Consider the following 114876-nt stretch of genomic DNA (forward strand, 5'->3'; position numbering starts at 1 on the left):
CCGGCCTCGGATGAGTTCGATTTACTGGCCGCCTGGCAGCATTTGGCTACCGAGCACCAGGTTGAATTGCAAACCTGCGTCGCCGCAGCCTTACGTCGTGGCGTGGTCAGCGAGCTCGAAGCCAGCCAGAATGCACTGCCGGGCCATAATCTGGCCGAAGGTTTTGAACAGGCCGGACTGGGCGGGCTGGCAGAAGTGTTATTGAGCGCTGATCGCGTGATTCAGTTTTAACCGCCCCGGGAAGTATTATGTCTGTCGGATTTGTTTTCAGAACTGTGCCACATGGCCAAAACAGCGGTCGTGAGGGGTTGGACGCTGTACTGGCAACGTCAGCTTACAGTGAGGAACTGCAACTCTTCTTTCTCGGCGATGGGGTATGGCAACTTGTCAAAGGCCAGCAAGGGGAAGCGGTGCTGGGGCGTGAATACAGTGCGGCGTTTAAAATGCTGTCACTGTACGATCTTGAAGAGGTGTTCGTGTGCGCCGAATCGATGGCTGAGCGCGGGCTTACACGGGATGATTTATTGATCGAGGCGGAGTTACTGCCGCCACAGGAGCTCACAGCCAGACTTCACCGCTGCCAGAAAATTCTCAGTTACTAATTATTCAGCGACTCACTTTTCAGTATCAGTACGGCGTTCAGCGTTCGGGACCTTCTATGTTACACATGATTTTTTCTTCTCCCTTTCAAAATCGGGCATTGCAGCAGTGTATGGCTCAGCTTTTACCCGGTGATGAAATTCTATTGCTGCAAGATGGCGTTGTCGCCGCCACGGCACCGGGGCAGCTTGAATCTGTCTTAACACAAGGGGTGGCAGTCTACGCTCTGGACACTGACTTACTGGCCAGAGGCCTTGCTGGGCGGGTGGTCAGTGAGGTTGAAGTGATAGACCACAACAGGTTTGTTGAGCTCACGGTATGCCATCCTAACTGTATGAAATGGGCCTGAATCAGGCCGGCTGGAAAGGATTCAACCAGCCGTAAAGCGGGTGGTTAAGAAATGATCATTGGTGTGATCGCTGTATAGATCTTGACACCTTATAGCCCGACGCCTAAAATTTCGCGTCCTCCTGTTGTTGGGAGGCAGATTTTTCACCTTTACGAAAGTAAATAATCAGGAGCTATTTAATGGCAACTATTAACCAGCTGGTACGCAAACCACGTGCAAAGCAAGTTGTTAAGAGCAACGTGCCTGCGCTAGAAGCGTGTCCACAAAAGCGTGGTGTATGTACTCGTGTATACACTACTACTCCAAAAAAACCAAACTCCGCACTGCGTAAAGTATGTCGTGTACGTCTGACCAATGGTTTTGAAGTCACTTCATACATCGGCGGTGAAGGCCACAACCTGCAAGAGCACAGTGTTGTTCTGATCCGTGGTGGTCGTGTTAAAGACCTTCCAGGTGTGCGTTACCACACTGTTCGTGGTGCACTCGACTGTGCGGGTGTTAACGATCGTAAACAAGGTCGTTCTAAGTACGGTGTGAAGCGTCCTAAGTCTTAATGGAATCCGTTAAGTAAGGCCAAACACTAAATTATTTGTAATTTTGAAAAAACTGAAAAGTTTTGGATAAAACCTGAAGAAGACAACGGAGAATTTCCATGCCACGTCGTCGCGTAATTGGTCAGCGTAAGATCCTTCCAGATCCTAAATTCAAATCTGAATTGCTGGCAAAATTCGTCAACATCCTGATGGTTGACGGTAAGAAATCTACTGCAGAGAAAATTGTTTACACTGCACTGGATTCAATGGCTGAGCGCTCTGGTGAAGAGCACCTGTCAATTTTCGAAAAAGCTCTTGATAACGTTCGCCCAGCGGTAGAGGTTAAATCTCGCCGTGTTGGTGGTTCAACTTACCAGGTACCAGTAGAAGTACGTCCTGTGCGTCGTAATGCTCTGGCTATGCGTTGGTTGGTTGAAGCTGCGCGTAAGCGTGGTGAAAAATCTATGGCTGCTCGCCTGGCTGCTGAAATGCTGGACGCTGCCGACAACAAAGGTTCTGCTGTTAAGAAACGTGAAGACGTTCACCGTATGGCAGAAGCGAACAAAGCGTTCGCACACTACCGCTGGTAATTTCATTATTACCGCTTGGGCGCAGCAGGCTTGTCCTGCTGCGCCCGTACCATTTTCTAAGGATAACCTTAGTAAGAGGATTCAACCGTGGCTCGCAAAACTCCTATCGAGCGTTACCGTAACATCGGTATTTGTGCTCACGTAGACGCCGGTAAAACAACCACGACCGAGCGTATCCTGTTTTACACAGGTCTTTCCCATAAAATTGGTGAAGTACATGATGGTGCAGCTACCATGGACTGGATGGAGCAGGAGCAGGAGCGTGGGATCACTATCACCTCTGCTGCCACTACAACCTTCTGGCGTGGTATGGACGCTCAGTTTCCTGAGCATCGCATCAATATTATCGACACCCCGGGACACGTTGATTTCACGATCGAAGTAGAGCGTTCTCTGCGCGTACTTGATGGTGCAGTGGTTGTGTTCTGTGGCTCATCTGGTGTTGAACCTCAGTCTGAAACAGTATGGCGTCAGGCTGACAAATACGAAGTACCGCGTATGGTCTTCGTGAACAAGATGGACCGTGCAGGCGCTGATTTCCTGCGTGTGATTGAGCAAATCAAAGTTCGTCTTGGCGCAAATCCGGTGCCTATTCAGCTGAATATTGGTGCGGAAGAAGAATTCAAAGGTGTGATCGACCTGATTAAAATGAAAGCGATCAACTGGGATGAAGCCGATCAAGGCATGAGCTTCACATATGAAGATATCCCGGCAGATATGCAAGAGCTGGCCGAAGAATGGCACACGAATCTGGTTGAGTCAGCGGCTGAGGCATCAGAAGAACTGATGGATAAATACCTTGAAGAAGGTACCTTGTCTGAAGATGAAATCAAGGCCGGTCTGCGCCAACGTACGCTGAATAATGAAATCGTACTGGCAACCTGTGGCTCTGCATTTAAGAACAAAGGTGTTCAGGCTGTACTGGATGCGGTTGTTGAATTCTTGCCATCGCCAACGGAAGTAAAAGCAATCCGTGGTGAAGATATGGAAGGCAATGAAGTGATCCGCCACTCAAGCGACGAAGAACCCTTCGCGGCACTGGCGTTTAAGATCGCAACCGACCCGTTCGTAGGCACTCTGACATTTATGCGTGTTTATTCCGGTGTTGTGAATTCAGGCGATAGCGTCTACAACACGGTGAAAGATAAGCGTGAACGCTTTGGTCGTATCGTTCAGATGCACTCTAATAAGCGTGAAGAAATTAAAGAAGTTCGAGCTGGCGACATCGCGGCAGCAATTGGCCTGAAGAACGTCACGACAGGTGACACTCTGTGCGACCCGGATCATAAAGTGATTCTGGAGCGGATGGAATTCCCAGAGCCAGTGATTCAGATTGCTGTTGAACCAAGGTCGAAAGCCGACCAGGAAAAAATGGGTATTGCACTGGGTAAACTGGCTGCAGAAGATCCATCATTCCGGGTAGAAACCGATGAAGAATCTGGCCAGACCCTGATTTCGGGTATGGGTGAGCTTCATCTGGATATCATCGTTGACCGTATGAAGCGTGAGTTCAGCGTTGAATGTAACGTTGGTAAGCCTCAGGTTGCTTTCCGTGAAACTATCCGTGGTAAAACGGAAGTGGAAGGAAAGTTCGTACGTCAATCTGGTGGTCGCGGCCAGTACGGTCACGTCTGGCTGAAGATTGAACCTTCAGAGCCGAATGCCGGTTTCGTCTTTGTAGACGAAGTCGTCGGTGGTGCAGTACCGAGAGAATATATCGGTGCTGTTGCGAAAGGTATCGAAGAGCAGATGAAAAATGGTGTGCTTGCCGGTTATCCGGTACTGGACGTCAAAGCGACGCTGTTCGATGGTTCATACCACGATGTTGACTCGAGCGAAATGGCGTTTAAGATCGCCGGTTCTATGGCGTTCAGGAAGGGGGCACTTGATGCGCAACCTGTTATTCTTGAACCTATGATGAAAGTTGAAGTAACCACACCGGAAGACTGGATGGGTGACGTTGTTGGCGACTTGAACCGTCGTCGCGGCATCATTGGCGGTATGGACGAAGGCCCTGCCGGGCTGAAGATTATCCGTGCCCATGTTCCGCTTTCTGAAATGTTTGGTTACGCAACGGATCTTCGTTCTGCTACCCAAGGCCGTGCTTCCTATTCGATGGAGTTCAGCGAATATGCTGAAGTTCCGAAGAATATCGCCGATGGAATCATCGCTGAACGCGGCTAAACATTAGCAGAAATATTGCGTCAGCTTCGGTTGGCGCATAAAATACAACTTCTGACGCGTCCCGCCAATATGTGGGGCGAATCACAACTAGGAAGGAACACGATCGTGTCTAAAGAAAAATTTGAACGTACGAAACCGCACGTTAACGTTGGTACTATCGGCCACGTTGACCACGGTAAAACCACTCTGACTGCTGCTATCTGTACTACTTTGGCTAAAGTATACGGTGGTGCTGCACGTGACTTCGCATCTATCGATAATGCGCCAGAAGAGCGTGAGCGTGGTATCACTATCTCTACTTCTCACGTAGAGTACGATACTCCGACTCGCCACTACGCACACGTAGACTGCCCAGGACACGCTGACTACGTTAAGAACATGATCACCGGTGCTGCTCAGATGGACGGTGGTATCCTGGTTGTTGCTGCGACTGATGGCCCTATGCCTCAGACTCGTGAGCACATCCTGCTGGGTCGTCAGGTTGGTATCCCTTACATCATCGTGTTCATGAACAAGTGTGACATGGTTGATGACGAAGAGCTGCTGGAGCTGGTTGAGATGGAAGTTCGTGAACTTCTGTCTGAGTACGACTTCCCAGGCGACGACTGCCCAGTAATCATGGGTTCTGCTCTGGGCGCGCTGAATGGCGAAGCTCAGTGGGAAGAGAAAATTGTTGAGCTGGCTGAAGCGCTGGATACTTACATCCCAGAGCCAGAGCGTGCGATCGACAAGCCGTTCATCCTGCCAATCGAAGACGTATTCTCAATCCAAGGCCGTGGTACTGTAGTTACTGGTCGTGTTGAGCAAGGTATCGTTCGCGTAGGTGACGAAGTTGCTATCGTTGGTATCAAAGACACCATCACTACTACTTGTACTGGTGTTGAGATGTTCCGTAAGCTTCTGGACGAAGGCCGTGCTGGTGAGAACGTTGGTGTTCTGCTGCGTGGTACTAAGCGTGACGAAGTTGAGCGTGGTCAAGTACTGGCTAAGCCTGGTTCAATCACTCCGCACACAACTTTCGAGTCTGAAGTATACGTTCTGTCTAAAGACGAAGGCGGCCGTCATACTCCGTTCTTCAAAGGCTACCGTCCACAGTTCTACTTCCGTACAACTGACGTGACCGGTACTATCGAACTGCCAGAAGGCGTTGAGATGGTTATGCCAGGTGACAACATCAAGATGGTTGTTACTCTGATCGCACCTATCGCAATGGACGAAGGTCTGCGCTTCGCAATCCGTGAAGGTGGCCGTACCGTTGGTGCTGGTGTTGTTGCTAAGATCGTTGCTTAATTAGCAAAGATTGAATCAACACGAAAAAGGGAGCTTCGGCTCCCTTTTTGTATATTCTGAACCTAATAGCAGACCTTCTCCGCTCAGTGTTTTCTTTTTTTGGGAAAACCTCCAAGCTAACTGCCTCTCTTTTCTACATATTCTCCAGGCGCAATTTTCTCCATGATTGATAACTAATTCATCTAGCAAAGTGACGGAACAAAAGTGGTAATGCTAACGGTTCTTGTTTATATTTGAGTCAGATGAGTTGTAGAGAGTTGTTATGTACGTTTGTCTGTGTCACGGAATTTCTGACAAAAAGATTGTGAAATTGATAGAAGAGGAAGGGGTGTCAGATATCCGTGGGATCAAAGCGATCACCCCTCTCGGTTCTCAATGTGGTAAGTGTATTCGCCAGGCAAAGGGTATCATTCAACATGTGGTTCTGGAGCGCGATACTGCTCAGGAGATTCCAGTGATTGACATCACTGAGGTTAGGCTCAAAAAAGCGAGCTAATCTTGGGTTGAACAACGTCTCTTTTTTGACACTCTTCAGATCGGTTCTAAGCTTAAAAGGACCGAGAGAGGAGTGTTAGCTAATGAAAGCCGATCCGAAAATCATTCAACATCTCAATAAAATCCTGGGCAATGAACTGGTGGCAATCAACCAGTACTTCCTCCATGCCCGTATGTACAAGGATTGGGGCCTCAAACATCTTGCCGATAAGGAATACCATGAATCGATCGATGAAATGAATCATGCCGATCATCTAATCGAACGGATCCTGTTTCTGGAGGGGATTCCGAATCTCCAGGACTTGGGTAAACTGCGTATTGGCGAAGATACCAAAGAAATGCTCGAGTGTGACCTCTCTCTGGAAATGGATGCCATTCCGGATTTACGTGACGCAATTCAGTACGCTGAAGAAGTAAGGGATTATGTCTCCCGGGATCTATTCCAGGACATTCTGGAAGATGAAGAAGAGCATGTCGACTGGCTGGAAACCCAACTCGGTTTGATCGAGCGCATGGGTATCAACAACTACAACCAGGCTCAGATTGTAGACGAAGACTAGTTTTGCACCATTCACAAGATATACCAGCCTTCATTTGTTCTCAGCAGATGAAGGCTTTTTTCATTTTACTGCTTAATTTCCCATCATCCCTTGCCTTTCATTTTGTGATCGGTATAATGCCCGGCACTGTCTCGAGAAGACGGTTGTGAACCAATAAGCGTTGAGGAAGGAATCAGTCCACTGATTCGGTAATGTATACTCTGACTTATGTTCGCAGTCATTCAATTGGCTGACAATGCGCCCAAAAGGGGTGCTACGTTCACATAAATCAATCGACATTCTCTCGTCCTTACGAGTTTGAGTGGCGATATTGTTTGTGTAAATTTTTTTGAATTGGAGCTCTGTCTCATGCAGAACCAACGTATTCGTATCCGCCTGAAGGCTTTCGATCACCGTTTGATCGACCAGTCAACTGCGGAGATCGTTGAAACAGCTAAGCGTACTGGCGCGCAGGTTCGTGGTCCAATCCCACTGCCTACTCGTAAAGAGCGTTTCACTGTTCTTATTTCTCCACACGTGAATAAGGACGCCCGTGATCAGTACGAAATCCGTACCCACAAGCGCCTTATCGACATCGTTGAGCCAACAGATAAGACTGTTGATGCTCTGATGCGTCTGGATCTAGCTGCTGGCGTTGATGTACAGATCAGCCTAGGTTAAGGGGAGATAAGAGAATGATTGGTCTAATCGGTCGTAAAGTGGGCATGACCCGCATCTTTACCGAAGATGGCGCTTCTATCCCAGTTACTGTGGTTGAAGTAGAAAATAACCGTGTTACTCAGGTTAAATCTGTAGACACTGATGGTTATAACGCTATCCAGGTTACCGCTGGTGCTAAGAAAGCAAGCCGCGTAAACAAAGCTGAAGCTGGTCACTTTGCGAAAGCAGGTGTTGAAGCTGGCCGTGGTTTGTGGGAATTCCGCCTGGACAATGGTGAAGAGTTCGCAGTAGGCGCTGAGCTGAACGTAGAACTGTTCAACGAAATTAAGAAAGTAGACGTTACTGGCACTTCTAAGGGTAAAGGTTTCCAAGGCGCTGTTAAGCGTTGGAACTTCCGTACTCAAGATATGAGCCACGGTAACTCCTTGTCTCACCGTGCCCCTGGTTCTATCGGTCAATGTCAGACTCCAGGTCGCGTATTTAAAGGCAAGAAAATGGCTGGTCACATGGGTGCTGAGCGTGTAACGACTCAGAACCTAGAGATCGTACGTGTTGACGCTGAGCGCAACCTGCTTCTGATCAAAGGTGCAGTACCAGGCGCAACTGGCGGCAACGTGATCGTAAAACCAGCTGTTAAAGCGTAACGTCGAGGAGTTAGTAATGGAATTGGTAGTCAAAGGCGCTGATGCGCTAGCTGTCTCCGAAACTACTTTTGGGCGTGAGTTTAACGAAGCGCTGGTGCACCAAGTAGTTGTTGCGTATGCAGCAGGTGCCCGTCAAGGTACTCGTGCACAAAAGACCCGTTCTGACGTATCTGGTGGCGGTGCTAAGCCATGGCGTCAAAAGGGTACTGGTCGTGCCCGTGCGGGTACAATCCGTAGCCCACTGTGGCGTACAGGTGGTGTAACTTTCGCAGCTCGTCCACAGGACCACAGCCAGAAAGTTAACAAGAAAATGTACCGCGGTGCGATGAAGTGCATCCTGTCTGAGCTGGTTCGTCAAGAGCGTCTGATCGTTGTTGATAACTTCTCAGTAGAAGCACCGAAAACGAAAGAGCTGGCTGCAAAGCTGAAAGAACTGGAACTGAACGATGTTCTGATCGTGACCGGTGAACTGGATGAGAATCTGTTCCTGGCAGCACGCAACCTGTACAAGGTTGACGTTCGCGATGCCGCTGCAATCGACCCAGTTAGCTTGATCGCATTCGACAAAGTAGTGATGACTGCTGCGGCAGTTAAGCAAGTTGAGGAGATGCTGGCATGATCACCGAAGAGCGTATCCTAAAAGTTCTGCGTGCTCCGCACATCTCTGAAAAAGCGACCATGGCTGCAGAAAACGGTAACACTATCGTTTTCAAAGTAGCGATGACCGCAACGAAGCGTGAGATCAAAGCGGCAGTTGAAAAACTGTTCGAGGTTGAAGTTAAGTCTGTAAATACTCTGATTGCTAAAGGTAAAACTAAGCGTCAAGGTATGCGCCAAGGCCGTCGTAGTGACTGGAAGAAAGCGTACGTGATCCTGAAAGAAGGTCAAGACATCGACTTCGCTGGTAGTGCAGAGTAAGGCTAGGAGCAAAGAAGAATGGCTATTGTAAAATGTAAGCCGACTTCCCCAGGTCGTCGCCACGTTGTTAAAGTGGTTAACTCTGACCTGCATAAGGGTAAGCCGTATGCACCACTTCTAGAGAAAAACTCTAAGACTGGTGGTCGTAACAATAACGGTCGTATTACTGTTCGTCACATCGGTGGTGGTAACAAACAACATTACCGTCTGATTGACTTTAAGCGTAATAAAGATGGTATCCCAGCGAAAGTTGAGCGTCTGGAATACGATCCAAACCGTAGCGCAAACATCGCTCTGGTTCTGTACGCAGACGGTGAGCGTCGTTACATCATTGCACCAAAAGGCATCCAAGCTGGTGATACTATCCAGTCTGGTTCAGATGCTGCGATCAAAGTAGGTAACACCCTGCCAATGCGCAACATCCCAGTCGGTTCAACTGTACACTGTGTTGAACTGAAGCCTGGTAAAGGTGCACAGCTGGCTCGTTCAGCTGGTACTTACGCACAAATCGTAGCTCGTGCTGGCGCATACGTAACTATTCGTCTGCGTTCTGGCGAAATGCGTAAAGTTCTTGCCGAAGGTCGTGCGACTCTGGGTGAGGTTGGTAACGGTGAGCATATGCTGCGTGAACTGGGTAAAGCCGGTGCTTCACGTTGGCGTGGTGTTCGTCCAACCGTACGTGGTGTTGTAATGAACCCAATCGACCACCCACACGGTGGTGGTGAAGGTCGTACTTCTGGTGGTCGTCACCCAGTGACACCATGGGGCGTACCGACTAAGGGTTACAAAACTCGTAAGAACAAACGTACCGACAAGTACATCGTACGTCGTCGTAATAAGTAATTTATATCAGAGGATAAGCCATGCCACGTTCTCTCAAGAAAGGTCCTTTTATTGACCTGCACTTGCTGAAGAAGGTAGAGAAAGCGGTGGAAAGCGGTGACAAGAAGCCTGTTAAGACTTGGTCCCGTCGCTCAATGATCATCCCTCAGATGATCGGTTTGACCATCGCTGTCCATAATGGTCGTCAGCACGTACCTGTTTTCGTTTCTGAAGAAATGATCGGTCATAAGCTGGGCGAATTTGCACCAACACGTACTTATCGCGGCCACGCTGCAGATAAGAAAGCTAAGAAGCGCTAAGAGGAGTATAGGTAATGGAAGCTATCGCTAAACATCGCTTTGCTCGCATCTCACCGCAGAAAGCTCGTTTGGTTGCGGATCAAGTGCGCGGTAAAACGGTTGCACAAGCTCTGGAAATTCTGACTTTCAGCAACAAAAAAGCTGCTGATCTGGTTAAGAAGGTTCTGGAATCCGCTATCGCTAATGCTGAGCACAACGAAGGCGCAGACATCGATGATTTGAATGTTGCGAAAATCTTCGTTGATGAAGGTCCAACCATGAAGCGTATTATGCCTCGTGCTAAAGGCCGTGCCGATCGCATCTTGAAGCGTTCTAGCCACATCACTGTTGTTGTAGCGGATCGCTAAGAGAGTAGGAGACAAAGCAATGGGTCAAAAAGTACATCCTAATGGTATTCGTCTTGGCATCGTGAAGCCTTGGAATACCACTTGGTATGCTAACAGCAACGAATTCGCTGACAACCTAGACGGCGACTTCAAGGTACGTCAATTCCTGACCAAGGAATTAGCAAAAGCGTCTCTGTCTCGTATCGTTATCGAGCGTCCTGCTAAGAGCATTCGTGTAACTATTCACACTGCTCGTCCAGGCGTTGTTATCGGTAAGAAAGGCGAAGACGTAGAGAAACTGCGCGCTCGCGTTGCTAAGATCGCTGGTGTGCCAGCTCAGATCAACATCGCTGAAGTTCGTAAGCCAGAGCTGGATGCACAGCTTGTTGGTGACAGCATCGCTTCTCAGCTGGAGCGTCGTGTTATGTTCCGTCGCGCGATGAAGCGTGCGGTACAAAATGCTATGCGTCTGGGCGCTAAAGGCATCAAAGTTGAAGTAAGCGGCCGTCTGGGCGGCGCTGAAATCGCACGTACTGAGTGGTACCGTGAAGGCCGTGTGCCTCTGCACACTCTGCGTGCTGACATTGATTATGCGACTTCTTCTGCTCACACCCAATACGGTGTAATTGGTATCAAAACTTGGATCTTCAAAGGTGAAGTTCTGGGTGGTATGCCAGTTGAAGAGCCTAAGGCTGATAACAAGCCGAAGAAGCAACGCAAAGGCCGTAAATAAGGAGTTTATTGATGCTGCAACCTAAACGCACTAAATTCCGCAAGACTCATAAGGGTCGTAACCGCGGTCTGGCGAACGGTACTGATGTAAGCTTCGGTACTTTCGGTCTGAAAGCAGTTGGCCGTGGCCGTATCACTGCTCGTCAGATCGAGGCTGCTCGTCGTGCTATGACTCGTCATATCAAACGTCAGGGCCAAATCTGGATTCGTATCTTCCCGGACAAGCCGATTACAAGCAAGCCGTTGGAAGTTCGTCAGGGTAAGGGTAAAGGTAACGTTGAGTACTGGGTAGCCCAAATCCAACCAGGTAAAGTTCTTTATGAAATGAATGGTGTTTCAGAAGATCTTGCTCGCGAAGCCTTTAAACTGGCCGCGCGTAAGCTTCCTGTAAAAACCACTTTCGTAACTAAGGCGGTGATGTGATGAACGCACAAGATCTGCGCGCAAAAAGCGTTGAAGAACTGAATGCTGAACTTGTGAACCTGCTGCGTGAGCAGTTCAACCTGCGTATGCAGGCTGCGACTGGTCAACTGCAACAGACTCACACTCTGAAAGCAGTACGTCGCGATATCGCACGTGTTAAAACCGTTCTGAATGAGAAGGCTGGCGCATAATGAGCGAGAAAATTCGTACTCAGCAGGGTCGTGTTGTTAGCGACAAGATGGACAAGTCTATCGTGGTTGCTATCGAACGTTTCGTGAAGCACCCAATCTATGGTAAGTTCATCAAGCGTACGACTAAACTGCACGCTCACGATGAGAACAACGAGTGTGGCATTGGCGACACAGTTGAGATCAGTGAGTGTCGTCCACTGTCTAAGAAAAAATCTTGGACTTTGGTACGCGTTGTTGAGAAAGCGCGCGTTTAAGCGAGTTTTAGCAACGACATAACTGAGCGGCCCCTGAAAAAACGGGGCCGTTTATTTTTTATCTACCCATTCTCAAAAAATGGTGTTATTATTCGCCGCCCTTGTAATAAAGGCGAATTCGACCCGAGATGGGTCTAGATGTTTTTGATAAGCGGAGCACTAACATGATCCAAATGCAAAGTATGCTAGATGCAGCCGATAACTCCGGCGCTCGTAGCGTAATGTGTATTAAGGTTCTGGGTGGTTCTCACCGTCGCTATGCACATATCGGTGACATCATCAAAGTTACTGTTAAGGAAGCAATTCCTCGCGGTAAAGTGAAAAAAGGTGATGTACTGAAAGCGGTGGTTGTGCGCACCCGTAAAGGCGTTCGTCGTCCAGACGGCTCTGTCATTCGCTTCGACCGTAATGCTTGCGTATTGCTGAACAACAATACAGAGCAACCAATCGGTACTCGTATCTTTGGCCCAGTGACTCGTGAACTTCGCTCTGCGAAATTCATGAAAATTGTTTCACTAGCGCCAGAAGTACTGTAAGGAGTGACGAAAATGGCAGCTAAAATCCGTCGTAACGACGAAGTTATCGTTCTTACTGGTAAAGATAAAGGTAAGAAAGGTAAAGTATCTAAGGTCCTGGCAACTGGTAAAATCGTTGTTGAAGGTATCAACCTGGTTAAAAAACACCAAAAGCCTGTACCGGCTATGGGTATCCAGGGTGGCATCGTTGAACAAGAAGCAGCTCTTGATGCTTCTAACGTTGCAATCTTTAACGCGGCAACTGGTAAAGCTGACCGTGTAGGCTTCCGATTTGAAGACGGCAAAAAAGTTCGTTTCTTCAAGTCTAATGGCGAAACTATCAAGTAATTTTGGAGTAGTACTATGGCGAAACTGCATGATTACTACAAAGAGTCTGTTGTAAAAGAGCTTTCTGACAAGTTCGAGTACAAGAGCATCATGCAAGTCCCAAGGATCGAAAAGATCACCCTGAACATGGGTGTCGGTGAAGCCTTGAACGACAAGAAGCTGTTGGAAAACGCAGCTGCTGATATGGCCGCAATTACAGGTCAAAAGCCGCTGGTTACCAAAGCTCGTAAGTCTGTTGCTGGCTTTAAGATCCGTGAGGGCTACCCGATCGGCTGTAAAGTAACCCTGCGTGGCGAACGTATGTGGGACTTTTTCGAACGTCTGATCTCTATTGCTGTACCGCGTATCCGTGATTTCCGTGGCTTAAACCCGAAATCATTTGACGGTCGTGGTAACTATAGCATGGGCGTTCGTGAGCAGATTATCTTCCCAGAGATCGATTTCGATAAAGTGGATCGTGTACGTGGTTTAGACATCACAATCACAACTACTGCGAACTCTGACGAAGAAGCTCGTGCTCTGCTGTCTGCTTTTAACTTCCCATTCCGTAAGTAAAAAGTAAGGGTTACTAATGGCTAAAGAATCTATGAAGGCACGTGAAGTAAAACGTGCCAAGCTGGTAGCAAAGTACGCTGAAAAGCGTGCAGCGCTTAAAGCTCTAATTAGCGACGTGAATGCGTCTGAAGAAGAACGCTGGGATGCAGTGCTCAAGCTTCAGTCTCTACCACGTGATTCAAGTCCATCTCGTCAGCGTAACCGCTGTAACCAGACTGGACGCCCACACGGGTACCTGCGTAAGTTTGGTCTGTCCCGTATCAAGGTTCGTGAAGCTTGCATGAAAGGCGAGATTCCGGGTCTGCGTAAGGCTAGCTGGTAATTTTATTACCAATTAAGAATCACGGAGTATTGACTTATGAGCATGCAAGATCCGATTTCGGATATGCTGACCCGCATTCGTAACGGTCAGGCAGCGAAGAAAGTTGCTGTTAAAATGCCATCTTCTAAGTTGAAAGTTGCCATCGCAGCTTTGCTGAAAGAAGAAGGTTTTGTGGCTGACTACGCCGTTTCTGGCGAAGTTAAGCCTGAACTCGAAGTTACTCTGAAGTACTTCGAGACTAAAGCTGTAATTGAGCAAATCCAGCGCGTTTCACGTCCTGGCCTGCGTATCTATAAGAAAAAAGATGCGCTGCCGACTGTGATGGGTGGCCTGGGTATTGCCGTTGTGTCCACTTCCAAGGGTCTGATGACTGACCGTGCTGCTCGTAAAGCAGGTCTTGGTGGTGAGATTATCTGCTACGTAGCTTAATAGGAGTAGGAAAATGTCACGTGTTGCAAAAGCACCTGTAGTTGTTCCTGCCGGCGTAGAAGTTAAACTCAACGGTCAGGAAATCACTGTAAAAGGTGGTAAGGGTGAGCTGGTTCGTGTAATCAACGAAGCAGTTGTACTAACCCAGGAAGAAAACACCATTAAGTTCGGTCCTCGCGACGGCTTCAACGATGCTTGGGCACAGGCTGGTACAGCTCGTGCACTGGTTAACAACATGGTTGTTGGTGTTACTGAAGGCTTTACTAAGAAGCTGATCCTTAAGGGTGTAGGTTATCGTGCTGCCATTAAAGGCAACGCTGTTGGCCTGACTCTGGGCTTCTCACACCCAGTTGAGCATGAACTGCCTGCAGGTATTAAAGCTGAGTGTCCAACTCAAACTGAAATCGTACTGACTGGTACTGATAAGCAGTTGATTGGTCAAGTCGCTGCAGACATTCGCGCTTACCGTAGCCCTGAGCCTTACAAAGGTAAAGGTGTTCGTTACGCCGACGAAGTCGTGCGTATTAAAGAAGCTAAGAAGAAGTAAGGTAACACTATGGATAAGAAAGCATCTCGTATCCGTCGTGCGACCAGAGCACGTCGTAAGATTGCTGAACTGGGTGCAACTCGCTTGGTAGTACACCGTACTCCACGCCATGTGTACGCTCAGGTAATCGCACCAAATGGCTCCGAGGTTATCGCTGCCGCTTCTACCGTAGAAAAAGCGATCCGTGAGCAAGTGAAGAGCACCGGTAACAAAGACGCTGCTGCAGTTGTGGGTAAAATCATCGCTGAGCGCGCGATTGAAAAAGGCATCTCTAACGTTGCATTCGATCGTTCCGGTTTCCAATACCACGGCCGCGTGGCTGCACTGGCAGAAGCTGCCCGTGAAGCTGGTCTGAAATTCTAAGGTAGGCGGAAGATGGCTAACGAAAAAACTCAATCAGATCTGCATGAAAAGCTGATCGCTGTTAACCGTGTATCTAAGACGGTTAAAGGTGGTCGTATTTTCAGCTTTACTGCACTAACTGTTGTTGGTGATGGTAATGGTCGCGTTGGTTTCGGTTACGGCAAAGCACGTGAAGTGCCTGCTGCAATCCAGAAAGCAATGGAAAAAGCACGCCGTAACATGGTTACAGTTGCCCTGAACGAAGGTACGCTACACCACGCTGTTAAAGGTCGCCACACTGGTTCTAAGGTGTACATGCAACCTGCATCAGAAGGTACTGGTATCATCGCCGGTGGTGCAATGCGTGCCGTGCTGGAAGTCGCTGGCGTGCATAACGTCCTGGCTAAAGCATACGGTTCTACAAACCCAATCAATATCGTTCGCGCGACTATTGATGGTTTGAGTGGTATGAACTCTCCAGAAATGATCGCTGCGAAGCGTGGTCTTTCTGTTAAAGAAATTCTGGAGTAATCGACATGGCTAAAACAATCAAAGTAACTCAGACTCGTAGCTCTATCGGTCGTTTGCCGAAGCATAAAGCTACACTGCGTGGCTTGGGCCTACGTCGCATCAACCACACTGTTGAGCTGGAAGATACTGCTTGCGTACGCGGCATGATCAACCAGGTTCATTACATGGTTAAAGTAGAGGAGTAATCAGAATGCGTTTGAATACTCTATCTCCGGCTGCGGGTTCTAAGCCTTCTGCGAAGCGCGTAGGCCGTGGTATCGGTTCAGGCCTGGGCAAAACTTGTGGCCGTGGTCACAAAGGTCAGAAATCACGTTCTGGTGGTTCTGTTCGCCCAGGTTTCGAAGGCGGTCAAATGCCTTTGAAACAGCGTCTACCAAAATTCGGTTTTACTTCTCGCAAGAGCCTGGTAACAGCTGAAGTTCGTCTGTCAGAGCTGGCGAAAGTTGAAGGTGACGTAGTAAGTCTGGAAACACTGAAAGCTGCAAACGTGATCACCAAGAACATGGAAACTGTTAAAGTTGTTCTGTCTGGTGAGATCAACCGCGCTGTTACAGTGAAAGGCTTACGCGTAACTAAAGGCGCTAAAGCTGCGATCGAAGCTGCAGGCGGTAAAATCGAGGAATAATTAACTCGAGGATGAGGTACAGATGGCTAAACAACCAGGACAAGATTTTAGTAGCGCAAAAGGTGGCCTAGCAGAGCTTAAGACTCGTCTGCTATTTGTAATAGGGGCTATCTTAATTTTCCGAGCTGGCTCTTTTGTGCCTATTCCTGGTATTGACGCTGCTGTACTAGCCGATCTGTTCGAACAGCAAAAGGGTACCATCATTGAACTGTTTAACATGTTCTCTGGTGGTGCACTTGAGCGTGCATCCATTTTAGCACTGGGCATTATGCCGTATATTTCGGCCTCGATTATTGTTCAGTTGCTAACGGTTGTTCATCCGGCTTTAGCCGAGTTGAAGAAAGAAGGTGAGTCTGGTCGCCGTAAGATCAGCCAGTATACTCGCTATGGCACGCTTGTGTTGGCAACCTTCCAAGCAATTGGTATTGCGACGGGGTTACCAAGTATGATCCCTGGCCTGGTACATAATCCTGGCCTTGGTTTCTACTTTGTTGCGGTCGTAAGTTTGGTCACCGGTACCATGTTCTTGATGTGGTTAGGTGAGCAGATTACAGAACGTGGCATTGGTAACGGTATATCTCTGATTATTTTCACAGGTATCGTTGCAGGATTGCCACCCGCTATTGGACAGACCGTAGAGCAAGCGCGTCAAGGTGAATTGCACGTACTTCTTCTACTGTTAATTGCAGTAATTTCTTTTGCTGTAATCTATTTTGTAGTGTTCATGGAACGTGGTCAGCGTCGTATCGTCGTGAACTACGCCAAACGCCAGCAAGGCCGTCGTGTCTATGCAGGTCAGAGCACTCATCTGCCATTGAAAATTAATATGGCAGGTGTGATTCCAGCAATTTTTGCATCCAGTATCATTCTTTTCCCTGGCACACTGGCTCAGTGGTTCGGTGGAAACGGAGAAGGTACTTTTGGCTTCCTGACGGATGTGTCTCTGGCACTAAGTCCGGGTCAGCCACTGTACGTTATGCTGTATGCTGCTGCGATTATCTTCTTCTGTTTCTTCTATACCGCGTTGGTGTTTAACCCGCGTGAAACAGCAGATAACCTGAAGAAATCCGGTGCGTTCATACCTGGTATTCGTCCGGGCGAGCAGACTGCGAAGTACATTGATAAAGTGATGACACGCCTGACTTTAGCTGGTGCGTTGTATATTACCTTTATCTGTCTGATCCCCGAGTTCATGATGATTGCTTGGAACGTTCGCTTCTACTTTGGCGGTACGTCACTACTGATTGTAGTTGTGGTTATTATGGACTTCATGGCTCAAGTTCAGACACACCTGATGTCTCAACAGTATGAGTCGGTTTTGAAAAAGGCTAATCTTAAAGGCTACGGCCGATAAGCTTGGTTATCCATTTACGGAGTTTAGCAATGAAAGTTCGTGCTTCCGTTAAGAAAATCTGCCGTAACTGTAAAGTTATCAAGCGCAACGGTGTTGTGCGTGTAATTTGCAGTGAGCCAAAGCATAAGCAACGCCAAGGCTAACCAGCAGAAATATTTCTTGCAAATTGAAGGTAGGTTGGCTAAATTAGCCAACCATCTTTTGTGTGTGCAAAAGAATTGTGACACCGCTGCGTATCCTAAACGGGCTTTGCAGCGGTTATTCTTGATAAGTACTAGGAGTGAATAGTGGCCCGTATTGCAGGCATTAACATTCCTGATCAAAAGCATGCTGTAATCGCACTGACTGCGATTTACGGCATCGGTAAAACTCGTTCAAAAGCTATTCTGGCTGATGTGGGTATTGCTGAAAATGTTAAGATCAGTGAACTAACTGAAGAGCAGATCGATCAACTGCGTGATGGTGTAGCTAAGTACACTGTAGAAGGTGATCTACGTCGTGAAGTTTCCATGAATATCAAGCGCCTAATGGATCTTGGTTGTTACCGTGGTCTTCGTCATCGTCGCAGTCTACCTCTACGTGGACAGCGTACTAAAACCAACGCTCGTACCCGTAAGGGTCCGCGCAAGCCGATCAAAAAATAATCGGATAAGGTAGAGTACAATGGCAAAACAACCAACTCGCGCTCGTAAGCGCGTACGCAAGCAAGTTGCTGATGGCGTAGCGCACATCCACGCTTCTTTCAACAACACAATCGTTACCATTACTGACCGTCAAGGTAATGCTCTGGCTTGGGCAACTGCCGGTGGTTCAGGTTTCCGTGGTTCTCGTAAATCTACACCGTTTGCTGCACAGGTTGCTGCTGAGCGTTGTGGTGAAATGGCCAAAGAATATGGCGTTAAGAACCTGGAAGTTATGGTGAAGGGCCCAGGTCCTGGTCGTGAGTCTACAATCCGTGCTCTGAATGCAGCGGGTTTCCGTATCACTAACATTGTTGATGCGACTCCGATCCCTCATAACGGTTGTCGTCCACCTAAGAAACGTCGCGTATAACGTTTCGTTTCTAGGAATATTGGAGAAAGAACATGGCAAGATATTTGGGTCCTAAGCTGAAGCTTAGCCGTCGTGAAGGCACTGACTTATTCCTTAAGTCTGGTGTTCGCGCGATTGATACCAAGTGTAAAATTGATAACGCGCCGGGCCAGCACGGTGCCCGTCGTGGCCGCCTGTCTGACTATGGCGTTCAGCTTCGCGAGAAGCAGAAAGTTCGTCGTACTTATGGCGTACTGGAAAAGCAATTCCGTAACTACTACAAAGAAGCTGCTCGCCTGAAAGGCAACACAGGTGAAAACCTGCTGCAACTTCTGGAAGGTCGTCTGGACAATGTTGTTTACCGCATGGGCTTTGGCGCAACTCGCGCTGAATCACGTCAGCTGGTAAGCCACAAAGCGATCCTGGTTAATGGTCAAGTCGTTAACATCCCATCTTTCCAGGTGGCTGCAAACGACGTTGTTAGCATTCGTGAGAAAGCTAAAAACCAAGCACGCATCAAAGCAGCTCTTGAAGTTGCTACTCAGCGTGAACTGCCGACTTGGGTCGAAGTAGACAGCAACAAAATGGAAGGTACCTTTAAGCGTCTTCCAGAGCGTTCTGATTTGTCTGCCGACATCAACGAACACCTGATCGTCGAGCTTTACTCTAAGTAAGGCTATAGTTAAGAGAGGACACAATGCAGGGTTCTGTAACAGAATTTCTTAAGCCGCGTCTTGTTGATATTGAACAAGTTAATACGACGCATGCAAAAGTAACTCTTGAGCCTCTGGAGCGTGGTTTTGGCCACACTCTAGGCAATGCTCTACGTCGTATTCTTCTGTCATCTATGCCTGGTTGCGCAGTGACTGAAGTAGAAATCGACGGTGTGTTACACGAGTACAGCACCAAAGAGGGAGTCCAAGAGGACGTTCTTGAAATCCTATTGAACCTGAAAGGCCTGGCCGTCAAGGTTGAAGGGAAAGACGAAGTCATCTTGAGCCTCAGTAAATCTGGTGCAGGCCCTGTTGTTGCAGGTGACATCACCCATGATGGTGATGTTGAGATTGCGAACCCAGAGCACGTGATCTGCCATTTGACTGATGACAATGCTGATATCAGCATGCGCATCAAGGTAGAGCGTGGTCGCGGCTATGTACCAGCATCTGCTCGTATTCACAGTGATGAAGATGAGCGTCCAATTGGTCGTCTGTTAGTTGATGCAACTTTCAGCCCAGTTGATCGTATCGCATACTCAGTCGAGGCTGCGCGTGTAGAACAGCGCACTGACCTTGATAAGCTGGTTATCGATATGGAGACCAATGGTACTCTTGATCCTGAGGAAGCGATTCGTCGTGCTGCCACTATTCTGGCAGAACAACTTGACGCATTCGTAGATCTGCGTGATGTACGAGTTCCTGAAGAGAAAGAAGAGAAGCCGGAGTTCGATCCGATCCTACTGCGTCCTGTAGACGATCTTGAACTAACTGTTCGCTCTGCTAACTGTTTGAAAGCAGAAGCGATCCACTACATCGGTGATCTTGTTCAGCGTACTGAGGTTGAGCTACTGAAAACGCCAAACCTGGGTAAGAAGTCTTTGACCGAAATCAAAGACGTGCTGGCTTCACGTGGTCTCTCTCTGGGCATGCGCCTGGAGAACTGGCCGCCAGCATCTATCGCTGAAGATTAATAGTTACTGATATCTAGTTAGAAGGATTAGGTCATGCGCCATCGTAAGAGTGGTCGTCAACTCAACCGCAACAGCAGTCATCGCAAAGCGATGTTCAGCAACATGGCTAGCTCTCTGGTACGTCACGAGCTTATCAAGACTACCTTGCCTAAGGCAAAAGAGCTGCGTCGCGTAATTGAGCCTTTGATTACCCTAGCTAAGACTGACAGTGTAGCTAACCGTCGTCTGGCATTTGCACGCACTCGTGATAACGAAGTCGTTGCTAAACTGTTTAACGAATTAGGTCCACGTTTTGCTCAACGTCCAGGCGGTTACACTCGCATTATGAAATGCGGTTTCCGTGCTGGTGATAAAGCCCCAATGGCTTACATTGAGCTGGTAGACCGTCCTGAAGCTCAGGAAGAAGCTGCTGCTGAATAAGCAATAGTTTAAAACGTAAGAAAGCCGGGCATTGCCCGGCTTTTTTTATCACTGGTTTTCACCGAAAGATCTGGTATTGCCCGGAACTGGGTGGTGATGGATTTAACCATTATTACTTTAGACTATATTCCCACTGCCCTTTTTTATCTCCCCATAACTTTCTTCTCCCGTTGCACTTTTTGTTTTATCCACAGTGAGAGTCTGTCAGCCCGCCGGTTTAGGGTGATTTTGCTGCCTTATTGTGCGTATTACTTATCTGTGGGTGAAAAGTGTTCGCTCGGTGTTTTTTTCTGTTTTTTTACTTGTCATGTGGTTCTGACTCTCTATAATGCCGCCTCACTGACACGGCAGAGCAGCAAAACTTAAGCGCTCGGCAGTGTAAGCGGTTAGAAAAACAAATTGGAAAAAGTGTTTGACACTTGTTTTTGATTGGTTAGAATGGCCGCCCGTTTCGAGAGATGAATCACAAAGATTTGCTTCGGAACAAGCTCTTTAACAATTTGACCATGCAATCTGTGTGGGCACTCGACAATGATACAGTCATCAAAGATTTTATCAGTGAACTGAGTGACCAAATCGATACTTAGGTATCGGCACAGTCAATTCGTTTCAACTTCGGTTGGAACATCAGTAATCACTGAGCCGCTTCTCTTTGGAGAAGCAACAAAACTTTAATTGAAGAGTTTGATCATGGCTCAGATTGAACGCTGGCGGCAGGCCTAACACATGCAAGTCGAGCGGCAGCGACATCAACAATCCTTCGGGTGCGTTGATGGGCGGCGAGCGGCGGACGGGTGAGTAATGCCTGGGAACATGCCTTAGTGTGGGGGATAACCATTGGAAACGATGGCTAATACCGCATAATGTCTTCGGACCAAAGCGGGGGACCTTCGGGCCTCGCGCGCTAAGATTGGCCCAGGTGGGATTAGCTAGTAGGTGGGGTAACGGCTCACCTAGGCGACGATCCCTAGCTGGTCTGAGAGGATGATCAGCCACACTGGAACTGAGACACGGTCCAGACTCCTACGGGAGGCAGCAGTGGGGAATATTGCACAATGGGGGAAACCCTGATGCAGCCATGCCGCGTGTGTGAAGAAGGCCTTCGGGTTGTAAAGCACTTTCAGCAGTGAGGAAGAGGTGGTGTTTAATAGATACCATCTTTGACGTTAGCTGCAGAAGAAGCACCGGCTAACTCCGTGCCAGCAGCCGCGGTAATACGGAGGGTGCGAGCGTTAATCGGAATTACTGGGCGTAAAGCGCATGCAGGCGGCGTGTTAAGCCAGATGTGAAAGCCCGGGGCTCAACCTCGGAATCGCATTTGGAACTGGCATGCTAGAGTCTTGTAGAGGGGGGTAGAATTTCAGGTGTAGCGGTGAAATGCGTAGAGATCTGAAGGAATACCGGTGGCGAAGGCGGCCCCCTGGACAAAGACTGACGCTCAGATGCGAAAGCGTGGGGAGCAAACAGGATTAGATACCCTGGTAGTCCACGCCGTAAACGATGTCTACTTGGAGGTTGGTGTCTTGAACACTGGCTTTCGGAGCTAACGCGTTAAGTAGACCGCCTGGGGAGTACGGTCGCAAGATTAAAACTCAAATGAATTGACGGGGGCCCGCACAAGCGGTGGAGCATGTGGTTTAATTCGATGCAACGCGAAGAACCTTACCTACTCTTGACATCCAGAGAACTTTCCAGAGATGGATTGGTGCCTTCGGGAACTCTGAGACAGGTGCTGCATGGCTGTCGTCAGCTCGTGTTGTGAAATGTTGGGTTAAGTCCCGCAACGAGCGCAACCCTTATCCTTGTTTGCCAGCACTTCGGGTGGGAACTCCAGGGAGACTGCCGGTGATAAACCGGAGGAAGGTGGGGACGACGTCAAGTCATCATGGCCCTTACGAGTAGGGCTACACACGTGCTACAATGGCGTATACAGAGGGCGGCGAGCTAGCGATAGTGAGCGAATCCCACAAAGTACGTCGTAGTCCGGATTGGAGTCTGCAACTCGACTCCATGAAGTCGGAATCGCTAGTAATCGTGGATCAGAATGCCACGGTGAATACGTTCCCGGGCCTTGTACACACCGCCCGTCACACCATGGGAGTGGGCTGCACCAGAAGTAGATAGCTTAACCTTCGGGAGGGCGTTTACCACGGTGTGGTTCATGACTGGGGTGAAGTCGTAACAAGGTAGCCCTAGGGGAACCTGGGGCTGGATCACCTCCTTACCTAAAGACTGTGTTTTTGATGCAGTGTCCACACAGATTGCTTGGTTAATATGTAAAGACGCAACAGTGTCCCATTCGTCTAGAGGCCTAGGACACCGCCCTTTCACGGCGGTAACAGGGGTTCGACTCCCCTATGGGACGCCACTTTCTAACTGCACTTGCGAGTGTGATTAGAAAGTGGCTTTTTTCTCCCCGGAGAAAAGAAACACATGCTCTTTAACAATCTGGAAAGCTGACTAGTAAATTCAATTTTAAAGATTGAATCAAAAACTGTTTCGAGAGAAACAGAGTTCTCAAGCAATACACATTCAAGTGTCTTGTGTAAGAGTCCGGCGAATAAACCAATTGTCTCTTTGTCAGAGACACAACCTTGGTTGTTTGAACATACGAAACCTCTTGGGGTTGTATGGTTAAGTGACTAAGCGTACACGGTGGATGCCTGGGCAGTCAGAGGCGATGAAGGACGTACTAACTTGCGATAAGCGGTGATGAGGCAGTAAGAGCCACTTGAGTCACCGATTTCCGAATGGGGAAACCCAGCTGCATAAGCAGTTATCATCAGGTGAATACATAGCCTGATGAGGCGAACCGGGGGAACTGAAACATCTAAGTACCCCGAGGAAGAGAAATCAACCGAGATTCCGGCAGTAGCGGCGAGCGAAACCGGATTAGCCCTTAAGCGTGTTTAGTGTCAGGTGAAGGTCCCTGGAAAGGGCCGCGATACAGGGTGACAGCCCCGTAACTGACGATGCTTTACACGTGAAAACGAGTAGGACGGGACACGTGTTATCCTGTCTGAACATGGGGGGACCATCCTCCAAGGCTAAATACTCCTGACTGACCGATAGTGAACCAGTACCGTGAGGGAAAGGCGAAAAGAACCCCTGTGAGGGGAGTGAAACAGAACCTGAAACCGTGTACGTACAAGCAGTAGGAGCAGGCTTGTCCTGTGACTGCGTACCTTTTGTATAATGGGTCAGCGACTTAATTTCAGTAGCAAGGTTAACCGTATAGGGGAGCCGTAGGGAAACCGAGTCTTAACTGGGCGTGCAGTTGCTGGGATTAGACCCGAAACCAGGTGATCTAGCCATGGGCAGGTTGAAGGTGAGGTAACACTTACTGGAGGACCGAACCGACTAATGTTGAAAAATTAGCGGATGACTTGTGGCTAGGGGTGAAAGGCCAATCAAACCTGGAGATAGCTGGTTCTCCCCGAAAGCTATTTAGGTAGCGCCTCGGACGAATACTACTGGGGGTAGAGCACTGTTAAGGCTAGGGGGTCATCCCGACTTACCAACCCTTTGCAAACTCCGAATACCAGTAAGTACTATCCGGGAGACACACGGCGGGTGCTAACGTCCGTCGTGGAGAGGGAAACAACCCAGACCGCCAGCTAAGGTCCCAAAGTATCACTAAGTGGGAAACGATGTGGGAAGGCTCAGACAGCCAGGATGTTGGCTTAGAAGCAGCCATCATTTAAAGAAAGCGTAATAGCTCACTGGTCGAGTCGGCCTGCGCGGAAGATTTAACGGGGCTAAGTGATACACCGAAGCTGCGGCAATGCAATTTATTGTATTGGGTAGGGGAGCGTTCTGTAAGCGGTTGAAGGTGTGCTGTAAGGCATGCTGGACGTATCAGAAGTGCGAATGCTGACATGAGTAACGACAAAGGGGGTGAAAAACCCCCTCGCCGGAAGACCAAGGGTTCCTGTCCAACGTTAATCGGGGCAGGGTAAGTCGACCCCTAAGGCGAGGCCGAAAGGCGTAGTCGATGGGAAACGGGTTAATATTCCCGTACTGCTTATTATTGCGATGGGGGGACGGAGAAGGCTAGGTGGGCCAGGCGACGGTTGTCCTGGTTTAAGGGTGTAGGCTGCAGAATTAGGCAAATCCGGTTCTGCATTAAGGCTGAGACCCGATGTCGAGTCACTACGGTGATGAAGTCATTGATGCCATGCTTCCGGGAAAAGCCTCTAAGCTTCAGATAATAAGCAATCGTACCCCAAACCGACACAGGTGGTCGGGTAGAGAATACCAAGGCGCTTGAGAGAACTCGGGTGAAGGAACTAGGCAAAATGGTACCGTAACTTCGGGAGAAGGTACGCTCTTGGCGGTGAAGTCCCTCGCGGATGGAGCTGCTGAGAGTCGCAGATACCAGGTGGCTGCAACTGTTTATTAAAAACACAGCACTGTGCAAAATCGAAAGATGACGTATACGGTGTGACGCCTGCCCGGTGCCGGAAGGTTAATTGATGGGGTTATCTTCGGAGAAGCTCTTGATCGAAGCCCCGGTAAACGGCGGCCGTAACTATAACGGTCCTAAGGTAGCGAAATTCCTTGTCGGGTAAGTTCCGACCTGCACGAATGGCGTAATGATGGCCACGCTGTCTCCACCCGAGACTCAGTGAAATTGAAATCGCAGTGAAGATGCTGCGTACCCGCGGCTAGACGGAAAGACCCCGTGAACCTTTACTACAGCTTGGCACTGAACATTGACCCTACATGTGTAGGATAGGTGGGAGGCTTCGAAGCAGGTACGCCAGTATCTGTGGAGCCGTCCTTGAAATACCACCCTTGTCGTGTTGATGTTCTAACGTCGCCCCGTTATCCGGGGTGCGGACAGTGCCTGGTGGGTAGTTTGACTGGGGCGGTCTCCTCCCAAAGCGTAACGGAGGAGCACGAAGGTGGGCTAATCACGGTCGGACATCGTGAGGTTAGTGCAATGGCATAAGCCCGCTTAACTGCGAGAATGACGGTTCGAGCAGGTGCGAAAGCAGGTCATAGTGATCCGGTGGTTCTGAATGGAAGGGCCATCGCTCAACGGATAAAAGGTACTCCGGGGATAACAGGCTGATACCGCCCAAGAGTTCATATCGACGGCGGTGTTTGGCACCTCGATGTCGGCTCATCACATCCTGGGGCTGAAGTCGGTCCCAAGGGTATGGCTGTTCGCCATTTAAAGTGGTACGCGAGCTGGGTTTAGAACGTCGTGAGACAGTTCGGTCCCTATCTGCCGTGGGCGCTGGATGATTGAAGGGAGTTGCTCCTAGTACGAGAGGACCGGAGTGAACGAACCGCTGGTGTTCGGGTTGTGTCGCCAGACGCATTGCCCGGTAGCTAAGTTCGGCATCGATAACCGCTGAAAGCATCTAAGCGGGAAGCGAGCCCTGAGATGAGTCATCCCTGAGGCTTTAAGCCTCCTGAAGGGCTGTTCGAGACTAGAACGTTGATAGGCAGGGTGTGTAAGCGTTGTGAGGCGCTCAGCTAACCTGTACTAATTGCCCGTGAGGCTTAACCATACAACACCCAAGGGGTTTTAGCGGACTCCATAAGCACTTGAATGATGTGCTGAGAACTTAAGTCAGATTTTCCAAGATTGTTGAACAAATTTTGCTTGGCGACCATAGCGCTGTGGAACCACCTGATCCCATGCCGAACTCAGACGTGAAACGCAGCAGCGCCGATGGTAGTGTGGGGTCTCCCCATGTGAGAGTAGGACATCGCCAGGCTTTCATTGCCCATCTTGGGTGATAGCTCGCATCTTTTGATACTTGCGATGCTCATGTGCTAATGCACACTGCGCTTCTCAGTTCAAAATCTGCATCGCATCACGCAAGATGACCGAAACAAAGCAGTGAAGCGTAAGACTTTGTTTAGATAAAAATTTGCTGGTATAGCTCAGTTGGTAGAGCGCACCCTTGGTAAGGGTGAGGCCCCCAGTTCAAATCTGGGTACTAGCACCAGAATTTGCTTAGCGACAATAGCGCTGTGGAACCACCTGATCCCATGCCGAACTCAGACGTGAAACGCAGCAGCGCCGATGGTAGTGTGGGGTCTCCCCATGTGAGAGTAGGACATTGCTAAGCACCCTCTTTAAAACCCAGCCTTTTGGCTGGGTTTTTTCATTTCTGCTTTTCGTTATTTGTACATTTCCATTTGCTAGCCTATTGCTTTCATTAGAATTATTCATAGTTCTCTTAACTATCTATAATTCTTTTAATGCGGTAATGCTTGCAGAGTGAGTCGAAATTCTATAATTTTTGGGTATCTGGACGTCTGTACATCTTAGGGAGAGCAACACATGCCCATTAAAATTCCTGATCAGTTACCGGCAACGGATATTCTCCGTAGTGAGAATATCTTCGTCATGTCTGCAAAACGCGCTGCCAGTCAGGAAATTCGCCCGCTGAAGGTATTGTTGCTTAACCTGATGCCGAAAAAAATTGAAACTGAAACTCAGTTTCTCCGCCTGTTATCAAATAGCCCGCTGCAGGTCGATGTTGAGTTACTGCGAATTGACAACCGACCGACAAAAAATACGCCCACTGAGCATCTGGATACCTTCTACCGGCAGTTCGAAATGGTGAAGGACAGAAATTTCGACGGCTTGATTGTGACGGGTGCCCCGCTCGGGCTGGTACAGTTCGAAGATGTTTTGTACTGGGAAGAAATCCAGACGATATTGAACTGGGCGAAAGGGCACGTGACTTCGACTATGTATGTGTGCTGGGCCGCTCAGGCTGGACTTAAGCTGATGTACGACTTACCTAAACGTACTCGCAAAGAGAAATTATCAGGTATCTACACCCATAAGGTTCATCATCCGCATCATCCGATTCTGAGAGGCTTTGATGACACCTTTCTGGCGCCACACTCGCGTTATGCCGACTTCTCGCCTGAGTTTTTATCTGAGCATACTGACCTGGATATTTTGGCCACCTCTGATCAGGCAGGCGTGTATCTTGCTACCACTAAAGATAAGCGCAATGTCTTTGTGACCGGGCATCCTGAATACGATGCCCACACATTACATAATGAATATATGCGTGATTTGGGGGAGGGGATGGAGCCAAAGGTTCCCGTGAATTATTATCAGGATAATGACCCGGATAAACCACCTGTTGCGAGTTGGCGCAGTCATGGACATCTGCTGTTTGCCAATTGGCTGAATTATTGTGTCTACCAGCAAACACCTTATGATCTGGAGCATTTCTCAGAAGACAAATTTACCAAAGATGATTGAGTGCCTTCGCCTTTGTAAACAAAAAGACCTGCCGCAGCAGGTCTTTTTTATACCAGAAATCAGATGCTCAAGACTTGGGAGCGGTTTCCGGCTGCGGACGAGTCGGACTTGTTTGCTCATTTTCTTTTGCTTTATTTGCTTCCCAGAGTTTCGCTTTTTCGATCATCGGTGTAATCGTGGAACCCTGAACCAGGATAGAGAACACCACAACTGAATAAGTCATCACCAGAATCAGCTCTTTGACATCAATGTTTTTCTCCGGAATGACGATAACGCCGGCAGGAATTGCCATCGCCATCGCCAGCGCCAGACCCCCACGCAAGCCACCCCAGGTGAGGATTTTTACCGATTCCGGATTGTATTGACGGAAACGTTTAAAGCCGAGGTAAGACAGCTTGACGCTTAAATAGCGTGCCAGCAGTACCAGCGGCACCGCAATCACCATCAGTGTCCAGTCTTCCTCATGGAAGCTGAACGACAGCATGCTCATACCAATCAGCAGGAAGAGTACACCGTTGAGGAACTCATCAACCAACTCCCAGAAGTGATCCAGATGATCTTCACTCTCTTTCGAAAAGCCGATATAACGGGTCCAGTTGCCAATCATGATCCCGGAGACCACCATAGCCAATGGCCCAGACACATGAATCACATCGGCAAACGCATAACCGGCCGTCGGGATCCCCAGAGTCAGCAGCAGCTCCATGGAGTGATCGTCGGTCGAACTGATCAGGTAATGGAACAGCAGGCCGAGGACAAAACCGTAAGTGATGCCGCCAATGGCTTCCTGCAGGAAAAGATGGCCAACCCCCAGTACAGTCGGCGCTTCATCACCAAAGGCGATGGTAAATAAAGTCACGAAGATGACCAGACCAAAGCCATCGTTAAACAGCGACTCCCCTTCAATTTGGGTGGAGATGCGGCGCGGTGCGTGCAGTTTTTTCACAATGGCCAGCACGGCGATCGGGTCAGTCGGCGAAATCAATGCGCCGAACAGCAGGCAGTAGATTAGATCAAACTGGATGCCCAGCATCTGGCATATCCACCACAAACTGCCACCGATAAAGAAAGTGGAGAACAGGGTGGCGCCGAGTGCCAGAATGGTGATTTCCCACTTTTGATCTTCGAGATGTGGCAGCTTGATCCCTAAACCGCCGGCAAACAGTAAGAAGCCTAAAATACCTTTCAGCAGAAAGCTTTCGAAGTCGATTTGACCTAGCTGTTCCGCAGCGATTTCCTCCAGGTGAAACCAGCCGTTGTGACCTGCAATCACAATCCCGAGCGATAAAATAATAGCACCGGCTGTGATGGCGATAGTCGTTTGCATCTTGCCTATTTTATGGTTAATAAAGGCAATCACCATCGCGGCGGCGGCGAGAAAACAGAGGGTACTGTATACCGACATCCTTGATCCTCATCTGTTGTTAAAGTGTTAAGCAAAAATTGTGACAAAATATAAATGTTCGGGCCTCTGATAGCCATAAAAACTTTAGGCTGATGCTTGGAGAATAAGTTTTCGCAAACGATGTATAGACGTCTAGATTTCCAATCAGGCTGTGATAGGATGTTAGCAGCTGATAGGTTTAAGAGTAAGGAAGTGAGCAGTGTCGAAGGGTACGGATTTATTACAAAAGCGACTTAAGGAACAGATCCTCATCATCGATGGGGGCATGGGCACCATGATCCAGAGCTACAAGCTGGATGAAGAGGATTACCGTGGTGAACGTTTTTCTGATTGGCATTCGGATCTGAAAGGCAATAACGATCTGCTGGTACTCACCCAGCCACAATTGATTCAGGATATCCACTCTGCCTACCTTGAAGCCGGCGCTGATATTCTTGAGACCAACACTTTTAACGCCACCACAATTGCCATGGCCGACTACGACATGGAAAGCCTCAGTGCCGAGATCAACTTCGAAGCGGCAAAGCTGGCGCGCCAAGTGGCGGATGAATGGACGGCAAAAACCCCGGACAAGCCGCGCTTTGTGGCAGGTGTACTCGGTCCGACCAACCGGACCTGCTCGATATCACCGGATGTCAACGATCCCGGTTTCAGGAATGTGTCGTTTGATCAGTTAGTGGACGCGTATTCCGAATCAACCCGTGCTTTGATTGAGGGCGGGGCCGATATCATTCTGATTGAAACCATTTTCGATACGCTGAATGCCAAAGCCTGTGCGTTTGCTGTCGACAAAGTCTTTGAAGAGCAGGGTGTGGTCTTGCCTGTGATGATTTCAGGGACAATCACCGATGCTTCCGGCCGGACCTTATCAGGACAAACCACAGAAGCCTTTTACAATTCTCTGCGACACGTCAAACCGATTTCGTTTGGCCTGAACTGTGCGCTGGGGCCGGATGAACTGCGTCAGTATGTGGAAGAGCTGTCGCGTATTTCTGAGTGTGCGGTCTCTGCGCACCCAAATGCAGGTTTGCCCAATGCGTTTGGCGAATATGATCTGGAAGCGGCTGAAATGGCCGAACATATCAAAGAGTGGGCGGAGTCCGGCTTTCTGAATCTGGTGGGCGGTTGTTGTGGCACCACACCAGAGCATATTCGTGAAATGGCCCGAGTGACAGCGAATCTCCCGCCGCGCCAACTGCCTGAGATCCCAGTTGCCTGCCGCTTGTCAGGCCTGGAACCGCTGACCATTGAAAAAGACACTTTATTTGTCAATGTCGGTGAACGGACCAATGTGACAGGTTCAGCGCGTTTTCGCCGCTTGATCAAAGAAGAGCTCTACGACGAGGCGCTGGAAGTGGCGCGCCAGCAGGTGGAAGCCGGCGCGCAGATCATCGATATCAATATGGACGAAGGCATGCTGGATGCTGAAGCGGCCATGGTGCGCTTTCTGAATCTGTGTGCTTCTGAGCCTGAAATATCCCGCGTCCCGATTATGATTGACTCTTCCAAGTGGGAAATACTGGAAGCCGGCCTGAAGTGTGTCCAGGGTAAACCCATTGTTAACTCGATTTCTCTCAAAGAAGGCAAAGAGAAGTTTGTTGAGCAGGCGAAGCTGATCCGCCGCTATGGCGCAGCTGTAATTGTAATGGCGTTCGATGAGGTCGGTCAGGCTGATACCCGTGAGCGTAAGATAGAGATCTGTACTAATGCCTACCGCATTCTGGTTGATGAAGTGGGATACCCGCCGGAAGACATCATTTTTGACCCGAACATTTTCGCGGTAGCCACCGGGATTGAAGAGCACAATAACTACGCGGTGGATTTCATTGAAGCTGTGGGTGACATCAAACGGACTCTGCCGCATGCCATGGTGTCGGGCGGGGTATCGAATGTGTCCTTCTCATTCCGGGGTAATGAGCCGGTGCGGGAAGCCATTCATGCCGTGTTCCTGTATCACTGTTTCAAAAACGGCATGGATATGGGCATCGTGAATGCCGGTCAGTTGGCCATTTATGATGATCTGGCTGACGAGTTGCGCGAAGCGGTGGAAGATGTCGTGCTGAATCGCAGGGATGATTCTACTGAGCGCCTGCTGGATTTGGCTGATAAGTACCGGGGCAGCGGCGAAGCGGTCGAAGATAAAACGGCTGCCGAATGGCGCGGCTGGCCGGTCGAGAAGCGGTTGGAACATGCGCTGGTCAAAGGGATCACTGAGTTTATTGTTGAAGATACCGAAGAAGCCCGTCAGAACGCCGCAAAACCACTTGAGGTGATAGAAGGCCCTTTGATGGCGGGGATGAATATCGTCGGTGATTTGTTCGGTGAAGGGAAAATGTTCCTGCCTCAGGTGGTGAAATCAGCCCGGGTCATGAAACAGGCGGTTGCTTATCTTGAGCCTTTCATTAATGCTGAAAAGCAAGCCGGACGCACGAATGGCAAAATCCTGCTCGCCACGGTGAAAGGCGATGTGCACGATATCGGCAAAAATATTGTCGGTGTGGTGCTGCAGTGTAATAACTACGAGATCATTGACCTGGGGGTCATGGTCTCTTGCGACAAGATCCTGAAAGTGGCCAGAGAAGAGAAGGTCGATATCATCGGTCTCTCCGGGCTGATCACGCCCTCGCTTGATGAAATGGTGCATGTCGCCAAAGAAATGGAGCGGCAGGGTTTTGATCTGCCTTTGCTGATTGGTGGGGCAACAACCTCCAAGGCCCATACCGCCGTCAAAATTGAACAGAACTACCATGCGCCTGTTGTCTATGTGTCTAACGCGTCGCGTGCGGTGGGTGTGTGCTCGGCACTCTTATCCGAGACTCAACGCCCGGCGTTTGTTGAGCGTCTGGATCAGGAATACGAGGTGGTGCGGGAACAACACGCCCGCAAGCGTCCGCGCAGTGCGCCTGTCAGCCTGGAAGCTGCCCGCGCTAATAAAGTGGCGATCGACTGGAATAACTACACCCCGCCGGCGCCGCAAAAGCCAGGGATCCACGTTTTTAAGGATTTCGATATTGCAACTTTGCGCCGTTATATCGATTGGACGCCCTTCTTCATGACCTGGTCGCTAAGTGGCAAATACCCCACCATTTTGCGCCATGAAGTCGTGGGGCAGGAAGCCCAGCGCTTATTTGATGATGCCAACCAGCTGCTGGATGAGATTGAAGCCAGCGGCATGATCAAGGCCAATGGTGTCTGTGGTTTGTTTCCGGCCAATAATATCGGTGATGATATCGAAGTCTACACCGATGAAACCCGAACTCAGGTGCTGACGACCTTGCGCGGGCTGCGCCAGCAGACAGAAAAACCCAAAGGGCCGAATTACTGTCTGTCGGATTACATCGCCCCGAAAGAAAGCGGTAAAGTTGACTGGATCGGAGCCTTTGCAGTAACCGGCGGTATCGGTGAGTATGAGATTGCCGATCAGTTCAAAGCTAAAGGTGATGATTACAACGCGATTATGATCCAAGCCGTGGCTGATCGTCTTGCTGAAGCCTTTGCGGAATTCATGCACGAGACTGTCCGTAAGGAAATCTGGGGCTATGCACCGGACGAGAATCTGAGTAACGACGATCTGATCCGTGAAAAATATCAGGGTATCCGGCCTGCACCAGGCTATCCTGCTTGCCCGGAACACACAGAGAAAGGCGAGATCTGGAAGCTGTTGGATGCCGAAGCTAATACCGGCATGATCCTGACGGAAAGCTATGCCATGTGGCCGGGCGCGGCCGTATCAGGCTGGTACTTCTCGCATCCGGAATCCCGTTATTTTGCCGTTGCCCAGATCCAGCGCGATCAAATGGAAAGTTACGCCGAGCGTAAAGGCTGGGATGCACTTGAAGCAGAGAAATGGCTGGGGCCCAATCTTTGATGGTCGCTGGCTTGACCCGTCCTGAAAAGTGTCAACCCATTTCAGGACGGGACACATGAAAACAAAAAGGCGCTCAACAGAGCGCCTTTTTTACAGCCGTTGGATGCAATATTACTCAAAAATCTTACGGTGCAGGTTCTGAGCAATCGGCATGGCATGCTCGGTTTTGACCAGGAAGCACAGATTGTGCGGGCTGGCACCGTAGCAGATCATGCGCAGTTTATACTCGTCCAGCGTATCGAACACCGTACTGACTGAACCAGCAGTCTGGCTCATGCGGTTACCAATCAGCGAGATCAGGCACAGATCCTGTTCAATCTCGACACGGCATAGCTCGCTGAGCGCAGCATGCGCTCCCGGAGGCAGCGTCGGTGCGCCGCCGCCTGTATCGGTCTGATCCATGGTCAGAGAGACGCTGACTTCAGAGGTCGAAATCAGATCCACAGAGACCTTATGCTCAGCCAGAATCCGGAAGACTTCGGCCAGGAAGCCGTAAGCATGGAACATATTCAGGCTGGTCAGAGTGATCAGTGTCTGGTTGGAACGCAGTGCCAGCGCACGGAACAGCGGCGCTTCCGTCACGGACTTGCGGATCCAGGTGCCGCCCTGCTCGGGTGCTCTTGACGATCCGACAAACACAGGGATCTGACGGCGAACGGCCGGGATCAGCGTTGATGGATGCAGGATCTTAGCACCAAAGTTCGCCATCTCTGAGGCTTCGCTGAAGCTGATTTCTTTGATTGGCGTGGCTTTTGGTGCAATGCGCGGATCGGTCGTGTACATGCCAGGGACGTCAGTCCAGATTTCCAGTGTCCCCGCGTCCACCGCTTCGGCCATCAGGGCTGCGCTGTAGTCACTGCCGCCGCGACCAAGTGTCGTGGTGCGCCCTTGCTCATCGCTGCCAATGAAGCCCTGAGAAACCACAATTTGCGTCTGCAGCAGAGGTAAGAGTTTTTCCTCGGTGAGCTGACGAATCATTTCCGGCTCTGGGCTGGCTTTGCCAAAACGGCTGTCGGTGCGCATCACCTCACGGATATCGTAACGTACCGCGTCAGCCCCCAGCTCATTCATAATTTGGGTAAACAGGTAGGTCGACAGCAATTCACCGTTGGCAACCAACTGATCGGTTAACTCTGCAGACTTGTGCTCCGCAGCTTTCACGGCCAGTTCACTGACCTGATCCAAAAGTGCATCAATCTGATCTGCAATCATCTCTGGTTGCTGTAAATCCGCCAGCACACTTTGGTGAATCGCGCGCAGACGCGTAATCAGCGTGTGTCGGTGTTCGGCATCGGCAACGCCGTTGGCCAGTTCGACCAAAATATTCGTCACACCGGAACACGCACTGATTAACACCAGCTTGGTTGTCGGATTATTGATAACGATCTTGGCACTACGGCTCATGGCAACGAAATCAGCCACACTCGTGCCGCCAAATTTTGCGACTGTGATTTCAGCGTTCAACGCTGAAGAAGAAATTACAGGGCTCAATGTGATCTCCCACTTAACAAAGCGTAAACATGGGGCAAAATTTGGGGAATCTTTCCGACTTGAGTGTCAGAAGAGCCATTAGGCGAGACGTACGAAGACTGCTGCTACCAGAAGCTCTCCACCTGCACTGGATGATGCAGGTGACAGCCAGAAGGATTCAACCTTCAAAGCCGATACGGCAAGCCCCCTGTCTTACCGTATCTCGGCGTTGCTCCCCCTCTCTATGGTGCTTTGGGGTGGGGCCCCGCCGCATAGATACCTGGATAACGCGCCTCTTCCGTTTTCACCTGAAAAATGAGCTTTCTCAGGGTGAACAAAAATTGCCCTTATTGAATATGAGAGGGGGGGCTTTGTCAATGCTTGAATGCATTTTTCTGTGTCAAGATTGTTACTGACTTTGCATAAATTTGCCTGTCTGGTTTCAGGTCCGGAGTGTTCTGTTATGCTCGTTAGAAATACCCTGCGAAAGCTACTGTTGCCAACAATAACTCATGCACTGAATTATAAGTAACTTACGTGTCTGTGCAGATGGAGAAGCCTGATGACAATTCAAAGTTTTTACCCACCTCAACGCATTCTGATGGGACCCGGCCCGTCGGACATTTATCCGCAGGTGCTGCAGGCGCTCAGTCGCCCGACTGTCGGCCATCTTGACCCGCTGTTTATCGGAATGATGGATGAGCTTAAGCAACTGCTCCAGTATGCATTTCAGACCACCAACCCATTTACGATAGCAGTCTCTGCGCCGGGTAGTGCGGGAATGGAAGCCTGTTTCGTGAATCTGGTTGAGCCGGGCGAGAAGGTGATCGTCTGCCGTAACGGGGTGTTTGGCGAGCGGATGCGGGAAAATGTTGTGCGCTGCGGCGGTGAAGCTGTGCTGGTGGATAATGCGTGGGGCGAGCCGGTTGATCCGCAAGCCGTTGAAGCCGCCCTCAAAGCCCATCCGGATGCGAAAATACTGGCCTTTGTCCATGCGGAAACCTCAACCGGTGCGCTGAGCGATGCGGAAACCTTATCCCGTTTAGCCCGTGAACACGATTGCCTGACCATTGTTGATGCGGTGACCTCATTAGGCGGGGTGCCACTGAAGGTTGATGAATGGCAGCTCGATGCCGTGTATTCCGGCAGTCAGAAGTGTTTGTCCTGTGTCCCGGGTCTGTCGCCGCTGACTTTTTCACCGCGTGCCGTCGAGAAAATTCAGCAGCGCAAGACACCGGTTCAGAGCTGGTTTTTGGATCAAAGCCTGGTGCTGGCCTACTGGAGTGGTGAAGGGAAGCGCAGCTATCACCATACTGCCCCGGTTAACAGCTTGTATGCGCTGCACGAAGCATTGGTGCGTTTGCAACAAGAAGGGCTGGAAAATGCCTGGCAGCGCCATGCCGAGATGCACCAAGTATTGCGCGCTGGCCTGGAAGCGATGGGGATCCGCTTTGTCGTGGACGAGAAAAGCCGCTTGCCGCAACTCAATGCGATTTATATTCCGGACGGGGCTGATGATGCGAAAGTGCGCCAGACCCTGCTGGAAGACTATAACCTGGAAATCGGTGCCGGCCTGGGGGCATTGGCCGGTAAAGCCTGGCGGATCGGGCTGATGGGATACGGGGCACGCAGAGAGAATATTGCGCTGTGCCTGAAAGCGCTGGAAGAGGTGCTGAAATAAATATCAGCGTAGAAACGCAGCGGCTGCCTGGGCAGCCGCTTTTTTTAGAAGTCTTTTGCTCTTGTTTTCAGCTTTTGTCTGCTTGTCCCTCAGTCTGTGCTATCTGCGGCAAGGCTGTCACAGTTTTTGGCTTGTAGAGCTGAGGTAAGGCGTCATCACTGAAGTCCACGCCCGGGAAAAGATACCGGGCTTCTTCGCGCACCTGTTCAGCCTGATAAACGTCGTCCAATGCCTGATAGGCGGTGATCAGAAACTGATACAGAATCGGTCTGGGCAGCTCTTTGGCTTTCTGGTTCGCCCAGTGGATGAATCCTGTCAGTAACTCGGGATTATTCTGCTCAATGCCGATTTTCAGTTGAGTCTGATAAAGGTCCCATTCAAACCGGTTGCGCCAGGCCCAGGTGTTATTGACCTTATCCAGGGCCGTGAAATCCGGTGGCGTTGATGATTCAAAACGGGTCAGCATGGCGCCTGAATATAAGGTGGTCGCCATAAAAAAGCTGACAACGACAGGCAGCAGCATGGCGCTGATTCTGAAGGGTTTATACCATTGCAGTGACTGTTTGAAATATTTCGCACTCAGGCCATCAACCCAGTAGATCAGAAAGACAAAAATAATCCAGTGGATCAGAGAGTGGTAAAAAGGGTATTCGAGCTGGGTATGCAGCGTAATCGGAAAGATGAGCGCGACCAGAGCCAGTTGGGTGTTGGCCGGTGCGCGGCGGATTTTAGCCAGTACAGCCGCCGCTGCAATCAGCAGCGCCAGCAGCGGCAAAATGCCCCCTTCGCTGGCCCAGAAAAGCAGCTCGTTATGCGGGTGATCCAGCCCGGGTAAACCATAGGGCGTTTCAGGGTCGGCCTGATGTGCTTGCGCGGTCTGCATCAGGTAAGCGGGTTCAAAATTACCATAACCGACGCCGGTCACCGGGGATTGCAGGAACATCTCCATGGCTTGCGGGTAGATGACTGAGCGGGCACTTTCCAGCGATACTCTGCCCGGTTGCGGACTCCAGTTCAGGGTACTGGTCAGGTTCCAGGCTACGCTGCATCCCATGACCAGCATCATCAGCCACATGCGCCATTGTACCCGGGCGGCAAATTGCTTGAGATAGGGCAGGATCAGCAAAACGCCCACGATACTGGCCATCCAGCCGGTTCGTGAACTGAGCACGTACAGCATGGGGATCACAGCAACAGGTGTGAGTTGAAGACCGAGATGGGAAAGGGTCCAGCGGCCCTGAACCATCGGCTGCCTTGCCAGCAGATAAGCGGAGAGGACCAGTCCGGTGGCCAGGAAGCTGGCCATCACATTGGGTTGCTGAAAAATGCCGTAGGGCCGGTTGAGATCCGTGTTGTAGCCGATGCCGTTGTCCGGTGAGATCCACAGAAACTGGTACCAGGCCAGCGCGGCTTGCAGCCAGACCGCTTTGAGGATCAACCAGAGTATTTGCTGACGCTGTTTCTGACTGAAAGCAAACTGCTGCAGTGCGACAAAAAACAACCAGCCAGCCCAGAGAGTCATGATCCGGTTGACGGCGCCTTCCGGTCGCGCTTCCGGAAACAGTATCGGCACAGTCAGCATCACGCAGCAGCCCAGAAGTACCAGCGTCAGGCGAGAGTAACGCAAGATTTTCTGCCGGCTGATCTCCAGCAGGCCGATGGCAATGGCAAAGCTGAAGGGGATCCAACTGCTGACATTAAAGGGTAATTCCAGTCCGGCGCCTCCCTGATTGTGCTGAAAATAATGCATCGACAGCAGAAACAGAAAAGTCAGCGCCAGAATAAAAGGCCGGGTCAGTGGTTTACTGATGGTGGCAGCGGCCAGTCTGGTACCCCTGAGTTGAATGACGGTCACAGTGTCCGGTCCCTCGGCAGATAGACAAAAAGTCAGGCTGAGTACTCAGCCTGACAGGGTTAACGTGTGTAACTATGCCTGCTGTTTCGCCGTTAAAGCAGGCAGCAGGGGTTTCAGGAAGCGGGCCGTGTGCGAACCGGCGACCTCGGCAACCTGTTCCGGTGTCCCGGTTGCGATGATCTCGCCGCCACCGCTGCCCCCTTCCGGTCCCAGATCGATGATCCAGTCTGCGGTTTTAATCACGTCCAGATTATGCTCAATCACCACGATGGTATTGCCGTGATCACGCAGTCGGTGCAGGACACTTAGCAACTGCTGGATATCATGGAAGTGCAAGCCTGTTGTTGGTTCATCGAGAATATACAGGGTTTTCCCTGTATCCCGCTTGGACAGTTCACGCGCCAGCTTCACCCGCTGTGCTTCGCCGCCGGACAGTGTGGTCGCTGCTTGCCCCAGACGGATATAGGATAGCCCGACATCCATCAGGGTTTGCAGTTTTCGCGCAATGGCTGGCACAGGATCAAAAAACTCCCGCGCATCTTCCACTGTCATTTCCAGCACTTCATCAATGGACTGGCCTTTGTATTTCACTTCCAGGGTTTCACGGTTGTAGCGTTTCCCCTTACAGCTATCACAGGGGACGTAGACATCGGGCAGGAAGTGCATTTCCACTTTGATCACCCCGTCGCCCTGACAGGCTTCACAGCGTCCGCCCTTGACGTTGAAGCTGAATCGGCCTGGTTTATAGCCTCGTGAACGTGACTCCTGGGTGCCCGAGAACAGCTCCCGGATGGGCGTGAAAATGCCGGTGTAAGTCGCAGGGTTAGAACGTGGCGTCCGGCCGATCGGGCTCTGATCGATATCGATAACTTTATCGAAGTGCTCCAGCCCCTGAATATCGTTATAAGGGGCCGGCTCGCCTGTGGTGGCCCCATTGAGTTGATGGTGTGCAATTTTGAAGAAAGTATCGTTGATCAGCGTTGACTTGCCTGAGCCGGACACGCCTGTCACACAGGTCAGCAAACCCACCGGGATCGAGACATCCACCTGTTTCAGGTTGTTGCCTGTGGCGCCTGTGAGCTGAACCGTTTTGGCCGGATCGACAGGCACGCGTTCCACGGGCACTTCAATCTGTTTTTTGCCGCTCAGGTACTGACCGGTTAAGGAGTTTTCTGAGTTCAGAATATCTTCCATGGTGCCTTCGGCGATGATCTGCCCGCCGTGAACACCGGCGCCCGGGCCGATATCAATGATGTAATCCGCACTGCGGATCGCGTCTTCGTCGTGTTCGACCACCAGGACAGTGTTCCCCAGATCGCGCAGCCGGGTCAGGGTACTCAGCAGGCGCTCATTATCTCGCTGGTGGAGACCGATGGACGGTTCATCGAGCACATACATCACGCCGACCAGGCCGGCGCCAATCTGGCTGGCCAAGCGGATGCGCTGAGCCTCACCGCCGGACAACGTCTCGGCACTGCGCGACAGGTTGAGGTAGTTGAGGCCAACATTGACCAGGAAGGTCAGCCGGTCATTGATTTCTTTGAGGATTTTATCGGCAATCTGTGCACGCTGTCCTTCCAGTGTCAGCTCGGTAAAGAAGGTCAGCGCCTGACTGATACTCATCTCGCTGATCGCCGGCAAATTGGTGCTGTCAATGAAGACATGGCGGGCTTCTTCACGCAGCCGCGAACCGTGACAGCTGGCGCAAGGCTTGGTGGAAATATACTTCACCAGCTCTTCGCGTACCGCATTGGACTCGGTTTCCCGGTAGCGGCGTTCCATGTTATTCAGAATGCCTTCAAACGGGTGACGGCGAACGGTCACATCACCGCGATCATTAATGTATTTAAACTCAATATTTGTGGTGCCGGAACCCTGCAGCAAGACGTTCTGTACTTTCTTTGGCAGGCTGCTGAACGGCGCCTCAACGTCAAAATCGTAATGTTCAGCCAGCGACGTCAGCATCTGAAAGTAGTAGTAATTACGCTTGTCCCAGCCCCGGATGGCACCGCCAGACAAGCTGAGTTCACTGTTCTGAATCACACGGGACGGGTCGAAATACTGTTGTACCCCCAGTCCGTCGCATGTGCCGCAGGCACCGGCCGGGTTATTGAAGGAAAACAGGCGCGGTTCCAGCTCACGCATGCTGTAGCCGCAATGCGGGCAGGCGAAGTTGGCTGAGAAAATCAGCTCGGCCATGTCATTGTCGTCCATGGCGCTGACGACCACAGTACCGCCAGACAGCTCCAGCGCGGTTTCAAAGGATTCAGCCAGCCGCTGCTGCAGGTCATCACGCACTTTAAAGCGATCCACCACTACTTCTATGGTGTGCTTTTTGTGTAATTCCAGCGTCGGTGGATCGGACAGATCGCAGACTTCACCGTCGATCCGGGCCCGAATATAGCCTTGCGCCGACAGGTTGGCTAAGGTTTTCAGGTGCTCGCCTTTCCGTTCTTTGACGATAGGCGCCAGCAGCATCAGTTTGCTGCCTGCCGGCAGTGCCAGCACTTTATCGACCATCTGGCTGACGGTTTGCGCAGCGAGGGGCACATCGTGCGTCGGACAGCGCGGTTCGCCGACACGGGCATACAGCAAGCGCAGGTAGTCATGGATTTCGGTAATGGTGCCGACCGTCGAGCGCGGGTTGTGTGAGGTTGATTTCTGCTCAATCGAGATGGCAGGCGACAGGCCTTCAATGTGGTCGACGTCGGGTTTTTCCATCAGCGACAGAAACTGGCGGGCGTAGGCCGACAGGGATTCGACGTAACGGCGCTGACCTTCGGCATACAGGGTGTCGAATGCCAGAGAAGACTTACCGGAACCTGATAAACCTGTGATCACAATCAGTTTATCCCGGGGGATCGTCAGGTTAATGTTTTTAAGGTTGTGGGTGCGCGCACCCCTGACTTCGATCTTATCCATAGTTGCAGTCATCAGCACTTGAATCAATAGGATTGGCATTATTGCATAGCCCTGAGGGGCTTAAAAGACTTGACTGTACAAAAACACAGTGTTTTGATCGTCTTTTATGCGTCCGGTCAAGACACGGGAAGCATGACGTAGCCCGATGACTCGGAGGGCAGCCCATGTTAAACTCGGCGATTAAGTATAAACTTTGAATGAGTGAAGGGTGTCATGATTGGCAGCCTCAACAGCGAAAACCTGGAGTGAACTATGGCCAGTCGTGGCGTGAATAAAGTTATCCTGGTAGGTAACTTAGGCAATGATCCTGAAATCCGTTATATGCCAAACGGCGGTGCAGTAGCGAATATTACTATCGCTACCTCTGAAACATGGCGTGACAAAGCGACCGGCGAGCAGCGAGAAAAAACGGAATGGCACCGTGTTGTTCTGTTTGGCAAGCTGGCAGAAGTGGCAGGTGAGTACTTGCGTAAAGGCTCTCAAGTTTACATTGAAGGTCAGCTGCAAACTCGTAAGTGGCAGGACCAGAGTGGCCAGGATCGTTACAGCACTGAAGTGGTTGTTCAGGGTTATAACGGCATCATGCAAATGCTGGGTGGCCGTGCCGGTGGCCAGGGCCAGGGTGCGCCGATGGGGGGCCAGCAGCAGCAGGGCGGTTGGGGACAACCTCAGCAACCGGCTCAGCAGTCACAACAGCAAAACTATGCGCCTCAGCAGCAGTCTGCGCCGAAGCAAGCCCAGCCGCAGTACAATGAGCCGCCAATGGATTTTGACGACGATATTCCGTTCTGATCCTGGCATACGGTCATTAAAAAAAGCAGCGTTGAACGCTGCTTTTTTATTGCCTGATACCCAGTAACCTTACTGTGCTGGTCACAGATAGTGTGAACTGGCTGACTGAACAGTCTGGCCGGGCGAGGCTTTCTGTTTAATAAAATCAATAAACAGCTTGGTTTTGGTGTGATTGTAATTGAGCTTAGGGTAGTAGGCGTAGGCGGCATTTAACGGCTGCTTCAGCTCTGGCAAGACAGGGATCAGTAAGCCATTGCTGAGCTCGCGTTTGACCGTATTCTCACCCACCAGAATTAACCCCATACCAGCCACCGCCGCGGCGACCAGTGCTTCCGGGTTCTGGGTGGTAAAATTGCCCCGCAGACGTAAGCGGCGGTTATTTTCAAAGACATGTTCCTGCTCATGACCATGACTGCCGAATAACAGGCAGTTGTGCAGCGCCAGTTGCTCCGGGGTTTCGATCACGGGCCTGTCTTCGAGGTAACTGGGCGAGGCATAGAAACCCGCCTGAAAACTGAAGAGTTTGGTGGCAATATAGCTGGTGGAGTTGAAGTCGGTCAGTTCGCGGCTGATAAAGACATCCAGGTTGAGATCCGGCAGCTGCCCCGGAGTCACTGTGTGCAGCTCTACCTGGATATTGGGATAAGTCTGTAAGAACTCGGCCAGATAATGCACCAGCACCCGGCTGCCCGTTGCCAGTGGGGCGCCGATACGCAGTACGCCCTGAACTTCACTGTAGGTGGAGGTGGTTTCTGCCAGTATCTGTTGCCAGTCATCAAGTAAATGGACACTGCGCCGATAAAACACCTTGCCGGCGTCTGTGACTGTCAGATTACGTGTCGTGCGTTTAAGAAGCTGAACACCAAGCTGTTTTTCCAACCATGAAAGCCGCTTGGACAGGGCTGAGCTTGAGGTATTGAGCGCGCTTGCGGCCTGGGCCAGAGAGCCCTGCTCAACCACGGCGACAAAACTTTTGGTACAGGTAATCCAGTCCATATCTCTCCGCTTTGGGGTTACATATTGCCTGGGCGGTGGAGCCAAGTAAGGAAAGTGTCGGTCTGAGCACTGCAGTGTTTGGGAGCCGATGGTATTTTCCAGTATAAACAGGCGTTTTGGTTTTATTGTGTCTGTATCAGAGTTGACCACAGAGCCAGGCGGTTTGGAATTGTTTTTCAGATAAAGTTGGACCTTGCATGAGAAAAGCCTCAGGGATGAAGCTGACCAATAGACTGGTTGCTTTCGTGACCCTTATTGTCATTTGCGCCATGTTTGTCATTTTTATTGGCGGAGCTGTCAGTTTTCGTCAGCTCGGGCAGGATTATCTGCATCATTATCTGGGCGGTGTGGTTGACGTTATCGATCAGGAAATGGCCGATCCGCAAGGCTCGCAGTCCCTGGCCCGCTGGCTGCCTAAACTACTCAAAGCCAGCAATGTGGTGTCTCTGGATGTCAGCAACGATGCCGGCTCTGTCTACCAGTTCCAGGGCTTACAGAAAATCGATGACCCCAACATTCTTTATCACACTGAATATCCTCTGACTCTGAACCCCGGTTACTTTGTCAGCATCCAGTCGGTGCCACCTTATACCGAATTAACGTATTCGCTGGGGGCGATGTCTTCCATCAGTCTGGCGATCATGATCATTATTGCCGGTCTGGTATGGGGCGTTAACTGGCTCAAGCGGCAGTTGCAGGGCTCAGAGCTGCTCGAAGAGCGGGGAAGAATGCTGCTGGCCGGTAAACTGGATGATTTTGCAACAGGCACTGATCTGGAGTGGCCGGATACGGCAAGTCTGGCATTGGACAAGCTGATCTCTGAGCTGAAAGATGCCCGACAGGAGCGCAGCCGCTTTGATACTTTCATTCGTACGCATACCTTCCTGGATCAGCTGACAGGCTCGGCCAATCGGGTATTGTTCGACAGCCGGCTGCAATCTGTGGTGCAGGATCAGGATAACCATGGGGCTGTCATTCTGATTCGTATCGCCGACTGGGAAGAGTTGCTGCTGTCAAAGGGTAAGATTGTCGCCGATGAATTGATTCAGGACGTCGGCATGGTGTTGTCGAACATGGTTCAACGCTATCCGGACAGCGTGCTGTCCCGGTATTTTGACGCTGAGTTTGCCATCATGCTGCTGCAACAGCCCAGCAAGGAAGTGAATCAGTTTGTGAATCAGTTACTGAAAGGACTGGAACGACTGACGCCTTCCGCGCCGTTACAGCGTGAGAACTGGTGCCACATCGGTATGACCTATTTTGCCAGTGGCGAACGGCGCGGACGCATCATGGATGAGGCCGACATGGCGCTGCGCAGTGCGCAATTGCAGGGCACGAATAGCTGGTACGCTTTCCAGAAAGATGTGCTGGGAGAAGATACCCGGGGCAGCGTGCGCTGGCGAACGCTGCTGGATTCTGTATTTAGCCAGGGCGGGCCAGCCCTGTACCAGCAGCCCGCGTATCTCACCGGGGAAAATGTCCCGCTGCACCGTGAATTACTGGCGAGGATCAATGATGAAAACGGTGTAATGATCAAAGCTTCCCGTTTCCTGCCTGCTGTTGAACAGGTGGGCTTTAATGTCCGTATGGATAAACAGGTCATCAGCCAGGCGCTGGATCTGCTCAAAAATGGCCCGACCCTGGATAATTTTGCGATTAACGTCAGTATCGAATCTCTGCTGGATAAAGGTTTTATCCGCTGGTTCCGGGACGAACTGCTGCAAACGCCCAGGCCGGTACTGAAACGGCTGAGCATTGAAGTCCCTGAGCGGAACCTGTCACGTCATATTGATGCCGTACGCACCTTTCTTAAAATGGTGACGGGCCTCGGCTGTCGGCTGGGTGTGGATCAGGCCGGGAGAACCATTGTCAGTACACATTACATCAAGGATGTGAACGTCCAATATATCAAGCTGCACCGAAGCCTGATCCGTGAGATAGATCAGCGTCAGGAAAATCAGTTATTTGTCAGAAGTATGCTGGGCGCCTGCGCCAATTCCGGAGTCGAAGTGATTGCTGTGGGGGTCGAAAATGACAGGGAATGGCAGGTGTTGCAGCAGCTGGGTATCAATGGCGGGCAGGGGCGCTTTTTTGCCCCGGAGATGAGTGTGAGTCAAATGAGTACCAAAAAGCGCAGATAATGTTATGTAAGTGGAAACCTTACATTTTTTACAGGATTTTCTCTATACACCATAAATTCCTGTCAGTATCATGGGTCAAATTATTGACATTATTGGTCAATTGCATGTCTTCAAAGAATGTAGTCGCGGGTTAAAAACGAACGGAAAGTAAAACGGGTTATTACCATGCTGATGAAAAAGCTCTTAGGCCGGAAAACTGTCAGTAAAGTGGCCAGTTTTGCTGTATTCGAAGGAAAACTGACCCTCGTCTGTCTGGCTGAAGACGGAAAAAACTGGATCAGTGACAGTGTGGAAGTGGCTTCACGTGAGAGCTGGACGACTTCCATCGCGCAACTGATTAATACACACCAGTTAAACGGCTGCAGAATTCGCCTGGTACTCGGTCATGGCCTATATCAAAGCCTGGTCATTGATAAACCGGCCTTACCCCGTCATGAGCTGGCCAGCGCTTTACCGTTTCTGGTCAAAGATCTGGTGACTGAACCTCCCGCTAACCTGGTGGCTGATGGGTTTGAAGAGCCCATCAAAGACAGACTGCAAGTGCTGGTGGCGCAGCGTGCTCTGGTTCAGCAACTGGTACTGGCTTGCCTGGCGAATGGCTGTGAACCTGAACTGATCACTGTGGATGAAGTGGTGCTGGGTCAGATGACGGCTGAACAACAGAGCCAGCTGGTCCTTCATTCCCGTCAGCATTCCGGTCTGCATCTGACAGCCTTCAAACAGCAGGTGATGTGTTTCCAGCGCCAGCTACGCGGTTTTTCTCAGCCTCTCATCGGTCTGGAACAGGCTGATTTGCAGATAGACGGCCTGGCGCTTGAACTGCAGCGTTCTCTGGATTTCCTCAGTGCCCAGTTACGTGATGCCCCTATTGCCCAGGTGCTGGTCAGCTGTGACAGCGATGATAATGAGCGGCTGGCCGACGCATTGCGGCAGCGACTCAATGTGCCGGTCGCCACCGTCAGTGCTGCACCCGCTGAACTGACAGACTATGACACCCGTGTTGCCTGGGCCGCGCAGCTGCATCAGTCATTCGTCAATCTGTACAGTGACAGCCTGAAACCGCAATCTAACTGGCTCACCCTGCCGAATTTAGTGGCTGGCTGGGCGGCAGGGGCTGTGGTGATCGGCTCGCTGGCCGGGTGGCAAAGCTGGCAGGAATACAGGGCCACCCAGTTGCTGGCACAGCAGCAAGCCCAACTGACGCAAAAGCAGACTGAGCTGGATAACGCCAAAGCCGCACTGGCCCGTCATCTGCCGAGTGAGTTAAAAGTCAAACTGAGCGGTGAGCTGGAACAGCACCTCGCGGCCAAGCAGGCCACGCTCAAGGCGATAGCCATGCATGATCACAGCCTGCAGGCCGGTTATGCCGGCATGTTGCAGCAACTGGCGCAGGCAGCCAGTCAGGATATTTCTGTAAGCCGGATTCATGCACAGGGCAACCAGCTGGATCTGGAAGGGGTGGCTCGTTCCCCCAATGCGGTGCCCGGCTGGCTACAGAGTTTTGCCCGCTATCCTCAGCTGGCCGATCGCCGCTTCGAAGTGATGTCCCTGGGCCGCAATGAAGAGAACATCGTGACCTTTATGCTGCATGCGCAACGCAAAACCGAGGAAAACCCATGAATATCTGGTCTACTCTGGTCACCCGGTTTGACGCACTGAACCGACGTGAACAGTGGCTGGTGGCTGTGACGGGCTGGCTGATGCTGGTACTGGTCGGTTATCAATTGTTACTGGAACCCATACAGCAATCACTGACATCCCTGACAAGGCAGCAGCAGTCGGTGCAAGCCAGCCTGATCAAAAATGACGGGGATCTGGTCCGGATCCGGCGACAGCTCAGCAGCGATCCCGATCAGGTGCTGGATGAAAAAATCCGCCAGCTGCAAGGCAGTAACGCCCGGCTGGATAATGAGCTTCAAGAGCGTGTTGCCAGTCTGGTCACACCGGTCCAGATGGCTGCGTTGATGGAGCAGGTGCTGCAGCACTCCCAGCGTCTGAAGCTGGTGTCGCTGGAATCACTGCCGCCGGCACAACTGATCAACGGTGAGGATGCCGGTTATTACATTCATCCCGTCCGGCTGACACTGCGGGGCCGTTATTTTGATTTGGTTGATTACCTGCAGCAGCTGGAAGCGTTGCCGGTGAAATACTATTGGCGAAGTCTGGATTATCAGGTAGACAAATACCCGCTTTCGGATATACAACTAGATGTCTATACGTTGGGTGAAAGTAAGGACTTTATCGGTGGTTAAACAATTTTTATCTTTGTTGCTGTTGGTCTTGTTCAGTACTGCCTCCCTGGCTGCCAGCGATCCGACCGCGCCTTTGGGCTGGCAGGCGCCATCAGTCAAGAAAACCGTGACACAGCGTTTGCCTTCACTGGAAGGGATTATTTGTCCGGAGCAGGATCAATGCAGCGTGATTCTGAATAGCCAGGTGGTTGTACCGGGTGAGGTGATCAGTGGTTATACCCTGAAAGGCGTCGACGGTGAGGCCGTGATCCTACAGCGCGGCAGCCGCCAGTGGCGTCTGGCTCTGTATCGCGAAGACATAACAACAAACGAATAAAAAAGTGAATTTTAACATGCGCTTATTGTTAATTGGGATGACAACAACCCTGCTGACGGCCTGCTCTGCAAACATGGGCCACCATCAACCGGTCGAGGTGCAGCAAGCGTTGAATCAGGCTAAAAATGAGGCACAGAGCCGGCCTCTGACGGACTTGCCATCGGCCGTGAGCGCCGATTTGATGCCTAGCCTGAGTCGTTCTGCCTATGGCAGCCGTGGTGCGTACGAGCGGCGATTTCGGGTCAATGCCCGCGCAGTGGACGCCCGCGCCTTTTTTTCCAGCCTGGTTCGTGGCACGGCGTTTAACATGGTGATCCACCCTGAGGTCAGCGGCCGGGTCACACTCACCCTGCAGGATGTGACCTTAGATGAAGTGCTGAAGGTCGCTTCGGATATCTATGGGTATGATATCCAGCGCCAGGGCAATATTATTCAGGTGTTCCCTGCCACATTGCGGACGGAAGTCATTCCTGTGGATTATCTGCAGTTGCAGCGGCGTGGCCTTTCTCTGACCTCCCTGACCACGGGCTCGATCAGCAGCCCGGATAACAGTATCGACAATCAGTCGGACAATCGTCGCAATAGCAACAACGACGATGATGACAACCGTAACCGCGGCAGTAATAACGGCGATCGCTCCTCCTACTCTACGGGCGGTACCCGGATTGAAACGCGCTCCGACAGTGATTTCTGGGGCCAGCTGCAAAAGGCGGTTCAGGCCATGATCGGGACCGGGCAGGGGCGCAGTATTGTGGTGTCGCCGCAGGCCAGCCTGCTGACAGTGAAAGCGTTTCCGAATGAATTGCGCGAAGTGCGCGAATTTCTCGGTGTCTCGAAAAAGCGTCTGCAGCGTCAGGTGGTGCTGGAGGCCAAGATCATGGAAGTAACCCTCAACGACAGTTACCAGCAGGGCATTAACTGGAGCAACATTACCAAAACCATCGGTGGCACCGGCATTATTTTCGGCCGCACCGGGCCAGATATTTTGCCGGGTGGCAGTGAGATTGCCAATTTGCTGGGCGGACAAACCAATATCACCATTTCAGACAGTAATTTCTCTGCAGTCCTGAGTTTTCTGCAGACGCAGGGCGATCTGAATGTGCTGTCCAGCCCGCGTGTGACTGCTGCCAATAACCAGAAAGCGGTGATCAAGGTCGGGGGCGATCAGTATTTCGTCACGGAAGTGGACGGCGGGGAAGCCGTGACCGATGGCGGCGTGGCCTCGCCGGAAGTGGTGCTGACACCTTTCTTCTCGGGCATTTCTCTGGATGTGACCCCCCAGATTGATGATGACGGCGGCGTCCTGCTCCATGTGCATCCTACTGTGGTTGAAGTGACTGAAGAAGTGAAGGAAATTGCGCTGGGTGACACCTTTGGCACCTACAGCCTGCCGCTGGCCCGAAGCTCAGTACGTGAGTCTGACTCTGTGATTCATGCCAGCAGCGGGGATGTGGTGGTGATTGGCGGTTTGATGAAATCGTCCCTGAAAGATCAGCAGACCAAAGTCCCTTTGCTTGGCGATATTCCTGGCCTTGGTTATCTGTTCCGTAACATCAATAAAGTGCAGACCAAAACTGAGCTGGTGATTTTGCTCAAACCCACAGTGGTGGGCGATCAGACCTGGCAGCAGGAAATTGAACGCTCCCGTGCTCTGGTCGATCAATGGTTCCCGGACCAAGGATAACAGCCCATGTATCTGTCGCACTTCGGTTTTGAGCAGTTCCCTTTCCGGTTAACGCCGGATACCGGGCTGTTTCATGCGCTGCCGCCGCATCTGGAAGCGATCCAAATGACTTTGTCTGCGCTGGCGATGGGGGAAGGGGTGATTCAGATCGCCGGGGAAGTCGGGACAGGAAAAACGCTGGTTTGCCGGATGCTGGTCCGGCAGTTGCCTGAGCACTATGATCTGGCTTATTTGCCGACGCCGGCCATGAGTGGACGGGAATTACGGGCGGCACTGGCCAAGGAGCTAGGTCTTCAGCCGGACGGGGATGGCCTGACCCTGACTGAATCGCTGCATCAGTCACTGATTGAACGCAAACGCGGTGGACGCGCTGTTGTGGTGTTGCTCGACGAAGCACAGGCATTGCCCGATGAGGCGCTCGAAGCGTTACGGCTGCTGGGCAACCTGGAAACGGAACAGGAAAAACTTTTGCATATTGTGCTGCTTGGTCAGCCTGAGCTGGATGCACGACTCGCCTCCCCGCAACTGCGCCAGTTTCGCCAGCGTATTACTTTTCGTGCTGTGCTGCGGCCGCTGGATATGGCGGAAACTGTGTCTTATATCGAACATCGTCTGAGCAAAGCGGGCGGTGAGGCGGGGCTGATGCCGTTGGCCCGGCAGAAAGCGATCTGGCACGCCAGCAGGGGCATCCCCAGACTGGTCAATCAGCTCTGTCATAAAGCCTTGATCGTGGCCTGCAGCACAGGTGAAGCCACGGTCAGCCGCAAAGCGGTGCAGGCCGCAATCCGAGATACCCAAACCGCGCGCCAGCCGCGCTGGCACGACCCGATCTTATGGGGATGGAGCTGAGCATGAGTGAAGTGAATAAAATGCTCAATAGTTTGAGCCAGAATCAGGCACCGCAGGCGGTGCCTGAACTGAAACCGGCGCGGGTCAACCCCTTGCCTAAAACGCTGTGGCCCCGCTGGCTGTTTGCTGCATTGTTGATCTCAGGGACGGCTGGTGCCACCGGCTGGTGGTTTGGACACAGCCGCGCGGAGAGCCGCTCAGTGGTTGAAGAGAGACTGGCACCAGTTGAGACCCCGACAGCGCCTGTAGCGGTTAAATCCGCGCCGGACCCGGTCGGGGAGTTTCTGCAAACCACAGGTCAAGCGGCTGATGAGAAAACAGCGTTGAGCAAGCAGCCGGACAACAAGCCTGCAACGGCCAGCCCAACCCAAACGGCTGTGTTGCCCGTTGTGAAAAAAGTGCCCGTTGCGCAGGCTGCCAGCCAGACAAAGACCACAGCTGTGGCGAAATCGGATACGGTGCCAGCGGCCCCTCGCGCGACAACACCTGAGCGTACTGCGCAGACGGTACCGGCCGCCGTTCAGGCGGATACTGGTGAAACTGAGCCAAAGATAATCGCTGCGACGATGGACAGTACCGGGCCTTCAGAAGAAGGAGACGCAGGTTTATCAATTGAAAGCATTGCCCTGTCGCCTGAGCAGCTTGCCCAGACGGATTACGACAAGGCGATGAAAGCTTTAGCGGAAGGGGACACACGCAAGGCCACCAACTACCTGAAATCGGCACTGGACTATCAACCTGACTGGACGGAGGCCCGCCAGCGTTTGTCTGCCCTGTATTACGGCCGCGGCGATGTCAGGCGTGCAATGCTGACACTGCAGCAGGGGCTGGCCAAACAGCCCAACCAGCAGGATCTGCGCCTGACGATGGCCAAGCTGCTGACGCAGGAATCTCAGCCTGAAGTGGCGCTGGAGGTGCTCAGCGAAATGCCGTCGCAGCCAGCCAGTGAATTTCTGGCCTTGCGCGGTGCGCTGGCCCAGCAACTCAATGATCAGCCACTGGCACTGAGCAGTTACCAGAAACTGGTGGATGCTGAACCGTTCGATGGCCGCTGGTGGCTGGGGCTGGGTATTGCCCTTGACCGCAGTCAGGAGAACGCCAAGGCGGTTGCGGCTTATACTCAGGCGCTGAAACTGGGGCAGGTTTCCGGCCAGTCGCAGCAGTTCATTCGCCAGCGTCTTGCCGCACTGAAGACACAGGAGGGCTGAACCGATGCAGCTGAGATTACGCAAACGTCTGGGGGATCTGCTGGTTGAAGAAGGCATCGTCCGGCAGGAACAGCTCGATCTGGCACTGGAGCAGCAACGCAGTACCGGCCGCAAGCTGGGTGATACTCTGATTAGCATGGATTTTTTGGGCGAACAGCAATTGCTGGCCTTCCTGTCCCGTCAGTTGGATATCCCGCTGATCGACCTGAACCGGGTGGCAGTCGACAGTGAAGCCGTTGGCCTGCTACCGGAAGTGCATGCCCGTCGGCTGAGGGCGCTGGTGATCAGCCACCGGGGCGATACTGTCCGGGTGGCCATGAGTGATCCGGCCGACCTGGCCGCCCAGGAAGCGGTGCTGAATCAGCTGTATCAGTTCCGGGTGGAGCTGGTGATTGCCCCGGAACATCAGCTGATTGCCTCGTTTGACCGTTATTACCGCCGAACCAAGGAAATAGCCTCTTTTGCCGAGCAGTTGCATGCCGAGCATCAGGCCAACAGCGATTTTAGCTTCAGTGTTGATCATTACGACAATGAAGAAGTGACAGTCGTCAAGCTGATCAATTCCCTGTTCGAAGATGCCATTCAGGTGGGCGCCTCGGATATCCATATCGAACCGGATGCCAGCGTACTGCGTATTCGTCAGCGCATTGATGGTGTGCTCCATGAAACCCTGCTGAACGAGTCTGCCATCGCTTCGGCTTTGGTGCTGCGCCTGAAACTCATGAGCGGACTGGACATTTCTGAGAAACGTTTGCCGCAGGACGGCCGTTTTAACGTGACGGTTCGCGGCCACTCGGTGGATGTGCGTGTCTCGACTATGCCGGTGCAGTACGGTGAATCTGTCGTGATGCGTCTGCTGGATCAGTCAGCCGGTATTTTGAGTCTGGATCAGATTGGCATGCCGGCCGATATTCTTGCCCGCTTCCGGCGTCAACTCAAACGCCCGCATGGCATGATTTTGGTGACCGGCCCGACCGGCTCAGGTAAAACGACCACCCTTTACGGCGCACTGAGCGAGCTGAATAAACCCGGTAAGAAGCTGATCACCGCCGAAGATCCGGTGGAATACCGGCTGCCGCGGGTGAATCAGGTGCAGGTGAATACCAAAATCGGCCTGACGTTTTCCGGCATCCTGCGGACTTTTCTGCGTCAGGACCCGGATATTATTCTGGTCGGGGAAATGCGGGATCAGGAAACTGTGGAAATCGGTCTGCGCGCTGCGCTGACCGGACACCTGGTGCTGTCGACACTCCATACCAATGATGCGGTAGACAGTGCCCTGAGGATGATGGACATGGAAGCGCCAGGCTATCTGGTGGCCAGTGCGGTTCGGGCCGTGCTGGCTCAGCGTCTGGTCCGCCGAATCTGTCAGGACTGCAGCCATGAGGTGTCGCCGGATGCTGCAGAGCTGCAATGGCTGAAAGCCTGTTTTCCGTCTTCAGCCGAGCAGACATTCCGGCAGGGCAGAGGCTGTCAGAGCTGTAACCTGACCGGCTATAAAGGCCGGATTGGGGTGTTTGAATTGCTGGAAATGACGCCGGCCATGATGGATGCACTGCGCGCCAATGATGCGATGGCGTTTGCGCAGCTGGCGCGTGCTTCTGAAGGTTATCAGCCGCTGATTGAGTCTGCGATGGCACTGGCACTGGCCGGGCAAACCAGCCTGGAAGAAGTGCTGCAGCTGAGTGAAGGGGATTACCTGATCCCCGAGTTCGATGCGTTCACGGCGTCACCGGAGTCTCGCTGATGCCGAGGTTCGAGTACCGGGGACGGGGCAGTCAGGGACAACTGAAGAAAGGCCAGCTAGATGCGGTAAGCGCGGAAGCGGCCGCTGATCAGTTGATGCGACAAGGGATTATTCCATTGGAGATCCGCCGTGGCCGGAGCGACAGTCCGCTGACGCTGGGCGGTCTGTTGCAGCGCAATGTGCCACTGGAAGCCATGGTGATTCTGTGCCGTCAGCTGTACAGCCTGACCAAAGCTGGCGTGCCGCTGCTGCGGGCTATGAAAGGGCTGGAGCAGAGTACCAGCCACCCGTTACTGCAATCGACCATTGATGCCGTGACTGTGGAGCTGACCAACGGTCGAGCGCTGTCGCAGGCGATGAAAATGCATCCGAAGGTGTTCTCCGAGCTGTTCGTGTCGATGATCCATGTGGGTGAAAATACCGGTCGCCTGGAAGATGCCCTGCTGCAACTGGCGCAGTATTATGAGCAGGAACTGGAAACCCGGCGACGGATCAAATCGGCCATGCGTTATCCGATGTTTGTGCTCAGTGCGATTTTGCTGGCGATGATCGTACTCAATACCAAAGTGATCCCGCAATTTGCTTCCATGTTCAGCCGGTTTGGCGTCGAATTGCCTCTGCCGACCCGTATTTTAATCGGTACCTCAGATTTTATGCTGAGTTACTGGCCCTTGTTGCTCGGCGGCTCAGTGGTCAGCTGGATTGGCTTGAAAGCCTGGCAGCGCACTCCGGAAGGCCAGGAAAAGTGGGACCACTGGCGCCTGAAAGTCCCAGTCGTGGGCGATATCATCAACCGGGCTCAGCTGTCACGGTTTGCCCGCACTTTTGCCCTGATGATCCGTGCTGGTGTGCCCCTGAATCAGGCGATCCAGCTATCGGCAGAAGCACTGGAAAACCGCTTTCTGGAAAATCGTCTGATCGACATGAAAAACGGCATTGAAGGTGGCAGCAGTATTACGCAAACCGCCCGGCAAAGTGGCATCTTCACCCCGCTGGTACTGCAGATGATTGCGGTGGGTGAAGAAACCGGTCAGGTCGATGAACTGTTGCATGAAGTCTCGGATTTTTATGATCGTGAAGTGGATTACGATCTGAAAACACTGACCGCCAGGATCGAACCGTTTCTATTGGCTGTTGTGGCTGGCATGGTGCTGATTCTGGCGCTGGGGATCTTCCTGCCGATGTGGAATTTACTCGATGTTGCGCGCGGGGCTTAACGCCGTCGGATGAGATGCGCATTCAGCGCGAGAATAAAGTTTTGTTAGTGATATTGTTGTCATTGAAATACTTTGCTATCCAATTCTAAGTTGCAGTAAATATTAGGAAAATGTGCAATAACCCGATTATTTCCACTGGTATTTTTTTATGATCATGCGAGAATGACTACTTACATCATTTTGACGCCCGTTCGTCATGTTTTTGGCAGCTTATGACTCAGTATCCGAACCGGCAAACCGGATTATCGCTGATTGAACTGGTCATTGTTGTGGTGGTGGTCAGTATACTGTCTATCGTGGTGGTGCCCCGGTATATCGAAATTGCCGACGAGGCTAAAGTGGCCGCCCTGCAGGGCATGGCAGGCAGTTTTTCGACAGCGGTGCTGTCGGCACGCGCGCAATGGGAAGCCGATGGCAAGCCTGGCACTCAAAACCAAAACTGGGTTAATTACGACGGCACCCGGTTTAACCTGACCGCAGCAGAAACCGGCGGCAGAGCGGGATATCCGTTTGCGCTGCAGGGGCAGGGAAGTCACCAGCTCGGGCAGTTATCTGTGCAGGATTGCCTGGCGTTAATGGACAATCTGTTACAAAACCCACCGCCTTCAACCACTCATGCGAGTGAGGCGGGTTCTGGGAAATATCAGTATTTCGTCGAAGTCGGTGCAACCCGTGGGAACCGGTTTTGTCGTTATTACCAGCTGGCTTCGGCCAGTGATTTTTGGACCGGTAAGAAAGCTATAACAGCCGGCCATTCTTTTACTTACACACCGGCTTTGGGTCGGGTTGATATTAACATTGATCGCAATATTTAGGAGTCAGTTATGAAACGTCAAGGTGGTTTTACCCTGATTGAGTTGGTGGTCGTCATCGTGATTCTCGGCATTCTGGCCGTCACCGCTGCGCCGCGTTTTTTGAACCTGCAGGATGATGCGCGTAACTCTGCACTGCAGGGACTGCGAGGCGCGATTGTAGGGGCCTCAGGTATTGTTTACGGCAAAGCTGCAGTGCGTGGTAATGAAACTAGTTCGTCTGCTGTTGATGTTGATGGTGTGCAGGCTGTATTCGGTTATCCGACAGCTGCAGCAGATGGCATTGGTGCCGCGTTTGAAAATGGTGATTGGCTAGCAATTACTTCGGCAGATACCAGCGATGTACCAGAAGTGGATTTGACGGACACTCAGATTATCTATACGTTCGAAGGCCGTGAAACACAAGGGTGTTATGTTCTGTATACCGAAGCGACTGACGCCAATACTCCAGCAACGGCTGAAGTGGTGCTAGGTGATGGCTGTACACCGTAATCACTGAGTGAGTAAGCGGATTAATTACCTGTTGATTACATATAAATTGGGGCGGACTCCTGCCCCTTTTCTCTCTTTGACAGGGCGTCTTGGGTGAATGCATGGCTCGCCGTTTGAGCGCTGGCCGACAACGCGGCTTTACGTTAATTGAACTGATTCTGGTGATCATACTGCTGGGGATCCTCAGTGTGACGGCCGCGTCACGTTTGATTGGCCGCAGCAGTTTTGATGCATACCTGGCCCGCGATCAGGCTATCACTCTGACCCGTCAGATTCAGCTGCGTGCCATGAGCAATATTGATGCTCAGGGCGATCTGGACGGTTGCCTGTCATTGCAGGTGACACCGGATCATTTTGGCCCGCCCGCCTGTGCCGACACCACTTTTTCTGGTCGTGCAATCACAGAAGCCGATGATGCTATCACCGTGACAGGCGATCTACAGGGAGAGGTGCGGTTCGATTTACTGGGACGGCCCTATCAGCAGGATGGCAGCGGGAACAAGACGCCGCTGTGCACCACAGCGTGCCAGATCACCTTTGTTTCACGTAACGCCCAGAGCGCCTCAATCTGTATCAACCGGGAGGGGTATATTCATGCCTGCCCGTAAGCCCTGCCGTTCGACAATTTTCCGCCAGAAAACCTATCGCCAACAACAGGGTTTTACCCTGATTGAAGGCATCATTGCGATTGTGATGATGGCGATCGCCATGGTCACACTGATCAGTTTTTTATTTCCCCGGGCGGAAGAATCTGCGGTACCACATTATCAGGCCAGAGCCGCGGCCATCGGTCAGGCGGTGCTGAATGAGGTGCTTTCGCGCAAGTTCGATGAAGCTTCGGATCCCTTTAACGACAGCGTGATCCGCTGCGGAGAGGATGGGTTTGTGTGCAGCGCGCCGGGCAATCTGGGTGCAGATGTCGGTGAAGTGAACAGCGGCTTTCTGAATGTCGGCGCGGCCGACGATGTCGATGACTTTATCGGCTGTTGGGGCAGCGAGGCGCAATGCAACGGCAGCACACTGACCCGCCGTGGCGGATTACAGGATCTCGTCACCGTTTCTGCTGCCGAGCAGAGCGATTACCGTAATATTTATCTCGAAATCCGTGTGCGTTATGAAAATAATGCTTTCAGTGGTGCCGCAACCGCTGTCAGCCCCCAGAAGCGGATTGATGTGCTGGTCCGAACCAGCCGTTACGGTGAGTACCCGTTCACTGCCTTCAGGAGTAATTACTGATGCAGTCGTTGCGAGGATTCACCCTGATAGAAATGATCATGGCGCTGGTGATTCTGGCGTTTATTTCGCTGGGCATAGGAGCCTACCTGCAACTGGGCGCCCGGGGCTATGCCGACACCATAGAGCGCGAACGTTTACAATCTGAGGCGCGTTTTGTGATTGAACGTTTGACCCGGGAAATTCGTCATGCCGCGCCAAACAGCGTCAGTTTCAGCAGCGGGTGCCTCTCTTATTATCCTGTGCTGTTCACCGCGACTTACCTGAACGAGCCGGATCCCACCACGTCTTTGCTGGCAGTGCTGGTCCCGCCTGATTCACAGCACATTGCCTTATGGAACAGTGGCGTGAACGGCAAGCGCGTGGCGGTGGGATTTGTCAGTGCCAGTGATTATCAGGCCGATGCAGACGCAAGCATAGTTGTTGAAGCGTTAACGAAGGCCCCGACCGCGGCAGATCCCACGGCCAGCCTGCAATTGTCTCAGTGGCTGGGCGATCGCTCACCGGGTCAGCGTCTGTACCTGTTTGATGATCAGGTGGCTTTTTGTCAGGTCGGCAATACCCTGGTGCGACAGGTCAATGATGGCACTGCTTATGTGCTGACGGAGACGCTCAGTCACTTCAATGTTGCCGTGTCAGGGGCGGGCCTGAACAGCAATGGCCTGGTTCATTTGGAAATGACGTTTACCGATCCTGTTAGTCAAGAATCGTCGGATTACAGCCAGAGCGTGCAGGTGATCAATGTCTTATAGTCGTCGGTATGCAAAAAAGCAGCAACAGGGCAGCGCACTGATCGTCGCCATTTTCGTGATTGTTGTCATGGCTGCGATGGCAGCTGCTATGTTGCGGGTGGCGGGTTCCAGTCAGGACATCACCACCCGCGAGGTACTGTCGACCCGCGCCTGGTTTACCGCCCATTCCGCCAATGAAGTCATGATGAGCCAATTGTTTCCGCTGGCCGGTACAGGCAGTGATCCCGCAGTCGAGATCTGTAACCGTTATCATCCTGACACTGGCACGGTTTACACCTTCGCACCTGCCGGGGGCACGGGCTGCCGCGCAACGACCACCTGCCAATCTTCAAATGCCGAGTCAGTAAACACTTACTTGTTGGTGAGCACCGCCAGCTGCGGCGGCAGCCCTCATGCTGTGACCCGGATTCAGGAGCTTTGGGCTAAGGATTTGGAGCATGAGTAAACGATTACTGATTTGCTGGTGCCTTTGGTTCTTGCAGTATTTATTTATTTCCGGGCAGGCTGTGGCGGCAGAGTGCAGCAATAAGCTGAATAGTAATAAAGACTTTTATATTGATTTTGAAATACCGAGTGCGAATTTAAATGAGCGAGTTGTTGTTTCACAAGCAAATTCAGGGAGAAGTACACAAGTTATCTGGACTGATGATGAAGATGAAGATGAAACCAATAAAATTGTTGAGAAAAATTTTGTTGCGGGTGGTCATTACTTTGTCCGTCTTATCTACATATCAGAAAAAAATAAAAGTGGAACGCTGAAATATTTCAATAAAAACTCAGTGTCCGAATCATGGAAATTTGTCAGTGAGAAGTTAATAAACTTGTCTGCAATTAACGCAGCTAGTTTTAGTGTTGTTAGTCGTGGGGATGTCACGAAAGTAGAATGTGCTGAAGGAGAACCACCGCCCTCGCCACTACCTGTCATTCCTGATGTATGTGATTATTTTCCTGGTCCAGTACAAACATGGGTGGGAAATGAAAATAATTATTTCTCAATGAATACGACAAATCGCTTGGTAAATGATGCTTTACCTGACGATCATTCAGTGGGTTTTTCTAATGTGATTGTTGAGAAAGATTTCATTGGTTTCTCCAAAAATACTTATGTACAAGGGAGCTGTAATGGGGAGACGTGTCAATTAGATGGTGTTATGTCTCAAAAGCTGGATTTGTTCTGGGATGATAGCTCGGCAAAGATAGAAAATGACATAGTTATTAACTCAATAGAAACCGCGATACCTAATACGTCCTATAAGTCTACTTTTGGTGGGCATTTTGCGGGCCTTTCGATTGAATCGGGAGGTAAACTCATTATGCCTGAAGGCCAATACTGGGTTGATAATATGGATGTTCGCGGAAACCTGACTACCCAAGGAAGTGTGGTGTTGCATGTATGGGGGCGTTTGGATGTTGCTGGTGAAATTAATACAACCAATGAAAGTGATAATTTAACCATTTTATCGTATGGGTGGGGGAAAAGCTGTCCATTCCCAAGCTCAACCGGTGAACCACCAGCAAGTTTACCAAGTGTATATCCGCCTCAAGTTGCTTCTCCTCTCGCTGTAAACTTGAATATTGGCGGAAGTCTTAATGGAAGAATCTACTCTCAAGGTCCTGTCGCACTGTCTGGAGATGTAACTCTGCGAGGGGCAATAACAGCTTGCCAGTTAGAAATGAGTAACACCGCACAAATAGTCGGTAACAGCCAATGTTTCAATCCGCCGGATAATAATTACCAGCTTGTTGTTAGCCCGAGCCGGGCCCTAGGCCTGTTGTGTGAACGTCAACCCGTAGAATTCCAAGTACTGGATAGCAATGGTGCGCTGGCGTCCCAATTTAATGGCGAGATAGAGGTTTCGACGAATCTGACGGGCAGCGGACAGGCGCTCTGGTATGAGGAGCCGGATGGTGGAACAGGCACAGATGCCAAGCAAAGCCAGCGTTTTTCTGTCGTTAACGGGACAACGCAATTGTGGCTGAAAAGTGATGTGATCGAAACAATCGTTGTCACCGGACAGCTAGTCTCAGACGGTAACCCAAGCGCACAAGGCCAGTACAGTTTTGTCCCGTTTAAATTGCAGATTCAGGAGCAGGCTTTGAAAGTTGTTGCCGGAAAACCTGAGCCTATCAGAATCTCTGCCATGAGTTGCGATACCAGTGCTGCAACATCGTCAGTCGCAAAAGACTACAGCGGCACCCGGACACTGCAACTGAGTACTCGCTATACTTTGCCAGATTCAGGAGGCAGTGCTGTCGAGTTGCGTGATAACAATGGGCACTGGCAGTCCTCCAGCGTTGTGTTGAACTTTCAGGAGGGAAGTGCCGAATCAGAGTTGCGTTATCTGGATGCGGGTCAGACGCAACTCAGTCTTGTGGATCCCAATTGTACGAAAGCCGGTGGATGTAGTATCAGTGGTAATGGCTCGTCGCTGGCCGATCTGGAATTGGGTGACTGGACCCGGTTAGAAGGAGTGCAAACCGTCTGGTCCCGACCTTATACGTTCGCGCTCTGTGATGTGACCTCTGACAATGGAAAGACAGACTTCTCCGGCACTGCCAGTGGCGGGCCGGGCTTTGCGGCGGCGGGTGATAAATTCTCAGTCACCTTTAAACCCGTGATCTGGACGCAAGATGCCGTGATGGCAGATCAAAGCGGCGATGGGATCAATGATATCCGGACCACCACATCAGCCTGGTGCAATCAACTCACCACCCCAAATTACTATTCCGTCTCTGGACTGGTGACAGCGCCGATTCAGTTGTCTATCCCCGGTAAACCGGCTTCGCCAACGGGCGATGGTGTGGTTGCTGGGAGTCTGGGGGGCACGCTGTATCACGAATTTACAGGCTCTGAAGCAACAGCAGGCTGGACCATAGACGATCTGAGCTGGAGTGAAGTCGGTAGCCTTTGGCTGCAGGCCGATGCCGATTATCTCGGTATGCCAGTCGATCAGGGGATAGGACAGCTGGGGCGCTTCTACCCGGCACATTTCGTCATCAAGGAGAGTGCGGTCAGCGACGCGTACGGCAGCTTCACTTATATGAATCAGCCGTTTTCCTTGTCAGCGACAATCGAGGCGCAAAATACGCAGAACCAGCCAACCCAAAACTACGGCTATTTCGCCGACGATTATCAAGAATCGCTGCAGTTACGCGCCGTGAATGCGGGTGCGACAGGGAGCGATGCCAATAACCTGACCAGCCGGTTATCTGAGCAGCTGAGCTATCAGCAATGGGACAAAGCGCTCCAAACGATCACGACCGATGCGCTGGCATTGTTACGTGTGTTGAGCAGCACGAACCCAAACGTGACCGAACCCGACGGCCCGTACCCGGTGGATTTGGGTCTGGTTGTCGAATCCCGAGATGATTGCGCGACTCGCGGCTGCAGTGATTTTTCGAATCAACCGCTGAATGTCTATGAACTGGACGGGGCCACACCGGAAACTGCTGCCGCGCTGGCCGGGGATATTCATGCCCGTTACGGCCGGATGCGCCTGGAAGACGCCGTGGGCCGGGAAGGTGAAAAAATCAATATACCTGTGCTGCTGGAGTACTGGGAGGCAGGCCAGTTTGTCACCCATAGTGACGATTATGATTCGGTATTTAATGGCCAGCGGTATTTCAGGCAGGGCATCACGAACCCGAGCACGAGTGCGATCACTGCATCCGTGGGTGATATCAAAGTGCACGCAGGCCGCTCAGCATCGGGCGATCTGTATGCCACTGAGGGCGTCTCCAGCGAGCAGGTGCGCTTCTGGCAAAAACTGGTGGCTGACATACCAGCGGTGATTGCCGGTGAAAACCCGGTGACCGACTCTGCATCAGGCACCCATGCCGGCAGCGAATCTCAGCCCTGGCTGTTGTATAACTGGCGGGGACAAGGTGATGAAAACCCGTCAGCTCTGGTGACTTTTGGCGTTTACCGGGGCAATGATCGGGTGATTTACCGCGGTGAAAGGAATATCCCGGTCACCATAAACCGATAACTTCAGTGACAATATTCCTGATAACGAAAATGCAATCAAAGATTCAGTGGCTGCTTGCGAGACAGGGCTGAATCTCAGTGCTGGCTACTGTACGATTGCACGGCCTGGGAATGGGCGCGTTGTTTGTTTTTTTGTTAGGCAGAGCGTCTCATCAAGACTTTGCCCGTCTCGTTGGATTGGTTCAACGAAAGGTCTGCCATCTGTCATATGTCATATGTCATATGTCATATGTCACGCGATGAGACACAGGTTTGACATGCTGGGCCAGTTTATATGATTGCGAGGCGGCTGATATTCAGTGCGCTTCATAGTTTCTTTGCATATAGCAGAGCGATGTTCATGCGCGTGCAAACCACAATTCGAAGCAAAAGCACACACGAAAGCGTAACAATCCCTAAAAATGAGGATCTGTGGCAGGTTTGACAAAGCTTATCTTGTCTCGCTACCTGCCACTTGATACATTTAGGCGCAATTTTTACGAAATTTGAGCTTGCAGGATTAGCCGAAAACTATGTTTAAAAAACTTCGTGGCATGTTTTCCAATGACCTGTCCATTGACCTGGGTACTGCCAATACCCTGATTTACGTCAAAGGGCAGGGTATCGTACTTGATGAACCTTCAGTGGTCGCTATTCGCCAGGATCGTGCGGGTGCCACTAAAAGTGTCGCGGCCGTTGGCCACGAAGCAAAACAAATGCTGGGGCGTACGCCTGGTAATATCGCTGCAATTCGCCCGATGAAAGACGGCGTGATTGCAGACTTTTACGTCACAGAAAAAATGCTGCAGCATTTTATCAAGCAAGTGCACGACAACAGTGTACTGCGTCCAAGCCCGCGTGTGCTGGTGGCTGTGCCTTGTGGTTCAACTCAGGTTGAGCGTCGTGCGATTCGTGAATCGGCACAGGGTGCCGGTGCGCGTGAAGTCTATCTGATTGATGAACCGATGGCGGCGGCGATTGGTGCAGGCCTGCCGGTGTCTGAAGCGACAGGTTCCATGGTGATCGATATCGGTGGGGGCACCACTGAAGTTGCTGTGATTTCTCTGAATGGCGTGGTGTATTCCTCTTCCGTACGTATCGGTGGTGACCGTTTCGATGAAGCGATTATCAATTATGTCCGTCGTAACTACGGCAGCCTGATTGGTGAAGCAACGGCTGAGCGCATCAAGCACGAGATTGGCTCTGCTTATCCGGGTGATGAAGTGCGTGAAATCGAAGTGCGCGGCCGTAACCTGGCTGAAGGTGTGCCACGCAGCTTTACCCTGAATTCCAATGAAATCCTGGAAGCCCTGCAAGAGCCGCTGACCGGTATTGTGTCTGCTGTGATGGTGGCGCTGGAACAATGTCCGCCGGAACTGGCTTCGGATATCTCAGAGCGCGGTATGGTTTTGACAGGCGGTGGTGCACTGCTGCGTGATCTGGACCGTTTACTGACTGAAGAAACCGGGATCCCTGTGGTGGTTGCTGAAGATCCGCTGACTTGTGTGGCGCGCGGGGGCGGTAAAGCGCTGGAAATGATCGACATGCACGGTGGCGATTTATTCAGCGAAGAGTAATGTCTACCCCGGCAAACATCCAAACAGGTCATAGTGTTACATGAAACCTATCTTTGGCAGAGGCCCTTCTCTGCAACTGCGCCTGTTTCTTGCCATGTTACTGTCGGCCGGCCTGATGCTGGCCGACAGCCGTCTTGATGCTTTCGCCCAGGTCCGTTATGTCCTGAACTCTGCGGTTGCCCCTTTGCAATACGCAGCGAACCTTCCGCGTGAAATTCTGGATGGTCTTTTCAGTCAGCTGAGTTCCCATCAGCGATTACTGGCAGAAAACAAAGCGCTGAAGCGCGATCTTCTGGTACTGCAAAGCGATGTGCTGCTCCTTGACCAGCTGCAGCAGGAAAACCAGCGTCTCCGTGAGCTGCTGGGCTCACCGTTTGTGCGTGACGAACGCAAGATGGTCGCTGAAGTGATGGCGGTTGACTCCGATCCTTACAGCCATCAGGTCATGATAGATAAAGGCCGTGTTGATGGCGTGTATGAAGGCCAGCCGGTGATCAATGACAAAGGTATCGTGGGCCAGATTTCCTATGTCGGTGCCCATAACAGCCGTGTCCTGCTGCTGATTGACCCGACCCATGCGATTCCGGTGCAGGTGGTGCGCAATGATATCCGGGTGATTGCCTCTGGCAGTGGCGAGCAGGATCAGATCCAGCTTGAACACGTACCGAGCAGTACCGATATCAAAGTTGGCGATTTACTGGTGACCTCAGGTCTGGGTGGCCGATATCCGGAAGGATACCCGGTCGGCAGGGTGACAGAATTCTCGTTTGATAATAAGCGCCCGTTTGCGCAAATCAAAGCCTTGCCAACGGTGCAGTTTGATCGCTTGCGCTATCTATTGCTGGTCTGGCCGACAGACAGGGAAAGGCATACCGTTACCACCACAGGAGAACCGGTCAATGGTTGATACCCGAGCCAATGGCATTTTGCTGATCTGGTTGTCGTTTGTGGTCGCGCTGATCCTGCAGGCCGCTCCCTGGCCCGGACAGCTGGAAGCCTTCCGCCCGTCCTGGGTCATGCTGGTGGCGTTTTACTGGGTGCTGGCCTTGCCGCACCGGGTGAATGTCGGCACAGCTCTGGTACTGGGTCTGATCTGGGATCTGCTGCTGGGTTCCACCCTGGGGATTCGCGGTCTGACCATGTCGGTACTGTGCTACATTGTGGCGCTCAATTTTCAGGTGATGCGTAATTTATCTTTATGGCAGCAGGCCATGATCGTTGCCTTGCTGTCGCTGGCCGGCAAGCTGGTAGAGTTCTGGGCTGAATACCTGGTGGTCGAAATTGAATTTGATCCCACCCGGTTGTGGGCTGTGTTACTCAACTTCCTCCTCTGGCCGTGGTTGTTCCTGTTTTTACGGCGTATTCGCCGTAAGTTCTCAATACGTTAGGGGACGTCAGTCTCCACTTGGATAGCACCATTTGCGAGACGGTTCGCAATGAAAAAGCATGGTGCTATCGTCTTTCTAGGTAAGATCAAGATGACAACACTGTATCTGGCATCCGGTTCACCCCGTCGCAAAGAACTGCTCTCTCAACTCGGTTACACGTTCGATATTTTGTCGCTCGACGTCGAAGAGCAGCATCAGGCCGGTGAAACCCCTGAAGCATATGTCCGGCGCTTGTCGCGGGACAAAGCCCTGGCCGGGGTGGCGGTCACTGACGGTTTGACGCCTGTAATCGGTTCAGACACTATCGTGGTCGTAGACGGGCAGATTCTTGAAAAACCGAGGGATTTCGCGCACAGCCGTGAGATGCTCATGCTATTATCCGGACGAAGCCATCAGGTCATGACGGCAGTCACTGTTGCCACGCAAGCACGCCAGCGAACTGAGCTGGTTGTGACCGAGGTCTGGTTCCGTCCGCTGAGCGGTCAGGATATTCAGGACTACTGGCAAAGTGGTGAACCGAAAGACAAAGCCGGCAGTTATGCCATTCAGGGGATTGGCGGGAAATTTATTGCCCGTATCGAAGGGAGTTACCATGCAGTTGTGGGCTTGCCACTGCTGGAAACCGATGCGCTGATCCGAGAATTTATAGCCAATTGAATCTACAGAGGCACCCATGAGTACCGAGCTGCTTATCAATGTGACACCCAGTGAAACCCGTGTGGCGATGATCGAAGGGGGCAACCTCCAGGAAATCCATATTGAGCGTGAATCCAAGCGGGGCATTGTTGGCAATATTTATAAAGGGAAAGTGAGCCGCGTCCTGCCCGGTATGCAGGCCGCTTTTGTTGATATCGGTCTGGATAAAGCGGCTTTTCTGCATGCCTCTGATATTGTTCCCCATACTGAATGTGTAGCAGAAAACGAGAAGCAGCAGTTTCAGGTCAGGGATATTTCTGAGCTGGTACGCCAGGGCCAGGATCTGGTAGTGCAGGTGGTGAAAGATCCGCTGGGGACCAAAGGGGCCCGTCTGACCACGGATGTCACCCTGCCATCCCGATATCTGGTGTTCATGCCAGGCGCAAGTCATGTTGGTGTCTCGCAGCGCATTGAAAGTGAAAGCGAGCGCGAACGCCTGAAAAATCTGGTGACCAAACACTGTGATGAACTGGGCGGATTTATTATTCGCACCGCTGCGGAAGGTGCCTCTTCGGCGGAAGTGGCACAAGATGCGGCATTCCTGAAGCATCTGTGGCGAAAAGTGCTGGAACGTCGTGGAAAATATAAAAGTAAGTCAATGCTGTACGGTGAGCTTGGTCTGGCGCAGCGTATCCTGCGCGATTTCGTCGGCACTGAACTGGATTCGATTTATGTCGACTCCCGCCTGGCTTTTGAAAATTTAAAAGAATTTACCGACGAGTTCGTGCCAGAACTCAGCAATAAGCTGGTTCGCTATACAGGCGATCAGCCGATTTTCGATCTGTACGATACCGAAAATGAAATTCAGCGTGCACTGGATCGCAAAGTGGAACTCAAATCCGGCGGCTATCTGATTATTGATCAGACCGAAGCCATGACGACGGTCGATATCAATACCGGTGCGTTTGTCGGCCGCCGAAATCTGGAAGAAACCATCTTCAATACCAATATTGAAGCCACCAAAGCGATTGCCCGTCAGTTACGGCTGCGCAATCTGGGTGGCATTATTATCATCGACTTTATCGATATGGCCTCTGAAGAACACAGACGCCGGGTGCTGACGGCACTGGAGCAGGCGCTGTCATATGACAGAGTGAAAACCAATATCAACGGCTTTACCCAGCTTGGGCTGGTGGAGATGACCCGCAAACGGACCCGGGAAAGCATTGAACACGTGCTGTGCGGAACCTGCCCCACCTGCGAAGGGCGCGGGACGGTGAAAACGGTCGACAGTGTCTGTTATGAAATTCTGCGTGAGATCACCCGTGTCAACCGGGCTTATGACGCCGATCGTTTTGTCGCGTATGTCTCTCCTGCTGTGGCAGAGACGCTGGCCGGTGAGGAATATCATGCGCTGGCTGAGCTGGAAGTCTTCATCGGTAAACAGGTCGAGGTCAAAATTGAACCTTTGTATCACCAAGAACAGTTTGACGTCGTCATGATGTAAACCCTGAGGCAATGGCGTGTTATCTGTGCTGATAAATCTGACCCGCGTCCTGAAATGGACCTTGCTCACTCTGCTGGTCATCGGCGCAGTGTTCATCACCTCGTTGCGTTTACTGCTGCCGCAACTGAACGATTACCGCGCTTCGATTACGCAATGGCTCTCGGCGCAAGCCAATATGCAGATCAGCGTCGAGCTGGTTGAGGGACGCTGGCATAATCTTGGGCCGGTGATGGCGCTGCACGGCGTCAGTATTGGCCAGAGCAGTAAGGATATGGTGCAGGTTGGCGAGGTCGACTTTGATGTCGATTTGTGGCGGTCTGTGCTGAACCTGAAGCCGGTTTTTCGTGATATCAGGCTGACCGGACTTACGCTGGATCTCACCCAGTTTCCGGCCAGTGGCCGTCCCGATGAGACGGATAAACCCTTAGATGTCAACCGTCTGGAACAGCTGTTGTTTGTGCAGTTGGGGACATTCTCCCTGCATGATGCGACCCTGGTGGTCAGTTCGCCTGCCGGTCACCGTCAGCCGGTAGCCGTGGAAGAGCTGAAATGGGATCGTCAGGGCGATATGCACCTGGCAGAAGGCATTGTCAGCATTCCCGGCACTCACCTCAATCAGCTCAATGTGATCGCTAACCTGTCCGCCACACAAGGATTGCCGCATTTATCCGGTACGATTTATGCGCGGGCGAAGAACCTGTCGATGACACCCTGGCTCAATCAGTCGGTACTGGGCGGGGATAAAATCACCGGCAGCCAGCTGAATGCGGAAGCCTGGCTGACACTCGACAATGGTCAGCTCAGTCACAGTAAAGTCCGCTTTCTGGACTCCTATGTGCGCTGGCAGGAAAACGGCCGTAAACACGAACTGGCATTACTGCGTGGGATGCTGTCTCTGAGCCCTGAACGGCAAGGGGCCAGCAGCGGATGGCGACTGGACAGTCATAAGCTGGTCCTGGCAACCGATCAGCAAGCCTGGCCGCGCCTTGACTTTTCCGCGAACTGGCTGGCACCGCAGCAAAATGCCCAGGTGGTGTCTGAGCCGGCACCCCTGAAAGACACTTTATCCAGCGGGCACTGGCAGCTGGCTGTCGGTCGTGTCGATCTGGCCAGACTGGCGCCGTTAGCCAGTTTGCTGCCTGAAGACAACGCTGGACGGAAAGCGCTTGAGACACTTCAGCCTGCCGGTTTGGTACGTGATCTTCGGTTCGCCGGACAGGGACTGGCGCTTCCGCGTTTTTCGTTGGAACTGGATGGCGTGTCGAATCAACAGTGGATGTACCTGCCTGCATTTGCATCTCTGGACGCCAGGATTGCCGGAGACGGGCAGCAGGGCGAGATCACGCTTAATGTCGGTGAGCAAACTCTGGACTACGACAAGGTTTTCCAGGCACCGATGGACATTGAGCAGGCCGATGTCCGGGGATACTGGCAAATAGACGAACAGGGATGGCGTCTGTGGAGCGATGCGCTGTCGGTCAGCACACCGCATCTGAGCGCCAATGGCCAGTTCCGGCTTGATTTCCCGAAAGCGGCCCCTTCCTGGCTATCTTTTTACGGTGAAACCCAAGTCAAAGATGCCGGCGCAGCCTGGCGCTATTTGCCTCGCCCGGCCCTGGGACAGGCGCTGACAGATTATTTGTCCGCCGCCATTCGCGGCGGGCAGTCTGATCATGCTCAGCTCTTGTGGTTTGGTGATCTGCCTGCTTTTCCTTATGCCAGTCATGACGGTAATTTTGAAATCAGTGTGCCGCTGAAGCATGGGCGTTTCAGTTTCGATACCGCCTGGCCTGAGCTGACCGACATTGATTTGAACCTGGGTTTTCGCAATGACCGTATGCTGATCAATGCCAGCCATGCCAAAACAAAAGACGCTGTTGCGGATCGGGTCGTCGGCGATGCCTGGCTGCACCCGGATGGTCACCTGAAACTGGCCATTGATGTCAGTGCAGAAGGTGAGCAGGTTCGCGACTATATGATGGCAACGCCACTGGTGGACTCGGTCGGCGCGGCACTGTCGGCAGTGAATGTTGATGGGCCTGTGGCCGCGATGCTGCAGTTGGATATTCCTTTTAGCGGCGCTGAGGTGAAAGCCCGGGGGGAGGCCCGCCTTGACAGTAACCGGGTGACCATCGAAAGCCTGTCGCTGCCCCTGACGCAGGTCAAAGGCACCATCCATTTCGATAATGATCAGATCACAGCAGATGAAGTGACCGGTTACTGGCTCGGCCAGCCGCTGACGGTCAGTTTTGAGGGGGAAAACGCGCAAGCGGGTTATCAGGTCAATGTGGATCTGGCCGGATTCTGGCAGCTCTCATCACTGCAGCAGCGTTTGCAGGATCCGATGCTGGCCAGACTGCACGGCAGTACCAAGTGGCATGGCAATGTCGGGGTGGTGCTGCATGACACTGGCCTGAAGTATCAGGTCTTTCTCCAGGCGCCGCTGGCGGGTATTCGCAGTGAGCTGCCTTATCCGCTGGCATTCACTCCGAAATCGCGCACCAGTGCTGTGCTGACCGCAAGCGGTAATGCCACTCGCTTTGAAACCAGCCTCACCGTGCCCGATGCCCAGTACCGGGCGGAGATCGCTTTGCAGTCACAACCGCAGATTGTGCGCAGTGAGCTGACTGTCGGCCTGGCCGAGCGGCGTAAACTGCCGGCAAAAGGCCACGGGATTCGCATTCAGGCCAACAGCATTGATGCCGATGCCTGGGACAGCCTGGCACAAGAGATCATTGAGAAGCAGCAGAATAAACCGGCAGCACAAGCGGGGATCGAACTGCCGTTGCCCACGCGGGTGAATGCCAGTATTGAGCAGCTGAAGCTGGCCGGACTCAACTGGCACAATCTGGACTTGGCGGTGCGTAAGCAGCCATCTCAGTGGCACGCGGTGCTCGGCAGCCGCGAAGTCAGCGGGGAGCTGTTCTGGCCCGATTATAAACCGCTGACGGTGAATCTGGAGCAGCTTCATCTCAATTTACCCGAAGATAAGAAGCCGCTGGAACCTCTGTCAGCGGCGCACAAGTATGTTCCTCAGCGGGCAATTCCGCCGGTGACGGATTTTGATCGTACTATGATGGCCTACCTGCCGCAGATGAATGTCAAGGTGAAAGACTTGTGGCTGCAGGGATACCGGTTGGGCGCACTCAGCGGCCGTTTGCGACGCGATGCCCAGACGCTGATTCTGGAAGAGCTACAACTGGATTCCGGAACGACATCACTGAGCCTGGATGGTCACTGGACGATGAGTCAGTATCAGAATGAAACGCAGGTCGCCTTTGATATCGCCGGTGAGGACAGCTCGGAGCTGATGGGGCGGCTGGGGATCTCAGGCGGGATCCAGGATGCCAGCTTTACCAGCTATGCCTCGATTCAGTGGCAGGGGGCGCCATGGTCGATGCACCGTGAAACCCTGACTGGTGAAATCAAGACCGAAACCGGCAAAGGAGTGATCCGGGATGTGGGCGGTGCCGGCCGGATCCTCGGGTTGTTCAGTCTGGATTCTATCATGCGAAAAATGCAGCTCGACTTTACCGGGGTATTCGATGACGGCCTGGCTTTTGACTATATCAAAGGGTCAGGGCGGATTGAAAATGGCCGTTTTGAAACGGACGATGTGGAAATGAAAGCACTGGCAGGGGATATGTACATTCAGGGAAGTGCTAATCTGGTTAATGAGACCGTGAATGCCAGAGTGAAGTTTATCCCTGATCTGACATCCGGGATCCCGGTCCTGACAGCGTTTGCTGTCGCCCCTCAGACGGCCATCGTAGTGTTTGCGATTTCGACCGCCCTGTCGCCTGTGGTGGATGTGTTTACCCAGATCAACTATGTCGTCAGCGGCCCGATAGAGTCACCCACAGTCACAGAGCAATCGCGCTTTACAGGGGAGTTTAAGGTCCCTGCCGCACTGAAGCAGCAGGTTGAGCAATAATAACCAGATACTTCCGGTTTTTGCCTCAAAGGCTAAGCTGAGGTAATAATAACAAGAAAATCAATTTGTAATGGAGTGCGTGATGGCTAGAGTCGGTGTCGTACAGATGAATTCCGGACCAGATCCTGAACTGAATCTGCAACAGCTGAAAAAGAAGTTGAAGGGGTTGCAATTGCAAGGGGCGAAACTGGTCGTCACGCCGGAAAATTGTTTGATCTTCGGTACCCGGGCTGATTATGAGCAACATGCCGAACCTCTGGGAGAGGGAACACTGCAACGCCAACTCGCTGCACTGTCCCGTCAGCTGGGGATCTGGTTACTGATCGGATCGATGCCTATCCGGCGTGAAGACGGCAATATGTCGACCACGGCCCTGTTGTTCGATGATCAGGGCCAGCTGCAAGCCCATTACGATAAATTGCATATGTTCGATGTCGAGGTTGCCGATCGCCACCACAGCTATCGCGAGTCAGACACCTTCCGGCCGGGAGAGGCGGTCAAGGTGGTGGAAACACCTTTCGGCAACATTGGACTGTCGATCTGTTATGATGTCCGCTTCCCGCAGTTGTACAGCGCATTGCGGGCGCAGGGCGCCGATATCATTGTGGTACCGGCCGCGTTTACCAAAGTGACCGGTAAAGCGCACTGGGATATCCTGCTGCGTGCACGCGCCATTGAAACTCAGTGCTGGATTGTCGCAGCCGCGCAGTGGGGCGAGCATAACCAGGGGCGGGAAACCTGGGGCCACTCAATGATTATCGATCCCTGGGGGCAAGTCGTCGCCTGCCAGGAGCAGGGTACAGGTGTGATCACCGCAGAGATTGATCTGGGTCTGAGCGCACAGATACGAATGAATATGCCATTGCTGCAACATAGCCGTTTTCAGGTGCAGCAGTGCAACACAGAAGAGTAAGGCAATGATGCTGGAAACCGTAGAACAGACCATGCTGGCCCAATCCGGGCTTGAGTGTGATGACCTCAGCCAGATTCTGGGGCTGATGGCCGCCCGGGATGTAGATTATGGTGATATTTATTTTCAGTCCAGCTGGCACGAATCGCTGGTGCTGGAAGACAGTATTATCAAAGACGGCTCCTTTAATATTGATCGCGGTGTGGGTGTTCGTGCGGTCTCCGGTGAAAAAACCGGTTTTGCTTACTCAGATCAGATCAGCAAACTGGCTCTGACGCAGAGTGCAAAAGCGGCACGGGGTATAGCCCGCAGCGGCGGCTCCGGCAAGGTGCAAGCCTTTGCTTCATCGCAGGTCAAGCCTGTCTATGCCGGTGTCAATCCGCTGGAAAGCCTGGAACGTCAGGACAAAATTGCCTTGCTGCAGCAAGTGGATGCTTATATCCGTGCCAAAGAACCCCTGGTGAAAGAAGTTTCCGTGAGTATTAACGGTGTTTATGAGCAGGTGCTTGTCGCCGCGATAGACGGCACTTATGCGGCGGATATTCGCCCACTGGTGCGCTTTTCTGTCAGCGTGCTGATTGAGAAGAACGGCAAACGCGAAAGCGGCAGTGCGGGCGGCGGTGGCCGCTTCGGTTATCAGTATTTTATGACTGAAAATGACGGCAAATCGGTCGCTTTGCAATATGCCGATGAAGCCCTGCGCCAGGCGCTGGTCAACATAGATGCCGATCCGGCACCTGCCGGGACGATGCCAGTGGTACTGGGTGCGGGCTGGCCGGGGGTATTATTGCATGAAGCTGTTGGTCACGGCCTGGAGGGGGATTTCAACCGCAAGGGCTCTTCGATGTTCTCGGGCCAGATGGGGCAGCAGGTGACCTCAAGCCTGTGTACCATAGTGGATGACGGCACGCTGGCAGATCGACGTGGTTCACTGAGCATTGATGATGAGGGCACCCAGGGCCAGTACAATGTGCTGGTGGAAGGGGGCAAGCTCAAAGGCTATATGCAAGATAAGCTCAACGCCCGCCTGATGGGCGTGGCCCCAACCGGGAATGGCCGTCGTGAGTCTTATGCACACCTGCCGATGCCGCGCATGACCAATACCTACATGCTGCCGGGCGAGCATACGCCGGAAGAGATCATCGCCAGTGTCGAGAATGGCATTTACGCCCCGAATTTTGGCGGTGGTCAGGTCGACATTACGTCCGGTAAATTTGTGTTCTCAGCGTCGGAAGCTTATCTGATTGAAAAGGGTAAAATTACCCGTCCGATTAAAGGGGCGACCTTAATTGGCAGCGGCATCGAAGCGATGCAGAGAGTCTCGATGGTGGGGAACGATCTGGAACTTGATCGGGGTGTCGGCGTCTGCGGTAAAGCAGGACAGAGTGTGCCAGTCGGAGTCGGACAACCGACCCTGAAACTATCCTCAATGACCGTGGGCGGCACCCAGTAAGATGTGCTGAATCACGAGAGACACCGATAAAAATGCCAGCGATTGCTGGCATTTTTTATTCAAGAGCAGGGTTTAGTCCTGGATATACAGCGCCTTTAAAACCTGAAAAATTTCGCGGTAGGCTTTCGCAGGTTTGTTGGCGGCTTTTTCTTTCACGGCCATGCGAACCAGTTGACGCAGTTGCTGGCGGTCAGCATCCGGATGGGCTTCCATCACTTCATTAATCACGGTATCACCGTCATCAATCATGCGATCACGCAAAGATTCCAGCTTGTGCAGCTGTGCTGTGACCTGAGCATGCTTGTTATTCAGTTTGTCCAGTGCGGCCTGAATCGGCTCGATATCGACGCTCCGCATCTGTTTGCCGATAAACTGCAACTGACGGCGGTAGGCTTCCTGCTTAAAGCGCTGGGCATCTTTGATTGCCATGCGCAGCTCATCGCTCAGCGGAATTTTCGCTAATGCACCGGGCTTGAGCTTGACCAGCTCTTCGCCCAGCTTTTGCAGGGCTTCCATGTCACGTTTCATCTCGGATTTACTGACCCAGATGATTTCTTCTTCCTCTTCCCATGGGGCTTTTTTATTTTTACGGCTCATATCAGGCTCATGACAGACTTCAATCTCTCTATTTTATCAGTTTCAAGTTGAATTTGGGCGCATTTTAATTGCCTTGAGTGTTATCCTTAGGGGAAACCGTGTAAATAAAGTATGACTATGGACGTGAAACAACAAGTCGCCCAGCAGCGTAGCGAGCTGGAACAGGCGGTCGCCCGTGCACTTGAGCTTGCGGGTCAGCAGGCCGATGCCGCTGAAGTGGCGATTAACAAATCCACAGGGATCAGTGTCTCAACTCATTTGTGTGAAGTGGAGAATGTTGAATTTAACAGCGATGGTGCGATGGGCATTACCGTCTACCGTGGCCAGCGCAAGGGCAGCGCATCCACCTCAGATTTGAGTGAAGCGGCAATTGCACAAACCGTGGCTGCGGCACTGGAGATTGCGCGTCATACCTCAGAAGATCCTTTCGGGGGGCCGGGACCGGCTGAGCTGATGGCTAAACATATCCCGGATCTGGATCTGTTTCACCCGGATGAACCTGAGCCGGATCATGCTGCCTCAATCGCGATTGCCGCCGAGCAGGCCGCGCTGGATGCTGACAGCCGCATTAAGCAAAGTGATGGCGCCAGTTACGACAGTCACTACGGTATCCGGGTATATGGTAATACGCACGGTATGCTGGCCAGCTACCCGAGCAGCCGCCACAGTATCAGTTGTTGCGTGATTGCCGAAGGCAAAAATGGCGACATGGAGCGCGATTACAGCTATACGGTTGCCCGCCGTACCAGCGATTTGTGGACACCGGAGAAAGTCGGCCGGCTGGCAGCCGAACGTACCGTCAGCCGGATTGATCCGCAGAAACTGTCGACCCGGAACACACCTGTGATGTTTGCTTCGGACATCGCGACCGGCTTGTTCGGTCACCTGGTGATGGGGATTAGCGGGTCGAATTTATACCGTAAGTCAACGTTCCTGCTGGATATGCTCGATGAGCAGATCTTCCCTTCCTGGCTCAACATCAGTGAGCGCCCGCACCTGTTGCGGGGCCTGGCAAGTACACCGTTTGACAGCGAAGGTCTGGCAACCCATGACAGAGAAATCATTCAGGATGGGGTGCTGCAAACTTATCTGATGACCAGCTATGCCGCCCGTAAACTGGGACGCCAGCCAACCGGTCACGCTGGTGGCATTCACAACTGGCAGGTGTCCAGTACAGGTGAAGATTTTCAGGCCATGCTGCGCAAACTGGATACCGGGTTCCTGGTGACCGAGCTGATGGGGCAGGGGGTTAATATCGTCACTGGCGATTATTCGCGCGGTGCCGCGGGTTTCTGGGTCGAAAATGGCGTGATCCAATACCCGGTCAGTGAAGTCACCATTGCCGGAAATCTGAAAGATATGATGGCTAACATAGTGGCTGTCGGCACAGATACCGAAACCCGCAGTCAGATTCAGACCGGCTCTATTTTGCTGGAATCAATGAAAATTGCCGGTGAGTAATCACAGACGCTGAGTCACCAAAAAGGTCTGGCCCGGTGCCGGACCTTTTTTGTTTCTGAACCGTCAGGTGAGAAACACAGTTGCCAGGCCGAGAAACACCGACAGGCCGATAATATCGGTAATGGTGGTTAATGCCATACCACCCGCGAGTGCCGGGTCGACATTGAGTTTTTTGAGAATAATCGGTACGCCGACCCCCGCGATACCGGCGATCAGCAAATTGGTCAGCATTGCACCGGCGATAATGGCGCCGAGCATCAGGTTACCTTTCCACAGAACCACCACGCCGCCAATGATCCCGGCCCACAAGAGACCATTGATTAGACCAACCCTGGCTTCTTTACTGAGCAGCCAGCGGGTGTTGGAATCGCCGATATGGCCGACGGCCAGACCGCGGATCACCAGGGCGACAGTCTGGTTGCCAGCGACGCCACCCATCGAAGGGACGATTGTCATGAGCACGGCGATGGCGGCCATTTTATCCAGGGTGTCTTCAAACATGTTGGAGACAGAGGCGGCGGCAAGTGCCGCCAGGACATTGACGCCCAGCCAGATGCTGCGGCGGCGGGCGGATTTCATGACCGGCGCAAAGGTATCTTCATCGTCGTCCATCCCCGCCATACTCATCATGGAGTGTTCGGCGTCTTCCCGGATGATGTCGACCACATCATCAATGGTGATCCGACCGACCAGCTGGTTATTGGCGTCGACCACAGGCGCAGAGAGCCAGTTGCGGCGCTCAAACAGGTTGGCCACTTCGCTGTCATCCATCTCGACATTGATGGCTTCATCCGGATCGTCCATCACCTCATGGATCTGGACGTCAGGTTGCGTGGTGATCAGGGTGGCCAGTGAGAGATGGCCGATCAGCACATTGTGTTCATCCACCACATAGAGGGTATCGGTGGCTTCCGGCAGTTCGCCCCGCATACGCAGATAACGCAGGACCACATCGGCGGTGACATCGCCACGGATGGTGACGAAGTCGGTACTCATGATACCGCCGGCGCTTTCCTCCGGATAAGCCAGCGCCAGCTCGACGCGATGCCGGTCCGCAGCATCCATCTGTGCCAGTACTTCACGGAAACGGCTGTCAGGCAGGCTACGAAGTACGTAAGCGACATCGTCGCTTTCCATACCTTCAGTGACAGCTGCCAGTTTTTCCGGCGCCATCATGGCTACGATACCGTCTTTGACGTCTTCAGACAGTTCGTCGAGGATCTCACCCTGCTCTTCAGGATCGGTCAACTGCCACAGCACCTGACGTTCTTTGGGCGGACAGGCTTCGAGCAGGTGGGCGATATCCTCCGGCTCCATATCCTGCAACATTCGCCGGACGTGAACGAACATCCCTCGGTCCAGGGCCTGGTTAACCTGCTGTAGTGTCTGGTGGGTTTGATCTTGCTCGAAAACGTCCGCCATAGAGAGAACTACCTTGCTTCGTGAATACACCCAGCCCTGTTGCGATGCAAATTGCCGGGAAATGGCGCAATAAGCTGAATATTAACGTAATCGCGCCGTCTTTGTCTCACTGGATCTGAGATCTTGCTAAGATTTCACCTGGCTGTAAGAAGGGGAGGTCGAGGCTTAACAAAGGGGATTTATCGTCTGTTGCCGGGCGTTTTGTGATTGTTCGATACGGATGCGGACAACATCATGTCAGATCTATCAGATTTCGCAGCGACGGAGCATACTGTGCGAAACTCAGCTGTCTTCATCAAAACCGTTTTCGATCAGTGAGGCCACCGCGTCCAGCGCGACGCTGGCGTCTCCCCCTTCAGCACTGACGATGATCTTCTGGCCCTGTGCTGATTCCAGCATGAGCAAGCCCATGACACTGTCGGCAGTGGCAGATTTGTCTTCGTTGGTGACAGTGATAATGGCATCAAAACTCTGTGCCAGTTCGACCAGTTTGATCGCCGCCCTGGCATGCAGGCCAAGGCGGTTCTTAATGAATAATTCCCGACTGACAGTATTCATGCTCAATGCTTCAGGTGACTTTGTTTTTCCAGGGTACGATGACGCACCTGAACCTGTTGTCCCCGCTGGCGGAAATAGTCGGCCAGTTGCTGGGCAACATATACAGAGCGGTGCTGGCCGCCGGTACAGCCGATGGCAACCGTGACGTAACTGCGGTTGTTTTTCTCAAGCAAAGGCAGCCAGCTTTCCAGAAAGTGCCGGATCTGATAAATCAGCTGGCTGACTTCATAGTGACTGGCCAGATAGTCCTGTACTTCGCTGTCGAGGCCGGTTTGCGGCTTGAGTTCAGGGACCCAGTGGGGGTTGGGTAAGAAACGGACATCAAACACGTAATCCGCATCTGTGGGTAAGCCATGTTTGAATCCAAAGGATTCAAAGACCATCACCAGTTCACGGGCCTGGCGTCCCAGCACGCGAGCGCGCACGGTTTCACTCAGATCATGAATCGACAGTTGCGTGGTATCCAGCACCAGATCGGCGGCTTCTTTCAGATCTGCCAGCCAGGCGCTTTCCGCCTGAATCGCTTCTTCCAGACTCATATTTTGTCTCGAGAGCGGGTGCAGCCGCCGGGTTTCACTGTAACGTTTGACCAGGGTATTGTCATCGGCATCGAGAAACAGCAGGTTGACGTCTGCCTGTTGGCGAACGGCTTCCAGCGCTGAGCGGGTCAGATCATGATCGGCCGGCATATTGCGGACATCAATGCTGACAGCAACATTCTGGGTGTGAGGATCCAGGGTTTTGATCAGATCCGAAAGCAAATGTACCGGCAGATTATCGACACAGTAATAGCCGAGATCTTCCAGTACCCTGAGGGCCACTGATTTACCTGAGCCTGAGCGGCCGCTGACTATCATCAATTTCATGACAAACCCTTCCTGATGGCTGTTATGACGGCTCTGAGGTCATGATCTGGTAAAGCTCTTCATCGCTTTTCGCTGCTCTGAGCTGTTTGAGGACCGCTTTATCGCTGAGCTTTTCGGCCATACTGGACAGCGTCTTCAGGTGTTCTTTGCACTGGGCATCCGGCACCAGAAGCGCAAAAAGCAGATCGACGGGTTGATTGTCAATCGCATCGAACTGGATAGGCTGCTGACACTGGATCAACACTGCAATTGCCTGTTCGCTGTCGGTGACTCGGCCGTGGGGAATGGCAATACCATTCCCTATGCCTGTACTCCCCATTTTTTCACGGCTGAGCATACACTCAAACAGTGGCTGAGGATTTTGGTTTAAATGTTGGCCAGCAATTTCGCTGATGATTTCCAGCGCACGTTTTTTACTGGAGCAGTGGACTGCACTCTTGGTGCAGTCCAGGCTTAATACTCGACTCAGTTGCATGTTAATGACTATTGAGTTTGTCTTTATGTTTGTTCAGTTGACGGACCAGTTTATCAGTTAATTGATCAATTGCCGCATACATATTTTCAGAATCTGCTTTCGCGTGGATCTCTCCCGCGTTAATGTGCAGTGTCGCTTCGGCAATTTGCTGCATTTTTTCTACATTCAGCACAACATGCACGTTATTAATTTTATCGAAAAAGCGTTCCAGCTTATCGAACTTTGTTGTCACATACTCACGCAGGGCAGGGGTAACTTCAATGTGGTGACCAGTGAGATTAATTTGCATAGACATCTTCCTCCTTAATCGCCGGCGATCAGAGCAGGCGTTTTCTTTGGCTTGAAGGCGGAATACCCAGCGATTCACGGTATTTGGCGATTGTGCGCCGAGCCACCATGATGCCTTGATCCGCCAGTAATGTCGCAATTTTGCTATCACTCAAGGGTTTGGCCTGATTTTCGGCCGCAACCAATTTCTTCACCAGCGCGCGAATAGCCGTGGAGGAGCATTCTCCGCCGTTATCCGTACTGACATGGCTTGAGAAGAAGTACTTCAACTCAAAAATACCGCGTGGGGTATGCATAAATTTCTGGGTGGTCACCCGGGAGATCGTTGATTCGTGCATTTCAACGGCCAGGGCAATATCGTTGAGGACCATCGGCTTCATGGCTTCCTCACCGTATTCAAAAAAATCTTGCTGATGTTCAACAATGCAGCGTGCCACTTTCAGCAGGGTATCGTTGCGGCTCTCCAGGCTTTTGATCAGCCATTTAGCATCCTGAAGATGGCTGCGGATAAACTGGCTGTCGGCACTGTTGCGCGTTTGTTTGCTCATCGCCGCGTACTGTTCGTTAACGCGAAGGCGCGGCACGCTGTCCGGATTGATGGTCACCACCCATTTGCCTTTATCCTTGAATACGGACACGTCTGGAATGACGTACTCAGTTTCCGAGGCCACCACACGGTTGCCCGGACGGGGTTCAAGAGAGTGGATCAGGGCCATGACGTTTTTCAGCTCATCTTCTTTGAGCTTAGTGTCACGCATCAGCTGGCGATAGTCGCGGTTGCCCAGTAAATCCAGGTGCTCAATCAGCACCATTCTCGCTTCGTTCAGCCAGGGCGTATCTTCCGGATAGGTGGCCAGTTGCAGCAGCAGGCATTCGCGAAGATCTCGTGACGCTACACCCAGCGGATCAAATTGCTGGACGCGTTTCAGGACGGCTTCGACTTCATCGAGTTCGACGTTTTCATCGCCCATGCTTTCCAGAATATCGTCGCAGGTGCAGGTGAGATAGCCTTTCTCATCCACGGCATCAATGATGGCAAACGCAATCGCGCGGTCGGTATCGCTGAACGGCGTCAGTTCCAGCTGCCACATCAGGTAATCTTGCAGGGTTTCTGTGGTCTCGCCCTGATAGACCGGCATGTCGTCATCCGGCGCAATCCCGGCACTGCCGGTCCCGGCGCTGTAGACATCATCCCAGGTGGTATCGACGGGCAGCTCAGCCGGCATTTCCCGCTGCTCAATGACATCTGTGGTATCGAAGGAATCGCTGCTGATGTCTTCGTATTGCTCTGCAGCATCGTTTTTGCCGTCGGCGTGGATGTCATCCGCATCAGACGACGGGCTGTCGCCATCCGGGTGGCTTTCGTCAAGCTCCAGCAGGGGGTTGGCATCTAAGGCCTCCTGGATTTCCTGTTGCAGATCCAGGGTAGAAAGTTGCAGCAGACGAATGGCCTGTTGCAGTTGCGGCGTCATTGCCAATTGTTGACCAAGCTTGAGCTGGAGCGAAGTTTTCATGCGTGTACAGACACCTTGTGATTATTGTATGAATCGCTTGTTTTGGGGTCTTTAGGCCAGTCGAATCAAAACCTTCGACCAGCCTTGGCAGCTTACCTCGGTTGTATCCTTTTATCTATAACTATAGACGGAACTGGTCTCCCAGATAGACACGTTTTACGTGCTCGTCATTGAGCACATCCGACGGTGAGCCGTGCGCAATCAGTTGTCCTTGGCTGACGATGTAAGCGTGCTCACAAACGTCCAGCGTTTCCCGTACGTTGTGGTCTGTGATTAACACGCCCAGGCCGCGATCTCTGAGGTGTTCGATGATCTTCTTAATATCGATCACTGAGATAGGGTCAACCCCGGCAAAGGGTTCATCCAGCAAAATAAATTTTGGGTTGGCTGCCAGTGCGCGGGCGATCTCTACCCGGCGTCGCTCGCCCCCCGACAGTGCCATGCCCTGACTGTTGCGAATATGCTGGATATGGAATTCATCCAGCAGTTCCTCAAGCTTGTCCTGGCGTTCGGCTTTGGTCAGGTCTGCGCGGGTCTGCAGCACTGCCATCAGGTTGTCATGTACACTCAGCTTGCGGAAGATCGATGCTTCCTGAGGCAAATAGCCAATGCCCATCCGGGCGCGGTTATGCATGGGCTGCAGGCTGATGTCATGACCGTCGATGGTAATCTGGCCTTCATCACGGGCAACCAGACCAACAATCATATAAAACGACGTGGTTTTGCCGGCACCGTTCGGGCCAAGCAGACCGACAATCTTGCCAGATTCCACTTCCAGGCTGACATCGGAAACGACTTTACGGCCGTTGTAGCTTTTCGCCAGATGGGTTGCGGTTAACTTTGACATTCGTTCTCTTATTTATTGTTTTTGTTTGATCTGGTTCGGCTGCAGTATGGTGGTCACACGCTGTTGGTCACCACTGGTCGCAACCAGCTTCTGCTCATCAATTTTGTAACTGATGGTTTTGCCCTTAATTTCACTGCCTTCCTGAATCAGCACGGCTTTGTCTGTCATCTTGAGAAATTCTGTCGCTGTCTCATAGCGCATTTGCATGGCAGAGCCGTTGATGGGTTTGCCGTCATCCATCTTCTGATAAAACGTGGCCGGCGATCCATAGGCATCGATGGTTTGCTGATCGCCATTTTGAGTCTGGCGAGTGACAATGATTTTGTCGGCACGGATATCAATACTGCCCTGACGCAGCGAGACGTTGCCCGTGAAGGTCACTACGTTTTTCTGGATGTCCAGTTCCTGGCTGTCCGAGTTGATATAGATCGGCTGCTCGGTATCGTTGCTTAATGCCCAGCCAGAGGTGCTGACTACCAGGCACAGCAGGGCGCTAATTTTGCAAAGCTTCATATCTACCTTTCACATTATTCATCAGGGTCGCCACACTGCGTTCCATGTTCCCTTTCATGCCAATGCCTTCGTTCTGAAAGGCACTGCCGGTAATCGTGACCGGATCGGGGGTGTCGAAATCTTTGCTGATTAAATCTAATCGCAGTGTATCTGTTTTTATCGCATTAATGGCGGAGTCAGGTAACAGATTGAAGATCCGCACATTACCAGACATCTGCAGTATGTGTTCTTTATCTAGTGTGGCGTGATTTGCACTGATGCGCCATTCACTTTCTTTACCCTCTTTGTAAACCCAGATCACCGGTTGCTGGAACTCGGTATTCCCGCTGAGGTTGTAATACTCCAGGGTGTCGGATTCGATGCGGTAGCTGCGAATACCCGCTTCGTTGTATGAGGTATTTTTCACCCCGGTTCCGGTAAAGATCGGCTTTTCGTTATCGGGCGCGGTCAGAGTGTCCTGCTGCCAGTGCTTTTGCAGCAGGTAGTAACCGGTCCATGCACACAGTATGACCAGCAGCGCACAGAGTAACCGGTTTAACGTCATATACTCAGGCCCTTATGCTGATCCAATTCGCCGCGCGATTCCAGAATCAGATCGCAGACTTCCCGCACCGCACCATAACCGCCTTTGGTGCGGGTGGTCAGGCTGGCTCGTTGCGACAGCAGCGGGTGGCCGTCGGCGACGCAGACGGACAGTCCCACTTCGGCCATCACGGGCCAGTCAATGAGATCGTCACCGATATAAGCCGTATATTCAGCTGCGATCCCCAGTTTATCAACGATATCCTGATAGGCTGCCAGTTTGTTGTCCTGGCCCTGATAAATGTGCCGGATACCCAGTGCTGACATGCGGTTTTCAACAATCTGCGAGCGGCGGCCAGTGATAATGGCCACCTCAACGCCGGCGGCCATCAGAGATTTGATGCCATAGCCGTCCCGGGTATGAAAAGTTTTCAGCTCTTCGCCCTGGTTACCCATGTAAATCCTGCCATCGGAAAACACGCCATCCACATCGCAGATCAGCAGGCGTATGTTTCTGGCCCGCTGAAAAAGGTGCTGCGGGACCGGTCCGTACAGGGTCGGTTGCATTTCTGTCGTCATCACATTACTCCGGCTCTGAGCAGATCATGCATATTCAGAGCACCGACCAGCTGCTGGTCATCGACAACCAGCAGGCCGTTAATTTTTCTTTCTTCCATCAGTTTCAGCCCTTCGGCAGCCAGGACCTGAGAGGAAATGGTCGCCGGATTTGCAGACATGACTTCCCCAATCCGTGTCTGATGGATATCAATGCGTTTATCGAGCAAGCGGCGCAGGTCACCATCGGTAAAGATGCCGCTTAATCTTTGATGATCGTCAACGATGGCCGTCATCCCCAGCCCCTGGCGGGAGACTTCGAGCAGGGCATCTTTGATGCTGGCATCCTGGTGGATCACGGGCAGGCGATCGCCGCTGTGCATCACATCGGCAATGCGCAGCAATAATTTGCGACCCAGCGCACCGCCAGGGTGGGAGAGGGCAAAATCGTCCGCCGTAAAACCACGAGCTTCCATCAGCGCAATCGCCAGTGCATCTCCCATGGCCAGCGTGGCGGTGGTACTGGAAGTGGGGGCCAGGTTGAGCGGACAGGCTTCCTGATTAACAGTGATTTGCAAATGCACCTGAGCCAGCCGTGCCATGGTCGAATCGGGCTTGCCCGTCATGCTGATTAACGCAATGCCCTGGCGTTTCATCACAGGCAACAGCGTCAGGATTTCATCGGCTTCACCGGAATTGGAAATCGCCAGCACGAGATCACGTTTATCCAGCATACCGAGATCGCCGTGACTGGCTTCTCCGGGGTGGACAAAAAATGCTGGTGTCCCTGTGCTGGCAAGGGTCGCGGCAATTTTACAGCCGATGTGGCCAGATTTTCCCATCCCCATGACGATCACTTTACCCTGACAGCGGCTGATGAGCTGACAGGCTTCACTGAAACTGCCATTGATATATTGCGACAGGCCCTTGAGGGCTTCGGCTTCAATGTCAATCACGCGTCGGCCAATCTGGCCGTAGTCAAAGGAATCAGGCATAGTTACGTTCTCGGTTAAGCCGCCATATTATAAAGCAGATAGCTCTGATAGGCGACAAAGCATAAAATCAGAATCAAGCCTTCCAGGCGGTTGATGCGACGGCGTTTGCCCAGTGCCATCAGCACCAGCAGCAGAGACAGGCCCAGCATGACGTAAAAGTCCCGTCCCATTGCCAGTGGACTGATCACTGAGGGATTGAGCAGGCCCGGCAGTCCCATCACGGCCAGAATATTGAAGACATTGGAGCCGATGATGTTACCTACAGCCATGTCGTCTTCACCTTTTTGGAGGCTGGCAATCGATGCCGCCAGTTCCGGCAGGCTGGTGCCGACGGCAATAATCGTCAGGCCGATCACCAGATCGCTCATGCCGAAGTATTTGGCAATGGTGACGGCGGAATCAACCAGCATGTTGGCCGCATAAGGCAGCAAGACCAGGCCAATCACAATCCAGACGGATGCCGCCACATTGCTGACACCCTGGGGAATTTCAGATTCCTGCTCTTCCAGCAGAATGTCCTGAGCGCCGTTGTTTCCGCTGCGGCTGACTTTCAGCATCGCCAGAATGAAAATAACAAATAAAACAACCAGCAAGACGCCTTCGAAGAAGCCTAAATAACTGTCCCACAGCAATACACCTGCAATCAGTGTGACCACCATCATCAGCGGGAGTTCACGGCGAATAATGCCGGAACTGATAGATAATGGCTTGATCAGGGCAGTTAAACCCAGGATTAACGCAATATTTGCAATGTTTGAACCCAGAACATTACCGACCGCGGTATCTGTTTTTCCTGCCAGTGCCGCAGTGGCAGACACCATCATTTCCGGGGCAGAGGAGCCCATCGCCAAAATGGTCATACCGATAATGAGTGGAGCAACCCCTAAATTTCTTGCTAAGGCTGCTGAACCAAACACAAGTCGATCTGCACTCCATACCAGTAACGCAAGTCCGATACAGAGCAACAAGATGGCTTCAAGCATGATGAACCCTTATAGATTTTTCAATGAGCTGGTTTTGAAGGGGGTAATTTTGACGTTTCACTGACGAAAATGGAAGGAAAAGCCGAGAGTATTTACTTTCGTGCTGTGATCTTGATATGGGAAACCCGCAACTGATGACCTGTGAGGGGGTGAATGGTACTGAATCCGCAGCCGGATTGGTTTCGTTCAGGACTTTTATGTTATAAAAAACAAGATTCATAACCTGAGTCGGGATTGAATTCACCGGATAAAGGCCAAGCACGAAAAATCACAACGAGCTGACAGGTATTCCCTTGAGTTGGTCTGCTAATCTACCTATGATCAACCACATGCAATATAACTAATTAATTACATTCAATTATGCTTGTATCGGCTGCATTCAGGATGAATCACGGATACAAGGGTATTTAGGAAGGTTATGACAGCAACCGAAGCGTTAATTCGTATTAACAACCTGACGTTTTCCCGAGGTGAACGCAAAATCTTTGATGATGTGTCACTGGAGGTTCCGAAAGGCAAAATTACTGCCATTATGGGACCGTCCGGCATTGGTAAAACGACCCTGCTTCGTCTGATCGGCGGCCAGATAATGCCGGATCAGGGGGAGATTTGGTTTGACGATAAAAATATCCCAGCCTTGTCGCGCAATGACTTGTACCGGGCGCGCAAGCGGATGAGTATGCTCTTTCAGTCCGGTGCGCTGTTTACCGACATGACCGTGTTCGACAATGTGGCGTTTCCGCTGCGTGAACACACAGAACTGCCAGAAGATTTGCTGCGTACGCTGGTGCTGCTCAAACTGGAAGCTGTCGGTTTAAGGGGAGCGGCGAATTTAATGCCCAACGAATTGTCCGGAGGTATGGCACGCCGTGCCGCGCTGGCGCGGGCGATAGCACTCGATCCAGACCTTATCATGTATGACGAGCCTTTTGTCGGGCAGGATCCTATTACCATGGGAGTACTGGTTAAGCTGATCCATAACCTGAACGAGGCCCTGAGCATCACCTCGGTTATCGTGTCACACGATGTGCCTGAAGTGATGAGTATTGCCGATCATGTGTATTTGCTGTCCGGTGGCAAAATTATTGGCAGCGGCACCCCGGATGAACTGAACGCCAATCCTGATGAGCGGGTTCGTCAGTTTTTGGATGGTAAAGCGGACGGCCCTGTTCCTTTTAACTTCCCTGCACAGGCACTGGAGCAGGATCTTTTCAGCCAGTTTTTGTCGTAACCGCTAACTTGCACTGAGTTGGTGAGTCATCGCGAATGAAGAAAGGTAATTCCATATTATGTTAACGGATTTTATCGTGCAGCTGGGCCAGAGTACGCTGTCCAGTTGCCGTACCATGGGACGGGCGACCCTGCTGTTATCCGGCGCACTGGTGAGTAAACCGCAACCCGCCAAAATGTTCCCATTGCTGTTAAAACAGCTTTATTCGGTTGGGGTGCTCTCAGTCGCTATCATTATGGTATCGGGCTTATTTATCGGTATGGTACTGAGCCTGCAGGGGTTTATTGTGCTGGTGGATTTTGGTGCAGAAACCAGCCTGGGCCAGATGGTGGCACTGTCACTGTTGCGGGAGCTGGGGCCTGTGGTCACCGCTTTACTGTTTGCCGGCCGGGCCGGCTCGGCTCTGACCGCTGAAATTGGCTTGATGAAAGCCACCGAACAGATTTCCAGCATGGAAATGATGGCTATAGATCCGCTTCGCCGTGTGGTCGCACCGCGTTTCTGGGCGGGCGTTATTTCCATGCCGCTACTGACAATGCTTTTTATTGCAGTTGGCATCTGGGGCGGCCAGCTGGTGGGTGTGAACTGGAAAGGCATTGATTACGGCAGTTTCTGGTCAGTGATGCAGTCATCCGTCGAGCTGGGCTATGACATAGGCAACAGCCTGATTAAGTCGCTGTGCTTTGCTGTGACCGTTACCTGGATTGCGGTTTATAACGGCTTCGATGCCGTGCCGACATCAGAAGGGATCAGCCGGGCGACCACCCGGACAGTCGTGAACTCTTCATTGGCGGTATTGGGTTTAGATTTTGTGCTGACAGCACTTATGTTTGGGAATTAATCATGCAACAGAACAGACAATTAGAACTTTGGGTCGGCAGTTTTGTATTCGCAGGTATTGTGGCGCTGTTGGTGCTGGTATTTCAAGTCGCAGATGTGAAAAGCTTCGGTAATTCTGAATCTTACGACTTAAAAGCGCGGTTTGATAACATTGGCGGACTGAAAGTCCGTTCACCGGTCAAAGTCGGGGGAGTGACCATTGGCACGGTGAGTAATATCACGCTGGATACAGAGTCTTATGTCCCTATCGTGACACTCGCGATTGAGAAGAAATACGGTTACTTTCCAGAAACCAGTTCCGCTGCCATCCTTACTTCAGGCCTATTGGGCGAGCAGTATCTCGGGCTGTCACCGGGCTTTGTTGATGAAGGTATCCTGATGCTGGATGACGGTGACTTCATTGAAGACACCAAATCGGCATTGGTACTGGAAGACATGATTGGCCAGGTGCTGTACAGCATAGGCAACGACGGCGACAAATAAGGAAGAAAACAATGAAATTTTTGAAGATTTTATGGCTGACGATAGCGTGTTTACCACTCTTTGCCGGCGCTGCGACCGTTGATAAAACGGACCCTTATAAAATGATGCAGACGGTGTCGCAACAGACATTCGCCCGTCTGAAATCTGAGCAGGCCCAGATTCAGCGTAATCCTGATTATCTGCGCACTGTGGTTCGTCAGGAGCTGCTGCCTTATATCAACACCCGTTATGCCGCTTATAAAGTGCTTGGGCCGCAGTTGAAACAGACAACCAAAGAGCAGCGCAATAACTTTGTGAATGCATTCACTGATTATCTGGTCGCCTCTTATGCACAGGTGCTGACGCAGTATAAAGATCAGGAGATTCGCATGGAACCGGTGAAGTCAGTGCCGGCCAGCAGCTCCATCGTCTCAATCCGTGTGGATATTCTGGATCCGCAACGCCCACCCATTCGGCTGGATTTCAAACTGCGTAAGAATAAGCAGACCAATGAGTGGCAAGGCTATGACATGGTGGCCGAAGGGGTCAGCATGATTTCAACCAAGCAAAGTGAGTGGAGCGGACAACTGCGGACGGAAGGTGTCGACAAAGTGACGCAGGATTTAAGAGCGCTGGCGGCTAAACCCATCAAACCTGAGGAAAAATGACCATGAGGAATCCCGCCATCCAATGGCAGGTGCAGGAAAATGGCCATTACCGCTTGTCAGGGGCGCTGGAACGTGACACAGTGCCAGCCTTTTGGCAGCAAAGACGTGAATGGATGCCACAAGATGCTAAGGTCACGATCGAACTGTCTGGCCTGACTCGGGTAGACTCTGCGGGTATGGTGATGCTGCTGCATTTGCATCAGGAACTCAGTCAGGCAGGACGTCATCTGGTGCTGCAGGGCGTGCCGCAACAATTGTTAACCTTGCTCCGCCTGAGTCATGTCGACACTGTGCTGGCTGCCTGTATGGAATGATCAACAGCTCAAGTAGAGGATAGCTTGTGGAAACATCTGAAATTAAACAAATTCTTGAAAATGCATTGGAGCTGGATGAAGTCATAGTGAGTGGCGAAGGCAGCCACTATCAGGTGATTGCTGTTGGTGCAATGTTTGACGGCATGAGCCGTGTGAAAAAACAACAGGCAGTTTATGCGCCACTGATGTCGCACATTGCCACGAATGCCATTCATGCCTTGTCAATCAAAGCTTACACTCCTGAAGAGTGGGCGCGTGACAAGAAGCTGATGTCTTTGTAAGAGATAACCAATGCAGAAGTTTCGAATTCAGGGCAATGGCCCACTCCGCGGTGAAGTCGCGATTTCGGGCGCAAAAAATGCTGCCCTGCCAATTTTGTTTGCCTCCCTGCTGGCTGAAGAGCCGGTAGAAGTTGGCAATGTTCCTAAGCTGCGTGATATTGACACCACCATGGAACTGCTGAGCCGTTTAGGGGCAAAAGTGGAGCGTAATGGCTCTGTTTATGTCGATGCCAGCAATATTAATGAATATTGTGCCCCTTACGATCTGGTGAAAACCATGCGTGCTTCCATTTGGGCGCTCGGTCCTCTGGTGGCCCGCTTCGGTAAGGGCCAAGTGTCGCTGCCTGGTGGCTGCGCGATTGGCGCTCGTCCGGTTGATTTGCACATCCATGGCCTGGAACAACTGGGGGCGACCATCACCCTGGAAGAAGGCTATGTAAAAGCCGAAGTAGCTGGTCGCCTGAAGGGTGCTCACATCGTGATGGATAAAGTCAGTGTTGGTGCGACTGTGACCATCATGTCGGCGGCGACGCTGGCCGAAGGGAAAACCGTGATTGAGAATGCGGCCCGCGAGCCGGAAATTGTTGATACGGCTGATTTCCTCAATACCCTGGGGGCGAAAATCTCAGGTGCCGGTACAGATACGATCGTGATTGAAGGGGTTGCGCGTCTGGGCGGTGGCTATCATGAAGTGCTGCCGGATCGGATTGAAACCGGAACATTTCTGGTCGCCGCGGCGATTTCTGGCGGCAAAATAGTGTGTCGTCACACCCGCCCTTCGCTGCTCGAAGCCGCCCTGGCGAAACTGGAAGAAGCGGGCGCCCTGATTGAAACCGGTGATGATTGGATCAGTCTGGACATGACGGATCGTGAATTGACTGCTGTCAATATCCGTACCGCGCCGCACCCTGGTTTCCCAACGGATATGCAGGCCCAGTTTTCATTGTTGAATCTGGTCGCCAAAGGAACCGGTATCATTACTGAAACGATCTTTGAGAACCGTTTCATGCACATTCCTGAGCTCATCCGTATGGGGGCACACGCTGAGATCGAAGGGAATACTGTGATCTGCGGTGAAACGAAAGGATTGAGCGGTGCTCAGGTGATGGCAACTGATCTGCGTGCCTCAGCCAGTCTGGTGATCGCCGGGAATATTGCCAAAGGTGAGACGATCGTTGATCGGATTTATCACATTGACCGTGGCTACGAGCATATCGAAGAGAAGCTGCGTGGTCTGGGCATGAAGATTGAGCGCTTCAGCGAATAAGCGGCTGATCAGCTAATCTAAATGTGAAATGTCCAGTCGCTGTTTACAGTGTCTGGACATTGTTTTTTCTGGCCTCTGCTTACCTGTCAGGCTCATCGCCAATCAGGACAGTTAATTTCTTCGGTTTACCGTTGCGCAGGACTGTCATATCGACATAGGTGCCAGGGCGTAGCTCAGTGACGATATCCAGCACATTACGCATATCTGTCACGGGTTTCCCGTCAATCTCAACCAGAATATCCTGCACCTTAAAGCCTGCTTTTGATGCCGGACCATCCGGATCCATGCCCATGACGATGATCCCTCTGACCTGTTCCGCATCATACAAACGAGCCATCACCGGATTAATTTCACGACCATCAATACCAATATAGCCGCGGATCACCCGGCCATCGGCAATCAGTTTGTTCATGATTTTTTGCGTGAGCTGATAGGGTATTGCAAAGGAAATCCCGTAGGTTTCAATATCTGTTGCCTGCTGAAAAGAAGCGGTGTTGATACCGACCAGCTCACCTCGGGTATTGACCAGCGCACCACCTGAGTTTCCTTCATTGATTGCCGCATCGGTCTGGAGAAAATCCTGGCGGCCATAAAAACTCATGCCGGAGCGCCCGGTGGCAGAGATGATGCCATACGTGGTGGTCTGCCCCAGGTTATAGGGGTTGCCGATAGCCAGAACCACATCACCCACGGCGGGGGGATAATCCGGGTTCAGCGGAATGACAGGCAGGTTCTCAGCCTGGATTTTCAGTACCGCGATGTCGGTTCGCCTGTCTTTACCGATCAGTTGGGCGGTAAAAATGCGGCTATCTTGCAACGCCACGATCACCTGATCGGCTTCGGCAACCACGTGATAGTTGGTCACGATATAGCCTTTATCACTCATGATCACGCCCGAGCCCAGGCCCTGCGTACTTAATTGCAGGCGATCTTCCGCATTGTAGCGGCGGTTATAAATATTGACGACAGCAGGGGAGGCGCGGCGGACAGCATAACTAAAGGAAATTTGCTGCGGGACATCGGGCTGGCCATTAAGAGCAGCATCCGGAGAAAACATCTGGCTGCGCAGGCTGGGGAAAGCAAGTAGCAATACTCCAGCCGTCAGCACGCCCATAAAGGCGGATCGACCTAAAAATGCCAGCATTGACGCTCCCCTGATTGACTCAAGCTTTACCATGAAAGCAAAACATTAAAAACCGATTGAGAATAGCATTTACATCCAGTTATCAACAAGTCGAAGCGGGAAGGAGATGACAGAAATGCCGCAGGAAAAACAGTCCGGGCAGTTGCCCGGACCGGATTGTGTCAGCGGATAATGAGGTAAAGCTCGTTATTGCCTCGCTTGATTTCCAGTGCCAGCACCGAAGGCTTACTATCAAGGGCTTTGCGCAACTGCCCCAGATTGCCGATTGGCTGGCGGTTAAGACCAATAATGATGTCACCTTCTTTCAGTCCGTAGCGGGCTGCCAGCGACTGTGGATCGATTTGGGTGACTTTCACCCCTTTGGTATTGTCGTCCGCCGTGGTATTGCTGAATTCTGCCCCGGCCAGACTTTCATGCAGGTGATCGGCCTTGAGGTTACTCATCTCGGCTTCTTGTAAGGTGACGCTGAACTCTTTCTCTTTTCCGTCACGCAGGACGCCTAAGTCAACGTTTTTACCTGCGCCGAGTGTGGCAATTTTGGCGCGTAACTCACTGAAGGTGCGAATTTCTTTGTCGTTGACGGACACGATGATGTCACCCGCTTTCAGGCCGGCTTTCTCAGCCGCAGAGCCGGGCATGACCTGATTGACGAAAGCCCCGTGATTGGTTTCGTAACCAAAGGCCTCAGCCAGTTCTGAGGTCAGCTCGCCGCCCTGAACACCCAGCACACCACGTTTCACTTTGCCAAACTCCAGAATCTGGCTGGTCAGGTTTTTCACCATATTGGCCGGGATGGCAAAGCCAATGCCGACGTTACCGCCGTTGGGACCCAGAATCGCGGTATTGATACCGATGAGTTCACCGTTGAGGTTGACTAACGCACCGCCTGAGTTACCGCTGTTAATGGCGGCATCGGTCTGAATAAAGTTTTCGAAATTCTCAATATTCAATCCGCTGCGTCCCAGGGCCGAGACAATCCCTGAGGTCACTGTCTGACCCAGTCCGAACGGGTTGCCAATGGCCACGGTGAAATCACCGACGCGTAATTGATCCGAGTCAGCCACTTTGATGGCTTTCAGATTTTTTGTGTTGTCCAGACGCAGCAAGGCAATGTCTGACATGCTGTCACTGCCGATCAGCTCGGCTTTGATTTCCCGGCCGTCATGCAGCTGAACCAGAATTTTATCTGCCCCGTCAATGACGTGGTGGTTGGTCACGACATAGCCTTTATCTGCATCAATAATGACCCCGGATCCCAGCCCGCGGAACGGACGCTCCTGCACCTGCTCATTGGGGAAGTCAGGACCAAAGAAATAGCGGAACGCGTCGGGAATTCTTTGCTTGGCAACATGCTTGCCTTCTACAGCGATACTGACGACAGCAGGGGTCACTTGCTCCAGCATGGGGGCGAGGCTGGGAAGTTGTTGATCATTAACAGCCAAAGGAAGCGCGGCGGAAGCGGTGATTGGGGACATCACTGCGCTCATACTCAACGCCAGCGCAGTCATTACAAGTAAAGGTTTTTTCATCATTACTCAACTCCGGTTTAACAAGTGCTAATTGTGACTTGTAAACCGGAGCAAAGTTCCAATAAATGTCAAATTTGTAACAATTCTTAACTGGCTTTTGCGGCTTCAGCCTGTTTCCGCTCAGCACGCAACAGACCGGACGCGCCGTTGGCATAATCCCGCGGCTGATGCGGGTCCAGCTCTACGGCTTCGGCTTCTGGCTCATCAGCAATCGGCGTGAGTGTGCTGATGCGCTGAGAGAAGGGGTTATCCTGTTCCGGCAAATTTGGCATCAGTTCAGCGGAGGTTTTTGCCATGTGCTCATACAATTTACTGTAATCTTTTGCCAGATTGTCCAGCAGATCAGAGCTGCGGGCGAAATGATCAACCAACTCCTGGCGGTACTGCTCCAGCTGGTATTTGGTTTTATCGAGTTCTTTTTGCAATTCTTTCTGTTGTTTCAGGTTTTTGTTCCCCAAACGGGCGGCAAAGGCACCGACCAGCGCGCCGGCAGCGAAAATCAAAATCGCGTAGATCCAAGCCATGAAAAACTCCTTGTGACTGTGAGTACAACAGGTTGACCTGTTTTATTATCTCAAAAGCGTAATGTGCTTATTGGGTGGTTATCTAGTTACTATACATGCACATGAAGTGTCGTGGTACTATCTACGACCAAAGATGGACATATTAGACGCTGTGAATCCGGTTATTTAGTCACCGGGCGTACGGCTATCGGTGATGAGAGCAGGATAAGGATGACACCAGAACAACGCTATCAAGACGATCTCAAAAAACCTGGCTTTTTGCCTGACGCTGCCCAGGCCATGGCGGTTTCCCATCTCAATGATCTGTATCATCGCATGCTGGCTCCGCAACCCGAGCCATCAAAACCTTCTTTGATGGGCAGGCTGTTTAAGCGCCAGCGTGCTGAACCGCTCAAACCGGTCAAAGGACTGTACTTCTGGGGGGGCGTCGGACGCGGCAAAACCTACTTGGTTGACACCTTCTTTGAATGCCTGCCGACTGAGCGAAAAATGCGGATGCATTTCCACCGTTTCATGCATCGCGTCCATAAAGAAATGCAGTCACTTGGCAGCCAGAGCGATCCGCTGGAAAAGGTCGCAGACAGGTTTAAGCAGGACACGGACATCATTTGTTTTGATGAGTTCTTTGTGTCAGATATTACCGATGCCATGATCCTGGGTACCTTGTTCGAAGCCTTGTTTCGCCGCGGCATTACCTTGGTGGCCACTTCGAATATTCCGCCGGATGAGCTGTACCGCAATGGCCTGCAGCGCGCGCGCTTTCTACCGGCGATTGACCTGATCAATACACATTGCGAAGTCGTGAATGTTGATTCGGGGGTGGACTATCGGCTCCGCACTCTGGAGCAGGCTGAAATTTATCACTGGCCGCTCGACGCCAGTGCAGAAGAGAACATGCAGCGTTATTTCATGCAGTTGTCTGCGGCTCCCCGGCATGAGGGGCAGGACATACTGGTCAATGACAGGCCGATTGCGACCCGCCATGAAGCGGAAGGGGTCGTGCATTTCTCATTTGATGCCCTGTGCCGCGGGGCACGCAGTCAGTCAGACTATATGGATATTGCCCATACTTATCACAGTGTTTTGTTGTCCGGGGTGCCTGTGCTGACCGAAAAAGATGATGATGCTGCCCGCCGTTTTATTGCCATGGTGGACGAATTTTACGAGCGCCATGTCAAATTGATCATTTCGGCGGAGGCAGAGATGGACAAGTTGTATCAGTCCGGGCGACTGTCATTTGAATTCAAGCGATGCTGTTCCCGTTTAATCGAAATGCAGAGTCACGAGTATCTGGCCCGGCCACACCTGGCGTAACGCAAGCGGGATGTTACCTGACAAAAGAGCTGAACTTTTTTGGAAAAAAAGGTGATTTTTCCCCCATGCTTCCGTATAATCTCGCGACCCACCGTACCTGTGACGGCGTTATGCCGGGAGTGCCAACCACTCGAAGGGGTGATGACTGGGCTCTATATACAGAGAGAACGCTTTGCGTTCTTGGAAAGTGAAACTATTTAAAATTGGGTAAGAATTAGCATGAAAACTTTCGTTGCTAAACCAGAAACTGTAAAACGTGACTGGTATGTTGTTGACGCTGAAGGTAAAACACTGGGTCGTCTGGCAACTGAAATCGCATCTCGTCTGCGTGGTAAGCACAAGCCTGAGTACACTCCTCACGTTGACACCGGTGACTACATCGTTGTTATCAATGCTGAGAAAGTCGCAGTGACTGGCGCTAAGCGTACTGACAAGATGTACCACCGTCACACTGGCTACATCGGCGGTCTGAAAACTATCAGCTTCGACAAGCTGCTGGAGAAAAAGCCAGAAGCGATCATCGAAATTGCTGTTAAAGGCATGCTTCCTAAAGGTCCTCTAGGCCGTGCTATGTACCGTAAACTGAAAGTTTACGCAGGTAGCGAGCACAACCACGCTGCACAGCAGCCACAAGTTCTAGACATCTAATTGGGGAACATGACAATGGCAGAGAATCAATACTACGGCACTGGCCGCCGCAAAAGCTCAGCTGCTCGCGTTTTCATTAAACCGGGTACTGGCAACATCGTAATCAACAAGCGCAGCATCGAAGAATACTTCGGTCGCGAAACTGCTCGCATGGTTGTTCGTCAACCGCTTGAGCTGGTTGATATGACTGAGAAACTGGATCTGTACATCACTGTAAAAGGTGGTGGTATTACTGGTCAGTCTGGTGCGATCCGTCACGGTATCACTCGCGCTCTGATGGAGTACGATGAGACTTTACGTCCTGCTCTGCGTGCCGCTGGCTACGTGACTCGTGACGCACGTCGCGTTGAACGTAAGAAAGTTGGTCTGCGTAAAGCACGTCGTCGTCCACAGTTCTCTAAGCGTTAATTCAACGCACCAGATATTTATCTGGTTACTGTGTACATCAAAGCCCAGCCATTGTGCTGGGCTTTTTGCGTGTTGTTGTTCAAACGGCTCCAGCTTTTTGTCGCTGCACTTTTATGCTGCCGGTTGCGGCAGAGACAACCAGAGTCGGCGTGATTTATCCTGAACGCTCACATCAGGTAAGGCCCTTCATGCTGTTTTGTCGGCGCATTCAGGGATATTGTCAAAAAAGTTGAATAATTGGCACCATAGTTTTCATTTTTTCATCTTGACGACTCAGGAAATTATCCCCACAAATCTCTCACAATTGCGGTGTTTACCTTGTCTTAAAGTGGGGTTTTCTTTATCATTTGCCGCGATAAATAGCAGCATGAAAATTCTTAATCAATAAGCTGTTGAGTCTTTCCGTAGAAAGTTAGCCGTAAGCTCCAGGGACGCAGATGGAAAGAATAATCCTGAGCGGGAGCACATGGGAGAATGTTGGATGAGCAAAGCGCCAGTAAGTAACGGCCGACGCCGCTTCCTGACTGCGACGACCTCGGTTGTTGGAGGCTTAGGTGCAGTCGCTGTCGCCGTACCCTTTATCAAATCCTGGAATCCGAGCGCCAAAGCCAAGGCTGCGGGCGCGCCAGTTGAAGTTGATATCAGCAAATTAGAAGAAGGCCAGATGATCCGCGTAGAATGGCGAGGCAAACCTGTCTGGGTTGTACGCCGTAGCCAGGCTATTTTGGATGAACTGCCGACACACGATGATCGACTGCGTGATCCGCAGGCCACTGAACCTCAGCAGCCTGCCTACGCACAAAACCAATACCGTTCAGTGAAACCTGAAATCTTTCTTGCCGTCGGGATTTGTACCCACCTTGGCTGTTCTCCAACTTACCTGCCAGACAGCTTCAGTGAGCAGGTCAGTGGTGTACCAGCAGGCTTTTTCTGTCCTTGCCACGGCTCTAAGTTTGATATGGCCGGACGGGTTTTCCAAGGGGTGCCAGCGCCACTTAACCTGGTGATACCGCCTCATATGTTCCTGAACGACAACACAATTTTAGTGGGTCAAGATGAGGAGACGGCATAATGGAAGGCTTGCTGGGTTGGATTGAAAAACGTCTGCCAGTGATGAATGCTTATAAAAAGCATATGTCTGAATATCCGATGCCGAAGAACTTTAACTTCTGGTATCTGTTTGGCTCACTGGCCATGCTTGTTCTGGTTAACCAAATCCTGACCGGGATCTGGCTGACCATGAACTATGTCCCATCGGGTGATGGTGCTTTTGCTTCGATTGAATACATCATGCGTGATGTGGATTACGGCTGGCTGCTGCGTTATATGCATTCCACAGGCGCTTCGGCGTTCTTTGTTGTGGTTTATCTGCATATGTTCCGTGGCCTGATTTACGGTTCCTACAAGAAGCCGCGTGAATTGCTGTGGCTGTTCGGTATGCTGATTTTCCTGGTACTGATGGCTGAAGCCTTTATGGGTTATCTGCTGCCATGGGGACAGATGTCTTACTGGGGTGCCCAGGTTATCATTTCTCTGTTTGGTGCGATTCCTGTCATCGGTGATGACCTGACACTGTGGATCCGCGGTGACTATGTAATCTCCGGTGCCACCCTGAACCGTTTCTTTGCCTTGCACGTGATTGCGCTGCCAATCGTGCTGTTGCTGCTGATTGTGCTGCACATTCTGGCGCTGCACGAAGTGGGTTCGAATAACCCGGATGGTATTGAAACCAAGCTGCCAAAAGGCGCGAAGGGTGACAACTACCAGTCTCGATTCAAGTTCCATGAGTACTACACCAAGAAGTACGACATCATTGATTCAGTCCCGTTCCATCCTTACGGTACGGTGAAGGATCTTGTCGGTGTGGCTATCTTCGCCTTCTTGTTCAGCTATGTGATTTTCTTTAACCCTGAGATGGGCGGCTATTTCCTTGAGCCACCTAACTTTGAAGCGGCTAACCCGCTGAAGACACCGGAACACATTGCACCTGTATGGTACTTCACGCCTTTCTATGCGATTTTGCGTGCGGTTCCTGACAAACTCTTGGGTGTCATTGCGATGGGCCTGTCCATTGTTATGCTGTTTTTGCTGCCTTGGCTGGATCGCTGCAAAGTGCGTTCTTACCGTTATCGCAGCAAGCTGCACCTGGCAAACATCGCTCAGTTCACTGTCTGCTTCATTGCATTGGGTATTCTGGGTGCGCTTCCTGCCACTGCGGTATACACCTTGATGGCGCAGATCTTCAGTCTCGGTTACTTCATGTTCTTCGTGCTGTTGTATTTCTACAGCAAAAATGAAGCCACGAAACCGCTACCAGAGAGGGTCACTTTCAAATGAAAAAGCTGATGGTTATGCTGCTGGCTCTGTTGCCGTCTCTGGCAATGGCAGCGGGTGGCGGAAATGTTCATCTTGATGCGGCAAACAATGATTTGTCGGACAAGGAATCATTGCAGCGTGGTGCACGCACATTCATGAACTACTGCTTTGGATGTCATGCGACTCAGTATCAGCGCTACCAGCGCGTTGCTGAGGACCTGGATATCCCGACAGATCTGATGATGGATAACCTGGTCTTTGATGAGAATGCCAAAATTGGTGATCTGATGACCAACGCCATTTCTGAAGATTATGCGGCGGCATCTTTTGGTGCTCCAGCACCGGATCTGACTCTGGTGGCCCGAGTTCGTGGTACCGACTGGCTGTACACGTATCTGCGTTCTTTCTATGCCGATCCAAGCCGTCCGTTTGGTGTGAACAACGTTGTGTTCCCAAGTGTGGGTATGCCACATGTGCTGGAAGAGCTGCAGGGTACACCACGTCAAGTGTTCGAAACCCGTACGATTGACGGTGAAGAAGTGCAGGAGTTTGTCGGGCTGGAATCAGACGGCAACGGTGAGCTGAGTCCTGGCGAATACGATGCTGTGGTTCGTGATTTGGTGAACTTCCTGGAATACTCGGCAGAGCCGATGAAGCTGGAACGTCAGCGTCTGGGCCTGTGGGTGATGGGCTTTATTGTGATCTTCTTTGTTCTGGCCCTGTTGCTGAAGAAAGAATATTGGCGCGATGTCCATTGATCGGGTAATCTAGTGCGTTAAGAAACTCGCAATGGGGGCAAGTGCCCCCGTTGCTTTTTGTGTATATGAGTATACTGGAGGGGTTGATGGCTGTAGCTGCCAATAAACGCTCTGTGATGACGCTGTATTCTGATGCTTCGGATATGTATAGCCATCAGGTGCGTATTGTACTTGCAGAAAAAGGTGTAAGTGTTGAGATCGAGCTGGTTGAGCCAGACAACCTACCTGAGGATCTGCTTGACCTGAATCCATACAATTCTGTTCCGACCCTGGTGGATCGTGAACTGGCTCTGTATCAGGCCGGTATTATTATGGAATACCTGGATGAGCGTTTCCCTCACCCGCCTCTGATGCCTGTGTATCCGGTTGCTCGTGGTAACAGCCGCCTGATGATGTATCGCATTGAGCGTAACTGGTATTCATTAGCGGAAAAAGTGCAGAAAGGCACAGCGGATGAAGCGGATAAAGCACGCAAACAACTGCGTGAAGAGCTGCTGGCGCTGTCACCGGTCTTTGCTGAGTTTCCTTACTTCATGAGCGAAGAGTTCAGCCTGGTTGACTGTTACCTGGCTCCGCTGCTGTGGCGTTTACCTTCAATGGGTATTGACCTGAGCGGTGCGGGTTCGAAAGAAGTAAAAGCATACATGACCCGCGTTTTCGAACGTGATTCATTCCTGGCATCCCTGACAGAAGCTGAGCGCGAAATGCGTCTGGCTGGACAGTGATGGAGATGGCCGAGATGACCCCGCGCCGACCTTATCTGGTGCGGGCTTTCTATGACTGGTTGGTGGATAATGATCTGACTCCGCATCTGGTCGTTGATGCAACACTGCCTGGTGTGCAGGTCCCGCAGGAATTTGTCAGTAACGGACAAATTGTGCTGAACCTAGCGCCGCGTGCTGTAGGCAACCTGGAACTGGGTAACGATGCTGTGCGCTTCAATGCTCGTTTCGGTGGCCGTCCGCATGTTGTGGCAGTCCCTCTTGCCGCTGTACTGGCACTCTATGCACGGGAAAATGGCGCAGGCACTATGTTTGAGCCCGAGCCCGGCTATGAAATGATGGTGAACGGTGACGGAGAGGGGATCTTTGACGCAGCAGATGCTGTCGGTGATGACGAGCATTTATCTCCGGTCAGTCTGACGGATGCGCCTGAAGAGCTTGCTTCAGAGGAAGAACCACCTCGTCCACGCGGTCGTCCAAGCCTCACAGTGGTGAAGTAAGCCAAGCCACCACTTTGACGGTCACAAAAAACGCAGTGTTTCTTTTCGAAGCACTGCGTTTTTTTATCTGATGTTGTTTGAATACGGATGACGGGATTTAGTCGGTATATTCAAATGCTTTGATCACGTGCTTGACCCCTTCTACATTGCGCGCGATATCCGCTGCAATATTGCCTTGCGCTCTGGTCACAAAGCCAAGCAGGTAAACCCGCTGGTTTTCGGTTGCCACCTGGACCGCGGAGTCCCGCAATTTTTTGCTGGCGATCAGCTGTGCTTTCACTTTGGTGGTCAGCCAGCTGTCCAGGCCGACATCTGACAGGGTTGGGAGCGGACCGATCTGAAGCTGGTTATAAACTTCTTTCACACTATCCAATTCCTGTACAGCGTCAGTTAACTGCCCGGCAGTCGCTTGATCCACCGCCTGACCAACCAGCAAAACCCGTCCTTCAGTCGAGATTGCATTGACCCTGACTTTTCCCTGATAGGGTGGCTTATTGACTAAGCCACCAATTTGCATCGCAATATGCTGATCCTGCCATTGCTGTTGCCCGCTGCGGGGATCGGTTTGCAGTATGGCCCCGCAACCTTGAATCAGTAAGGACAGCATCAAAATAAGAAGCAAGCGTTGCATGATCACCCTTCGTGTTGCGGGAAAAGAATCTGGTCAATCAGATCGCACAGGCAATGCACCGTCAGCAGGTGGCCTTCCTGGATGCGGGCGGTACGCTGCGAGGGAATTCTGATTTCGACATCCTGGACACCCAGCAGTCCGGCCATCACACCACCGTCTTTACCCGTCATCGCGATGATGTTCATGTCGCGGGTCAGGGCAGCTTCCATGGCTTTGATAATGTTTTTGCTGTTTCCGCTGGTAGAGAACACCAGCAGGATGTCGCCCGGCTGACCGAGGGCGCGAATCTGCTTGGAGAAAATTTCATCCTGATGATAGTCGTTTGCCACAGCCGTCAGTGTGGTGGTGTCTGCGGTGAGCGCAAGTGCCGGCAAACTGGGTCGCTCGGTCTCAAAGCGGTTGATCAGGCAGGAAGCGAAATGCTGGGCATTCGAGGCGGAACCCCCGTTACCGCAGCACAGGATCTTGTTGCCGTTCAGCAGGCTTTGCACCATGACCTGGGCAGAGCGGGAAATGGCATCAGGTAGCGCTTCAGCGGCTGCAATTTGGGTCTGGATGCTTTCGGTAAAATTTTCTTTAATGCTCTCTAGCATGTTTTACTCTTCAACTAAAGTGTTGGTCAGCCACGAGATAGCGTGGTCAGTCCCTTCTATGGTGACAACATCGAAACGCAGCTGGCAGTGTTCGGCAGCCATGCCATTTGAATGCAGCCAGTACAGTGCGGCATGCTTGAGGCGTTGCAGCTTGCGCCGATTGACGGCCTCGGCCGCAGAACCGAAACGGTTATGGGCACGGTATTTGACCTCGACAAAAACCCAGCAATCTCCGTCTTTCATGATGAGATCCAGCTCACCACCGCGGCAGTGGACATTGCGGGCAATGGCAGAGAGTCCCTGGCGTTGCAGGTACTGCTCGGCCAGTGACTCGTAATGGTACCCCTGACGGCGCTTATTGAACAGGTGCAATGCCATTGGGTGTGAATACTGCCCAGTCTAACTGGCGCTGAACAACACAATGGTCGTCAATACTGAGCTGGCCGGTTTTCCCTTGCGTGCTGTAATGCTCAACCACTTTCATCTGCGGCAGTTCGGTGATCATCCGGTAGGCATCCATCCCAAAAGCATGGAGCCGGATAGCACTGTTCTTTTGTCCTGGCCACAGTTGTTCAAACTGCGCCATGAAGGGTTGATCCGGTGCGGCGAGCAGCGGGATATCACTAAATTCGATCCCGGACAGCTCACTGACATTGGCATTGTTGTCCGGATTCGTCCGTGAACTGGCATACAGTTTTGGCGGCGTGACATCCGGGTTGATTGCCACTTCGATGAAGGGCTTGAGCAGAGTGACCTCGTTGCGATTGGCAATCAGATACACCGCATCGGTATCGCGGCGGCTGCGGGCCTGGGTTTCCAGTGACATGCCCAGCACCTGCTCCATTTGCTGGCTGCGGGTCCGGCTGTCGGTTAAGCCAAACACAGCGGCCATCTGGTTCTGGATTTCACGGCTGGAGCCAAAGGTCTGGCGTTCTGCTGTGTTGCCGGTCAGGGTTTCCCATTTGGTCAGGAACGCCTGGCTGACCCGCCGGCCAAAGTCATTGGCTGGTGCCATGACCATGGGGCTGCGGTGACCTTTGGCGTATAAATGTTGCGCGGCCTGCTCAGCTTCCTGCTCGGGCGATAATGAGAAATAGCAGGTGTTGGGCTGACTCAGATCCAGGTTCTGCGGCTCATTGAGCGCCAGTTCAGTGACATTACCGCCTTCAGTGGACTGAAATTCGGTGATTTTTTCTTTTTGAAGCGGGCCAATCACCAGCTGAATACCGTCTTGCTGAAGCTTGTTGACAATGCTGAACATCGGTTCGGATTCAGTATCGTAAATGGACAGCTCGGTATCCGGGTTACGCTCGGTATCTTCCAGCATGGCGTTGAGGAAGCCATCGCGAACCGCTTTACCCTGGCTTTCGAATTTGCCAGACAAAGGCAGCAGGAGGGCGACTTTCTCCAGTTCTACCACTTCCAGGCTCATGATGGCCTGCAGTTCTTTGGGCAGGTAACTGTTGGCCGGGTGCTCCGGATGGCTTTGCAGCCACTGTTCGACCTCGGACTTCAGTCTGACCGGACGCTGAGCCGCGGCATTTTTAATCATGCTGAGCTCCACCCAGCCTTGCAGGACGGTTTCATCGGCACTGATGCTGGCGGCTTTGAGCTGGTGGTTATTATACTGAGACAGGTCTTGCCACAGATTCTGCCAGTTGACCTCTTTCTCACTGCTGCTGAGATACTGTGACAGTGAGGTGCGCTCTCTGGCGGCGGCAAAGTGTTGCTCTGTCTGAGTCAAGAGCTCGGCACGCAGCAGGTGGTAGCGACGGTACTGACTGTCGGCCAGCGTCCACCAGGGCAAAAAGTTCAGTGTGTCCAGTGCGGCTTTCGGCTGGCCTTGCTGATAGCGCAGGGTTGCGCGCGCTAACTGCCATTCAGCCATTTGCACCGGAGACAGGTTCAGGCCGGCCAGTTTATTGGCTTGCTGATCCGCCTGCGGCCAGCGGCCTTCTTTGATCAGGGCTTTCAGCGCCAGTAAATGCCAGTCAATGCTCGCTGCACCTTCAGACGACTCGGCTTTGAGCAGGTAGTTGGCCGCGGAGTCAGAGGCCGGCGCCGTGATATCCGCAGAGTAAGACGTTTGCTGAGTGCCTGGCGCTGAACAGCCTGCCAGAATCACGGCAAGGGCTACAGGGGCCAGAATACGTGTTACACTTTTGCGCTTATGGGTAAAATTAAGCATTGAATTCATTCAACTGTGACAAATTACTCTCTATATTAATTGCAGATGAGATCATAGACAAATGAGTGAGACCAATTCGTGCTCGGTGGATGTCGCAACTTTGTACATCGTTCCGACCCCGATCGGCAATTTGGCAGATATCACCCAACGTGCGCTGGAGGTTCTGGCCAGTGTGGATTTGATTGCTGCTGAGGACACACGCCATACCTCACGCCTGTTGTCCCATTTTGCCATCCCGACCCGCACCTTTGCCCTGCATGATCACAATGAACAGCAGAAAGCGGATGTGCTGATTGAGAAATTGCGTCAGGGCAGCAGTATCGCACTGGTCTCTGATGCCGGTACACCTCTCATCAGTGATCCAGGATACCATCTGGTGACCCGCTGTCGTCAGGCGGGTGTTAAAGTTGTGCCACTGCCGGGGCCATGTGCGGTGATCACCGCGCTGAGTGCCTCGGGACTGCCGTCGGACCGTTTCAGTTTTGAAGGCTTTCTGCCAGCCAAAAGTAAAGGGCGGCAGGACACGTTCCGGGAACTGATTGAAGATCCGCGTACCCTGATTTTTTATGAATCGCCGCACCGTATTCTTGATTCGCTGGCAGATATGCAGGCCGTGCTGGGCCCGGAGCGCCATGTGGTGCTGGCGCGTGAGCTGACCAAAACCTTTGAAACCATTCATGGTGCACCGTTAGGTGAGCTGATCCCCTGGCTGGGTGAAGACAGTAACCGGATTCGCGGGGAGATGGTGCTGCTGGTGGCTGGCCACCGGGCCGATAAAGAAGCCCTGCCTGCAGAAGCGTTGCGAACATTAAAGATTCTGGTTGCTGAACTGCCGCTCAAGAAGGCTGCGGCCATGGCGGCAGAGATCCATGGTGTGAAGAAAAATGCGCTCTATAAATGGGGTCTGGAGAATCTGGAATAAGCGCACAGTCGGTCAGCGCTGGCCGTTTTCTCACCAGAGAAAGGAAGAAGTCTAACTTTCTCTGGTAACTCGGGCGGGAGTTTTATACAATCCGCCGCCTGAGTTGACCAGGTAACCGCTGCTTCGTTGATGTCCTTTGGGAGACTGACGAGGGGGAGGAAAGTCCGGGCTCCACAGGACAGGGTGCCAGATAACGTCTGGGGGGCGTGAGCCTACGACCAGTGCAGCAGAGAGCAAACCGCCGATGACTCGCTTGCGAGAACAGGTAAGGGTGAAAGGGTGCGGTAAGAGCGCACCGCGCGACTGGCAACAGTTCGTGGCACGGTAAACTCCACCCGGAGCAAGACCAAATAGGTCCCTAATGGCGTGGTCCGCGCTGGGGACGGGTAGGTTGCTTGAGCCTGCGAGCGATTTCAGGCCTAGAGGAATGGTTACCACCGCGCAAGCGGGACAGAACCCGGCTTATCGGTTAACTCACTTATTTTGGAAAGGTGGTGTTCGCAACATATGCGGGCATCACCTTTTATCGTTTCAGGGCCTGGGAAGCTGTAAATACGGCTGCATCAATTATTTGTCAGAATCGCCGTCTCTGCCTTGACAACTTTTTTGCTGCCTTCGTACACTTCGTGTTGGTTTTTTGTGGGAAAAAATGACGATTTTGTGGCAAAAATTGCAATTTCCCTGTTGCTTGCCCGACAAGGGCAGGTATAAATGAAAGAGGTGCACATGCATCGAAATCCGACGATTTCGGTGTGTTGTCCCTGCTGCCTGTCGCGCAGCAGGCAGAGCAGCGGAAAACCAACGACCCAGTAATCTCTGGTGGAGGCATCCGGCCGGTGTCTTCAGTTCGCTTATTATTCAGCTGAATTAATTATTATGTCCGAACAATTTGCTCACGTTTCCGTGCTGCTCCATGAGTCTGTTGATGGTTTAGCCATCAAACCAGACGGTATATACATCGACGGGACTTTTGGCCGCGGTGGCCACAGCCGTCTGATCCTTTCCCACCTTGGCGAGCATGGCCGTTTGTACGGGATTGACCGCGATCCCCAGGCGATTGCAGAAGCTGCCAAGATCAATGACCCGCGTTTTTCGATTATTCATGGTCCGTTTTCCGGCATGGCCGGCTATATGGCTGAATTAGGTCTGACCGGCAAGATCGACGGTGTCCTGCTGGATTTAGGGGTTTCTTCTCCGCAACTGGATGATGCCGAGCGCGGCTTCAGTTTTATGCGTGACGGCCCGCTGGATATGCGCATGGATCCGACATCCGGTATTTCTGCTTCAGAGTGGCTGGCCAGCGCCGAGGCGGATGATATTGCCTGGGTCCTGAAAGAGTTTGGCGAAGAGCGTTTTGCCAAGCGTATCGCCCGCGGTATCGTGGAATACCGCAGCAATCCGGACAATGTGCCGCTGGAGCGGACCACCCAGCTGGCCAAGCTGATTGCTGACGTTTCACCCTTCAGAGATAAGCACAAGCATCCGGCGACCCGCAGCTTTCAGGCGATCCGGATTTATATCAACAGTGAGCTGGAAGAGATCGACACCGCCTTACACGGCGCGCTGGAAGTGCTGGCCCCGGGTGGCCGTCTGTCTGTGATCAGCTTCCACTCGCTGGAAGATCGCATGGTGAAGCGTTTTATTCGCAAGCAGAGCAAAGGGCCGGACGTCCCTGCCGGCTTGCCGCTGACTGAAGATCAGATCAAAGCGCTGGGCAGTGCCGATCTGAAAGCTGTGGGGAAAGCCATTAAGCCAACCGCCGCGGAGACGCAGCATAACCCGAGAGCGCGCAGTTCTGTGTTGCGTCTGGCTGAGCGCCTATGAGTATCCAGCCAGCCGCTGCAGACAGCCTGATCCGTCAGATCGGCCGTGATCTGTTATCCGTCGGCCGTGTGCCTTTGGTGCTGCTGGTACTGGTGCTTATCTCCGCATTGGGGGTGGTGTATATCACCCACCAATCCCGACAACTGGTCGCGCAACAGGAGCAGCTGCTCATCGAGCGGGACGATCTGGATATCGAATGGCGCAACCAGTTGCTGGAAGAAAACTCGCTGGCTGAGCATAGTCGAATTGAAACCCAGGCTGAGAAGGCGCTTGAGATGAAGCGTCCGAATGCAGCGAATGAAATTGTTGTCCAGTAATGAAAAAAGCCGCCTCTTCCCCTGAACCGCAGCCACCGCGCCCTTCGGCTGCCACATCTGCGTTTATTCCCTGGCGTTTTGCCCTGATCTGTACTTTTGTGGGCCTGGCGCTGGTGGGGCTGATCGCCAGGGCTGCCTATATTCAGGTCCTCGAACCCGGCAAGCTGATTCAGGAAGGGGATCTGCGCTCGTTGCGTGTGAAAGCCATGCCGTCGGCGCGGGGGATCATTTCTGATCGCAATGATGAGCAGTTGGCCGTCAGTGTGCCGGTTCAGGCGGTCTGGGCGGATCCGGTCGATATTTATAAGCATGGCGGCCTCTCAGAACCGGCGCGCTGGCATGCGCTGGCGGATGTGCTGGGGCTGGATCGCCAGGACATGCTGACCCGGCTGGAAGAGAATAAATCCCGTCGCTTCATTTATCTGCAGCGTCAGGTCAGTCCGGCAATGGCGGCCTATGTCGGTAAGCTGAAATTACCCGGCATTGGCCTGAAAGATGAATCCCGTCGCTTTTACCCGGCGGGTGAAGTGAGCGCTCACCTGATAGGCGTCACGGGTATCGATGGCCGCGGACTGGAAGGTGTCGAGCGCACCTATGACGGCTGGCTAACCGGTGAGCCTGGCCGGCGAACGGTCCGCAAAGACAGGTACGGCCGGGTGGTAGAAAATATTTCCCTCAAGCAGCGTGAGCCGGGTAAACCGCTGGCGCTGAGTATTGATCAGCGATTGCAGGCGGTGGCTTACCGGGCCGTGAAGCAGGCGGTGGTCGATTACAATGCCACTTCAGCAACCATAGTGATGGTCGATGTGCGTACCGGCGAGATCCTGGCCATGGTTAACGCGCCTTCGTATAACCCCAATAACCGCGATCAGCTGCAAAGTTTCCGCATGCGTAACCGCGCCATCACAGATGCGATGGAACCAGGCTCCACCATCAAACCTTTTGTGGTGCTGGCTGCGCTGGAAAACGGCGTTGCAGATGAGAACACCGTCATCGATACCGGCAACGGCATCATGCAGGTAGGCGGCAGCCGGGTGCGGGATGTGTCACAGGTTGGCAAGGCCGATTTGGCGAGAATCCTGAAAAAGTCCAGTAATATAGGTGTCAGTAAATTGTCTTTGGCCATGCCTGTGGATGCCGTGCTTGGCATGTACAGCGGTGTGGGGCTGGGGGAAGCCTCAGGCATTAACCTGATTGGTGAGGCGCAGGGATTGTTTCCGGATCGCCGTCGCTGGTCTGATTTTGAGCGTGCCACGCTGGCGTTTGGTTACGGGATATCCGTGACACCGATTCAGTTAGTGCGTGCTTACGCCACTTTAGGGGGCTTAGGGGTCAATCGGCCGCTGTCGATATTGAAAACCGAAGCTGTAGTGCCGGGGCGGCAGGTGGTGTCGGCAGAAAATACCCGCAAAGTGCTCAATATGCTCGAAGGTGTGACCCATGCTGACGGCAGTGCCAAGCACGCGGCCGTTCCCGGCTACCGGGTGGGGGCCAAAACCGGTACCGCCAAGAAAGCCGCGGCCGGTGGCTATGGTGATGAATATGTCGCCATGACTGCAGGTCTGGCCCCGATCAGCGATCCCCGTCTGGCGATGGTGGTGGTGATCAACGAACCCCAGGGCGACGCATATTACGGGGGTCAGGTCGCCGCGCCAATTTTTGCAGAAGTGATGGGCAGCGCCCTGCAGATCCTGAATGTCAAACCTGATGCCGGAAAAGGCGATCAGCTCAATATCGTCCATAACAGAGGCCAATCTGATGCCGGAACCTGATGTTTCTATATCTTTAGGGGCGCTCTTAGCCGCGTGGTTTGCGCCCGATTTTTTTGAGGCTTCCGTCTCTGCTGTGCAGGTGAATGATCTGACCCTCGACAGCCGCGCTGTGGTGCCGGGCAGCACTTTTGTCGCCATTAAGGGCCATGCGGTCGATGGTCGCCAGTATATTGATACCGCGATCCAGGCCGGAGCGACGGCTGTGCTGGCACAGGCTGAAGATAACCAGTTAGATGGCGAGATGCATTATCACAGCGGTATTCCTGTGATTGCGGTGCGCGATTTGCCGATCAAGCTGTCGGCCCTGGCCGGTACAGCTTATGGTCAGCCAGATCAGCAACTGCAACTGGTGGCTGTCACTGGCACCAACGGCAAAACGACGGTCAGCCAGTTGCTGGCACAGTGGGCCGGTTTGCTCGGCCGTACAGCCGGGGTGATGGGCACCACAGGCAATGGCTTGTTGTCCAAGCTGACGCCGGCCGCAAACACCACAGGCAGCGCCATCGAAATTCAGAAAACACTGGCCGGGCTGGTCGGTCAAGGCGCAGATTTTGCGGCGATGGAAGTGTCCTCGCACGGCTTGGTCCAGGGGCGGGTGAAAGCCCTGCATTTCGCGGCCAGTATTTTTACGAATCTGAGCCGGGATCATCTGGATTACCATGGTGATATGGCAAGCTATGCGGCAGCCAAGCAAAGTTTGTTCACGGAACATCACGCCGGCATGGCTGTCATTAATGCTGATGATGAGGTTGGCAGGCGCTGGCTGAACGAGCTGCAAGACGTCGTTGCCGTTGCGACTGAACCGTCACATCTGTCCGGGCACCCGGGTCAGGCGTTGTGGCTGACGGCCGTCAGTTATTCCACTCAGGGAGTGACGGTGTCTTTTGATTCCAGCTGGGGGCAAGGTGATTTTACCGCGCCGCTGGTGGGTGCTTTCAATGTCTCGAATCTGCTGTTGTCGCTGGCGACCTTACTGGCGCTGGGTTATCCCCTGGATGCTTTGCTGGCCACGGCGCCCAGACTGCAGGCGGTGATCGGCCGGATGGAAGTTTTTCAGGCCGCTGACAAACCTATGATGGTGGTTGATTATGCTCACACCCCGGATGCGCTGGAGAAAGCACTGGCAGCGTTACGCCTGCACTGTGAAGGCAAGCTCTGGTGTCTGGTCGGCTGCGGTGGTGAGCGTGATCGCGGTAAGCGGCCGATGATGGCTGCGGTGGCTGAGCAGTTCGCTGATTATGTGATCCTGACGGACGATAATCCGCGCAGTGAATCACCCCGGGCAATCGTGAATGATATGCTTGCCGGGCTGACGCAGCCGGAACGTGCGCTGGTGATTCATGACCGGGCCGAAGCCTGCCGGCGTGCATTCAGCCAGGCGAAGGCACAGGATATTGTACTGGTGGCCGGTAAAGGCCATGAGGATTATCAGGTACTGGCGGGGAAAACCATTCACTATTCAGATCGTGAAACCGTACAGGCCTTGTTGGAGACACACTAAATGATTCAGGTGACACTGAGCGAACTGGCAGCGGCGCTGAACGCCCGCTTGATTGGCCAGGATGTCAGTATCGATGCAGTTTCAACGGATACCCGGACTATCGTGCCGGGTACCTTATTTCTTGCGCTCAAAGGCGAGCGCTTTGATGCCCATGACTTTGCCGCAGATGCAAAGATCAAAGGAGCATCCGCCTTGCTGGTGAGCCGCGAGCTGGATGTGGCGTTACCACAGCTGCTGGTTACTGATACCCGTCAGGCGCTGGGGCAGCTGGGCAGCTGGCTGAAAGCGAAGATGACACGGGAACATGGTCTCAAGACGGTGGCCCTGACCGGAAGCTGTGGCAAAACCACGGTCAAGGAAATGGTGGCCGCGATTCTCTCCCAGTGCGGCAGCGTGCTGGCCACCGCCGGCAACTTTAACAATGATATCGGTGTTCCTCTGACGCTGTTGCGGTTGACACCGGCACATGAGTTTGCCGTGATTGAGCTCGGGGCCAACCACGAAAAAGAAATTGCCTATACCTCATCCTTGGTGCAGCCCGATGCGGCACTGGTCAATAATCTGGCGGCGGCGCATTTAGAAGGTTTCGGCTCGCTGGAGGGCGTCGCAAGAGCCAAAGGCGAAATTTTCGAAGGGCTGATTGCCGGTGGCACGGCTGTTTTCAACCTCGACTCCCATGCGCTGGAGCGCTGGCAGCCGGCACTGGCCGACAAGCGGTTGGTGGGCTTTACTGCATCGGAAATGGGGCAGTGGACTGCTGATAATTCTGACAGCAATTCTGTCGCAGGGTTCTCAGCCAGCAAGATTAGCGTTAACGGCCATGGCTGCCCTTGTTTTACAATGCACACGCCTGTGGGTGATATTTCCCTCACTTTGCCGCTGGCGGGCCGTCATAATGTTGCCAATGCATTGGCTGCGGCGGCGCTGGCCATGGCGATGGGAGCCACGTTGGCGCAAGTGGCGTCGGGATTAGCGCAGATGGCAGCTGTCAAAGGACGCGCATTGGTGCTCGAGCCCAGACAGGGATTGCGTCTGATTGACGATACCTACAATGCCAGTGTGGCTTCGGTGAAAGCAGCAATTGATTTGCTGGCGGATTTTGAAGGGCAACGTTGGCTGGTTTTTGGCGATATGGCCGAAATGGGACAGGAAAGCGAGCGGATGCATCGCGAGATTGCCGATTACGCCCGGCAAAAACAGCTGGATCGTGTCCTGACAGTAGGCAAAGCCAGTGCTGTGGTCAGTGAAGTGAATCAGGGACAGCACTTCAGGGATAATCCGGCATTGATCGCCGCGCTGATCGCACAGGTGCAGCAATTTCATCATGAATCCGGTCAGGATTCTCAACAACAACAAGAAATAACAGTGTTGGCAAAAGGGGCACGCAGCGCCCGTATGGAAGACATTATTGCCGCTCTGCAGGACTTATAAGAATGATATTTTGGTTAGCGGACTTACTCGAGTCGACTTTTCCTTTTTTCCGTCTGTTTGAATACCTGACGTTTCGCGCCATCATCAGCGTGCTGACAGCTTTGTTTATTTCATTGTGGATGGGGCCTCGTCTGATCGCCCGTTTGCAGATGATGCAGATAGGCCAGGTGGTGCGCCATGACGGCCCCGAGTCTCATTTCAGCAAACGCGGTACGCCGACCATGGGCGGGGTGATGATTCTGGCAGCAATTACCCTCACCGTCTTGCTGTGGTCAGATCTCAGCAATCCCTATGTCTGGGCTGTACTGACGGTGATGCTGGGCTACGGTATCGTCGGCTTTATTGATGATTACCGCAAAGTGGTCCGCAAGAATACCGATGGATTGATCGCACGCTGGAAATATTTCTGGCAGTCGGTGATTGCCCTGGTGGTCGCTTTCGCTCTGTATGCCTACGGGAAAGACACGGCGGCGACCCAGCTGGTGGTGCCTTTCTTTAAAGATGTCATGCCCCAGCTTGGCGCGCTGTACATAGTGCTCACGTATTTTGTCATTGTCGGCACCAGTAACGCTGTGAACCTGACGGACGGCCTTGACGGTCTGGCCATTATGCCAACTGTGATGGTGGCAGCCGGTATGGCGTTTATTGCCTGGGCGACCGGCAATGTGAACTTTGCCAATTATCTCAATATTCCTTATATCAGTAACGCCAGTGAACTGGTGGTGGTATGCGCGGCCATTGTCGGCGCTGGTCTGGGCTTTTTATGGTTTAACACTTACCCGGCGCAGGTCTTTATGGGCGATGTCGGCTCGCTGGCACTGGGTGGCGCTCTGGGTACGATTGCGGTCTTGGTGCGTCAGGAGTTGCTGCTGGTGATCATGGGCGGTGTCTTTGTGATGGAGACTGTGTCTGTGATCCTGCAGGTGGGCTCGTACAAGCTGCGAGGTCAGCGGATCTTCCGCATGGCGCCCATTCATCATCACTATGAGCTGAAAGGCTGGCCAGAGCCACGTGTGATCGTGCGCTTTTGGATCATCACGCTGATGCTGGTGCTGTTTGCGCTGGCTACCCTCAAGGTGCGTTAAATGAATCACTTGGCACAGGCAGAGAAGGTTGTCGTCGTTGGTCTGGGTGTGACCGGGCTGTCGGTCGTGAACTACCTGCAAAGACAGGCATCACCGCCGGCAATTCAGGTGATTGATACCCGGGCGCATCCTCCCGGCGAGGAGAAACTGCCGGCCGGGGTCAGTCTGAGTGCCGGTCAGTGGCAGATGGACTGGCTGCTGGCGGCAGATCTGATTGTCGCTAATCCTGGGATCGCCCTGAGTACACCTGAGTTGCAAACGGCCATTGCCGCCGGCATTCCTGTTGTTGGCGATATTGAATTATTTGCCCAGGCGGTTGATCAGCCTGTGGTCGCCATTACCGGTTCGAACGGCAAAAGTACCGTCACCAGTCTGGTTGGTGAGATGGCCGCGGAAGCGGGCATCAAAGCCGGAGTAGGCGGCAACATCGGCCTGGCTGCGCTGGATATGCTGGATCAGGGCAACGCGTTGTACGTGCTGGAGCTGTCGAGTTTTCAGCTTGAAACCACCGCCTCCCTTGAGCTGGTGGCAGCGGCCTATCTGAATCTGTCCGAAGATCATATGGACAGGTACAACAGCCTTGCCGACTACGGTCAGGCCAAGCAGCGTATTTACCGACATGCCCGGCTGGCTATCAGTAACCGTGACGATGCGGCGACACTGCCGGATCCAGCCTGGACCGGCAAGCAAACCAGTTTTGGCTTTGATGATCAGGACTACGGGCTGATTGAGCATCAGGGTGAAGAGTACCTGGCGGTTAACGGTATGCCTGTGATGCCAAGCCGGGACATCGCTCTGGTCGGGCGCCATAATGTGGCCAACAGCCTGGCGGCGCTGGCACTGGCAGACGCGGCGGGTATTGACCGTGACGCCGCCTGCCGGACACTGCGCCGTTATACCGGCCTGCCGCATCGCTGTCAGCGTGTGGTCCAGGCGCACGGTGTTGACTGGGTCAATGACTCGAAAGCCACCAACCTTGCCAGTACGCTGGCTGCGCTCAGTGGCCTGTCCATTCCGGGCAAACTGCATTTGCTGGTGGGCGGTGACAGTAAGGGAGCGGATTTTTCACCGCTCAAACCTGTGCTGGAGACCCTCAATGTTCAGCTGTACTGCTTTGGCCGTGATGGCCACCGGTTTCTGGGTTTATCCAACGCCCCGGTTGTGGTGGAAACCTTAGATCAGGCGATGGCGCTGGCAGCGTCGGACGCGACATCGGGCGACATGGTGTTGCTGTCGCCGGCTTGCGCCAGTCTGGATCAGTACCCGAATTTTATGGCACGTGGCGACGCCTTTGCTGAGCTGGCCCACAGCCTGAAAGATCAGGTGCAGGGAGCGCAGGCATGCTGAAAGGGGTGAAAGAAACCCTGTTTGAAATCAGCCAGTGGTTCAGCCGGCCAGCCCCGCCTTGCCAGTATGACAGACAACTGGTGTGGATCAGTCTGCTGCTCATGGTGACTGGGCTGGTGGTGGTCAGCTCAGCCTCTGTCCCCGTGGCGACACGTCTGACAGACATGCCGTTTTATTTTGCGTTGCGTCATGCTTTTTTTCTGCTTTGTGCGCTGGTGATTGCCGCTTTTATGGTCCAGGTGCCCCTGGAGCGCTGGCGGCAGCTGAGTGTGCCTATGCTGCTGGTATCGCTGGCTTTGCTGGTGATCGTTCTGGTGATCGGCCGCTCGGTGAACGGGGCAGTACGTTGGATCCCGCTGGGGATCTTTAACCTGCAGCCGGCGGAAGTGGCAAAACTCTCGCTCTTTGTGTTTTTGTCCGGGTATCTGGTGCGCCAGTATCATCAGGTCCGACAAAGTTTCTACGGCTTTATCAAGCCGCTGGCCGTACTGGCGCTGATGGCTGTTTTGCTGCTGCAACAGCCGGATCTGGGCTCCTTCGTGGTGATGTTTGTCACCACTGTGGGCATGCTGTTTATAGCCGGCGCCAAGCTGTGGCAGTTCCTGGCCATGCTCTCGATGGCGCTACTGGGCATCGTGATGCTGATTGTATTCGAGCCTTACCGGATGCGCCGGATCACCGCATTTATGGATCCCTGGGAAGATCCCTTTGGCAGCGGTTATCAGCTGACACAGTCTTTGATGGCATTCGGTCGGGGTGACTGGATGGGACAAGGCCTGGGCAACTCTATTCAGAAGCTGGAATATTTACCCGAAGCTCACACGGATTTCGTGTTCGCTGTGCTGGCTGAAGAGCTGGGACTTTTGGGGGTGACCCTGGTGCTTTTGCTTATCTTTGCTCTGGTGTTCAAGGCGTTGTTCATCGGTAAGAAAAGCCTGGAATCCGGCCAGTTGTTCGGCGGCTTTCTGGCATTTGGCATTGGGTTCTGGTTTGCGTTTCAGACGCTGGTCAATGTCGGTGCTGCGGCCGGTATCGTTCCGACCAAAGGGTTAACTTTGCCTTTGATCAGTTACGGCGGCTCGAGCCTGTTTATTATGTCGACGGCCGTGGCCATTTTGCTGCGCATCGATCATGAACAACGACATCAGGCCCGTTTCGGCTCAGCGCAATCAAGTGATGAAGATGACAATGAAGAAAAATAAGCGTTTGCTGGTGATGGCCGGCGGTACTGGGGGCCATGTGTTTCCAGCGTTAGCTGTGGCCCGTCAGCTGCAGCAGCAAGGCTGGGAAATCCGCTGGCTGGGGACGGCAGACCGTATGGAAGCTGACCTGGTACCCAAACATGGGATCGACATTGATTTTATTAAAGTGAAAGGATTGCGCGGTCAGGGGATCAGTAAACTCCTGGCGGCACCTTTTCAGATTGTGGGCGCGATCGTGCAGGCCCGTCGCTATATCCAGGCCTGGCAACCGGATGCCGTGCTTGGGATGGGCGGTTATGTCAGCGGTCCGGGTGGCGTGGCTGCCTGGCTCAGCGGTATTCCTGTGATCCTTCATGAGCAAAACGCGGTCGCGGGTCTGACCAACCGCTGGTTATCGCGGATTGCGGCCAGTGTATTGCAGGCTTTTCCCGGCGCATTTCCAGGCAAGCCTGTGGTTGGCAATCCGGTCCGCCGTGATGTAACTGAGCTGGCGATGCCTGCGCAGCGACTGGCTGAGCGAGAAGGCCCAATACGGATCTTGGTCATGGGGGGCAGCCAGGGTGCACGGATCCTGAACCAGACGGTGCCGGCCGCTGCCGCGAAGCTGGGCGGAGATGTCGATATCTGGCATCA

Annotated in this window: 116 protein-coding genes, 2 tRNA genes, 4 rRNA genes, 1 other RNA gene and 1 riboswitch (2 of these 124 running past the window's edge); of the genes, 98 read left to right on the forward strand and 25 right to left on the reverse strand. The window is 52.5% G+C overall.

What is annotated here, in order from left to right; translation table 11 throughout:
• The 44 genes from tusD to metA form a co-directional block, all read left to right on the forward strand.
• Positions 1–231, forward strand: partial view of a sulfurtransferase complex subunit TusD gene (gene tusD / locus LN341_RS01350; RefSeq protein WP_046220303.1) — the 3' portion only. Its footprint begins 162 nt before the window's first position; the window shows 231 of its 393 coding nt (coding positions 163–393); the start codon falls outside the window, past its left edge; it ends in the stop codon at positions 229–231.
• 14 nt (positions 232–245) lie between these two features.
• Positions 246–602 carry a sulfurtransferase complex subunit TusC gene (tusC, locus tag LN341_RS01355; RefSeq protein WP_162836565.1) on the forward strand — a complete coding sequence of 119 codons (357 nt, stop codon included), beginning with the start codon at positions 246–248 and terminating at the stop codon, positions 600–602.
• Between the two features lie 110 nt (positions 603–712).
• Positions 713–949, forward strand: a complete 237-nt coding sequence (gene tusB / locus LN341_RS01360; RefSeq protein WP_234203897.1) for a sulfurtransferase complex subunit TusB — start codon at positions 713–715, stop codon at positions 947–949.
• 179 nt (positions 950–1128) lie between these two features.
• Positions 1129–1503, forward strand: coding sequence for a 30S ribosomal protein S12 (gene rpsL / locus LN341_RS01365; RefSeq protein WP_004399892.1), 375 nt, complete (start codon positions 1129–1131; stop codon positions 1501–1503).
• A gap of 98 nt (positions 1504–1601) precedes the next feature.
• A complete protein-coding gene (gene rpsG / locus LN341_RS01370) occupies positions 1602–2072 on the forward strand; it encodes a 30S ribosomal protein S7 (RefSeq protein WP_027250668.1) in 471 nt (156 codons plus the stop codon).
• A gap of 87 nt (positions 2073–2159) precedes the next feature.
• Positions 2160–4256, forward strand: coding sequence for an elongation factor G (fusA, locus tag LN341_RS01375; protein WP_046220300.1), 2097 nt, complete (start codon positions 2160–2162; stop codon positions 4254–4256).
• 105 nt (positions 4257–4361) lie between these two features.
• Complete coding sequence (gene tuf / locus LN341_RS01380; RefSeq protein ID WP_234203898.1) at positions 4362–5546, forward strand: elongation factor Tu; 1185 nt, start codon at positions 4362–4364, stop codon at positions 5544–5546.
• A 262-nt stretch (positions 5547–5808) separates the two neighbouring features.
• Positions 5809–6042 (forward strand): (2Fe-2S)-binding protein, encoded by a 234-nt coding sequence (locus LN341_RS01385; RefSeq protein ID WP_046222537.1) that lies wholly within the window; start codon positions 5809–5811, stop codon positions 6040–6042.
• 82 nt (positions 6043–6124) lie between these two features.
• Positions 6125–6601, forward strand: a complete 477-nt coding sequence (gene bfr / locus LN341_RS01390) for a bacterioferritin (RefSeq protein ID WP_046222538.1) — start codon at positions 6125–6127, stop codon at positions 6599–6601.
• Between the two features lie 348 nt (positions 6602–6949).
• Complete coding sequence (gene rpsJ, locus LN341_RS01395; protein ID WP_005501283.1) at positions 6950–7261, forward strand: 30S ribosomal protein S10; 312 nt, start codon at positions 6950–6952, stop codon at positions 7259–7261.
• 14 nt (positions 7262–7275) lie between these two features.
• Positions 7276–7905: a 50S ribosomal protein L3 gene (gene rplC / locus LN341_RS01400; protein WP_027251940.1), complete on the forward strand. Its 630-nt coding sequence runs from the start codon at positions 7276–7278 to the stop codon at positions 7903–7905.
• A 16-nt stretch (positions 7906–7921) separates the two neighbouring features.
• A complete protein-coding gene (rplD, locus tag LN341_RS01405; protein WP_027251941.1) occupies positions 7922–8524 on the forward strand; it encodes a 50S ribosomal protein L4 in 603 nt (200 codons plus the stop codon).
• A complete protein-coding gene (rplW, locus tag LN341_RS01410) occupies positions 8521–8823 on the forward strand; it encodes a 50S ribosomal protein L23 (protein ID WP_027251942.1) in 303 nt (100 codons plus the stop codon). Before rplD ends, rplW begins: the two co-directional genes overlap by 4 nt.
• Positions 8824–8841: 18 nt before the next feature.
• Positions 8842–9666 (forward strand): 50S ribosomal protein L2, encoded by an 825-nt coding sequence (gene rplB / locus LN341_RS01415; protein WP_027251943.1) that lies wholly within the window; start codon positions 8842–8844, stop codon positions 9664–9666.
• 20 nt (positions 9667–9686) lie between these two features.
• Complete coding sequence (rpsS, locus tag LN341_RS01420) at positions 9687–9965, forward strand: 30S ribosomal protein S19 (protein ID WP_007469141.1); 279 nt, start codon at positions 9687–9689, stop codon at positions 9963–9965.
• 14 nt (positions 9966–9979) lie between these two features.
• Complete coding sequence (rplV, locus tag LN341_RS01425; RefSeq protein ID WP_027251944.1) at positions 9980–10312, forward strand: 50S ribosomal protein L22; 333 nt, start codon at positions 9980–9982, stop codon at positions 10310–10312.
• 19 nt (positions 10313–10331) lie between these two features.
• Positions 10332–11024, forward strand: coding sequence for a 30S ribosomal protein S3 (gene rpsC / locus LN341_RS01430; protein WP_027251945.1), 693 nt, complete (start codon positions 10332–10334; stop codon positions 11022–11024).
• An 11-nt stretch (positions 11025–11035) separates the two neighbouring features.
• Positions 11036–11446 carry a 50S ribosomal protein L16 gene (rplP, locus tag LN341_RS01435; protein ID WP_046222539.1) on the forward strand — a complete coding sequence of 137 codons (411 nt, stop codon included), beginning with the start codon at positions 11036–11038 and terminating at the stop codon, positions 11444–11446.
• Positions 11446–11637, forward strand: coding sequence for a 50S ribosomal protein L29 (rpmC, locus tag LN341_RS01440; RefSeq protein WP_027251947.1), 192 nt, complete (start codon positions 11446–11448; stop codon positions 11635–11637). The genes rplP and rpmC overlap by 1 nt, the downstream gene beginning before the upstream one ends.
• A complete protein-coding gene (gene rpsQ, locus LN341_RS01445; protein WP_027251948.1) occupies positions 11637–11891 on the forward strand; it encodes a 30S ribosomal protein S17 in 255 nt (84 codons plus the stop codon). The genes rpmC and rpsQ overlap by 1 nt, the downstream gene beginning before the upstream one ends.
• 164 nt (positions 11892–12055) lie before the next feature.
• Complete coding sequence (gene rplN / locus LN341_RS01450) at positions 12056–12427, forward strand: 50S ribosomal protein L14 (RefSeq protein ID WP_027251949.1); 372 nt, start codon at positions 12056–12058, stop codon at positions 12425–12427.
• A gap of 12 nt (positions 12428–12439) precedes the next feature.
• Entirely contained in the window at positions 12440–12754 is a 315-nt protein-coding gene (gene rplX / locus LN341_RS01455) for a 50S ribosomal protein L24 (protein ID WP_027251950.1), read from the forward strand.
• A gap of 15 nt (positions 12755–12769) precedes the next feature.
• Complete coding sequence (gene rplE / locus LN341_RS01460; RefSeq protein ID WP_046222540.1) at positions 12770–13309, forward strand: 50S ribosomal protein L5; 540 nt, start codon at positions 12770–12772, stop codon at positions 13307–13309.
• A gap of 16 nt (positions 13310–13325) precedes the next feature.
• On the forward strand, positions 13326–13631 hold the full coding sequence (rpsN, locus tag LN341_RS01465; RefSeq protein WP_027251952.1) for a 30S ribosomal protein S14: 306 nt from the start codon (positions 13326–13328) through the stop codon (positions 13629–13631).
• Between the two features lie 36 nt (positions 13632–13667).
• Positions 13668–14060 (forward strand): 30S ribosomal protein S8, encoded by a 393-nt coding sequence (gene rpsH / locus LN341_RS01470; protein WP_027251953.1) that lies wholly within the window; start codon positions 13668–13670, stop codon positions 14058–14060.
• A 13-nt stretch (positions 14061–14073) separates the two neighbouring features.
• Complete coding sequence (rplF, locus tag LN341_RS01475) at positions 14074–14607, forward strand: 50S ribosomal protein L6 (RefSeq protein ID WP_027251954.1); 534 nt, start codon at positions 14074–14076, stop codon at positions 14605–14607.
• 9 nt (positions 14608–14616) lie between these two features.
• The gene (rplR, locus tag LN341_RS01480; protein WP_027251955.1) at positions 14617–14970 is read left to right on the forward strand and encodes a 50S ribosomal protein L18; all 354 of its coding nucleotides are present in this window, start codon (positions 14617–14619) and stop codon (positions 14968–14970) included.
• A gap of 12 nt (positions 14971–14982) precedes the next feature.
• Positions 14983–15480, forward strand: a complete 498-nt coding sequence (gene rpsE, locus LN341_RS01485) for a 30S ribosomal protein S5 (RefSeq protein WP_027251956.1) — start codon at positions 14983–14985, stop codon at positions 15478–15480.
• Between the two features lie 5 nt (positions 15481–15485).
• The gene (rpmD, locus tag LN341_RS01490; RefSeq protein WP_027251957.1) at positions 15486–15665 is read left to right on the forward strand and encodes a 50S ribosomal protein L30; all 180 of its coding nucleotides are present in this window, start codon (positions 15486–15488) and stop codon (positions 15663–15665) included.
• Between the two features lie 5 nt (positions 15666–15670).
• Entirely contained in the window at positions 15671–16105 is a 435-nt protein-coding gene (gene rplO, locus LN341_RS01495) for a 50S ribosomal protein L15 (protein ID WP_027251958.1), read from the forward strand.
• Between the two features lie 22 nt (positions 16106–16127).
• Positions 16128–17459 (forward strand): preprotein translocase subunit SecY, encoded by a 1332-nt coding sequence (secY, locus tag LN341_RS01500; RefSeq protein ID WP_027251959.1) that lies wholly within the window; start codon positions 16128–16130, stop codon positions 17457–17459.
• 29 nt (positions 17460–17488) lie between these two features.
• Entirely contained in the window at positions 17489–17602 is a 114-nt protein-coding gene (rpmJ, locus tag LN341_RS01505; RefSeq protein ID WP_000868186.1) for a 50S ribosomal protein L36, read from the forward strand.
• A gap of 144 nt (positions 17603–17746) precedes the next feature.
• Complete coding sequence (rpsM, locus tag LN341_RS01510) at positions 17747–18103, forward strand: 30S ribosomal protein S13 (RefSeq protein WP_027251960.1); 357 nt, start codon at positions 17747–17749, stop codon at positions 18101–18103.
• A gap of 19 nt (positions 18104–18122) precedes the next feature.
• On the forward strand, positions 18123–18512 hold the full coding sequence (gene rpsK, locus LN341_RS01515; RefSeq protein ID WP_027251961.1) for a 30S ribosomal protein S11: 390 nt from the start codon (positions 18123–18125) through the stop codon (positions 18510–18512).
• Positions 18513–18544: 32 nt separating this feature from the next.
• Positions 18545–19165, forward strand: coding sequence for a 30S ribosomal protein S4 (rpsD, locus tag LN341_RS01520; RefSeq protein WP_027251962.1), 621 nt, complete (start codon positions 18545–18547; stop codon positions 19163–19165).
• Positions 19166–19188: 23 nt separating this feature from the next.
• Positions 19189–20178, forward strand: a complete 990-nt coding sequence (gene rpoA, locus LN341_RS01525; RefSeq protein WP_027251963.1) for a DNA-directed RNA polymerase subunit alpha — start codon at positions 19189–19191, stop codon at positions 20176–20178.
• 33 nt (positions 20179–20211) lie between these two features.
• A complete protein-coding gene (gene rplQ / locus LN341_RS01530) occupies positions 20212–20598 on the forward strand; it encodes a 50S ribosomal protein L17 (protein ID WP_027251964.1) in 387 nt (128 codons plus the stop codon).
• 672 nt (positions 20599–21270) lie between these two features.
• A 16S ribosomal RNA gene (locus LN341_RS01535) occupies positions 21271–22822 on the forward strand.
• A gap of 68 nt (positions 22823–22890) precedes the next feature.
• A tRNA-Glu gene (locus LN341_RS01540) sits at positions 22891–22966 on the forward strand.
• 264 nt (positions 22967–23230) lie between these two features.
• Positions 23231–26120 (forward strand): 23S ribosomal RNA (locus tag LN341_RS01545).
• Positions 26121–26214: 94 nt separating this feature from the next.
• Positions 26215–26330 (forward strand): 5S ribosomal RNA (rrf, locus tag LN341_RS01550).
• A gap of 158 nt (positions 26331–26488) precedes the next feature.
• Positions 26489–26564 (forward strand) — tRNA-Thr (locus LN341_RS01555).
• Between the two features lie 7 nt (positions 26565–26571).
• A 5S ribosomal RNA gene (rrf, locus tag LN341_RS01560) occupies positions 26572–26687 on the forward strand.
• Together the 16S, 23S and 5S rRNA genes with 2 tRNA genes alongside form the textbook arrangement of a ribosomal RNA operon.
• Before the next feature lie 215 nt (positions 26688–26902).
• Positions 26903–27844, forward strand: a complete 942-nt coding sequence (metA, locus tag LN341_RS01565) for a homoserine O-succinyltransferase (RefSeq protein ID WP_234203899.1) — start codon at positions 26903–26905, stop codon at positions 27842–27844.
• Between the two features lie 67 nt (positions 27845–27911).
• Here the strand turns inward: metA and LN341_RS01570 are convergent, their stop codons facing one another.
• The gene (locus tag LN341_RS01570) at positions 27912–29249 is read right to left on the reverse strand and encodes a sodium:proton antiporter (protein WP_234203900.1); all 1338 of its coding nucleotides are present in this window, start codon (positions 29247–29249) and stop codon (positions 27912–27914) included.
• A gap of 199 nt (positions 29250–29448) precedes the next feature.
• Here LN341_RS01570 and metH point away from each other — a divergent pair, with 199 nt between their 5' ends.
• A complete protein-coding gene (gene metH / locus LN341_RS01575) occupies positions 29449–33117 on the forward strand; it encodes a methionine synthase (protein WP_370643687.1) in 3669 nt (1222 codons plus the stop codon).
• Positions 33118–33228: 111 nt separating this feature from the next.
• Here the strand turns inward: metH and lysC are convergent, their stop codons facing one another.
• Positions 33229–34608 (reverse strand): lysine-sensitive aspartokinase 3, encoded by a 1380-nt coding sequence (gene lysC / locus LN341_RS01580; protein ID WP_046220629.1) that lies wholly within the window; start codon positions 34606–34608, stop codon positions 33229–33231.
• Positions 34609–34711: 103 nt separating this feature from the next.
• A riboswitch (Lysine riboswitch) is annotated at positions 34712–34893 on the reverse strand.
• Between the two features lie 256 nt (positions 34894–35149).
• Here lysC and LN341_RS01585 point away from each other — a divergent pair.
• On the forward strand, positions 35150–36268 hold the full coding sequence (locus LN341_RS01585; RefSeq protein WP_234203901.1) for an alanine--glyoxylate aminotransferase family protein: 1119 nt from the start codon (positions 35150–35152) through the stop codon (positions 36266–36268).
• 67 nt (positions 36269–36335) lie between these two features.
• Here the strand turns inward: LN341_RS01585 and LN341_RS01590 are convergent, their stop codons facing one another.
• Together LN341_RS01590 and uvrA are read right to left on the reverse strand one after the other, a co-directional pair.
• Positions 36336–38123, reverse strand: a complete 1788-nt coding sequence (locus tag LN341_RS01590; RefSeq protein WP_234203902.1) for a PglL family O-oligosaccharyltransferase — start codon at positions 38121–38123, stop codon at positions 36336–36338.
• A gap of 72 nt (positions 38124–38195) precedes the next feature.
• Positions 38196–41045 carry an excinuclease ABC subunit UvrA gene (gene uvrA / locus LN341_RS01595; RefSeq protein ID WP_234203903.1) on the reverse strand — a complete coding sequence of 950 codons (2850 nt, stop codon included), beginning with the start codon at positions 41043–41045 and terminating at the stop codon, positions 38196–38198.
• A gap of 252 nt (positions 41046–41297) precedes the next feature.
• Between uvrA and LN341_RS01600 the strand changes: the two genes are divergently transcribed.
• Positions 41298–41837: a single-stranded DNA-binding protein gene (locus LN341_RS01600; protein ID WP_120513473.1), complete on the forward strand. Its 540-nt coding sequence runs from the start codon at positions 41298–41300 to the stop codon at positions 41835–41837.
• An 81-nt stretch (positions 41838–41918) separates the two neighbouring features.
• On the opposite strand, the gene LN341_RS01605 is transcribed toward LN341_RS01600, so the two are convergent.
• Positions 41919–42833 carry a LysR family transcriptional regulator gene (locus LN341_RS01605; protein ID WP_234203904.1) on the reverse strand — a complete coding sequence of 305 codons (915 nt, stop codon included), beginning with the start codon at positions 42831–42833 and terminating at the stop codon, positions 41919–41921.
• A 197-nt stretch (positions 42834–43030) separates the two neighbouring features.
• Here LN341_RS01605 and csrD point away from each other — a divergent pair, with 197 nt between their 5' ends.
• From csrD to tldD, 24 genes are all read left to right on the forward strand, one after another.
• On the forward strand, positions 43031–44974 hold the full coding sequence (gene csrD, locus LN341_RS01610; RefSeq protein WP_120513470.1) for an RNase E specificity factor CsrD: 1944 nt from the start codon (positions 43031–43033) through the stop codon (positions 44972–44974).
• Between the two features lie 165 nt (positions 44975–45139).
• The gene (locus tag LN341_RS01615; protein WP_234203905.1) at positions 45140–46594 is read left to right on the forward strand and encodes a PilN domain-containing protein; all 1455 of its coding nucleotides are present in this window, start codon (positions 45140–45142) and stop codon (positions 46592–46594) included.
• The gene (gspM, locus tag LN341_RS01620; protein WP_234203906.1) at positions 46591–47226 is read left to right on the forward strand and encodes a type II secretion system protein GspM; all 636 of its coding nucleotides are present in this window, start codon (positions 46591–46593) and stop codon (positions 47224–47226) included. Before LN341_RS01615 ends, gspM begins: the two co-directional genes overlap by 4 nt.
• Positions 47219–47542 carry an MSHA biogenesis protein MshK gene (locus LN341_RS01625; protein ID WP_234203907.1) on the forward strand — a complete coding sequence of 108 codons (324 nt, stop codon included), beginning with the start codon at positions 47219–47221 and terminating at the stop codon, positions 47540–47542. The genes gspM and LN341_RS01625 overlap by 8 nt, the downstream gene beginning before the upstream one ends.
• Positions 47543–47558: 16 nt before the next feature.
• A complete protein-coding gene (gene mshL, locus LN341_RS01630) occupies positions 47559–49226 on the forward strand; it encodes a pilus (MSHA type) biogenesis protein MshL (RefSeq protein ID WP_234203908.1) in 1668 nt (555 codons plus the stop codon).
• A gap of 6 nt (positions 49227–49232) precedes the next feature.
• Complete coding sequence (locus LN341_RS01635; RefSeq protein WP_046220619.1) at positions 49233–50075, forward strand: ExeA family protein; 843 nt, start codon at positions 49233–49235, stop codon at positions 50073–50075.
• Between the two features lie 2 nt (positions 50076–50077).
• On the forward strand, positions 50078–51283 hold the full coding sequence (locus LN341_RS01640; RefSeq protein WP_234203909.1) for a lipopolysaccharide assembly protein LapB: 1206 nt from the start codon (positions 50078–50080) through the stop codon (positions 51281–51283).
• A gap of 4 nt (positions 51284–51287) precedes the next feature.
• On the forward strand, positions 51288–53030 hold the full coding sequence (locus tag LN341_RS01645) for a GspE/PulE family protein (protein ID WP_234203910.1): 1743 nt from the start codon (positions 51288–51290) through the stop codon (positions 53028–53030).
• The gene (locus LN341_RS01650; protein WP_234203911.1) at positions 53030–54247 is read left to right on the forward strand and encodes a type II secretion system F family protein; all 1218 of its coding nucleotides are present in this window, start codon (positions 53030–53032) and stop codon (positions 54245–54247) included. Before LN341_RS01645 ends, LN341_RS01650 begins: the two co-directional genes overlap by 1 nt.
• Before the next feature lie 212 nt (positions 54248–54459).
• The gene (locus LN341_RS01655; RefSeq protein ID WP_234203912.1) at positions 54460–55062 is read left to right on the forward strand and encodes a prepilin-type N-terminal cleavage/methylation domain-containing protein; all 603 of its coding nucleotides are present in this window, start codon (positions 54460–54462) and stop codon (positions 55060–55062) included.
• 9 nt (positions 55063–55071) lie between these two features.
• Positions 55072–55551 carry a type II secretion system protein gene (locus LN341_RS01660; protein ID WP_234203913.1) on the forward strand — a complete coding sequence of 160 codons (480 nt, stop codon included), beginning with the start codon at positions 55072–55074 and terminating at the stop codon, positions 55549–55551.
• A 101-nt stretch (positions 55552–55652) separates the two neighbouring features.
• Positions 55653–56159, forward strand: a complete 507-nt coding sequence (locus LN341_RS01665) for a prepilin-type N-terminal cleavage/methylation domain-containing protein (RefSeq protein ID WP_234203914.1) — start codon at positions 55653–55655, stop codon at positions 56157–56159.
• Positions 56146–56787, forward strand: coding sequence for a prepilin-type N-terminal cleavage/methylation domain-containing protein (locus LN341_RS01670; protein ID WP_234203915.1), 642 nt, complete (start codon positions 56146–56148; stop codon positions 56785–56787). The genes LN341_RS01665 and LN341_RS01670 overlap by 14 nt, the downstream gene beginning before the upstream one ends.
• Positions 56787–57536 (forward strand): PilW family protein, encoded by a 750-nt coding sequence (locus LN341_RS01675; RefSeq protein ID WP_234203916.1) that lies wholly within the window; start codon positions 56787–56789, stop codon positions 57534–57536. Before LN341_RS01670 ends, LN341_RS01675 begins: the two co-directional genes overlap by 1 nt.
• The gene (locus LN341_RS01680; RefSeq protein WP_234203917.1) at positions 57526–57981 is read left to right on the forward strand and encodes a hypothetical protein; all 456 of its coding nucleotides are present in this window, start codon (positions 57526–57528) and stop codon (positions 57979–57981) included. Before LN341_RS01675 ends, LN341_RS01680 begins: the two co-directional genes overlap by 11 nt.
• Positions 57974–61525 (forward strand): DUF6701 domain-containing protein, encoded by a 3552-nt coding sequence (locus tag LN341_RS01685; protein ID WP_234203918.1) that lies wholly within the window; start codon positions 57974–57976, stop codon positions 61523–61525. Before LN341_RS01680 ends, LN341_RS01685 begins: the two co-directional genes overlap by 8 nt.
• Positions 61526–62036: 511 nt before the next feature.
• Complete coding sequence (gene mreB / locus LN341_RS01690) at positions 62037–63080, forward strand: rod shape-determining protein MreB (RefSeq protein ID WP_027253728.1); 1044 nt, start codon at positions 62037–62039, stop codon at positions 63078–63080.
• Positions 63081–63120: 40 nt separating this feature from the next.
• Positions 63121–63987, forward strand: coding sequence for a rod shape-determining protein MreC (gene mreC / locus LN341_RS01695; RefSeq protein ID WP_046220608.1), 867 nt, complete (start codon positions 63121–63123; stop codon positions 63985–63987).
• Positions 63980–64468, forward strand: a complete 489-nt coding sequence (mreD, locus tag LN341_RS01700; RefSeq protein ID WP_234203919.1) for a rod shape-determining protein MreD — start codon at positions 63980–63982, stop codon at positions 64466–64468. The genes mreC and mreD overlap by 8 nt, the downstream gene beginning before the upstream one ends.
• A gap of 90 nt (positions 64469–64558) precedes the next feature.
• Positions 64559–65125: a nucleoside triphosphate pyrophosphatase gene (locus tag LN341_RS01705; RefSeq protein WP_234203920.1), complete on the forward strand. Its 567-nt coding sequence runs from the start codon at positions 64559–64561 to the stop codon at positions 65123–65125.
• A 16-nt stretch (positions 65126–65141) separates the two neighbouring features.
• The gene (gene rng / locus LN341_RS01710; protein ID WP_046220606.1) at positions 65142–66611 is read left to right on the forward strand and encodes a ribonuclease G; all 1470 of its coding nucleotides are present in this window, start codon (positions 65142–65144) and stop codon (positions 66609–66611) included.
• Between the two features lie 16 nt (positions 66612–66627).
• The gene (locus LN341_RS01715; RefSeq protein WP_234203921.1) at positions 66628–70545 is read left to right on the forward strand and encodes a YhdP family protein; all 3918 of its coding nucleotides are present in this window, start codon (positions 66628–66630) and stop codon (positions 70543–70545) included.
• Between the two features lie 82 nt (positions 70546–70627).
• Entirely contained in the window at positions 70628–71458 is an 831-nt protein-coding gene (locus LN341_RS01720) for a carbon-nitrogen hydrolase family protein (RefSeq protein WP_234203922.1), read from the forward strand.
• Between the two features lie 4 nt (positions 71459–71462).
• Entirely contained in the window at positions 71463–72908 is a 1446-nt protein-coding gene (tldD, locus tag LN341_RS01725; protein WP_234203923.1) for a metalloprotease TldD, read from the forward strand.
• Positions 72909–72980: 72 nt separating this feature from the next.
• On the opposite strand, the gene yjgA is transcribed toward tldD, so the two are convergent.
• Entirely contained in the window at positions 72981–73505 is a 525-nt protein-coding gene (yjgA, locus tag LN341_RS01730; RefSeq protein ID WP_046220602.1) for a ribosome biogenesis factor YjgA, read from the reverse strand.
• A 117-nt stretch (positions 73506–73622) separates the two neighbouring features.
• Between yjgA and pmbA the strand changes: the two genes are divergently transcribed.
• Positions 73623–74966 carry a metalloprotease PmbA gene (pmbA, locus tag LN341_RS01735; protein ID WP_234203924.1) on the forward strand — a complete coding sequence of 448 codons (1344 nt, stop codon included), beginning with the start codon at positions 73623–73625 and terminating at the stop codon, positions 74964–74966.
• Positions 74967–75029: 63 nt separating this feature from the next.
• On the opposite strand, the gene mgtE is transcribed toward pmbA, so the two are convergent.
• The 12 genes from mgtE to LN341_RS01795 form a co-directional block, all read right to left on the reverse strand.
• Positions 75030–76388: a magnesium transporter gene (gene mgtE / locus LN341_RS01740; protein ID WP_046220600.1), complete on the reverse strand. Its 1359-nt coding sequence runs from the start codon at positions 76386–76388 to the stop codon at positions 75030–75032.
• 282 nt (positions 76389–76670) lie between these two features.
• Entirely contained in the window at positions 76671–76946 is a 276-nt protein-coding gene (locus LN341_RS01745; RefSeq protein WP_234203925.1) for an HPr family phosphocarrier protein, read from the reverse strand.
• A gap of 2 nt (positions 76947–76948) precedes the next feature.
• A complete protein-coding gene (gene rapZ / locus LN341_RS01750) occupies positions 76949–77812 on the reverse strand; it encodes an RNase adapter RapZ (protein WP_046220598.1) in 864 nt (287 codons plus the stop codon).
• A gap of 22 nt (positions 77813–77834) precedes the next feature.
• Entirely contained in the window at positions 77835–78287 is a 453-nt protein-coding gene (gene ptsN, locus LN341_RS01755; protein WP_046220597.1) for a PTS IIA-like nitrogen regulatory protein PtsN, read from the reverse strand.
• A gap of 1 nt (position 78288) precedes the next feature.
• Entirely contained in the window at positions 78289–78576 is a 288-nt protein-coding gene (gene hpf / locus LN341_RS01760) for a ribosome hibernation promoting factor (protein WP_046220596.1), read from the reverse strand.
• 28 nt (positions 78577–78604) lie between these two features.
• Positions 78605–80089, reverse strand: a complete 1485-nt coding sequence (gene rpoN / locus LN341_RS01765) for an RNA polymerase factor sigma-54 (protein WP_046220595.1) — start codon at positions 80087–80089, stop codon at positions 78605–78607.
• Between the two features lie 121 nt (positions 80090–80210).
• Entirely contained in the window at positions 80211–80936 is a 726-nt protein-coding gene (lptB, locus tag LN341_RS01770) for an LPS export ABC transporter ATP-binding protein (protein ID WP_046220594.1), read from the reverse strand.
• Between the two features lie 12 nt (positions 80937–80948).
• A complete protein-coding gene (lptA, locus tag LN341_RS01775) occupies positions 80949–81449 on the reverse strand; it encodes a lipopolysaccharide transport periplasmic protein LptA (protein WP_046220593.1) in 501 nt (166 codons plus the stop codon).
• Positions 81430–81993: an LPS export ABC transporter periplasmic protein LptC gene (lptC, locus tag LN341_RS01780; protein ID WP_234203926.1), complete on the reverse strand. Its 564-nt coding sequence runs from the start codon at positions 81991–81993 to the stop codon at positions 81430–81432. The genes lptA and lptC overlap by 20 nt, the downstream gene beginning before the upstream one ends.
• A complete protein-coding gene (gene kdsC / locus LN341_RS01785) occupies positions 81990–82550 on the reverse strand; it encodes a 3-deoxy-manno-octulosonate-8-phosphatase KdsC (protein WP_046220591.1) in 561 nt (186 codons plus the stop codon). Before kdsC ends, lptC begins: the two co-directional genes overlap by 4 nt.
• Positions 82550–83521, reverse strand: coding sequence for an arabinose-5-phosphate isomerase KdsD (kdsD, locus tag LN341_RS01790; protein ID WP_046220590.1), 972 nt, complete (start codon positions 83519–83521; stop codon positions 82550–82552). Before kdsD ends, kdsC begins: the two co-directional genes overlap by 1 nt.
• Positions 83522–83535: 14 nt before the next feature.
• Positions 83536–84504, reverse strand: a complete 969-nt coding sequence (locus LN341_RS01795; RefSeq protein ID WP_046220589.1) for a calcium/sodium antiporter — start codon at positions 84502–84504, stop codon at positions 83536–83538.
• A gap of 418 nt (positions 84505–84922) precedes the next feature.
• Here LN341_RS01795 and mlaF point away from each other — a divergent pair, with 418 nt between their 5' ends.
• Genes mlaF through murA form a run of 7 tightly spaced genes read left to right on the forward strand, consistent with a single transcriptional unit; the run spans position 84923 to position 89567 of the window.
• Positions 84923–85735 carry a phospholipid ABC transporter ATP-binding protein MlaF gene (gene mlaF, locus LN341_RS01800; protein ID WP_234203927.1) on the forward strand — a complete coding sequence of 271 codons (813 nt, stop codon included), beginning with the start codon at positions 84923–84925 and terminating at the stop codon, positions 85733–85735.
• A gap of 58 nt (positions 85736–85793) precedes the next feature.
• Positions 85794–86576, forward strand: a complete 783-nt coding sequence (mlaE, locus tag LN341_RS01805) for a lipid asymmetry maintenance ABC transporter permease subunit MlaE (RefSeq protein ID WP_234203928.1) — start codon at positions 85794–85796, stop codon at positions 86574–86576.
• Between the two features lie 2 nt (positions 86577–86578).
• Positions 86579–87058, forward strand: a complete 480-nt coding sequence (gene mlaD, locus LN341_RS01810) for an outer membrane lipid asymmetry maintenance protein MlaD (protein ID WP_046220586.1) — start codon at positions 86579–86581, stop codon at positions 87056–87058.
• A gap of 11 nt (positions 87059–87069) precedes the next feature.
• Positions 87070–87705, forward strand: coding sequence for a phospholipid-binding protein MlaC (mlaC, locus tag LN341_RS01815; protein WP_046220585.1), 636 nt, complete (start codon positions 87070–87072; stop codon positions 87703–87705).
• A complete protein-coding gene (locus LN341_RS01820; RefSeq protein ID WP_370643688.1) occupies positions 87702–88019 on the forward strand; it encodes a lipid asymmetry maintenance protein MlaB in 318 nt (105 codons plus the stop codon). Before mlaC ends, LN341_RS01820 begins: the two co-directional genes overlap by 4 nt.
• A gap of 26 nt (positions 88020–88045) precedes the next feature.
• Positions 88046–88300, forward strand: a complete 255-nt coding sequence (gene ibaG, locus LN341_RS01825; protein ID WP_234203929.1) for a BolA family iron metabolism protein IbaG — start codon at positions 88046–88048, stop codon at positions 88298–88300.
• A 10-nt stretch (positions 88301–88310) separates the two neighbouring features.
• Positions 88311–89567, forward strand: a complete 1257-nt coding sequence (murA, locus tag LN341_RS01830) for a UDP-N-acetylglucosamine 1-carboxyvinyltransferase (protein WP_234203930.1) — start codon at positions 88311–88313, stop codon at positions 89565–89567.
• 79 nt (positions 89568–89646) lie between these two features.
• On the opposite strand, the gene degS is transcribed toward murA, so the two are convergent.
• The 3 genes from degS to zapG form a co-directional block, all read right to left on the reverse strand.
• Positions 89647–90711 carry an outer membrane-stress sensor serine endopeptidase DegS gene (gene degS, locus LN341_RS01835; RefSeq protein WP_027253699.1) on the reverse strand — a complete coding sequence of 355 codons (1065 nt, stop codon included), beginning with the start codon at positions 90709–90711 and terminating at the stop codon, positions 89647–89649.
• Between the two features lie 161 nt (positions 90712–90872).
• Positions 90873–92243, reverse strand: coding sequence for a Do family serine endopeptidase (locus LN341_RS01840; protein ID WP_304622693.1), 1371 nt, complete (start codon positions 92241–92243; stop codon positions 90873–90875).
• An 83-nt stretch (positions 92244–92326) separates the two neighbouring features.
• On the reverse strand, positions 92327–92764 hold the full coding sequence (zapG, locus tag LN341_RS01845; RefSeq protein ID WP_234203931.1) for a Z-ring associated protein ZapG: 438 nt from the start codon (positions 92762–92764) through the stop codon (positions 92327–92329).
• 210 nt (positions 92765–92974) lie between these two features.
• Here zapG and zapE point away from each other — a divergent pair, with 210 nt between their 5' ends.
• The 8 genes from zapE (at position 92975) to sspB (ending at position 99430) form a co-directional block, all read left to right on the forward strand.
• Positions 92975–94078 carry a cell division protein ZapE gene (gene zapE / locus LN341_RS01850; RefSeq protein WP_234203932.1) on the forward strand — a complete coding sequence of 368 codons (1104 nt, stop codon included), beginning with the start codon at positions 92975–92977 and terminating at the stop codon, positions 94076–94078.
• Positions 94079–94297: 219 nt separating this feature from the next.
• On the forward strand, positions 94298–94726 hold the full coding sequence (gene rplM, locus LN341_RS01855) for a 50S ribosomal protein L13 (protein ID WP_027253695.1): 429 nt from the start codon (positions 94298–94300) through the stop codon (positions 94724–94726).
• Positions 94727–94741: 15 nt separating this feature from the next.
• Positions 94742–95134 carry a 30S ribosomal protein S9 gene (gene rpsI, locus LN341_RS01860; protein WP_046220641.1) on the forward strand — a complete coding sequence of 131 codons (393 nt, stop codon included), beginning with the start codon at positions 94742–94744 and terminating at the stop codon, positions 95132–95134.
• A 481-nt stretch (positions 95135–95615) separates the two neighbouring features.
• Positions 95616–96206, forward strand: coding sequence for a ubiquinol-cytochrome c reductase iron-sulfur subunit (gene petA / locus LN341_RS01865; RefSeq protein WP_046220578.1), 591 nt, complete (start codon positions 95616–95618; stop codon positions 96204–96206).
• The gene (locus tag LN341_RS01870; protein WP_046220577.1) at positions 96206–97471 is read left to right on the forward strand and encodes a cytochrome bc complex cytochrome b subunit; all 1266 of its coding nucleotides are present in this window, start codon (positions 96206–96208) and stop codon (positions 97469–97471) included. Before petA ends, LN341_RS01870 begins: the two co-directional genes overlap by 1 nt.
• Positions 97468–98208 carry a cytochrome c1 gene (locus LN341_RS01875; RefSeq protein ID WP_046220576.1) on the forward strand — a complete coding sequence of 247 codons (741 nt, stop codon included), beginning with the start codon at positions 97468–97470 and terminating at the stop codon, positions 98206–98208. The genes LN341_RS01870 and LN341_RS01875 overlap by 4 nt, the downstream gene beginning before the upstream one ends.
• 86 nt (positions 98209–98294) lie before the next feature.
• On the forward strand, positions 98295–98933 hold the full coding sequence (gene sspA / locus LN341_RS01880; RefSeq protein ID WP_046220575.1) for a stringent starvation protein SspA: 639 nt from the start codon (positions 98295–98297) through the stop codon (positions 98931–98933).
• Positions 98933–99430: a ClpXP protease specificity-enhancing factor gene (sspB, locus tag LN341_RS01885; RefSeq protein WP_046220574.1), complete on the forward strand. Its 498-nt coding sequence runs from the start codon at positions 98933–98935 to the stop codon at positions 99428–99430. The genes sspA and sspB overlap by 1 nt, the downstream gene beginning before the upstream one ends.
• Before the next feature lie 97 nt (positions 99431–99527).
• On the opposite strand, the gene LN341_RS01890 is transcribed toward sspB, so the two are convergent.
• The 4 genes from LN341_RS01890 to LN341_RS01905 are packed head-to-tail and all read right to left on the reverse strand — an operon-like array spanning position 99528 to position 102842.
• Positions 99528–100061 (reverse strand): BON domain-containing protein, encoded by a 534-nt coding sequence (locus tag LN341_RS01890; RefSeq protein ID WP_046220573.1) that lies wholly within the window; start codon positions 100059–100061, stop codon positions 99528–99530.
• Between the two features lie 2 nt (positions 100062–100063).
• Positions 100064–100654, reverse strand: coding sequence for a phosphoheptose isomerase (locus LN341_RS01895; protein ID WP_027253687.1), 591 nt, complete (start codon positions 100652–100654; stop codon positions 100064–100066).
• 3 nt (positions 100655–100657) lie between these two features.
• A complete protein-coding gene (locus tag LN341_RS01900) occupies positions 100658–101032 on the reverse strand; it encodes a YraN family protein (protein ID WP_200896193.1) in 375 nt (124 codons plus the stop codon).
• Positions 101010–102842 (reverse strand): penicillin-binding protein activator, encoded by a 1833-nt coding sequence (locus LN341_RS01905; protein WP_046220572.1) that lies wholly within the window; start codon positions 102840–102842, stop codon positions 101010–101012. The genes LN341_RS01900 and LN341_RS01905 overlap by 23 nt, the downstream gene beginning before the upstream one ends.
• Positions 102843–102903: 61 nt before the next feature.
• On the opposite strand from LN341_RS01905, the gene rsmI reads away from it, so the two are divergent.
• The 11 genes from rsmI to murG all read left to right on the forward strand — a co-directional run.
• Positions 102904–103764: a 16S rRNA (cytidine(1402)-2'-O)-methyltransferase gene (gene rsmI / locus LN341_RS01910; protein WP_046220571.1), complete on the forward strand. Its 861-nt coding sequence runs from the start codon at positions 102904–102906 to the stop codon at positions 103762–103764.
• A 99-nt stretch (positions 103765–103863) separates the two neighbouring features.
• Positions 103864–104245, forward strand: an RNA gene (gene rnpB, locus LN341_RS01915) — RNase P RNA component class A.
• Between the two features lie 395 nt (positions 104246–104640).
• Positions 104641–105588, forward strand: a complete 948-nt coding sequence (gene rsmH, locus LN341_RS01920) for a 16S rRNA (cytosine(1402)-N(4))-methyltransferase RsmH (RefSeq protein WP_234203933.1) — start codon at positions 104641–104643, stop codon at positions 105586–105588.
• A complete protein-coding gene (gene ftsL, locus LN341_RS01925; protein ID WP_046220570.1) occupies positions 105585–105905 on the forward strand; it encodes a cell division protein FtsL in 321 nt (106 codons plus the stop codon). Before rsmH ends, ftsL begins: the two co-directional genes overlap by 4 nt.
• Positions 105905–107677: a penicillin-binding transpeptidase domain-containing protein gene (locus LN341_RS01930; protein WP_046220569.1), complete on the forward strand. Its 1773-nt coding sequence runs from the start codon at positions 105905–105907 to the stop codon at positions 107675–107677. Before ftsL ends, LN341_RS01930 begins: the two co-directional genes overlap by 1 nt.
• Positions 107664–109178: a UDP-N-acetylmuramoyl-L-alanyl-D-glutamate--2,6-diaminopimelate ligase gene (murE, locus tag LN341_RS01935; protein ID WP_234203934.1), complete on the forward strand. Its 1515-nt coding sequence runs from the start codon at positions 107664–107666 to the stop codon at positions 109176–109178. The genes LN341_RS01930 and murE overlap by 14 nt, the downstream gene beginning before the upstream one ends.
• A complete protein-coding gene (murF, locus tag LN341_RS01940; RefSeq protein WP_234203935.1) occupies positions 109179–110609 on the forward strand; it encodes a UDP-N-acetylmuramoyl-tripeptide--D-alanyl-D-alanine ligase in 1431 nt (476 codons plus the stop codon). It begins immediately after the preceding gene.
• 2 nt (positions 110610–110611) lie between these two features.
• Positions 110612–111694 carry a phospho-N-acetylmuramoyl-pentapeptide-transferase gene (gene mraY, locus LN341_RS01945; protein ID WP_234203936.1) on the forward strand — a complete coding sequence of 361 codons (1083 nt, stop codon included), beginning with the start codon at positions 110612–110614 and terminating at the stop codon, positions 111692–111694.
• Entirely contained in the window at positions 111695–113041 is a 1347-nt protein-coding gene (gene murD, locus LN341_RS01950) for a UDP-N-acetylmuramoyl-L-alanine--D-glutamate ligase (protein WP_234203937.1), read from the forward strand. It abuts the gene before it with no gap.
• A complete protein-coding gene (gene ftsW, locus LN341_RS01955; RefSeq protein ID WP_046220564.1) occupies positions 113035–114243 on the forward strand; it encodes a cell division protein FtsW in 1209 nt (402 codons plus the stop codon). The genes murD and ftsW overlap by 7 nt, the downstream gene beginning before the upstream one ends.
• Positions 114230–114876, forward strand: partial view of an undecaprenyldiphospho-muramoylpentapeptide beta-N-acetylglucosaminyltransferase gene (gene murG, locus LN341_RS01960; protein ID WP_234203938.1) — the 5' portion only. 415 nt of this gene lie beyond the right edge of the window; the window shows 647 of its 1062 coding nt (coding positions 1–647); its start codon is at positions 114230–114232; the stop codon falls past the right edge of the window. Before ftsW ends, murG begins: the two co-directional genes overlap by 14 nt.

It is taken from the genome of Photobacterium sp. TLY01, assembly GCF_021432065.1.
In the GTDB taxonomy this organism is placed as follows: Bacteria; Pseudomonadota; Gammaproteobacteria; order Enterobacterales; family Vibrionaceae; genus Photobacterium; species Photobacterium halotolerans_A.

Excerpts from the sequence above, each read along its gene's own strand:
- ptsN (WP_046220597.1), bottom strand. The coding sequence starts at position 78,287 with ATGCAACTGAGTCGAGTATTAAGCCTGGACTGCACCAAGAGTGCAGTC.
- LN341_RS01870 (WP_046220577.1), top strand. The coding sequence starts at position 96,206 with ATGGAAGGCTTGCTGGGTTGGATTGAAAAACGTCTGCCAGTGATGAAT.
- rplR (WP_027251955.1), top strand. The coding sequence starts at position 14,617 with ATGGATAAGAAAGCATCTCGTATCCGTCGTGCGACCAGAGCACGTCGT.
- rpsG (WP_027250668.1), top strand. The coding sequence starts at position 1,602 with ATGCCACGTCGTCGCGTAATTGGTCAGCGTAAGATCCTTCCAGATCCT.
- zapG (WP_234203931.1), bottom strand. The coding sequence starts at position 92,764 with ATGGCTTGGATCTACGCGATTTTGATTTTCGCTGCCGGCGCGCTGGTC.
- LN341_RS01660 (WP_234203913.1), top strand. The coding sequence starts at position 55,072 with ATGAAACGTCAAGGTGGTTTTACCCTGATTGAGTTGGTGGTCGTCATC.
- rpsC (WP_027251945.1), top strand. The coding sequence starts at position 10,332 with ATGGGTCAAAAAGTACATCCTAATGGTATTCGTCTTGGCATCGTGAAG.
- LN341_RS01385 (WP_046222537.1), top strand. The coding sequence starts at position 5,809 with ATGTACGTTTGTCTGTGTCACGGAATTTCTGACAAAAAGATTGTGAAA.
- rplV (WP_027251944.1), top strand. The coding sequence starts at position 9,980 with ATGGAAGCTATCGCTAAACATCGCTTTGCTCGCATCTCACCGCAGAAA.
- rplN (WP_027251949.1), top strand. The coding sequence starts at position 12,056 with ATGATCCAAATGCAAAGTATGCTAGATGCAGCCGATAACTCCGGCGCT.
- sspB (WP_046220574.1), top strand. The coding sequence starts at position 98,933 with ATGGAGATGGCCGAGATGACCCCGCGCCGACCTTATCTGGTGCGGGCT.
- LN341_RS01675 (WP_234203916.1), top strand. The coding sequence starts at position 56,787 with ATGCAGTCGTTGCGAGGATTCACCCTGATAGAAATGATCATGGCGCTG.
- murD (WP_234203937.1), top strand. The coding sequence starts at position 111,695 with ATGAATCACTTGGCACAGGCAGAGAAGGTTGTCGTCGTTGGTCTGGGT.
- rng (WP_046220606.1), top strand. The coding sequence starts at position 65,142 with ATGAGTACCGAGCTGCTTATCAATGTGACACCCAGTGAAACCCGTGTG.
- LN341_RS01895 (WP_027253687.1), bottom strand. The coding sequence starts at position 100,654 with ATGCTAGAGAGCATTAAAGAAAATTTTACCGAAAGCATCCAGACCCAA.
- rpsN (WP_027251952.1), top strand. The coding sequence starts at position 13,326 with ATGGCTAAAGAATCTATGAAGGCACGTGAAGTAAAACGTGCCAAGCTG.
- tldD (WP_234203923.1), top strand. The coding sequence starts at position 71,463 with ATGATGCTGGAAACCGTAGAACAGACCATGCTGGCCCAATCCGGGCTT.
- kdsC (WP_046220591.1), bottom strand. The coding sequence starts at position 82,550 with ATGACGACAGAAATGCAACCGACCCTGTACGGACCGGTCCCGCAGCAC.
- LN341_RS01840 (WP_304622693.1), bottom strand. The coding sequence starts at position 92,243 with ATGATGAAAAAACCTTTACTTGTAATGACTGCGCTGGCGTTGAGTATG.
- LN341_RS01585 (WP_234203901.1), top strand. The coding sequence starts at position 35,150 with ATGACAATTCAAAGTTTTTACCCACCTCAACGCATTCTGATGGGACCC.
- rplM (WP_027253695.1), top strand. The coding sequence starts at position 94,298 with ATGAAAACTTTCGTTGCTAAACCAGAAACTGTAAAACGTGACTGGTAT.
- murE (WP_234203934.1), top strand. The coding sequence starts at position 107,664 with ATGCCGGAACCTGATGTTTCTATATCTTTAGGGGCGCTCTTAGCCGCG.
- mreC (WP_046220608.1), top strand. The coding sequence starts at position 63,121 with ATGAAACCTATCTTTGGCAGAGGCCCTTCTCTGCAACTGCGCCTGTTT.
- rpsE (WP_027251956.1), top strand. The coding sequence starts at position 14,983 with ATGGCTAACGAAAAAACTCAATCAGATCTGCATGAAAAGCTGATCGCT.
- mraY (WP_234203936.1), top strand. The coding sequence starts at position 110,612 with ATGATATTTTGGTTAGCGGACTTACTCGAGTCGACTTTTCCTTTTTTC.
- rplO (WP_027251958.1), top strand. The coding sequence starts at position 15,671 with ATGCGTTTGAATACTCTATCTCCGGCTGCGGGTTCTAAGCCTTCTGCG.
- LN341_RS01720 (WP_234203922.1), top strand. The coding sequence starts at position 70,628 with ATGGCTAGAGTCGGTGTCGTACAGATGAATTCCGGACCAGATCCTGAA.
- LN341_RS01635 (WP_046220619.1), top strand. The coding sequence starts at position 49,233 with ATGTATCTGTCGCACTTCGGTTTTGAGCAGTTCCCTTTCCGGTTAACG.
- rplD (WP_027251941.1), top strand. The coding sequence starts at position 7,922 with ATGGAATTGGTAGTCAAAGGCGCTGATGCGCTAGCTGTCTCCGAAACT.
- LN341_RS01670 (WP_234203915.1), top strand. The coding sequence starts at position 56,146 with ATGCCTGCCCGTAAGCCCTGCCGTTCGACAATTTTCCGCCAGAAAACC.
- LN341_RS01645 (WP_234203910.1), top strand. The coding sequence starts at position 51,288 with ATGCAGCTGAGATTACGCAAACGTCTGGGGGATCTGCTGGTTGAAGAA.
- rplQ (WP_027251964.1), top strand. The coding sequence starts at position 20,212 with ATGCGCCATCGTAAGAGTGGTCGTCAACTCAACCGCAACAGCAGTCAT.
- LN341_RS01745 (WP_234203925.1), bottom strand. The coding sequence starts at position 76,946 with ATGAATACTGTCAGTCGGGAATTATTCATTAAGAACCGCCTTGGCCTG.
- rpsJ (WP_005501283.1), top strand. The coding sequence starts at position 6,950 with ATGCAGAACCAACGTATTCGTATCCGCCTGAAGGCTTTCGATCACCGT.
- rsmI (WP_046220571.1), top strand. The coding sequence starts at position 102,904 with ATGAGTGAGACCAATTCGTGCTCGGTGGATGTCGCAACTTTGTACATC.
- gspM (WP_234203906.1), top strand. The coding sequence starts at position 46,591 with ATGAATATCTGGTCTACTCTGGTCACCCGGTTTGACGCACTGAACCGA.
- LN341_RS01685 (WP_234203918.1), top strand. The coding sequence starts at position 57,974 with ATGAGTAAACGATTACTGATTTGCTGGTGCCTTTGGTTCTTGCAGTAT.
- csrD (WP_120513470.1), top strand. The coding sequence starts at position 43,031 with ATGAGAAAAGCCTCAGGGATGAAGCTGACCAATAGACTGGTTGCTTTC.
- zapE (WP_234203932.1), top strand. The coding sequence starts at position 92,975 with ATGACACCAGAACAACGCTATCAAGACGATCTCAAAAAACCTGGCTTT.
- tusB (WP_234203897.1), top strand. The coding sequence starts at position 713 with ATGGCTCAGCTTTTACCCGGTGATGAAATTCTATTGCTGCAAGATGGC.
- secY (WP_027251959.1), top strand. The coding sequence starts at position 16,128 with ATGGCTAAACAACCAGGACAAGATTTTAGTAGCGCAAAAGGTGGCCTA.
- rplP (WP_046222539.1), top strand. The coding sequence starts at position 11,036 with ATGCTGCAACCTAAACGCACTAAATTCCGCAAGACTCATAAGGGTCGT.
- ftsW (WP_046220564.1), top strand. The coding sequence starts at position 113,035 with ATGCTGAAAGGGGTGAAAGAAACCCTGTTTGAAATCAGCCAGTGGTTC.
- rpsS (WP_007469141.1), top strand. The coding sequence starts at position 9,687 with ATGCCACGTTCTCTCAAGAAAGGTCCTTTTATTGACCTGCACTTGCTG.
- rplF (WP_027251954.1), top strand. The coding sequence starts at position 14,074 with ATGTCACGTGTTGCAAAAGCACCTGTAGTTGTTCCTGCCGGCGTAGAA.
- LN341_RS01655 (WP_234203912.1), top strand. The coding sequence starts at position 54,460 with ATGACTCAGTATCCGAACCGGCAAACCGGATTATCGCTGATTGAACTG.
- rpsK (WP_027251961.1), top strand. The coding sequence starts at position 18,123 with ATGGCAAAACAACCAACTCGCGCTCGTAAGCGCGTACGCAAGCAAGTT.
- rplW (WP_027251942.1), top strand. The coding sequence starts at position 8,521 with ATGATCACCGAAGAGCGTATCCTAAAAGTTCTGCGTGCTCCGCACATC.
- murA (WP_234203930.1), top strand. The coding sequence starts at position 88,311 with ATGCAGAAGTTTCGAATTCAGGGCAATGGCCCACTCCGCGGTGAAGTC.
- rpsH (WP_027251953.1), top strand. The coding sequence starts at position 13,668 with ATGAGCATGCAAGATCCGATTTCGGATATGCTGACCCGCATTCGTAAC.
- LN341_RS01605 (WP_234203904.1), bottom strand. The coding sequence starts at position 42,833 with ATGGACTGGATTACCTGTACCAAAAGTTTTGTCGCCGTGGTTGAGCAG.
- rplC (WP_027251940.1), top strand. The coding sequence starts at position 7,276 with ATGATTGGTCTAATCGGTCGTAAAGTGGGCATGACCCGCATCTTTACC.
- ftsL (WP_046220570.1), top strand. The coding sequence starts at position 105,585 with ATGAGTATCCAGCCAGCCGCTGCAGACAGCCTGATCCGTCAGATCGGC.
- rpoN (WP_046220595.1), bottom strand. The coding sequence starts at position 80,089 with ATGAAAACTTCGCTCCAGCTCAAGCTTGGTCAACAATTGGCAATGACG.
- LN341_RS01875 (WP_046220576.1), top strand. The coding sequence starts at position 97,468 with ATGAAAAAGCTGATGGTTATGCTGCTGGCTCTGTTGCCGTCTCTGGCA.
- LN341_RS01570 (WP_234203900.1), bottom strand. The coding sequence starts at position 29,249 with ATGTCGGTATACAGTACCCTCTGTTTTCTCGCCGCCGCCGCGATGGTG.
- rplE (WP_046222540.1), top strand. The coding sequence starts at position 12,770 with ATGGCGAAACTGCATGATTACTACAAAGAGTCTGTTGTAAAAGAGCTT.
- LN341_RS01890 (WP_046220573.1), bottom strand. The coding sequence starts at position 100,061 with ATGCAACGCTTGCTTCTTATTTTGATGCTGTCCTTACTGATTCAAGGT.
- rapZ (WP_046220598.1), bottom strand. The coding sequence starts at position 77,812 with ATGAAATTGATGATAGTCAGCGGCCGCTCAGGCTCAGGTAAATCAGTG.
- mlaC (WP_046220585.1), top strand. The coding sequence starts at position 87,070 with ATGAAATTTTTGAAGATTTTATGGCTGACGATAGCGTGTTTACCACTC.
- petA (WP_046220578.1), top strand. The coding sequence starts at position 95,616 with ATGAGCAAAGCGCCAGTAAGTAACGGCCGACGCCGCTTCCTGACTGCG.
- rpmJ (WP_000868186.1), top strand. The coding sequence starts at position 17,489 with ATGAAAGTTCGTGCTTCCGTTAAGAAAATCTGCCGTAACTGTAAAGTT.
- rpmD (WP_027251957.1), top strand. The coding sequence starts at position 15,486 with ATGGCTAAAACAATCAAAGTAACTCAGACTCGTAGCTCTATCGGTCGT.
- rpsQ (WP_027251948.1), top strand. The coding sequence starts at position 11,637 with ATGAGCGAGAAAATTCGTACTCAGCAGGGTCGTGTTGTTAGCGACAAG.
- sspA (WP_046220575.1), top strand. The coding sequence starts at position 98,295 with ATGGCTGTAGCTGCCAATAAACGCTCTGTGATGACGCTGTATTCTGAT.
- mgtE (WP_046220600.1), bottom strand. The coding sequence starts at position 76,388 with ATGGCGGACGTTTTCGAGCAAGATCAAACCCACCAGACACTACAGCAG.
- yjgA (WP_046220602.1), bottom strand. The coding sequence starts at position 73,505 with ATGAGCCGTAAAAATAAAAAAGCCCCATGGGAAGAGGAAGAAGAAATC.
- murF (WP_234203935.1), top strand. The coding sequence starts at position 109,179 with ATGATTCAGGTGACACTGAGCGAACTGGCAGCGGCGCTGAACGCCCGC.
- degS (WP_027253699.1), bottom strand. The coding sequence starts at position 90,711 with ATGCTGGCATTTTTAGGTCGATCCGCCTTTATGGGCGTGCTGACGGCT.
- LN341_RS01665 (WP_234203914.1), top strand. The coding sequence starts at position 55,653 with ATGGCTCGCCGTTTGAGCGCTGGCCGACAACGCGGCTTTACGTTAATT.
- LN341_RS01680 (WP_234203917.1), top strand. The coding sequence starts at position 57,526 with ATGTCTTATAGTCGTCGGTATGCAAAAAAGCAGCAACAGGGCAGCGCA.
- LN341_RS01650 (WP_234203911.1), top strand. The coding sequence starts at position 53,030 with ATGCCGAGGTTCGAGTACCGGGGACGGGGCAGTCAGGGACAACTGAAG.
- rpsI (WP_046220641.1), top strand. The coding sequence starts at position 94,742 with ATGGCAGAGAATCAATACTACGGCACTGGCCGCCGCAAAAGCTCAGCT.
- LN341_RS01640 (WP_234203909.1), top strand. The coding sequence starts at position 50,078 with ATGAGTGAAGTGAATAAAATGCTCAATAGTTTGAGCCAGAATCAGGCA.
- mshL (WP_234203908.1), top strand. The coding sequence starts at position 47,559 with ATGCGCTTATTGTTAATTGGGATGACAACAACCCTGCTGACGGCCTGC.
- rplB (WP_027251943.1), top strand. The coding sequence starts at position 8,842 with ATGGCTATTGTAAAATGTAAGCCGACTTCCCCAGGTCGTCGCCACGTT.
- rpsD (WP_027251962.1), top strand. The coding sequence starts at position 18,545 with ATGGCAAGATATTTGGGTCCTAAGCTGAAGCTTAGCCGTCGTGAAGGC.
- LN341_RS01820 (WP_370643688.1), top strand. The coding sequence starts at position 87,702 with ATGACCATGAGGAATCCCGCCATCCAATGGCAGGTGCAGGAAAATGGC.
- bfr (WP_046222538.1), top strand. The coding sequence starts at position 6,125 with ATGAAAGCCGATCCGAAAATCATTCAACATCTCAATAAAATCCTGGGC.
- mlaE (WP_234203928.1), top strand. The coding sequence starts at position 85,794 with ATGTTAACGGATTTTATCGTGCAGCTGGGCCAGAGTACGCTGTCCAGT.
- mreD (WP_234203919.1), top strand. The coding sequence starts at position 63,980 with ATGGTTGATACCCGAGCCAATGGCATTTTGCTGATCTGGTTGTCGTTT.
- rpmC (WP_027251947.1), top strand. The coding sequence starts at position 11,446 with ATGAACGCACAAGATCTGCGCGCAAAAAGCGTTGAAGAACTGAATGCT.
- lptC (WP_234203926.1), bottom strand. The coding sequence starts at position 81,993 with ATGACGTTAAACCGGTTACTCTGTGCGCTGCTGGTCATACTGTGTGCA.
- lptB (WP_046220594.1), bottom strand. The coding sequence starts at position 80,936 with ATGTCAAAGTTAACCGCAACCCATCTGGCGAAAAGCTACAACGGCCGT.
- rsmH (WP_234203933.1), top strand. The coding sequence starts at position 104,641 with ATGTCCGAACAATTTGCTCACGTTTCCGTGCTGCTCCATGAGTCTGTT.
- LN341_RS01905 (WP_046220572.1), bottom strand. The coding sequence starts at position 102,842 with ATGCTTAATTTTACCCATAAGCGCAAAAGTGTAACACGTATTCTGGCC.
- LN341_RS01930 (WP_046220569.1), top strand. The coding sequence starts at position 105,905 with ATGAAAAAAGCCGCCTCTTCCCCTGAACCGCAGCCACCGCGCCCTTCG.
- pmbA (WP_234203924.1), top strand. The coding sequence starts at position 73,623 with ATGGACGTGAAACAACAAGTCGCCCAGCAGCGTAGCGAGCTGGAACAG.
- hpf (WP_046220596.1), bottom strand. The coding sequence starts at position 78,576 with ATGCAAATTAATCTCACTGGTCACCACATTGAAGTTACCCCTGCCCTG.
- mreB (WP_027253728.1), top strand. The coding sequence starts at position 62,037 with ATGTTTAAAAAACTTCGTGGCATGTTTTCCAATGACCTGTCCATTGAC.
- mlaF (WP_234203927.1), top strand. The coding sequence starts at position 84,923 with ATGACAGCAACCGAAGCGTTAATTCGTATTAACAACCTGACGTTTTCC.
- lptA (WP_046220593.1), bottom strand. The coding sequence starts at position 81,449 with ATGAAGCTTTGCAAAATTAGCGCCCTGCTGTGCCTGGTAGTCAGCACC.
- uvrA (WP_234203903.1), bottom strand. The coding sequence starts at position 41,045 with ATGGATAAGATCGAAGTCAGGGGTGCGCGCACCCACAACCTTAAAAAC.
- rpoA (WP_027251963.1), top strand. The coding sequence starts at position 19,189 with ATGCAGGGTTCTGTAACAGAATTTCTTAAGCCGCGTCTTGTTGATATT.
- LN341_RS01795 (WP_046220589.1), bottom strand. The coding sequence starts at position 84,504 with ATGCTTGAAGCCATCTTGTTGCTCTGTATCGGACTTGCGTTACTGGTA.
- metA (WP_234203899.1), top strand. The coding sequence starts at position 26,903 with ATGCCCATTAAAATTCCTGATCAGTTACCGGCAACGGATATTCTCCGT.
- LN341_RS01900 (WP_200896193.1), bottom strand. The coding sequence starts at position 101,032 with ATGGCATTGCACCTGTTCAATAAGCGCCGTCAGGGGTACCATTACGAG.
- LN341_RS01615 (WP_234203905.1), top strand. The coding sequence starts at position 45,140 with ATGCTGATGAAAAAGCTCTTAGGCCGGAAAACTGTCAGTAAAGTGGCC.
- mlaD (WP_046220586.1), top strand. The coding sequence starts at position 86,579 with ATGCAACAGAACAGACAATTAGAACTTTGGGTCGGCAGTTTTGTATTC.
- rplX (WP_027251950.1), top strand. The coding sequence starts at position 12,440 with ATGGCAGCTAAAATCCGTCGTAACGACGAAGTTATCGTTCTTACTGGT.
- rpsL (WP_004399892.1), top strand. The coding sequence starts at position 1,129 with ATGGCAACTATTAACCAGCTGGTACGCAAACCACGTGCAAAGCAAGTT.
- kdsD (WP_046220590.1), bottom strand. The coding sequence starts at position 83,521 with ATGCCTGATTCCTTTGACTACGGCCAGATTGGCCGACGCGTGATTGAC.
- LN341_RS01705 (WP_234203920.1), top strand. The coding sequence starts at position 64,559 with ATGACAACACTGTATCTGGCATCCGGTTCACCCCGTCGCAAAGAACTG.
- LN341_RS01600 (WP_120513473.1), top strand. The coding sequence starts at position 41,298 with ATGGCCAGTCGTGGCGTGAATAAAGTTATCCTGGTAGGTAACTTAGGC.